Source organism: Haladaptatus sp. DYF46, from assembly GCF_021083305.1.
GTDB lineage: Archaea > Halobacteriota > Halobacteria > Halobacteriales > Haladaptataceae > Haladaptatus.
In genome coordinates this window covers 173,015-286,940 of sequence record NZ_JAJFAY010000006.1, presented here as the reverse complement: position 1 = coordinate 286,940, position 113,926 = coordinate 173,015, and the positions used below count along the sequence as shown (strand labels likewise).

Genomic DNA, 113,926 nt, shown 5'->3' with positions numbered 1-113,926 from the left:
ACAACATGGAGGACCTGCTCCCCGACACGGTTCCGAACAAATACGACGAGGCCGAACTGGAAGAGCGACGTGAACAGGCACGGATCCGGTTCGAGGAGCGCGCCCAACCGCGCGAGGAGACCATCGTCACGGTGAACTCCTGCGTCGGCCACTGGCCGTTCCGCTCCCTCGATTCCTCGCCCGACGACCTCGTCTCGCTGATGGACCGAAAAGGAGTGGACCAGTCGCTCGTTTCCTCGTTCGAAAGCGTCCTCTACCGCAACTGCCACGAGGGGAACCGCGAACTCGTGGAGTCGCTTCGTGGCTACGAGGACCGACTGATTCCCGTCGCGACCATTAACCCCGACTACACCGCTTGGCGACAGGACCTGGACGAGTGCGTGAACGACTTAGGAATGTGCGCCGTGAAACTGTTGCCGAACTACCACGACTACGACCTCGACAACTCGGAGGCGAAGGCGCTGTTGGACCGCTGTGCCGAACTGGACGTTCCGGTAATCATCACCGCTGTCCTCGAGGACCAGCGCGGCCGCCATCCGCGGGTCCTGTTGCGCGGGTACGAGGACGGGGGGTCGCGGTACTTCACGGAGGACCACATCGACGCTCTCATCGACTTGCTCATGTCATGTCCCGAGACGGACGTCATCGTCGCCGACCTCTGGTCGAACGTCGAGCGCGTCCACCGCGAGACCTGCACGAAGCAAAAGGAGGGCGTTCGGTTGAAGAACGCGGTTCGAACCGGTCGGACGCTGTTCACCATCGACGACCTCTTCCTCTACTTCACCCATCAGGTGGCCGAAATCGCGGCAACGGTCGGTCCGGACCACCTCGTCGTGGGGCCGAAACTCCCGCTCAGGATCTTCGACTCCTACTACAACTACGTCGAACATCTCCCCCTGAGCGACGCGGAGACCGACTTGGTTCGGAGCGGAAACGTCCGGTCGCTGCTCGAATGACGCTCGGTCGTGGTTGGGTCGAACGTTTGTCAGTCGCCAGTCCTGATTCCGTCCAATCGCGGTCCTAACACCGACCGTACCGCGGAAACCTCGTCGCCGATTCGGAGCATCCGATAGCCGTCTTCGACCGCCTCTCGTGCTTCTTCGACTCCGTTTCTGATGCCGCCCAGTGGGACGTTTTCGGCGACAGCGGCCGTCCGAACCGTCTCTATCGCGTCGAGTACGGTCGGGTGGGTCGTCTCGAACGGGTGTCCGAGCGAGATGGACAGGTCGCTCGGTCCGACAAAGACGAAGCCGAGGTCCGGCACCGCGAGGATGTCGTCCACGTTCCCGACGGCCGTCTCGTTTTCCAGCATGACGCCGATACGGACGGTTTCGTCCTCCCGCATGGGATATCCGTCCGGCGGGTTCCCCCATCGGGACGAGTACCCGGCCGCCGCGCCGCGGTCCCCCGGTCCGCCGTCGTACGCGAACCGGCCCGCTCGGACGACGGCGCGGACCTCCGCTGCCGTTTCGACTCGCGGGACGAGGACGGTTCGAACGCCCGCGTCGAGGACTTTGCGGACGACGTGTGGCTCCCGTCCCGGAATACGGACGAGCAACTCGGTTCCGGCGAGGTCGGCGGCGCGCACGAGGTGTTCGAGCGCCGTCGCGTCGTCCGCGCTCGGGCCGGTGTGTTCGAGGTCGACCCACACGAAGTCGAACCCCAACCGTCCGTACACTTCAACCAACGTCGGTGAGATTGCGGTCGCGCGCGCGCCGAGGGCGGCGTCGTTCGATTCCAAACGGTCGTGAATGCGGGTGCGGGTACCCATGTCACTTCCACGCACGGACCGGTCCTAAAGATTGGTTTCCCGTTCGTGTCACGCGACCAGTGCGAAGGGCTAAATGATGCGGTTTCCCACGTACTCCAATGACGGAATCACCGGAAATTCGCTCGGCGAGTGACTGGGACGAGGTGGAGGAAACGGCCGCCCGTGCCGGACGCGCGTTCCCCGACGAGACGTTCGAACTCTTCCGACGGCGCACGATGGACGCGCCGTCGTTACCCCTCGAAAACACCCTGCTGTTGCTGGTCGACGGCGAAATCGCCAGTTCGCTTCAAATCTACCAGCGCCAGTGTTTCCTCGGCGGACGGCTCGAACATGTGGGGGCCATCGGCAACGTGATGACGCTCCCGGAGCACCGCGGGGAGGGGCACGCCAGCACGCTTCTACGGTCGGCCGCCTCCTTCCTCGTCGAACGCGGTGTCTCAGTCTCGTTCCTCATCGGCGACCCGGGATTCTACTCGCGCCTCGGGTGGCGACGGCTTCCGTCCACGAAACACGTCGTCGCCGATCCGCCGACCCTTCCGTCTCGCTCCGGCAATGGCTCGAAATGGGTTTCGTTCGACGCCGACCGGCACCTCGACGAGCTCGTCGACCTGTACCGTCGGTCGTTCGGCCGACGGGACGGGACGTTCGCCCGTCCGTCCGCGCTCTGGAACGGATGGGTACTCCGCGAACTGGTGGATCGAGACGACGTTCTCCTGTACGAGGAGGGTGGCGAGGTCCGCGGCTACCTCGCCTACTCCGTGACCGAAGGGACCGCCGTCTGTCACGAAATCGGGTATCTCGGCGGGGACGAAGAACGGTTCCGTATCGACTGCTGGAACGCGCTTTCGGAGCGCGATCGGGAACGCATCGTTTGGGAACCCCCGCTCGGCACGCTCGCGGACTCGCTTGCCGACGCCGATGTGTCGCTCTCCGGGGAAACGATGCTCGATGCCACCGGTGAGGCCCCCATGGTTCGCCTCCACGAGGGGTGTTCGCTCGACGGAGGGCGAGTCGATTCGACGGGCGAACTGGCGATCAGGATTGCCCGCTCGGACTGGTTCTGGTCGACGCTCGATAAGTTCTGACCCCCCCACGTGACGCCGTTCGACCCTCTCGCGCCTACATCTATTTATCCGCGCCGTGCGCAGTGTCCACATGGCCAACCGACCGAACATCCTGTTCATCATGACCGACCAGCACCGAGGCGACTCCATCGGTGCCGACCCCGCGAGTCCGGTCGACGGCGATGGCAGACCGCTCATTCACACCCCGAACCTCGACAGTTTCGTCGGCGACGGCGCGATGTTCACGCGCAACTACTCCCCGTCGCCGTCGTCCATCCCGGCGCGCCGAAGCCTTCTGACCGGACAAACTGCGTACGGAAACGGCTGTCCCGGGTGGAAGACGACCCCGTGGACGTTCGAGACGACGCTGCCCGGCGAACTGTCGAAGGCCGGGTATCAGACGAAACTCACCGGGAAACTCCACTCCATCCCGAACCGCAACCACTGCGGCTTTCAGGACATCGAACAGCACGAGGGGTTGTTCGACTTCCCCGACGACGACTACACGAAGTGGATGGAACGCGAGAGCGACGGCAAGTTCGACGAGACGTCCCACGGATTGGGGCGAAACTCGTGGGATCCCCGCCCGTGGCATCTCCCCGAACACTATCACCCGACGAACTGGACGACGAACCGCGCGCTCGATTTCCTGGACGAACGCGACCCGACCCGTCCGTTCTTCCTCAACCTCTCCTACGTCCGTCCGCACACTCCGTTCGACCCGCCGCAACCGTACTGGGACATGTACGTCGACCGCGACATACCGGGTCCGTATCGGGGCGACTGGGCCGACGAGTTCTACGGCGAGAAGGTTCCGACGTATCCGATGGCCCAAGCGTGGGTCGCCGACCTCTCGCCCACCATCGAACACAGGGCGCGAGCGGGATACTACGGCCTCATCACCCACATCGACCAGCAGATAAAACGCGTCCTCGACAAACTGCGAGTTCGGGACGAACTCGATGACACGTTCATCCTCATGTGCGCAGACCACGGCGAAATGCTGGGCGACCACTACCTCTGGCGGAAATCGTACGGCTACGAGGGGTCCGCCCGCGTGCCGATGCTGATGAAGTTCCACGAGGCGATGGAGGCCGACCGCGAGCAGGTTATCGACCGACCGACCGGACTGGAGGACATCATGCCCACGCTGTTGTCGGTGGCGGGGGCGGCCATCCCCGATTCGGTCGAGGGCCGCAACCTGCTCGAACTCGTGGAGAACCCGGAACGAACCGACTGGCGGGAGTGGTATCATGGAGAACACACGCCCGGAACCTACGACGTGGAGAACGCGAACCAGTTCATCGTGGACGAGGGGATGAAGTACATCTACTACCCCGTGACGGGCGACGAACTGCTCTTCGACCTCACGACGGATCCCGGCGAGACGGTCGATTTGAGCGCCGACCCGGACGACGAGTCGCTGGTCGGGGAGTGGCGTGAACGGATGGTCGAACAGCTTCGGGGTCGTCCCGAAGGGTTCGTGAAAAACGACGAACTGCAGACCGTCGCGCCGGAGACGATGGAAGACGAGTGGATACACTGATCAGGAGACCAAATCGAACCCCGCGTCGCGGAATTCGAGTATCGCTTCCGGCGCTATCTTCGCCATTCGAACCTCGTACCCGATGTTCTCCAACTCGGCGAGGGTCGGCACGTAGCCGACGTAGCCGTCCGCGTATCCGGCCAACACGAGCGTTTCGGCGGTCGCACGCGAAGCGAAGCGACGGCCGTGTTCGAGGAGTATCTCCCCCGGCATCCCCAAGATTCCGACCGGACCGATTTCGACGTATCCCATGCTCGCCGGGAGCCGTTTCGCGTCCCAGTCCGCGATGCCGCGCAGGGACTGCACGTATCGCTGGTTCCACCGACGACTCGCGATGGCGTCGTCGTTCCCGTCTGCTTCGAGCCGCTCGATTTCCGATCCGAGGTCGGCGAGTCGGGCCACGATTTCCTCGCGCGGCGGGACCGACTTCAGCGGGAGGCGGAGTTCCCGACGGTCGGCGAGGAGTCGCGGGGTGACGATAGCGTCCGATTCCTTTGCTCGCGCGCGTGCGCGAACGACCGTTTCTCCGACCGAGGTACCGACGTCCTCCATGTAGGAGTACACCTCCTCCCCCTCTCGCGGTTCGGACGAGTCTCGCGGGTTGATGTCGCCCGCCGCGCCGTTGACGAACAGCACTCGTTCGGCCCCCGTCTCCGCGGCGACGTGGGCGCAGGCGTAGCCCGGCCAATCCGCGGAGAGCAGCGTCTCGCCCGGTGTCGTGCAGACGGGATGGCAGGCGAAGTTGAACAGCACCGTTTCGGTTCCCGATTCGGTCGTCACCACGAGCGCCGTGACCGTCGGGTCGACGGGACCGTGCGGCATCCGAACGTTGCCGCCGACGCCACCGGCGGCGCGGCGGTTGATCGGCACATTCGTGTTTACGGCGCGCCCGACGGACATGGTGGCGGATTCGAGTACACCGTGGGCGTCCGTCACGCTCCCGACGACCCCGTTCTCGATTTCCCGGACGGTTTCCGAAACGTCCGCTTCGACCGCGAGCAACGGGTCGCGGTCGATGACCGGTGCGGGGACGTAGGGTCCGGCGTGGGTGTGGGTCGCGGTCAAAACGAGTTCGTCGAGGTGGATTCCGGCGGCGGACAGTCGTCTCCTAACGCGAATCGAGAGTTCGCGGGAGACGTTGAGGAGGTCGGCGGCGACGATGCCGACCGTCGTCGCGCCGTCGGACAGAACCAACGCCTTTGCCGACAGCGGGTCGTGGACTCCCGTCGAGAAACCGTCTCTGGCCCCGTAGCCGCTCATCGGGACCGGTGAATCCGGCGTTATATCGTGCGTCGCGCTTCCGGCACGAAACGTCATCGAGAGATCAGTCCCGCGACCGCAGTTCGTCGACGTTCGCCTGGATCTTGCGAATCGCGTCCGCGATGGAGCGGATTCCCGTCTCGTCTGCGAGGAGGACTTTGTGCGAGAAGGCGACGTTTTCCCGGCAGAGTCGCTCCGCGCCGGGAAGGTGGAGCGTTCGGTAGTTCGGAAGCGCGGTATCCTGGGGCAACAGCGCCCGAACCTGTTCGCGGTAGAACGCCGGTTGGCGGTAAATCGGCATCTCGTAGCCGTCGCCCACGGGGACGCCCTCCGCGTTCATCGCCTCGATGAATGCGTCACGGCTCAGCCCGCCGAAGGCGTCCTCGTCGTACCGAAAGTTGAACAGGCAGTATCCTCGGGCCGTGATTCGCTCGTCCCGCGGCTTGGTGGTGATACCGTCGACGGCGTCGAGTTCCTCACGCAGTACGGCTTCGTTTCGCTCCCGTCTCTCGTTCTCCCCGGGGAGTTTTTCGAGTTGGGCGAGTGCGAGCGCCGCCGCCATCTCCGAGAGACGACCGTTCGAGGAGAGCGTTCGGTGGTGATATCGCGTCTCGCCTTGCAGGCGGCCGATGTTGTGCATCAGACGGATGCGGTCGGCGATGACGTCGTCGTCGGTGACGACGATACCGCCCTCGCCGCTCGGCAGGGATTTGCTCTCTTGGAAGGAGAAGGTCCCCACGTCACCGATGGCACCGACCTTCCGTCCCTTCCACTCGCTCCCCTGTGCGTGTGCGGCGTCCTCTATCAGGAAGAGGTCGTTGTCCTCGATTATCGGGAGGATTTCGTCGAAATCCATGGGATAACCGGCGAAGTGGACGCCGACGACGCCGACCGTCCGGTCGGTGATTACCTCCTCCAGCGACTCGGGGTCGATGTTGTACGTCTCCGGGTCCGTATCGACGAACCGCGGGACGGCACCGACGTAGGGCACCGCGCTCGCGCTGGCGATGAACGAGTAGGACGGAACGATTACTTCGTCGCCGGGTTGGACGCCGCACGCGCGGAGGGCCAACTCGATGGCGATGGTTCCGTTGCTCACCGCGATGGCGTGTTCGGCGTCGTGATAGTCCGCGAATTCGGCTTCCAACCGGTCGCAGTACGTTCCGCCGCCGTTTCGGCACCAGTTTCCGCTTTCGAGCGCGTCGTTGACGTACTCCCTGCACGCGTCGGTTATCTGTGGCCATTCCGGAATCTGCAACGGTTCGGCCGCTCTCGGCCCACCGTTACGCGCTAACTCTGACATCGGACAGATGGACCTCAAAGGGGAAGACGATAAAGATTTCCTCGGAAACGGTTTTGTACCCCTCCGCGAGAGGTAGATTCGATGCCCGAATTCGACGTATCAGTTCCGACGTTCGACGTTTCGGTCCCCGAGGACCGACTTCGTATCCTGATTATCGGCGCGCACATGGACGACCCCGACCTGCGCGCCGGCGGCACGGCGGCGAAGTACAGCGCGCTCGGCCACGACGTGTTGTTCGTCTCGCTCACCAACGGCGAGGCGGGCCACCACGAAATCGGCGGCATCGAACTCACCCGCCGCCGTCGGGCCGAGGCGCAGAAGTCCGCCGACGTCATCGGCGTCGAGTACGTCACCTACGACATCCACGAGGGCGAACTGACGCCGTCCATCGAGAACCGAAACACGGTGATTCGGCTGATTCGGGAGTACGGACCCGATTTGGTCGTCACCCACCGGCCGAACGACTACCATCCGGACCACCGCTACACCGCCGATTTGGTGCAGGACGCCGCCTACATGGTCACAGTCCCGAACATCTGCACCGGGACGCCGCACCTCACGTACAACCCCATCATCGCCCATCTCCAAGACGACTTCCGGAAACCGACGCCGTTCGACCCGGACGTCGTCGTCCCCATCGACGACGTCATCGACGAGAAGATGGCGATGCTCCACTGCCACGAGTCACAGATGTACGAATGGCTCCCGTACAACATCGGAAAGGCGGACGAAGTGCCGGACGACGAGGAGGGACGCCGCGAGTGGTTGCGGAACCGCTACCTGCCCGAGTTCGCCGCCGTCGCGGACCGTTACCGCGACCTGCTCGTCGAACAGTACGGGGAGGAGCGAGGACGGGAGGTTCAGTACGCGGAAGCGTTCGAACACTGCGAGTACGGCGGGCAGTTGACCGAGGAGAACAAACCGGTGCTGTTTCCGTTTGGCCTCTGATGGCCGCGTTCGAAAAATTAGCTTACTCGACGGCGACCCACTCGTTCGTCTCGGCGGACTCGTAGGCGGCGTCGAGGATTTTCAGGACGTCCAGCGCGGCGTCGAGGCCGACGGGCGGTTCGTCGCCCGACTCGCAGGCGTCGAAGAACGCCTCCATGAACTCCCGTCCGGGGCGGCCGCCGTATCCGGGTGCCGGGTCGTAATCGTGGACGATGGTTCGGTGGGGCGTGCTTCCCCACTCGTCGCCGAACGAGTCGAGTTCGACGGTCGTCTCGCCGTCGAAGCCGAACTCACGGCCCATCGGGTCCCAGATGCTCCGCCCGCGGGTTCCGTAGAGGTTCAGTTGCGTGTCGTACAGTTCCTCGCCGAGGTAGTAGCCACACTGGAGCGTGCCGAGCGCGCCGGACGCGGATTCGAGTTGGACGGCTGCGCCGTCCTCCACCGAGACGTCGGGCGTCCCGTGTGAGGTTCGCGCGTTGACACGGACGATTGGCTCTTCGAGGAGCCACGTGAGCAACTGTATCCAGTGGATGCCGAGCCACTGGAGGATCCCGCCGCGACTCGCGTCCGCGTCGAAGATGAAGTGCGACGTGTCGCGGTAGTCGAGTTTCGATGCCATGAAACGCGCCTCGAACGCCCTGAGGTCCCCGTAGAACCCGGTTTCGATGAGTTCGTTCAACTGCTCCGTGATGGGGTGTCCCTGCCACGTGTAGGAGACGCCGACCGTCACGTCCGCGTCTGCGACGTATTCGATGAGCGGTTCGAGTTCGGCGGCGGTGCGCGCGACCGGTTTTTCGGTGTAGACGTGCACCCCTGCCTCGACAGCCAGTTCGATGACGCCCGGCGTCTTCCGGTTCGAGAGGCTGACGACCACGGCGTCAACGTCCTCCTCGGCGAGCAGCGTCTCGGGGTCGTCGTAGATGGGTACCTTTCCGAGTCCGACCACGCTCTCCGGGTCGAACGTCGAGTCCAATTCGCACGCACAGGTCACGTCGATGGGAAGGGTTTCGAGCGTCGCGAGGTAGGGTTCGCAGTGGTGATGATTCAACCCGATGTAACCGACGGTTTCGACGCTCATGCGAACGACGGGATGACCTCCTCGCCGAACCGTTCGAGGCAGTCGAGGGTGAGGTCCTGTGGCTGTCCCGGGAACTGGCATCGGATGTACACCTGGTCCACACCGAGGTCCTCGTACGTTCGGAGCTTTTCGATGCAGTCGTCGGGCGTTCCGATGACGAACTTCTCGGCGAGTTCGTCGTAATCGACCTCGACTTCGTGTTCGTCCATGTAGGTCTGGCCCCAGCGGGCGTACATCCGGTAGAGCGTCAGCAGGTACGGTTCGATGGTGTCACGCGCTTCCTCGACGGAGTCGCCGACGAAGCAGTCCCGCATCAGTATCACGTCGTTCTTCGAGCGGTCCTTTCCGAACTCGTCCAACGCGTCCTCGTACACGCCGATCTGGTGTTTCAGGTCCTCCGTCGTCGAGGAGGCGCTTGCGATCCACCCGTCGCCTCGGTAGGCGGCGCGTTTGATGGCGATGTCGGCGTGGCCGCCGATCCAGAGCGGGATGCCGTTCTCGGGTCGCGGGCTGATGAACACGTCGTCGAACGACCAGTGTGTCCCGTCGTGGGTGACGCTCTCCTCCGACCAGAGGCGTTTCAGCAGGTGGAGCGCCTCGATGAAGACCTTGCTCCGCCCCTTCGTCGGAACGCCGAACGGTTCGAGTTCCCGTTCGCGGTAGCCGATGGCGGCACCGAAACGCATCCGACCGCCGGACAGTTCGTCTATCATGGCGACGTACTCCGCGAGATGAATCGGGTTGTAGAGCGCGGGCAACATCGCCATCGTGGACAGTTCGAGCGACTCGGTGCGCGCCGCGAGCGCCGACAGCGCCGTGATTGGTTCCACGAATCCCTCCTCGTGGATGTGTCGCTCCCCGAGCGACGCGCCGTCGAACCCGACGTCCTCCATCAGTTCCGCCTGTTCGTAGAGGTCCGTCGCGTCGAACCCGCTGTCTGGCGTGTAGTACTGGTTGAGGAAGACGCCGAACTTCATGGCGACCCTACCGTGTTCGTGAGGGTGCCGACGCCTTCCACTTCGACTTCCACCGTGTCGCCCGGAACCATCTCGCCGACCCCGGCGGGCGTGCCGGTGAGAACCACATCGCCCGGCGCGAGCATCACGAAGCGGGAAACGTACGAGAGGGCCTCGCCCACGTCGAACACGAGGTCGTCGGTGTTCGACGACTGGACGACGCTTCCGTTCAGTCGCGTCTCGATGCTCGCGTTGTCGGGGTCGACCCCCTCGCTGACCGGCGTCACCCACGGACCGAGCGGCGTGAACGTCGCCATGCTCTTCGACCGATACCACGGGTTCGCGGCGTCGAGATCGTCGTACTGGATGTCCCGCGCCGTCACGTCGTTTCCGGCCGTGAACCCGAAGATTCCGTCTCGGGCTTCCACGGGACTCGCGCGGGAGAGAGTGTTCCCGACGACGACGCCGAACTCGCCCTCGTAGTGGAGGTTTTCGACCGCCGGGTGTTTGACCACGGTCGATTCGGGGGCGGTGATGCTAGTGGGCGACTTGGCGAAGAAGACCGGTTCCTCCGGCACGTCGAACCCGCCCTCCTCGGCGTGGCCGACGTAGTTCAAGCCGATTCCCACGAGGTTCGTCGGCCGTTCGACGGGCGATTCGAGCGTGATTTCGTCCACCGAGAACTCCGCTCCGGTCGCCCGTTCGAGGAGCGAATCCCAATCGTCGCCGTCTGCGAGGGCCGCGTCGAGCGACGTCGATTCGGTTTCTATCGTGCTGACGATTCCGTCGTCTACCACACCCAACTGCGTAGCCGACGCAGTCGCGTGCCGGAAGCTACAGATGTGCATGCCGTTCGACTCCCCCGAGGAACCCATCGCTAATGTACCTTGTGATGGGTTCGAATACCACGGCCGAAAGAAAGAATCAGTCTCTGACCGGACGGTCGTCAGCGTCGTAGATGGCCGTCTGGAACGTCGAATCCAATCCGGCGGTCAGTCCGCCGTCGACCACGAGGTTCGTCCCGGAGACGAACCCACCACGGTCGGACGCCAGAAACAGCGTGGCTTCCGCGATCTCCCTCGGTCGCCCGAACCGCCCGAGCGGGTACTGGTCTATCCACTCCTCGCGCGCCGTCTTTTCCCCTCCCTGTCTCTCCTCCGTCTCGGTCATCTCGTTCTCCCGGTTTTGCGTCTCGATGGTGCCCGGCGAAACGACGTTCGACCGAATCCCGTACCGCCCGTACTGCGTCGCGATGTTCCGCGACAGCGACAGAATCCCGCTCTTGGCCGCGGAGTACGCCGTGAGGCCGATGCCGAAGATTCCGTTCACCGACCCCATGTGAACCATCGACCCGCCGCCGTTCTCGACCATGACCGGGAGGAGTTCGCTCGCGACGAGGTACTGTCCCTTCAGGTTCACCTCGATGTTTCGGTCGAAAACGTCCTCGTCGATTCGGTGGGGGTTGTCGTCCCGAATCATGCCCCCCGCGTTGTTCACCAGCACGTCGACGGCGCCGAACTCGTCCAGTGCGGCGTCGACCATCGCCTCGACCGCCGCCGAATCCGTCACGTCGCATTCGATGCCGAGGGCGTCGCCGCCGTCTCCGTCGGAGATTTCCGTCGCCACCTCGTCGATGTCCCCCTGTTCGCGCGAGCAGATGACGACGTCCGCGCCCGCCGCGGCGAAGTGTTCCGCTATCTCCCGTCCGATACCTTTCGACGCCCCCGTGATCACCGCGGTTTCACCCGCAAGCTCGTTGTCGCTCATGATTACCATCTGATACAGACAGGAGCGGCGTAATAACCGTTTCGCACCCCCCGGACGAAAAACGAACCGCGGCTCAGATACGGTACGCGTCGAGTTTGTCGGGGTCGATTTCGACGCCGAGTCCCGGCGCGTCGGGGACGGTCATCGAACCGTCCTCGATGACGAACGGGTCCTCGATGACGTCGTCCTCCCACCCGTAGTAAACCGTGTCCGGCGGGAGCGAAAACCCGGGAATGCCGTACACCGCGTGGAGAATCGCCGCGGTGCGGACCCCGAGGTCGAACGCGCAGTGGTGGGTGTACGGCAGTCCGGCGTCCTCCGCGATACTCGCGGCCTGTCGCAGTCCCGCGATTCCGCCCAACGGCGTCATGTCGAGGACGGCCACGTCCACCGCACCGGCCTCAATCAACCCGCGGAGATTGTGTGGGATATAGGTGTCCTCGTTCGGACCGATGGGTTGGTCGATGCGTTCGCGCAGTCGCGCGAGCGAGGTGTGCGAATCGACGCGAATCGGTTGTTCCATGTACTGGAGGTAGATTCCGGCGTCCGACAGCGCCGCGCCGACGCGCACCGCTTGGTCGAGCGTCCATCCCTGATTGGGGTCGAGTCGGAACTCCAGTTCGCCGTCAACCTCGTCGTGCATCGCCTCGATTCGCGCCACGTCCTGTTTCCAGTCCCGTCCAGCCTTCGTCTTCAGGACGCTGTATCCCTCGTCCAGCACTTGGGCCGCTTTCGCCCTCGACTCTTCCGGGGAAAGGATGCCGAGGCAGTAGGCGAACTCGACTTTCCCGGCGCTCTCGTACTCGGTCACGTGGTTCCGGTGTTTCCGCGAGGCCGAGTCCGGTGCCGTCCATCCGCCGAGCAGTTCGTAGACCGGCTTTCCGAGCGACTTTCCGACGATGTCCCAGCAGGCGAGTTCGATGGGGGTGAAAAACAGGTCGACGTTCGTGTACTCGATGAACAGGAGACGGCGGAGCGATTCGGTTTCGAACGGCGAGTGACCTTCGACCATGGGCGCGATGCCGTCTTCGAGGACGGAGATGGTCGCCTCCGGGGAGAGGAACACGCGCATCTCGCCCCACCCCGAGATTCCTTCGTCCGTATCGACGCGGACGAGGATGCGGTCCATGTCGGTCAGTTCGTTGTGGTTCGTCACGTACGGGGCGATGCCACCGTCTTCGAGGTCCACGAGCGGGACGTTCACGGCGAACGCCTCCACACCGGTGATTTCCATGGTTCCGAATGAGCGATGAAGGTCTTAAAACCCGTGGTCGCCGCGACCGAGAGCTTCTTTTAGCCCCGGCTGAGTACCCGTACTGACGATGTTTGACTGTCACATACACACGGGGTTGAGCCCCGTTACGCTGACGCCGACCAGTCCGCGGGAGGACCGCGACCGGTTCGCCGACTGGCTTCGGGAACTCGCATCGACGCTCGGAATCGACCGGTTCTGCGCCATCATGCAGACCATGGGAACCGACGTCGAAACCTGCCGGAAATCGAACCGGACAATGGCGGCACTCGTCCGCGAAAACCCGGATTTGCTACACGGGTGGGCGAGGGTGAACCCCGAATGGGAAGACGCCACGAGGGAGTTTCGCCGCGCTATCGAGGAGGACGACCTCCTCGGACTGAAACTCACCTACGAGGTGAAATGCGACGACCCGCGGGTGTTCCCGCTGGCCGAGGCGGCCATCGACATGGACGTCCCCGTCAAGATTCACACGATGCAGCGCGTCGAACGGCGCGAGGAACTGCCCAACGAGTCGTTCAGCGACGAGGTGCTGGCGCTGGCGAAGGAGTACCCGGACCTGAAGATACTCGCGAGCCACATCGGCGGGGGCGGCGACTGGGAGTACCGAATAAAGAACATCCGGCATCAGGAGAACGTCTTCCTCGACATCAGCGGGAGCGTCTGTGACGCCGGAATGGTCGAGATGGCCGCCGAGTACCTCGGAACCGACCGTCTCGTGTTCGGCACGGACAACTCCCTCTACAGTTGCGTGGGGAAACTCCACGGCAGCGACTTGACTCCCGAGGAGAAAGCGGACGTCGCGTACAACATGGCGTCGCTCCTCCGCGACGACGACCCGTACGGCTATTCCGACGAAAAATTGGCCGACTTGCGGGAGGAGGCGGTCGAACGGTTCCGCGAGTCGGACCGCAAACGGGCGAGCGGCGACGTCGTGGACGCGAACGCGTATCTCGGCCACTGGCCGTTCCGCGAACTCGACGCTTCGGTCGACGGCGTGCTCGAAACGATGGACGAGACGGGAATCGACACGGCGGTCGTTTCGTCGTTGGAGAGCGTCTGTTACCGCGACGTTCACCCCGGAAACCGCACGCTGGCGGCGGCGATAGACGGCCACGGGGACAGATTCGTCCCGTTCGCGACGGTCAACCCGCGGTACGCTGCGTGGGAGGAGGATTTGGAGGAGTGTGTGGAGGAACTGGGAATGCAGGGGGTGAAACTGCTGCCGAACTACCACGACTACGACCTCGACGACCCGGCGGCCGTCGAACTCGGCCGTCGCTGTGCGGACCTCGGCGTGCCCGTAATGTTCGTGGCGACGCTCGAAGACCAGCGGGGTCGCCACCCGCGGTTCGAACTCCGGGGATTCGAGGACTTCCGCGGCAAACCCGCACGCTGGCGCGACGAACAGGTGGACGCCATCGTGTCGTTCCTCCTCGCGTGCCCCCGAACCGACGTCGTCGTCGCGGACGCGTGGCAGGACGCCTATCGAATCAAGACCGAGACGCTCCACGAGCGGCACGCGATGGTCGCGGACGGTGAGTCCGGCGACCTGCTGTTCGTTCTCGGCGACCTGTTTATCGACCATCCCGGCCAGTTAGAGAAGGTCGTGAGCGAAATCGGGACCGAGCACCTCGTCAGCGGACCGGGCGTGCCGTTGACGATATTCGAATCGGGCTACGTCGTCCCGTATCTGCCCGTGGACGACGACGCGGCCGACGCCGTTCGAAGTGGCAACTTCCGTTCGTTGCTGGACTGAGTCCGGACACCGAGTTCCGGGACGCACGTTTATTATCCGTGCCCGCCACGGTACGCTGACGAACATGACTCATGCAGACAGCGGTACGGCGAGCGAGACGAACAGTCACCCGTGGCGGGTCGGAACCGCGACGGCGACCATCACGCCCGACGATGAATCGTTGCCGCTCGCGGGGTTCGCCGCCCGCGACGGACCGATGGAGGGAATCGACCAAGACGTCCACGCGAAGGCCGTCGCTATCGAGGATGCGACGGGGACTCGGCAAGTGATGGTGAGCGTCGAGATACTCTCGGTGCGGCCGTCGCTCCGTCGTTGGTTGGCCGAGCGTTGTGCCGCGGAGTTCGACCTCCCGCCGGAATCGCTCCTTCTGACCGTGACCCACACGCACTACGCCCCCGCGTACGGCGTTCGGGAGGACGAGTTGGTCGAGGACGCGAACGACGAATCGCTCGAAGACGTTGACGAGGAGTCGCGACGAATCGCCGCGTATCGTGCCAAACTGGAAACGGCGCTCTTTTCCGCGGTGGAACGGGCGCTTTCGGACCTCGAACCGGCCGAACTCTCCCACACCCGCGGTCGGTGTTCCATCGCCATGAGTCGCCGTCGGCCGACGGCGGACGGCATCGCCTTCTCGCCCTATCCCGACGGCCCGACGAACCACGAAGTTCCGGTCCTCGCAGCCGAAACGGACGACGGCTTGAAGGCAATCGTCTTCGGCTACGCCTGCCATCCGACGTCCGTGAACGTCCACAACCGCGTCACCGGCGACTGGCCGGGGTACGCGATGGAGTTCCTCGAATCGGACCACCCCGACGCGACGGCCGTCTTCCTCATCGGATGCGCTGGCGACCAGAAGGCGTACCCGCAAGGGTCGCTCGCCCTCACGAAACAGCACGGCCGGACGATGGCGAACGCCGTGAACGCGGTTCTCGACGCGCCGCGGAAACCGGCCGGTGGGCCGCTCGAACGCTGTTTGGAGGCGACCACGCTGTCGTTCACGTCCCCCGACGGAGAGGGGAACGGCGGGGACGAAACGGTGGCGACGAAATCCTATCCGATTCAGGCCGTCGGATTCGGGTCGGATCTGACGTTGGTGGCGCTCGCCGGGGAGGCGGTCGTCGGCTACTCCCATCTCGTCGCGGACGAACTGTCGGGCGACGTCTGGGTCTCGGCGTACGCGAACGACGGCTTCGGGTACGTGCCGACGGTCCGCGTCCTGCACGAAGGCGGATACGAGGCGAATCGAGCGTGGGGTAATCCGGGTGATTTCGACCCGTCCGTCGAGGAGCGCGTCGTGGAACACGCCTGCGCGCTGGCCCAACGCGTCGGCGCACGTCGGGAATAGAGTTCGGCGTGCGGATTCAGCGTTTCTAGCGAGCAGGTTCTGTGTTCAATGTGAACGAAGCACTTATCATCACGGAACCGGCAATCCACCTACTAATGTCCGGAGATCCCTCGGTAGCGGCGGGCACTCGGTCGATAGAACGGTCACGGGAACTGCAAGAGCGGGCCAATCGGGTCGTTCCCGGCGGTTCACAGACCGGGAGCAAGAGCCCGACGCAGTTCGTCCACGGCGTCTCGCCGACCCACCTCGAACGCGGGAAGGGTTGTCGCGTCTGGGACGTGGACGGCAACGAGTACATCGATCACACGATGTCGCTCGGGCCGGTGACGCTCGGCCACGATTACCCCGAAGTGACGCGCGCTGTCGAGCGCCAATTGGCGGACGGGACGATGTTCACGCTGGAACATCCCCTCCACGTGGAAGTCGCGGAACTGTTCACCGAAGTCGTCCCGTGTGCCGAGATGGTCCAGTTCGCGAAGAACGGGAACGACGTGACCACCCTCGCCGCGAAACTGGCACGGGCGCACACGGGGCGGAACGTCGTCGCGACGTTCGGCTACCACGGTTGGCCGGACGTCTGGATGTCGAGCCATTCGAACCTCGACAGGGGGATTCCCGACGCCGTCGGCGAGTACACGGAGCGGTTCGAGTACAACGACATCGCCAGTTTAGAGCGGATTTTCGACGCGCACCCCGGCGACGTGGCGGCCGTCGTGATGGTCGCGGCGCACCTCGAAGCGCCGCGCGATGACTTTCTGGAGCGGGTTCGGGAACTGTGTGACGAACACGATACGATACTCGTCTACGACGAGGTTCTGACCGGATTTCGATTCTCGCTCGGCGGCGCACAGGAGTACTTCGGCGTCATTCCCGACCTCGCCTGCTTCGCCAAGGGAATGGCGAACGGCTATCCCGTCGCCGCGCTCGCGGGCCGGGAGGACGTGATGAGGACGCTGGGCGACGACGACTTCATGTTCTCGACGACGTACGCCGGGGAAGCCCTCTCCCTCGCCGCGGCGAAGGCCGCCATCACGGTTCAGCGGTCGGAACCCGTCCACGAACACCTCTGGAAGCAGGGCGAGACGATACGTGCCGAAATCGGCGAGATAACCGAGTCGCTCGGCCTCGACTCCCGCGTTTCGGTTCCCGGATTCGCGCCCCACTCCAGCATCGCGTTTACCGACGAAAACGGCGACCCGGACACGATGGGAAAGAGCCTCTTCATGCAGGAATGTCACGAACGCGGCGTTCTCTTCGCGGGCAGCCATCTTCCCTGCTACAGCCACACGGACGAGGACATCGAGGAAACGCTGTCAGTGTACGAGGCGGCGTTGACGACGCTGGCCGACGGCATCGATGCGGGCGACGTGGCATCGCGCCTCGACGGGTCGCCAGTGGGGGCGACGCTCCGCCAACGAACCGGCGAAGAGGACTGAGTCGGTTCGCCCCGCTGAAACCACGGGTTACACATCGGTGGGTTCGTTTGACTATTTATGTCGGATAAGTGTACAAAAAACATATTAATGTGTTTGTGAGTATCTCTCACCGGATTCATGAACTATTACGCTCGTCGTATCGGACAAGCGATTCTCACCCTCATCACCGTGATAACCGTCACGTTCGTGATGTACCGGGTCCTCCCCGGAGGACCGATGGACGTGATGCGGGCACAACTCATGTCGGCAGGGGGTCTCGGACTCCAGAAATCCTCCCGCAGTATCGAAGAAGTGAATCGACTCGTCCAGATATACACGAACGTCGAACCGGACGTCCCGATTTACGTGGCGTACGTTCAATATCTGAAATCGATACTCTTCCACTTCGACTTCGGACGTTCGATCTTCCTCAACGAACCCGTCTTCGACATCCTCTTTCGGGCGATGCCGTGGTCCGTGTTCGTCAGCGTTTACGGGTTGTTGTCGGGTATCACGATGACCATCATCATCGGCGCGCTGATGGCGTACAAGGAGGGCGGGCGCTTCGACAAGGCGATGACCACCGTCATCATCGTCATGCACTCGATTCCGTACTACGTCGGTGCCATCCTCATGCTGTCGTTCTTGGCGTACGACCTCGGGTGGTTCCCGACCGGCGGGCGGATGAACCCGGCGACGACGCCCGGGATGAACGTCCCGTTCATGCTCGGCGTCGTCCATCACGGCGCGCTTCCGATACTTACGGGGTTCATCCTCGGGTTCGGGGGCGGCGCGCTCGGCATGCGCGGGAACAGCATCCGCATTATCGGCGAGGACTTCGTCCGCGTCGCGCGACTCCGCGGCATCAGTAGCAACCGAATCGCGACGCGCTACGTCGGTCGGAACGCGCTCTTGCCCATGTACACCGGGTTCATGATGAGTATCGCGAGCATCTTCGGGAGTTCCATCATCATGGAGACCATCTTCCGATACCCCGGCGTCGGTTGGTACACGTTCGACGCGGTGATGAAACGGGACTACCCGCTGATGATGGGCGCGTTCATCTTCTTCACCGTCATTACCATCATCGGGATTCTCGTGGCCGACTTCACCTACGGATTGGTTGACCCCCGTGTGAACGAGAAAGGAAAGGAGAGTTACTAAACGATGACCGACAAACCGGAGATTCGATGCGACGGCGGCGAGGCGAGCGACAACCCGATATTCGAACTGATGGCCGAGAAGAAAACGGAACCGCCGACGGTCAAGGAACGCGCCTCTCGCATGTTCTACGACTACGTCGTCGTCACCGGGAAGATCGTCCTCAGCGACGTTCGAACGGTTATCGGACTGTCGATAATCACGGCTATCATTCTGATGGGAACCGTCGGCCCGCATTTCGTGACCAAACCCCTGATCGGCATGTATCCCAGCGACATCGGGCCGTTCCAGAGTACGGAGTTCATACTCGGCACGGACAAGAACGGCCAATCCATCGCCGCTCAGATCGTTTACGCGACGCCTGCCATGTTGAAGATGGCGTTAAGTGGTGCGGTGGTTGCCACCGGAATCGGCGTCCTCATCGGTACCACGGCGGGCTACAAGGGTGGGAAGGTCGATACCGTTCTGATGACGTTCACCGACATCGTGCTGACGATGCCGGGACTTCCGCTGATAATCCTCCTCGCGGCCATCTACCAGCCGAAAAACCCGTTCGTGGTCGGATTCATTCTCGCCATCGACAACTGGCCGGGACTCGCGCGGAAACTTCGTTCCCAAGTGCTGACCATCCGCGAGGAGTCCTACGTCGAGGCGTCCCGGACGATGGGATTCTCCTCGAAGGAAATCCTTCGGGGCGACATCGTCCCCCAACTGATGCCGTACATCACCATCAACAGCGCGAACGCGGCCCGCGGCGTCATCTTCGAATCCGTCGGATTGTACTACATCGGCGTGCTCCCGTTCACGACGGTTAATTGGGGAGTCATGATGAAGATGGCGTACGATAACTTTGCGGTGACCAACTGGCACCTCCGCGGTCACTGGTTGTGGTTCCCGATGCTCACGCTCTTGGCACTCTCGATAGGGCTCATCCTGTTCTCGCAGGGGATGGACCGGGTGTTCAACCCGCGCCTCCGGGCGCGTCACTCGTCCAAATCGTCGGACGACGACGGGGACGAACCGAGTCACATCTCGCCCTGACGTTTCCCCTCTCGAACTGACTCACTCCCACCAAACCGACGGATTTTCGGTACGTGGCCGGGTACCCGTTGGTATGGTCGCCGTAGTCATCCCTCGAACCGTCACTCTTCCCCCTCGTTCGCCACGGCGCGCGGCCCTCGGGAGGCGACGGACGTGACGACGGACGATAGTTCCGAGGAGTTCTTCGACATCGAGGAGGACGACAGCTTTCTCTTTCACCTCTGTGAGTACCGGCCGCAGTTCATCATGCTGTTCGGAATCTGTCTCGTCTTTCTCGCCCTCTCGGCCGTCTCCCTGGTAGTCGTCCGACCGGGAACGGCCGCCTACGCCGTCACGCTGTTGAACATCGCGGCGCTACTCGTCTTTTCGACGCTGTTCGGCGGCATGGCGCTCCTCTGCAAACGGATGTAGGAGCGACTCCTTCCGGTGGCTGTCGCACTACGGCCGTATGAAAAGCGAAAACGAGTTCGAAACGGGGTGCAGATTACGGCTATCCCATGCAGGGGGATTCCCAGTCGGACTTCGCGCCACCGACCAGAATCACGCCACACATTGCGTACTGGCCCGCGTTGAGGTCGTAGTACTGGTACACGCCTCGCTTCTCGAACGTCTTCGAGACGGTTTCGCCGCTCGGTACCTCCTCGCTAAACGACCAGTTCTCCGCGTCTTCGGTGTACGTGGTGCTCTCGATTTGATGTGCGGAGTCGCTCGTGTTCTCCCAGTGGACGGTCCCTTCGACGTTCACTTCGATCTTTCCGGGGGAGAACGCTTCGGCTTGAATTTCGACCGTCTCCTCGCCGCCCTTCTTCTGTGGTACGTCCTCGTCTACCGTCTCCGTCGTCGTTCCGACCTCGTCGAGACTCCGACCGACACAGCCGGAGAGCGGAAACGCGAGCGCTGTCGCAGCGAGTAATCTCCGTCGATTCATACGGGTATCGTGGTATGATAGCACATTAACCTTGTGTTCCGCTGGATGCCGAGCGAACCGCGATCGACCGAATCGCACACCGTCTTGCAGTCCTCACGGGAGGTGCACGCTCGGTGGAAGTGTTTCTACGGGGTGAGAAACGTTTATAGGTACCAACTCGGTTGGTTCGGTGTAGTATGAACAACTTGGTCATCGTATCGGCGTTCGGCGTCTTCTTGCTGCTCATCGGCGTGGCAGTAGAGCAACTATTCCACAACGGTATCCTCGCGGGTATGTTCGGGATTTGGGGTGCCACGGCCATCGGGGCGAGCATCCTCGTCTTCGCCGGGTTTTGGCTCGCCCAACTGTACGAGGATCGCTCCGCACTCGATTTTCAGTGATCGAACCGTTGATACATACGTTCCGGAAATTACAATTCTCGATCGGGATCTCGGTGAGACATGGTGGATGGATTGGGAAAATCTTATTAATGAGGAACATTATCCATGACTGAGGATGTCAAACAAACCCGATGGTTCGGGGAAGAGTCTGTCTCTCTCCCGACGACAAATCTTAGCAGCTAGCTCCGGTATCGCGGTCGGCCTCGCCGGATGCTCGGGCAACGACTCGAAAGGTACGTCGACGAACGACGCCACCAGTACGAGCGAAACGAACGGGGAGACGACGAACGGTACGACGTCGGGTTCGGGTGCGTTGGTGGACGCGTCGCCGACGCACACCGTCACTAAACTCCCCGACGAAATCAACTTCAACCGCTACGCACAGAACATCGAGTTCTCGAACTGGCAGTGGGACTACCTGCAGTCGAACTACTACACCAACGAGACCTACAACTGGTTGCTCGAGGATTTCAGTTACGACCCGAACTCCTTGGAGATGACGTACAAGTTCAAGGAGGACTTCTACTGGCAGGACGGCACGCAGGTCACGGCGGAGGACTACTACAACCAGCAGGAGATCGCCCGCCTCATGGACCCCGGGGCGAGCGACATCGAGAAACACGTACTCGAAGACGACTTCACGATGGTGTCGAAGCGGAAGAAGGCGCTCAATCCGGTCCTCGTCAACGTCGAGGAGGGGCGACTCTGGACGCGACGCGACCAGAACCGGGAGTGGCTCGAAAAGTTTCAGGATGCATCCAGCGACGACAAACGAAAGAGCGTCACCAGCGAACTCATCGAGTCCAAAATCGGTATCAAAGAGTTCGCCGAGAAGGGGCTCTCGAACTCCGTGTGGAAGCTGAAGGACTGGAACGAACAGGAGTACGTCTTCGAGAAGTTCGACAAACACCCGCACGCCAAAGACGTCGAGTTCGACGAACTCAACTTCATCGTCTCGAAGGGCGGTTCGACCAATCAGTTGCTCAAGAACGACAAAATCGACTTCGGCCCCGGCATCTTCCCGCCGGACCTGAAGGGCGTCGCCCCCGAACACCTGAAGACCGTCATCAACTCGCGGGCGATTCAGTCGCGAACCATGGTCTTCAACTACAAAAACAAGCACGTCGGCCGTCGCGGCGTCCGCCGCGCCATCACCGCGGCGCTCGACTTCCCCGCGATGGGCAAGCGTCACCTCGACGCGAAGTTCGTCAAGAAACACCAGTCCGGTCTCCCGCAAGGTCTGGAGAACAAGTGGCTCGGCAACGATTACGTCGATTCACTCATCCCGTACTCGATGAAAGCCGACACGGACCAAGCGGCGAAGTTCATGCGGGAAGAAGGCTACAAGAAAGAGGGCGGAAAGTGGAAGGACGAGGACGGCGACACGGTGAAGTTCACGTACACCACGCAAACCGCCTCGGCGTTCGCGGCGTTCGGAAAGGAAATCCAGCAACAGTTGAACGGGTTCGGCTTCGACATGGAGATGCAGACGATGGACACTGTCACGTGGAACAAGGACTTCCTCAACGTGGACAAGTGGGACGTGACCACGTTCGGTCACGGATGGGAGTCGAACGAACCGCTCAACTTCTTCAACTACGACAACCACTACAAGATGCGCATCGGCACCGGTGGGCAGATAAAAGGCTGGTTGGACGACGGGGAGACGAACTCACAGCTCAACGGTCGGCCCATCATCGCCACGGTCCCCAACTCGGTGGGGGCGACGACGGTCAGCGGGAGTGGTGAAGAGGTCAACCTCTACGAGATCATCAACGAGTTGAAAACGGCCCAATCGGAGGACCGGACGGAGGAAATCGTGAAGACGCTGTCGTGGTACTTCAACTACGACCTCCCGCTCATCGACACGTACCCGTACACGCTGTCGTTCTGGGCCGACACGAATCACTTCAAGATGCCCGAGAAGAGCGAGTCCGCGTACTACCAGAAGTTCGGCGGCTACTACAAGATGCTCCGTCGCGGCATCATCAAAGGCGTGCGCGAGTAATTTCCCGAAACGTAGACGACGGATATCCTCCCGAAAGCGGGAGTCGATAGCCGCTCGTTTCGAGTTTTGTCACGCGTTGAGGCAAGGAGTGGGATCGCCGGATTCGGAATTTGTGCTCCCTTTCACATCCCTCGTTCTCCCGACATCCTTCGAGATGGCCACTGTAACTGCTGTCGGGAGACACCCCCACTCCCTGCGACACGACCGATTACGACTGAGGATGGTTTCGAATCTCAAATTAAAAAATGTTGCAGCTCTATCCTAAAACGATTGCAAGAAAGAGTTAAATACTGTGCGTTAGTTCGAAAATACGTACGTCAATGAGACATACGTTAGCAAGCAACAGTACAGAAACAGCCGACGGCTCGGACGAACCGTCGAGAACGACCACGCGGGACGGGACGCTGATGGAACGTCGCAGGTTCCTACAGGCAGCAGGTGTGACGACGACGGGCCTCGCGCTGGCAAGCGGAGGGGCGAGCGCGAGGGAACGCGACGTCAACGTGGTGAACATCGTCACCGATTACGGTGCCGACCCCACCGGCGAGGAGCCGATAAACGACGCGATGGACGCAGCGCTCGGTGACGGTGCGTCGAACGTCAGGGTGATTTTCCCGTCGGGAACGTACCGGGTCGACGGGACGCTCGCCTACGGCGACCTCGATTCGGTATCGCTGGTGGGCCACGGGGACGTCAGCATCGTCCCGACCGAGGGATACGTCGGCCACACGTTCATCCTCACCGGGACGGACGTCACCGTTCGCGGGTTCGTGTTCGACTATCGCAAACCGGAGACCAAAGCGAGCCTCCTCCTCACCTGCGACGACGGGTTACTCCTCAGGGACGTGCTGTTCCGTGGCGTCAGGGACGTTCGTGCGGGAATGAATCACTGTTTTTACACCACGGTAACCGATCCGGACGGTAGCGGCCTCGTCGAAAACGTCCACTGTCCCGACGGCGTGAAGAACCTGGTTCGACAGGGCGGAACGTGGGTTCCGAACGCGCACGCGGGCGAACTCCTGTTCCGACACTGCTCGTTCGAGCGGTTCTCGGACAACGCCATCTACGCGTCGGGCGTCTCCAACGACGATCACGGCGGCCAACACGGCGCGGTCAAGGTCGAACACTGCTACTTCCACAACAACAACATCTCCTCGATACGCCTCGGGTCGCCGGGAAGTTACGCGAAGAACTGTACGGTCGTCATCGACGACGCGGACGGCGGGCCGCCGGCACTCTATCCGGACCTCGCCCCGGGCGGCATCGTCAACGCCCGCGCCGTCTGGCTCTGGTACGACTTCGACGGGAGTATCGAGAACTGCGACATCGTCATCGACCATCCGAAGGGGAGCGGTATCCTCTGGTACGAAAAGGACAACGCGGGCGAGTCGTCGACGGTGAAGAACACCCGAATCAAGATCGACGCGAACGCGCCGAGCAGCGACGAGTACGCCGGCGAACCCGTCTTCCTCTGGGGCATCTGGGCGCGCGCCGAGGGTGAACCGCTGGCGTTCAAAAACGTCTCCGTCACGGGGAGCGCCCCCGGAAACACGACGGTGAAGGTGGCCGACCGCGAAGCCACGTTCAAGAACTGCTGTATTCACCAGACCGGCGAGGACCGGGACGGGATCACGTTCGAGGACGCGAGCGGTTGGGTCCGCAACACGACGGTGAACGTCACCGGCGAACCCCTCGTCGCCGAAAACAGCGACGTGGAGACGCGGCACCTCCGAACGCACGGTGCCTGTCCGCGGCCGACTGAACGCCATCGCCGTCACAGCAACCGCCGTAATCGTCACCGACGTCATCGCCATCGCTGAACGATACTATCCCGCTGACAAACCCTCTCCAGATCACCGACATCCCCCACCGAGATACCCAACCCGAATCACTCGACGAACTCGGCGAACCGCTTCGCACTGTAGTCGAGCGATTCGACGGGCGTCTCGGTCCTCCCGTTTTCGTAGATGAGCCACTCGGCACCGTTCTGCCGCGCGATGTCGATGCACGCTTCGAGGTCGACGATACCCCTACCCGGGTCCACGTGAAGCGTCTCGTCCCCGTCCAACCTCGTATCGGTGAGATGGACGAGCGGCGCACGCTCCCCCACCTGTTGGAGCAGGGCGAGCGGATCGTAGCCCGCGTGGCACGCGAGGCCGGTATCCGGTTCGAACCGGAACGAATCGCCCGCCTCTTCCGCGAACGACTCGATCGCCGGTCGCCCGTCCACCGCATCGAACTCGAAGGTGTGGTTGTGGTACAGCAGTTCGACGTTCTCCGTCGCCAGTTCGTCCGAGAGCGTCGCCAGCCGTGTCGCGGCCTCCTCGATGCCTGCTTCCGAAGCGAACGCGGTTTGCTCGTAGGTCGGAATCACGAGACGGCCGACATCGAGCGTTCGACACGTCGACAGCGTCTCCCCCAACTCGGTTTCGAGGCGTTCGATACGGACGTGTCCGCCGACGACCTCGATTCCCGTCTCGTCGAGGGCGTTCCGACACTGTTCCGCGTCGTCCGCGAGGGTATCGAACTGCGGGTCGTACAGTTCGACCCCCCGGAATGCGGTGTCCCCGACGCGCCGAACGAGTTCGCTCGGTCGTTCGTGGAGGTCCCTGAGCGTGAACAGCTGAATGCCGATTTCGGCCATGTCGAGCGTCATCACTGCAACTGTATAGCCGTTTCTCTCGGGGTAACCGCACCGCTCGCGTTCGGAGAGGTTTATCGTGGCTCGGCCGAGACAGGGAACGATGCGTGAAACACGAGTGCTTTCGTTCGCGTTCGACCCGCCGACGGAGGCGACCGACCGGGTGGAAACCAATCTTCGATACCTCCTCGAACTGCTCGACGAAGCGGAGGCGTACGACCCGGACTTCGTCTGCTTTCCCGAGTTCGCCCTCCAGTTGCGGTACGCGGGCGACGGTGAATCGCGGGCCTCGATCGCTCGCCCGGTTCCGTCGCCGGAGACGGAGGCGGTCGCCGAGAAGGCGGCCGCCCTCGATAGCCACGTCTGGTTGCCGATGCTGGAACGCGACGGCGAGACGTGCGCCAACTCGGTCGTTCTCATCGGCCCGGACGGTGAGATACGGGGGAAAACCCGAAAGTTCGTCCCCACGCTCGGCGAGTTGGACGACGGCGTCCGACCGGGAACCGCGATCGGCGTCTGGGACACGCCGTTCGGACGCGTCGGGGCGCTCGTCTGCTGGGACGAACGCTATCCGGAACTCGGCGTTCAGTTCGCCCGACGGGGCGTCGATCTGCTGTTTCATCCCACGACGTCGCGCGCGACCCGTCGGTTCGAGACGTGGGCGGCCTACTACGGCTACCACGTCGTCGTCTGTGACAAACACCGTGCGACGACCATCACGCCGGCCAGTGGAAAAGTGGCGGCGACGTCTCCGAACGCTGGGAACCCGTCCATGGATCTCGGCGACGGAGCCACCGCCCGCGTCTCGTTCGCTTCGGTGAACACCGACTGCGGGTCGTACGGGAGTTTTCAGAATCGAACGCGGATGGACGCCATCCGGGAGCGACACGGCGGGTCGGTGGTTTTCCACGAACTCCCCGACGTCGCTACCATCGTGGTCGAATGTATCGACGATTCGGTGACGGTGGCCGACCTCGAACGCGAGTTCGACCTCGAACCCATGTTCGCCCTCGAAGACCGCACTCGAACGCGCGCGTACGAGGCCGTCGAGGGCAGTCCGCTCCTCCCGCCGCATGACTGTGAATATGGTCGAAAATAACTAACTCGTTTCCGGCGACTACGCCAAGTCACGCTCCTCGATGAGATCGTTCGCGCCGGACTGGTCGGCCAACGATTCGCCCTCTTTCATCCGTTTGATGCGCTCTGCCTCCCGGTCCTTTTTGTCCTCACAGAGGTCGATGGCATCGTCGATTCGGTCCTGTGGTAGCACGAGGACGCCGTCCTCGTTACCGACGAGGGCGTCGCCCGGGTTCACGACGGCGCTCCCGATCTGAACGCGGCCGTTTATCTCGCCACCCAGCCCGAGGATTCGACACGTTCGCGTACTTCGCTCCCGTGCGTACACCGGAAAGTCGAGCGCCGCGATGTCGCGCGTGTCCGTCACGCTCCCGTCGATGACCACGCCCGCGACGCCGCTCGCGATGGCGGCGTGGGTCGTCAGTTCGCCCCAGCACGCGTTCGTTCCGTGCCCCTGCATGTCGATGACCAGTACGTCGCCCGGTTTCGCGATTTCCGTCGCCTTGTGAACCATCGTGGCGTCCTCCGGCGGGATGCGAACGGTCAGTGCGGACCCCACGAGCGTCACCTCGTCCGACATTCCCATGTAATCCAAGCCGAAGGCGTGGCCGAAATCGACGTAGTGACCGAGGTCGTTCGGCGAGATGTTCGACAGCGTCGAGAGTTGGTCGTCGCTGGGACGCACGATGTCTCTGCGTATCATGGTCCCCCCTCACAGCCATCCGTAATAACTGCACCGAGGGTTTGTCGAGGTCAACGGGAGAACGCGGTTTCGACCCACTCCAGTTGCGTCTCCGTCATGAGACCGTGATGGTAGACGAACACCTCGCCGTCGGTTTCGTCCCGAATCGCGCTCACGAGGTCGTGCAGTTGCGCTTGGCTCTCGATAATCGACGGGTCGAGCGTGACGCCCACATCGAGGGGACGGTCCACGGTTCGACGGAACGCTCGAATTCGCTCCCGCGCGACGGACGGGTCGACGACGTAACAGATGGCGGTGATGCGGTCGAGCGAGGGTTCGAGACGGGAAAGTTCGACCCCCGCGGGCCATCCGCTCCCCGGTTCGACGCCGGTATGGGCCTCCATCGCGTAGTAGTTGAGCGGCACGTCGGACGCCGCGGCCAGTCCTCCGACGAACTCGGTGACGACCTCGGCGCGGAAGTCGAACAGTTCGTGGAGCGTTTCGTTTTCGTTCACGAGCGCATCGAGCGAGTCGATCGAGGGCGGTTCCTCGTCGGGGTGGTCGAACGAACTCCGTACCATTCCTCGAACGCTCTCCTGTGCCGATTCCATATCGACCGGATGGTCCCGTGCGGCGTTCCGACAACCGTCGCAGAAACACTGGGAGAGCAGGACTTCCTCCGTCGTGGTCGTGATGGTCTGGCGTTTGTCGTGGCCGAACTCCGCCCCGTGTTCGTGGAACGCGCTCTGGAACCCGACCGACTCCAGTTGGATTTCGGCGACACCGCGGTCCGATATCGCGGCAACGACGTCGGCGAAGTAGTTCCGCACCTCGGGATTCGACGGACAGAACGCGTGGTCGTGGGCGTCGCCGAACGCGCTCTCGATGCGGTACTCGGGGTGTGCCGCGCCGAGCGCGGTGTTGTGGAGACACACCGTCCACGCGTTCACATCGAGGCCGTGTTCGGCCGCCGTTCCGACCAGTTCGAAGAGCGGGTCGTCCATTCCATCCACGGGAATCGGACGCGGGTCGATCGGCGTGTCGTCGAATGCGCTCTCGCCGGGGTCGAAGTAACAGCCGCCGGAATGCCGTTCGAACAGGTTTTCGGGAGTGCGGGGGTTCATCGACCGAACCGAGTGGTAGTGGCTCGCGAGGTTTATCGCGTCGATACCACGCGCGGCGATGGCTTCGCAGGCGTTGTCGGGTCCCTCCGCGGCGAGGTTCCACGGATACGTCCAGAGTGCGGGCATACTCCGAGCGAGGGAGACCGGTAGTAAATAGGTTTCCCGGCACGGCCGTGACCGCACCCATCGCCACGGAAACAACTAAATCCGCGCCCTTCGGTTTGTGTGCTATGGTATACGAAACCATCGGCTCATCACCGTGGTCGTGGGCGGGACGGACGGCACCCGAGATTCGAGACATCGCCGACCGAGACGGCTCCATCCTCGTCGTTCCCGTCGGCAGCATCGAACAGCACGGCGACCATCTCCCGGTTTCGACCGACACGGTTCTCGTGGACGCGGTCACACAACTCGGGGCGGAGCGCGTCCACGACGATGTTCCGCTCCTGGTCACGCCGCCCGTCTGGTCGGGCTACTCGCCACACCACCTCCCGTTCGGCGGCACCATCACGCTGGAGTACGACGACCTCCTCCACACGCTGGAGGACATCGCCGGTTCGGCGCTCGAAAACGGCTTCGACGCCCTCCTGCTCGTCAACGGCCACGGCGGCAACACCTCGCTCATCAGCAGCGCCGTGAGTACCATCGGCGTGGACCATCCCGACCGGTCCCTCCTCGGCGTCACCTACTTCCAACTCGCCGCGCCCTTCATCGACGAGGTTCGGGAGAGCGACGTGGGGGGCATGTCCCACGGCGGCGAGTTCGAGACGTCGCTCATGCTCCACCTCCGCCCGGACCTCGTTCACGAGGAGCGGTTCGCGGGGACTCCCCACGAGGAACCCTACGAACGGAGTTTGGACGACATGTTCCAAGGGGGTCCGCTTTCGGTGTACCGCTCGTTCGACGAGTATTCGGATTCGGGAGCCATCGGGGACCCCACCCTCGCGAGCGCGGAGAAGGGCGAGGAAATCTACGACCGGTTGGGCGACGAACTCGAAGCGATACTGCGCCAGATTCACGACGAGTCCGCCTGACGCGTCGATACAGCTATTACCCGTTCCATTCGACTACGCCCATGCGAATCCTTATCGTAGATATCGACTCGCTCCGCCCCGACCACCTCGGCTGTTACGGCTACGAGCGCGACACCTCTCCGACCATCGACGCCATCGCGGACGCGGGCGTTCGCTTCGAGGAGTGTTACGCCTCCGATACGCCCTGTCTCCCCAGTCGGACGGCGCTCGCGACGTGCCGGTTCGGGGCGAAAACGGGCGTCGTCACGCACTTCGGGGACGGGCAACACTACGACGACCCCGGCGACGGACACGACCCGGACTCGGAGCGAAATCTCGCCTTCCGGCAGTTGTTGGAACACGGAATTCACACGGCCACCATCACGAGTTTCGCTCAGCGCCACCTCGCGTATCACTTCACCGGGTCGTTTCAGGAACACGTCCAACCCTCGGCGATGAGCGGCCTCGTCGCGGACGAGGACGCCGACGACGTGACTCCCGTCGCGGTCGATTGGCTCGAACGGCACGCGGACGAGGACGATTGGCTGTTGCACGTCAACTACTGGGACGCCCACCACCCGTATTCGGGGATCGGACCGTTCGTCGACGCGGTACGGGAGTCCGGTCCACCGGCATCGTGGCCCGACCAAGACGCCATCGACGCACAGCGGGGAGTCACCGGCCCCCGAACCGCCGACCTGTGGCCGACGCCCGAGGCGTACGACAATCCGACGTTCGACCCGCTCTACGAGGACTGGTCGTTTCCCGACGACATCCCAGACCGGGAGACGGTCGAACACCTCCTCGACGGCTACGATGCGGGAATCCGGAAGGTCGACGCCGAAATCGCGAAACTGCTCGCCGTCCTCGAACGGGAGGGAATCCGCGAGGAGACGGCGATCGTCATCACGGGCGACCACGGCGAGGCGTTCGGCGAACACGGAATCTACGTCGAACACGCGATGGCGCACACGGCGTGTCAGCGCGTTCCACTCGTCGTTTCGTGGCCGGGCGTGACCGACGGGAGCGCGGGCGTCGTGGACGAGTTCGTCCACCAGTTCGACCTCGTGCCGACGATATGCGAACTCCGTGACGTTCCCGTTCCGGAACGCTGGGACGCGGACGCGTTCACCCCCGCGCTCCTCGGCGAGGAGTTCGAGGGTCGCGAGTACGTCGTCTGCGGACACGGAATCTACACGTTCGGTCGGGCGGTGTACACCGACGACTGGGTCTACATCCGCCTCCTTCACCCCGGCGCGTTCTCCCACCCCGGACTCTATAACGACCCCGAGATGCCCGAAGGGGGACTCGAACTACTTCACGACCGAAACCGGGAGGCCCCGACCGCGACCAACCTCGTGAACGAGCGTCCGGACGTCGTCAGCGACCTCCGCGCGAAGATGGCGGCGTGGCAGGCACGGATGATCGACACCGACGCGGCGGACGGCGGCGGAATCGACCCCCTCGCCGAGATGGTCGCAACTGCCGACCCGTTCCTCTACTACGACCCGGACGCACTGTCCGACCTGTACCGCGAACTCGGCCGGTCGGACGAGCAACTCGCGGCGGTCGAACGCTGTCGCTCCTTCCCGCGGGAGTGACGATTCTGTGAGATGCGAGCGACGCGAAAAATATGACCGGCGTGAAAAGGAGGCGAACGAGGCGAAAATCGGTCGGCGGTAATTACTCCTCGCCGAGGACGCTCTCGAAGTGACTCGTCACGATTCCCACGTCGGAACCGTACACGACGAACGCGGCGCGGTCCCGATACCGTTCGATGTCCTCCGCCGACCCGACGAAGATGCCGACGGCACAATCGTTCTCCGCCGCGACGTCGAACACGTGGTCGATGGCGTCCTGGTGTGCCTCGCTCCCGAAGGGTACGTCGAGCGACCACGCGAGGTCACCCGGCCCGATGGCGATGGCGGTGATCGCGTCCAGTCGCGCAATTTCGTCCAGCGCTTCCAACCCCGCCACCGTCTCTATCATGGGGAGCAACGCGAGTTCGTCGTTCACGTACTCCGCGTACTCCCCTTTGGGAACGTTGCCGAACTTCGCCGCCCGAGTGGTCGACCCGAGGCTTCGTCCGTCCTCGTACCGGACGTGCGTACTCGCCTCCCGGACGGTCGCCGCGCTTTCGACCTGCGGGAGCATCACTCCACGGACGCCGAAATCGAACAGATACGTTATCATGTCCGTCCCGTTCCGCGGAATGCGAACGATGACCGGCGTGTCGCTCAAGTCGGCACTTCGAACGAGGGTTTCCAAGCCCTCCGTGGTTGGCGACCCGTGCTGGCGGTCCACGAATAGGAAATCGAGCGACGTGTATCCCAGCGCTTCGGCGACGTTCGGGGACACGCTACTCAGGACGGTTCCGACGGCTAACTCCTCCTCCAAGAGGCGGTTTGCTAACGATGAACGCGGCTGCATAGGGAGAGTCAGACAACCACCCATAATAAATCGATAGGTCGCGCGGTTTCACGCTCGTGTCGGTGTTTCCCCGCCGTGAACACCCCGGCAACCCTTTCATCGAGACGTAGCCTTATATCGAATGGCGTGGAATGAGCAACATGACTAGAGATGCTTCTTTAGACTTATCAGATGAAGAGGCCCGTGACGCCGAGCGACTGCACGCGGACGCAACCGTTATCGACGGACTCGTCCCGACGACCGCGTACATCGCCGACCCGGAGTACCGAACCCACCTCGAACGAGGTGGCGTCACCGCCGGGAACGTCACCGTCGCCAGTCGGTCGCGCTTCGCGGACGCGACCGAACGGGTCCAGCGATGTCGAAGCCTCGTCGCGGCCAACGAAGACGCGTTCACGGTGGTCGAAACCGCCGACGATATTCGCGACGCGAACGATTCCGGAAAAATCGGCGTGATCCTCGGGTTTCAGGACACGATGCCCATCGAACCGAGCGAGCGAATGCAGGTCGACGGCGGGTTCGAGTTCCTCCGCGCGTTTCACGACATGGGGGTTCGCGTCGTCCAACTCACCTACAACTCGATGAACTACGTCGGTGCGGGGTGTTGTGAACGAACCGACCCGGGTCTGTCGAACTTCGGACGAGCGGTCGTGGCGGAGATGAACCGACTCGGCGTCTGCATCGACCTATCCCACTGCGGCGACCGGACGACGATGGAGGCCATCGAGCGCTCGGAGAAACCGGTCGTCATCTCGCACGCCGGCGCGAGAGCGCTCAGCAACGTCACGCGGAACAAGACCGACGAACAGTTGCGGGCGATCGCCGACAACGGCGGCGTCGTCGGCGTGAGCGTCTTTCCGCCCACGGTGAAGACGGACCCGGAAACGCACGAGGTGCAGGCGGCGACCGTCCACGACGTCCTCGACCACATCGACCACGTCGTCGCTGTCGCGGGTATCGACCACGTCGGGTTCGGCAGCGACATGAACGACAAGGCGCTCGACGACGGCATCACCCCGCCGTACGCGGCATATCGGAACTTCCGCCCGGAGTTCTCCGACGTCTACGGTCGCGGTCCCATCGAGGAGTACGAACCGTTTCCGCGGGGCCTTCACCGACACACCGAACTCCCGAACTTGACCGGCGGCCTCGTTGCCCGCGGCTATTCGGAACCGGCGATTCGGAAAATCCTCGGCGAAAACTTCCTCCGTGTGTTCGAAGCCAACTGGGACCGGTAACGGGGATATCGGGGCTTCCCGCCCGCCTTACCGGTCTTCCGTGGTGATTACCGAGACGATTCCCGAGAAGTTCAGGATTACCGACTGTGTCACGTCGCCGAAGACGGCTTTTCCGGTCGGCGAGCGCTTCTTACCCGACATGAACACGTGGTCGCACGCTTCCTGCTCCGCCGTCTTCAAAATCTAATCCTTCCGGTCGCCGATGGCACCGACGGTGGAAACGTCGACGTTCATCCCGTCGAGTACGTCGTATCCGACGTTCTCGGCGAACTGACGTGCTCCTTCGCGGGTCTGCTCGATTCCGTACTGGTTCTCGAAATCGGTGATGTTCGAGAGCTGTTCCCGATTGGACTCCCACTCCTCCACGGTCGTGACGTGGAGGAGGACGAGTTCGGCCCCGACGCCCGAAGCGAGTTTCCCGGCTTCTTCGACGAGCGTTTTCGAGCCATCCGTCGGTTCCACGACGACGAGTGCGCGTTTCATGGCGACACCTCGAAAACGGCCCACAAATGCGTTTCTACTGCCGTGTGGGTACGGATAACGAAGGACGGTGGCCCCCGCGATAGGGGGAAGCGTTACTCGCCTTTCGAGAGTTTGTAGATTTCGAGAACGTCGGCGAGGGAGACATCGCCGTCGCCGTCGATGTCGAATCGACCGGTATCGAACATTAATTAATATTTTCCGTCATACAAACATATTATGAACGAGGATGAAAAATATTTCTAGTATCACTCTCAACGATTACCGAGTCCCGTTTACGCGTTCTCCAAGTGAACAAATCACCGACCACGACACTCGATCCGTGGAAACAATAACGTCTCCTGACACCATATGTGAGTGTATGGATGGGTTACTGGAGGATAAAACGGCAGTCGTGACGGGGGCCGCGAGCGGAATCGGTCGGGCGATAGCACACCGATTCGCCGAACAAGGGGCGAACGTCGTCGTCGCGGACGTTCGCGAAGACCCTCGCGAGGACGGGGCGACGACGCACGAACGAATCAACGAGGAAACCGACGCACGCGCGGTGTTCGCGCCGTGTGACGTTTCCGATCCGGCGGCGGTGGAAGCGACCGTCGACACGGCCGTGGACGAGTTCGGGAGCATCGACGTGATGGTGAACAACGCGGGTATCGTCGGCCCGAACGGCCCGGTGACGGACATCGACCCGACGGAGTATCAACGACTCCTCGATATCAACCTCAACGGCGTCTTCTTCGGGTCGCAAGCGGCGGCGCGACGCATGCAGGAGAACGACGGGGGAAGCATCGTGAACGTCTCCAGTATCGCGGGTATCAGAGGATACAGCGACCTCGCGCCGTACTGCGTCTCGAAGGGTGGGATCCGACTGCTCACGTACTCGCTCGCCGCGGAACTCGGCGGAGACGGGATTCGAGTGAACGCCGTCCATCCGGGCGTCATCGAGACGGCGATGACCACCGGCGACGTTCCGATAGTCGGCACGGAGACGGGAGAGCAGATGCGTCAATCGATACCGCTCGGGCGGTTCGGAACGCCCGAGGACGTCGCCAAGACGGCGCTGTATCTGGCGAGCGACCTCGCGAGTTACGTGACCGCGGAATCGGTCATCGTTGACGGAGGGATGGTAAACACGGCGTGAGCAGTGATCTCTCACCGAGGGCGGCGTAGAATCAGGTCGGTACTGCCGCCCCTTCCGAGTCATTTGGTCGGTGCTTTGAACACCCCGTAATCGTAGCGAGTAGTCAGAGTAGTCTCCCACCGTTGGTTGGCGTATCCGTTCGTCCCCTCGGATACTGCCTCCCAGTTCGACTGGGAGGAGACCATTGTCATTCCTGCACCACCTCACAGCGACCCTCGTCTACGCTGAGATTTATCTCCTTCGAGCCGATACTTCCATCCAATGACGGTCTACGAAACCGACGTTCCGGGCGTCGGAAAGAAGTACGAGGTCGATACCGCCGACGGAACCCGATTAGTGATTCTCCTCCACCACGACGGACGTCGGGAAGTGTATCTGCGTCCGAGCGACGATGCGGACAGCGAAAAGTTGTTTTCGCTCACCGGAAAACAGGCCCGTCAAGTCGGGTCGATTCTGGAGGGGGCGTACTTCCAACCCGTCGATTTGGACGACGTGACCGTTCCGCTCGGCGATGCGTTGATAGAATGGCTCGACGTTCCGGCAACGTCGGAAATCGTCGGTCGAACGCTACGGTCGCTTGAACTCCGAAATCGGACGGGCGTCTCCATTATCGCGATTCAACGCGGAGAGGAGACCGTTCCGAACCCGGACCCGGATGAGACGATTCGGGCGGACGATATTCTGGTGACCATCGGAACGCGGGACGAACAGTCGTCCCTCTCCGACCTCGTCGGAACCGAACGGTTCGACGGCGAGGAGAGCGACCGGGACGGCACCTGATGGCCAACGTACTTCTCGTCGAAATCGGAATCGCCCTCACGGCCATCGCCGTGGCGGGTGCGCTCGCGAACCGAATCAGCCTCTCCGTGATTCCGGCGTACATCATCGTCGGAATCCTCATCGGACCGCACGAGCCCACTTCGATAGCCGGCGTTTCGTTGCAACTCGTCGACAACGGAGAGGTCATCGACCTGCTCGCGGAGCTTGGTATCGTCTTTCTGCTGTTCTTCCTCGGACTGGAGTTCAGTATCGACCAGCTTCTGGACGCACGAACCCAAATTGGGAAGGTCGGACTCGTGGACTTCGCCGTCAACTTCGGACTTGGAGTCGTTCTCGGAACGCTGTTCGGGTGGTCGCTGCTCGAAACCCTGTTCCTCGCCGGAATCATCTACATCTCGTCGAGTGCAGTCATCACGAAATCGTTGCTCGAAAACGGGTGGATCGCGAACCCGGAGAGCAGCCCTATCCTGGGAACGCTCGTCTTCGAGGACATCCTGATAGCGATATATCTCGCGATACTCTCGGCGGTCACCCTCGGCGGGGGCGACATCGCCAGCGCCGCCGTCTCCATCGGAACCGCCTTCGTTTTCCTCGGCGCACTGACCGCCCTTGCGTGGTACGGCACCGGAGTCGTGGAGCGGTTGTTCAGGACGGAGTCGGACGAACAGTTCCTCCTCCGCGTGCTCGGCGTGACGATACTCATCGCCGGTGCCGCGCTGGCGAGCGGCGTGAGCGAGGCCGTCGCCGCGTTCTTCGTCGGAACGGCGTTCAGCCAGACGGACCACTTGGAGCGCGTCGAGCGGGTCGTCTCGCCCGCGCGCGACCTCTTCGCGGCGGTCTTCTTCCTCTCCATCGGATTGACGACGGACGTCACCGTCCTCGCGGACGTCGTCGGGCTGCTCGTCGTCGCCATCGTGCTGTCCGTCGTCGGCAAACTGTTCAGCGGCGCGGTTTCCGGTCGTATCTACGGTCTCGGCCCGAAACGGTCCCTTCGAGTCGGGTTGGGAATGGTCCCGAGGGGCGAGTTCTCGCTCGTCATCGCCGCGCTCGCCGGGGGTGTGAGCGGCGTCGCGTTCCAGTCCGTGATACCCGCGTTCACCGTCGGCTACGTGCTGTTGATGAGCATCATCGGGACGGTGTTGATCCAGCACGCCGACCGCATCACCGAGGTGTTGGTACCGTTCGTCGCGCGTCTTTCCGGCTCGAACCGCTCCTAATCAGGCGACTCGCTTCGCGGTCAGCACCGCGAGAACGCTGCCGCCGATGACGGTCGGGACCCAGTAGATGAGGCCGCGGAAGATGATGACCGCGGCCACGATGATAGCGGACTCGACGCTCGTCGTGGACGTGAGAAGCGCGACGAGGACCGTTTCGATACCTCCCGCACCGCCGGGAAGCGGAGTGACGCCGGCGATCGCACTGATCGGAATCGCGAACAACACGACCGCGAAGGGGACCGTCGTCCCTATCGCGTAGAAGGCGAGCCACAGCGCGCCCGCTTGGAACAACCATCCGGCACCCGAAAACCCGAGCGCGACGGCGAGTCGCGTCGGGTTCGTGGCGATGCGCTCTATCGTCCGAACGAAATGCGCGATGCGGTCACGAATCGCCGCCTGACTCGGCGCGGAGAAGCGAGGGATGACGCTGGCCACCCGGCTCAGAACGGCAGCGACCCCGGACGAGAGGCGTCGCTGTGCGGCTGTGCGGGACCGCCAGAGGTAGTACCCGCCGCCGAAGATAATCACGCCGAGTCCGCCGAGAACCACGGCGGCATACTTCATGCGCGAGGTGAACGTCAGCACGACGGCGTAGTACCCGATTCCGATGACGGCGAACAGGAACGACGGGACGAAGTTGAGCGTATCGACGCTCGCAATCGCCGCCAAGCCGGTCTCGTATTTCGTGTTCGACGTTCGGGAGATCAGATACGCGGTGATGGGTTCGCCGCCCGCCTGCCCGAACGGCGTGACGTTGTTCGAGAAGGTGGCACCTGAAAACAGGAAAAACGACCGCGGAACGGACACCGAGACGTCGAGCGTTCGAAGGACGGTTCGGAGCGATTGGCTCCACGCGAACAACCAGCAAATCGTCGTCAGGAGGACGAGCGCGAGAATCGTTCGCTGTGCCTGCTGGAGCGCGGCGAGAACCGGTCCGATATCGACGAACCAGAACAGGAGCCCGAACACGGGAAGGGTCAGAAGAAACCCAAAGAGGACTCTCCGGACGAGTGAACGGTCCATACAACAGGTAGAGCGAACCGTTCATATCATCTTTTCGGCTCACGGTTCAGTGATTTCTACGAGAGGGAAGTCCGTTACCGTTTCTCACACACCCGCCATCAGGCGTCGTTTACCGTCGGTCGTCTCTGCGCAGTCCGCCTGCAACACCGTGACGAGTCCGTCGAACTTGTGAGCGATTTCGGGACCGAAGTTTCGAACGAGGAACCGTCGAAGGAGCGAGCGTCGTCGCTCGACCAGAAAGAGATGTCCGCAGTCGTGTCTCCGTGCGGCGGTGAGCAAACTATCCGTTTCGTCGCCGACCATTCCGACCGCGGTGTAGTCGATTCCGAGCGATTCGAGCGCGCGGCGACCGGTTCGGTGTGCCCGCTGACGACGCGATTCCTTGGCTTGGTTCAACGTGTAGGTCGGAAGAGCGGAGAGGGAAGCGTACGATCGCTGTCGCTCCACGAACTCGCTCGAAGACAGAACGCTCACCAGAACGAGTTCGCCGCCCGACCCCGTCACGTATCGCCCCGCTTCGCGGACGAGTCGCTGGTCGGCGTCGGTTCCGGTGAGATGGACCAATACGTTTCTCGAACTATCATCGATGGTACCCGCGTTCGAAAGCGATTCGACGGCGACCGTCGGGGGAAACTGAGCCATATACTTCGAATCGACTGCACGCGGCATAATCGAGAGCCTTACCCGGAGTGAAAGTGGTCTCGTCGTGCCTCAAGGCTCGCGATTTCAGGCTGTAGAACGGTAGTCGAGACACTTTCACGCCGGGGTCTGACGTCTAACGTTCCCCCTCGGAATACGAGGCCCTGTAGAAACCTCAACGGATGATACGAAGTACGTGCTAAATACAGAGGGTACGTATCTCAGGTCGGTGTAAAACTATCGAGCAATGAGCAACACTCCGACAGCAGCGAATGCGAGACCGAGGATTTTTTTCGCCGTGACTTCGTCCCCGAGGATGGCCATCCCAATGAGCGCCGCCACGACGAAGTACATCGCGCTGACCGTCGAGACGGTCGTCGTCGTTCCCACGGAGAGACCCACGTACGTCGAGATGAGGCCGATTGCGACAAACACACCAGCAATGGCCGCGAGCAGTCCACCCCGTGGGGTGACGACGAGCGACGCATCAGAGGCGAAGACGTAGACCACAGCGAGCGTCGTCGCGACGACGTACGAAATAGCAGCGGCGGTTCTCGGGTCGATTGAGTCGGACGCAGCATTCCCGACGACCAGCCAAATACCCCACGCGACCATCGTAATTGCGCCGAAGAAAAACCCCGGTCCCACCTCTGAGAAATCGATCACTGTAGAAGGCAATTTATCGCGGTGAAGTAAGTACTTATGTTTGCAGAGTGGTGGTTTGTCTAGATGCAACTGTGTCTCACTGCGTCCCGAAATTATTCCACAGAACGTTAGACTTGCGGCCTGCATTCGGCACGGCCTCTGAAACCGATCACTCCCGAGGTTTCAACAAGACCATACAAGGGAGTCATCATCGTGGCCAATCTCTGACCGCTCGCGACCGACGTTTTCAGCGGAAACGGACACCGGTGTCCGAATCCTCGTCGTTTCCGTCGGTAGCTTTATGCCAGTTACAGACACAGTATCTGTGGACGGCATCAACGAAATAATGACTATGAACGTCATAAATCCCGCAACCGGAGACCAGATAGACACGTACGAAGACGAGGACATCACCGAGGCCAAGGAAGCGCTCGACACCGCGACGGACGCGTTCGATTCGTGGCGCACCCGTCCGCTTCGGGAACGCGAGGAACTCCTCTCGGACGTCGCGGACATCCTCGGCGAGCGAAAACAGAAGTACGCGGAGCTGATGACGCGGGAGATGGGGAAACCCGTCTCGCAGGCGAAAGGGGAGATCGAAAAGTGCGAGTGGCTCTGTAATCACTACGCGGAACACGCGGACGCGTACCTCGCAGACGAGTTCCACCCGAGTCCCGCCGGTTCCGCCGTGAAGACGTCGTACGAGCCGTTGGGCACGGTTCTCGCGGTGATGCCGTGGAACTTCCCGTTCTGGCAGGTGTTCCGCTTCGCGGCTCCGTACCTCACCGCGGGAAACGTCGGGATTCTCAAGCACGCCTCCAACGTCCCGGGATGCGCGCTGGCCATCGAGGAGATATTCCGCGACGCCGGGTATCCCGAGGGAGTCTTCCAGTCCCTGCTCCTCCCGTCGTCGTCCGTCGAGGACCTGCTCGCCGACGACCGGGTTAAGGCGGCGACCCTCACCGGGAGCGGCCCCGCGGGCCGAGCCATCGCGTCGACGGCCGGGGAACACCTCAAGAAGACCGTCCTCGAACTCGGGGGCAGCGACCCGTTCGTCGTCCTCGACGACGCGGATCTGGACGCGGCGGCCGAAACCGGCGCGTGGGCGCGAAACCAGAACAGCGGCCAGTCGTGCATCGCGGCCAAGCGGTTCATCGTCCACGACGAGATATACGACGAGTTCGTGGACCGCCTCGTCGACGAGTTCGACTCGCTGACCGTCGGCGACCCGATGGACGAGGACACCGACATCGGCCCGCAGGCCCGCGAGGACCTCATGGAAGAGCTCCACGAGCAGGTCTCCGAAAGCGTCGATGCGGGTGCGACCGTCGAAATCGGCGGTGAACCCCTCGACTGCGAGGGCGCGTTCTATCCGCCGACGATGCTCACGGACATCCCGGAAGGCTGTCCCGCCGACACGGAAGAACTGTTCGGACCCGTGGCGTCGGTGTACCGCGCCGCCGACGAGGAGGACGCGATCGCGAAGGCGAACGACACCGAATTCGGTCTCGGCGCGAGCATCTGGACGGAAGACCGGGAACGCGGCGAGCGACTCACCCACGAGATCGATGCGGGCTGCGTGTACGTCAACCAACTCGTGAAATCCGACCCGCGGGTTCCGTTCGGCGGCGTCGAGGAGTCCGGCTACGGCCGCGAACTCTCCGAGATCGGCATTCAGGAGTTCGTCAATCGGAAGACCATCTGGGTCGAATAGCGAATCCCATCTTTTCCGTCGGGTCGTCGCTCGAACGGTCGTTTCCGCTTTCGGGATGAACGGACGAAGGGAGCCGTTTCTCAGGTTCGCATATCTTCTACGGTGGATGTTCCCGTCCGTAATTGTCAATGTTCCGTTACTATCGTCTCGCCGTACGAAAATCGTGTACGACTATTCGGGTACGACTATCCGAGTTCGAATTTCGTTTATGCCGCATATAGAAATCGTGGACAACTTATTTATAATTCTTTCACATGGTATCCCACATGACGGCGAGTCCACCGATAGACGAACTCCATTTCGACGACGCACCGGACGTCGGCACCGTTCCGGGACCGAACACGCGGGAACTGCTGGACAAACAGCGCGACATCGACAGCAGCGCGGTCTCGTATCCGGAGGACATTCCGATAGCCTTCGAGTCGGGCAAAGGGGCGACGGTGCGCGACGCGGACGGGAACACGTACATCGATATGTTCGCCGGAATCGGCGTGCTGAACGTCGGACACGCCAACCCGTACGTTCTCGACGCGGTACACGAACAGGCGGACAAACTCGTCCACACGGTCGATTTCCCGACCGAAGCGCGTCTGGAACTCATCGAGAAACTCGACGAAATCGCTCCCGGAGACTTGCAGGGGAACAACAAATTCGTCTTCGGCGGGCCGACCGGGAGCGACGCCATCGAGGCCGCGATAAAGCTCGCCAAGTACAACACGGGCGGCGACGGCCTCATCGCGTTTCGGGGGGCGTATCACGGCGCGACCAGCGGCGCGATGAGTCTCACCGGAAACAAGGGGTTCAAGGATCACTACACGCCGCTCCTCTCGGACGTCGTCCACGCGCCGTATCCGTACCCGTTCGGGCAGGACAAGACGCCGGAGGAAGCGGTCGACCGCGCGCTCGAAGAGGTTCGAGCCATCCTCGAAGACCCGTACGGCGGGTTGGCGAACCCGGCGGGAATCTTCGTGGAACCGATTCAGGGTGAGGGCGGTATCATCACGCCGCCGGAAGGGTTCCTCACCGGCCTTCGGGAGATCGCCGACGACAACGACGTCGTCCTCGTTTTCGACGAGATTCAGAGCGGCCTCGGCCGCACCGGTCAGTGGTGGGCGAGCGAGTGGTACGACGTCACGCCGGACGTGATGACGACGGCCAAGGCGCTTGGCGGCGTCGGATTCCCGCTCTCCGGGACGATGTACCACGAGGACCTCGACACGTGGGGGTCGGGCGACCACGCGGGAACCTACCGCGGACACGTCGTCGCGATGCGCGCCGGAACGCGGGCCATCGAGTACATCCAAGATCACGACTTGCTGGCCCACGGGCGGGAACTCGGCGAGTACGTCCGGGGCCGACTCCGCGAGGCAGCGACTGAAACCGGCAGTATCGGCGAGGTTCGCGGAAAAGGGCTGTTCGTCGGGGCCGAATTCGTAGACGAAAACGGAAACCCGGACGGGGAAACCGTCGACGCGATTCAACAGTACTGCTACGAGAAGGGCGTTCTCGTGTGGAAGGCCGGACGCCACGGAAACGTCCTCCGTCTCCTCCCGCCGTTAGTTCTCACGGAGGAACTGGCCGAAATCGCGATGGACGTCATCGGCGAAGCCATTCGGGAAGTGACCGGGGAGCGCCAAGCGACCGCGTAGAACGAACCTTCAGCGAACATTCGAACGACCCTTCAGACGATTTCGAAACAGCATGAGTGATACCGACCGAGTCATCACGGACGACGCACCGCGCAACGACAACCCGTACTCACAAGGCGTTCACGCCGGTGACACGCTGTACGTATCCGGCTACGGCCCCGTCGACCCGGAAACGGGAGACGACGTCGAGGGAGACATCCGGACGCAAACCGAGCGCGTACTGGATAACATCGCCGCCGTCGTCGACGAAGCGGGCGGCGACGGCCTCGACGATGTCGTGAAAGTGACTGTCTACCTGACGGACCTCGACGAATACGACGCGGTCAACGACGCCTACGGCGCGAAGGTCGGCGACACGCCACCGGCGCGGGTCTGCGTCGAAGTGGCGCGACTTCCGGGGGACGTGCGGGTCGAGATGGACGCAATCGCGTACCTCGGATGACACCCCGTCAGTCGTTCAGTTCCCTGACGCGCTGGTCGCGCTGTTCCGCCGCGGCGTTCACCTTCTCGATGAACGTGTGCATCTGCTCTTTCATCTCGGAGCGCATGGAGGTGGCGGAGAACTCCTCGGACTCGGTGAGGAGGCGGATGAACGCGCGCAGTTCCTCGTCGGTTATCTCCTCGAAGTCGCCGAATTCGAGTTTATCGATGACCGCGTCCACGTCGATCTGTCCGACCGGTTCGACGTTGAAATCCACCGTTACCATGCGGTAATCCGACCCTGCCAGTTCCTGTTCGGCCTCGTTGACGCCCTGTGCGAGCATGTCCTTGAACGGAGTGTAGTAGCCCATCGTCCCGAGGTGGAGGAACGCGAGCATGTCGGTGATTCCCTGCGTGTAGGCGTCCCTCGCGTCGTCGTCGGGGTTGAAGACCGTCTCGCGGTCACGGTCTTCGAGGTGTTCGAAGATGAGGGTAAAATCGAGAATGGCGTTGCGAAGACGGCGGCGAATCCGGTTTCGCTTCTGCTTTTTCGAGTGTTCGGTGTAGTCGGACTTTCGCCCGATGAGGAACTCCCTGTCGCTCGGCGTGAGGATGCCCCGTTCCCGGTCTGCGGAGTAGGCGAGGTCGTATCTCGGTTCGCGCTCGCCTGATTCGTCACTCATAAACGGAAATTGTGTACGACAATGATTAAGGGTTACGAACGGACGGATTTTCGAGTTCACGATTCGAATCGTTCGGTATGGGAGTTCTATCCGACGATTAGTAGAGGAGTAACCATCATAGACTATTCACCGTGACACACTGTCGTCGGGAATGAAACCGTTGTGGAATTCCATCACGCAGAACGGTCGACAACCATTTTTCCTGTGGTGTGTTATAGTATAACGTGGTTGGCGACTGTTGTAGTCGTACACAGATTACGTTCTCCCGACGACCTTATAAACACATACTGTAGCCTCTAACAACAATATCCGTAATATTTATCAGCGTCATTCACGATGGATGCTATGTATGCCACCATACACCATGGCTAATGCCATCAATTATCAGTCATGAGACAGAAATCACACGCCCGTTACGGACAGGAGGAATCGACCACGGACTACCGAGCCATTCGATTTTCATTGACGGGGGATAGATGGCCGGGGGTGCAGTCTCCCACCCGAGGGATGGGGGGTGGGTCCGTATGAGCAACTCCGACGACCAAGGTGCGATAGCCGAATTCCGCGAGGAAATCGAACCGACGATTTTCGGGGCAGGAGCGGCAGTCACGCTCGTCTTTGTCGCCGCGTTCGTGCTGAATCCGGCCGACTCGTACGAATTCGTCGAGGGAATTCGGTACTGGATCTTGGAACGCTTCAACTGGTTCTTCCTCATCGTGATGTTGGCCTTCGTCCTCTTCCTCGTATTCCTCATCTTCGGTCCGTGGGGTAAACTGCAGTTGGGTGACGAAGAACCGGAGTACAGCTATCTCTCGTACTTCGCCATGATGTATTCGGCCGGACTCGCGGCGGGAATCGTCTTCTGGGGACCGGCCGAGGCGCTCACTCACTTCGGGAGCGTTCCGCCGCTGTACAACGCCCCCGACCAGTCGGCGGCCGCGATGCCCGTCGCAGTGCAGTACGCAATCTTCCACTGGAGTCTCACCCAGTGGTCGTGTTTCACCGTGATGGGACTTGGCATCGGGTACTTCGTCTACAATTACGATGCCCCGCTCAGGGTGTCGGCAGTGTTGACGCCGATACTCGGTGCCGACAGCGTCGACGGGCCGATCGGGAAAGCCATCGACATCCTCGCGGTGTTCGCGACGTTGGGCGGCGTTGCCACGTCGTTGGGGTTCGTCGGAAGCCAGTTCATCACGGGCCTTAGCTTCCAGTGGGGCATCGAACTCGGCGACGTCGGGACCGTCCTCGTCATCACCGGCATGACGGTCATCTTCACCGCCTCGCTCGTCCTCGGGGTCAACAAGGGCATCAGGTGGCTCTCGAACTTCAACATGGTGTTGTTCTTCCTCGTAATGGTCGCCACGCTCGTCTTCGGCCCGACGGTTCGCATCCTCGAACTCGGGACACAGGCGTTCGGCCGGTTCATCACCGATTTCTTCAAGATGAGTCTGTACACCCAATCGACCAACCAAGCCGCGGACAAGTGGGTGAACGACTGGACCGTCTTCTACTGGTTGTGGCCCCTCGCATGGTCGCCGTTCGCAGGGCTGTTCATCGCCCGCATCTCGCGCGGCCGGAGCGTCCGCGAAGTCGCGTTCGCCGGAATCGGGGCGACGTCGATGGCCACTGTCCCATGGTTCATCATCGTCGGCGGGACGGCGGTCACGATGCAGAATACGGGCGTCGCACAAATCCTCGGTCCCATCGCACAATACGACGAGTCGGTCGCTGGCTTCGTTCTGTTCAACGCGGTCCCAATCATCGGACCGCTTCTCCTCGCCGCGTTCCTCATCCTCGTGACGACGTTCTTCATCACGTCCGCCGACTCCTCGACGCTGGCGGTGTCGATGATAACGACCGGCGGGAAGGAACACCCCTCGTCCATCAACCGCATCTTCTGGGCGGTGCTTCAGGGAACCGTCGCGTCCATTCTCATGGTGGTCGGCGGCGTGGATGCGCTCCAATCCGCGTCCATCATCACGGGGGCACCCTTCGCCGTGGTCTGTCTCGCCGCCATGCTCGGACTCGTGAAAACGTTTCAGGATGAGACCGGTGGCATCCTCCTACAGGACCGCACGAGACTCATCGGTGCGCCAACGAAACGGGAGGAAACGGCGGACGGGGCGAAGGTGGCCGGCCAAGACGACGACTGACCGACCACCCGACCGGCGACGGTCGTCCGTTCCGTATCGACAACAAGTTTTAATAACGGGATATACGAACATTGTGTATGGATAGGGACACGGCGAATCCCGACGTGGTCACGCTGCCCGGTCCGAACGCACAGAAATGGATCGATTTTCATCACGAACACGCCGCACCGAGCGAGTTCTCACACGAGTTCGTCTGGGATGTGACGGGCGAAGCGGACGGCCCGTTCGTCACCGACGTCGACGGCAACGTGTTGCTCGATTTTACCTGCCACATCGGCGCGGCACCGCTCGGCTACAACAACGAGAAGATACTCGGCAAACTGCGCGAGTTCTCGCTTGTCGAACCGATGAAAATCGCCGGACAGGACATGTACTTCGGCGCGGGACCGGACCCGGAGACGGCGGAATTTCCCGCGTCGAGTCACCTCGTCGAGAAACTCGTCGACGTCTCAAGCCAGTACGGCATGGACACCGTCTTCCTCTCGAACTCCGGGGCCGAGGCCATGGAGAACGCCATGAAGATAACCCACGACCACAAACCCGCCGCCAAGTACGCCTTCACGTTCGACGGGAGCTTTCACGGACGAACGCTCGGGACCCTCTCGTTGACCCGTTCGAACGAGGTGTACACGCGACACTACCCGGAAATCGCGGGCGTCCGCACGGTCCCGTTTTGCGCGGAGACGGGCGACACTGACGACAGCGACGGCGCTTGTGACTGCGGCTTTTTCACCGGAAACGGCTCACAGCTACGGAACGCGCTCCAACCGGAAGGCGGTCACGTCAACCCCGACGAAGTCGCGTTCGTCACCATCGAACCGGTTCAGGGCGTCGGTGGCTATCGGTTCCCGAACCCCGAGTTCATGGCCGAAGTCGGCGACGTCTGTGAAACCTACGACATTCCGCTCGTCGTCGACGAAATCCAGTCCGGCGTGGGTCGCACGGGAAAGATGTGGGCTTCGGACCACTACGCCATCGAACCCGACGTCATCGCCAGCGCGAAGGCGCTTCGGACCGGCGCGACCATCTCGCGGTCCGACCTCTTCCCGTCCGAGAAGAACCGGTTGGGGTCGACGTTCGGCGGCGGCGACCTCCTCGCGTCGATGCAGGGCGCGCTCACGCTCGACGCCATCGAGGAGCACGACCTGCTCGAAAACGCGACCGAACGCGGACGGCAGGCCAAGGAACTGCTCCGCGACGCCGCGCCGGGACACGTCGTCGACGTGCGCGGCAAAGGACTCATGCTCGCCGTGGAGTTCGACACCGCGGACCGCCGGGACGAGGTCGTTCACGAGGCGCTGAAACGCGGGCTCCTCACCCTCGGATGCGGGAAGAAGACCATCCGCCTCCTTCCGCCGCTCGATTCGACGGAGCGCGAAATCGAGATGGGCGTCGGCATCCTGAACGAGGCCATCGAGGCGGCGGGGACGCCGTCGGCGAAACCGGCCTGAGAAACGCGTGAACGAAACCCGGTGACGACGATTTCACCCTTTCTCAACCGTCCAACGTACTGTTTTCCACCGCGATTCCCTCCCTGTCGTTCAATGCATCTACCACCGAAGAGAGGTGGTCCCGTCCGCCTCCCGCCACGCCGACCCTCACCGGCGTTCGATTTGGGTCGTCGGCGTCGGTTCGTCGCGCCCGCTCCAGTTCCTCCAGTTCCGCGCCGTGATGGTCGAGGGTTTCCGTCAATGCGCCGAGTCCGTCAGGCCAGTCGGCGACGGAGAGGCGGGCCTCCGCGTATCGGCCGAGTCGCATCAAACCGGTTCGGGTGCAATCGGCGTGTTCCGAGAGGTTCACGTTGCCGCCGGAGACGACGACCGCGACGTGTTCGTCCTCCACGTCCACCGCGCCGGAGAGCAGCGCCGCGAGCGGCGCTGCCCCCGCCGTTTCGGCCACGGTTTTGGCACGCTCCGCGAGGAGCGTGACGGCGACGCGCATCTCGCGGTCGCTGGCGCTCACCACGTCATCCACCCGTTCGCGGATGACGGCGAACGTCTTGTCGAGCAATCGGGTATCGGCGATGCCTTCCGCCACGGTGTTTACGTCCGGCAGTTCGTGGATTTCGCCGCGTTCGAGCGACGGTTTGGCGTGGAACGCCCCCTCGGGTTGGACGCCGACGACGCGGATATCCGGGTCGTGCGCTTTGAGCACCGTCGCGATACCCGAAATCAATCCGCCACCGCCGATGGAGACGAGGACGGTGTCCAGTTCGGGGTACTGGTCGAGCAGTTCGAGGCCGACGGTTCCCTGCCCCGCGATTATCTCCTCGTCGTTGAACGGGTGGACGAACTGCAATCCCTCCTCGTCCGCGAGTTCGAGGGCGTGCTCGTAGGAGCGTTCGTAGATGTCGCCTTCGACGATGACGTCAGCACCGTACCCGCGCGTCGCCTCTATCTTCGCGGAGGGGGTCACTTCCGGAACGACGATGGTCGTGTCGATGTCGAGCAGTCCACCCGCGAACGCGACGCCCTGTGCGTGATTCCCCGCGCTCGAAGCGACGACGCCGCGTTCGCGTTCCGCCGGGGACAACCCCGCCATCGTGTTGTACGCGCCGCGACTCTTGAACGACCCCGTCCGCTGCATGTTCTCCAGTTTGAGGCCGACGGAGGCCGCCCCGCTTCGCTCCGCGAACGTCGTGGACCGGTCCAGCGGCGTCCGGTGAACCACACCGTCGAGGCGGTCCCGCGCTGCCTTCACGTCGGCCACGGTGACGATATCGTCGGCGGTGAGTTTTCCACCGTCCGTCCGTTCGGAGTTCACGCTTCGGTCCCCGAGACGGAGAGGATGGATTCGACCAGCACGTTCACGCCGATTTCGAGGCTCCGTTCGTCCACGTCGAACGTCGGCGTGTGATGGCTCGTCGGATGGTCGGTGCCGACGATGAGGTACGTCGCGAGGCCGCCGTTTTCCTGTACCCGCCGCATCAAAAACGTCGCGTCCTCGCTCGCACCGAAGTCCGCGGCCGGGAGGACCGATTCGACGCCCGCCGTTTCGCGGGCGACGCCCGCCACGACGTCGGCGAGTTCCGGGTCGCTGTCGGCGCGAGGGGATTTGCTCCGTACGTCGATATCCACGTCACAGCCGTGCATCTCGGCGGCGGTTTCGAGCGTCCTGTCCAATCGCGATTGCATGTACTCCATGAGTTCGGTCGTCTCGCCGCGCGCCTCCGCTTCGACGTGTGCGAAGTCGGCGATGACGTTGCTCGACGTCCCCGCCTCCGCCCACCCGAAGTTGACGCGGGTCATTCCGTCCTCGTGCCGCGGAATCCCGTAGGCGTTCTGGATGGCGGTGCCGAGCGCCTGCATCGCGTTGTCGCCGTCCTGCGGCGCTTTCCCGGCGTGTGCGGAGGTTCCCTCGAACGTCACGTCGACGTGGCACATGGCGAGCGGTCGCTCGATTCCGGCGACCACCTCACCGGTCGGGTGGTCCAGACCGACGTGGACGGCGAAGAGGTAATCGAGGTCGTCGGCGAATCGGCTTTCCGCCATCGGGTGGCCGCCGCCGGACACCTCCTCGGCGGGTTGGAAGAAGACGACGAGCGTTCCGTCGAAGTCGCTCTCCGCGATGGCTTCGAGCGTCGCCAACCCCCACGTCATGTGGGAGTCGTGACCGCAGGCGTGCATCGTCCCGTCCCCTTCCGACCTGAACTCCTCGGCGACGGGCACGTGGTCGTCGTCCGCCGATTCCTCGATGAAGAGGCCGTCGATGTCCACCCGCAAGCCGACTGTCGGTCCCGAACCTCGGTTCAGGACCGCGACGGCCCCGGTGTTTCCCCCTTCCATGCGGTCGAGGAGGTCCGGGTCGGCACCGCGTTCGCGGGCGCGTTCGGACCACTCCTCGATGTCCTCGGCGTCGGGGACGGCCATCCTGTCGTCGCCGTCGTACGCTTCGGTGCCGACGGCGAGTTCGTCGACGCCGATTCCCCGAATCTCCTCGACGATTCGGTGTGTCGTGTGGAACTCGCGCCACGCCGGTTCCGGGTACCGATGGAACTCGCGTCGCACGTCGACGAGTCGGTCGCGTATTGACTCTGCCATGTGTGGTACTGACACGCTCCAATCACTTAATTGTAAACGCAATCCGTTGACAGCGACTACACAAAAGGACTAAGTTGGACCCCCACAATCGTTCGGCCATCGATTCGCGTCAATCGACGCGGCGGTGCATCATGAGTGAAAATCCGGATATCGTCGTCCTCCGCGAGGGGACCGAAGGACTGTCGATGGAATCGTACGCAGAGGCGCTGCGCGAACGCCTCCCTGACCGAACCGTCGTTCACGCCCGAACACCGAAAGAGGAACGCGAACTCGTCGCCGACGCGCGGGTCGTTACCGGCATCACCGTGGACGAATCCCTGCTCGCCCGCGCCGACAAACTCGAACTGTTCGCGTGTACCTTCGCGGGCACCGACCACGTCCCCACGGACGCCCTCGCGGAGCGCGGTGTCGCGGTGACGAACGCGGGCGGCATCCACGCACCCGGCATCGCCGAGCAGGCCGTCGGAAACATGCTCGTCTTCGCCCGCCGTCTCCACGAGGGATGGCGGCGCAAGCAGCGTTCCGAGTGGCGGCACTTCCAGTCCGGCGAACTCACCGGCAGCACCGTGACGGTCATCGGTCTCGGGTCCATCGGACAGGCCGTCACTCAGCGCCTTCAGGGGTTCGACGTCGAAACCGTCGGCGTCCGGTACACGCCGGAGAAGGGCGGTCCGACGGACGAGGTGGTCGGCTTCGACGAGGACGCCATCCACGACGCGCTCTCTCGGAGTCGCTACGTCGTCGTCGCCTGCCCGCTCACGGAGGCGACGCGCGGCCTCATCGGAACAGCAGAGTTCGCGACGATGCCGACGGACGCCGTCCTCGTCAACACCGCACGCGGACCCATCGTCGATACCGACGCGCTCGTCGCCGCGCTCCGGTCGAACAAGATTCGGGGGGCGGCACTGGACGTGACCGACCCCGAACCGCTCCCGGCCGACCACCCGCTCTGGGACCTAGAGAACTGCCTCATCACGCCGCACACCGGCGGCCACACGCCGCTGCACTGGGACCGACTCGCCGACATCGTGGCGGAGAACCTGGAACGCCTCGAATCGGGCGAGACGCTGGACAATCAGGTCCTCGCGCCGGAAACGACGTAAGCGGAAGGGAATTGTCGATTATCCGACCCCTCAGTCGGAGAGGATTTCGAGCAGCGTGTCGAGTTCGAAGTCGGCGACCGGGTTGGCCTCGGCCTTGACCGTCGTGATGACGAACTTCGAACTGGTCCGCTTTATCGCCGAGATTCGTTCGAACTCCTCGATGAGTCCCTCCACCATCCCTCGCGTCGGGAGGTTGCTGATGACGATGAAATCGGTATCGCCCATGGTGAAGTAGACCTGATTGACGCCCTCGATGTCACCGAGTTTCTCCCCCACCTCGTGATGATAGCCCTCCTCGAACTCGGCTATCACCTCCGAGATGACGGTTATCGGGAGTCCGATTTCGTCGAGGTCCACGTCCGTCATCTCGTTCGAGATGGCACCCCGTTCGCGGAGTTTCGTCAAGCGGTAGTGAACCGTGGATTTCGGGATGTCCGTCGCCCGATGGATGGCGTCCGGGCTGGACGTCCGCTCCGTCGCGATGGCGTCGAGGATGCGAATGTCTTTTTCGTCCATCGTGTCACAGCCCCAGATAGAGTTCGATCAGTTCCTCCTCGTCCGCGAGTTCGTCCGGTACCCCCTCGAACTGGAGGTCGCCCTCGGCGAGGATGTACACGTAATCCGCCAACCGGAGCGCGGCGGACACGTTCTGCTCGATGAGAATCACGCGCGACCCGCGTTCGACGAGGGTTTCGATGAGGTCGAACGCGTCGTCGACGAGCGCCGGTGCGAGTCCGGCGGAGGGTTCGTCCAGCAGATACGTGTCCGCGCCGGTCATCATCGCCCGACCGAGACTGACCATCATCTGCTGACCGCCGGATAGCGAACGGGTTTTCACGTCGAGTTTCGCTTCGAGGTCGGGAAACGCTTCGATCACCTCTTCGCGTCGCCGGGCGAGGACGTCACCGTCCGATTCGGTGAACCCGCCGACCCGCAAATTCTCGGCGACCGTGAGCGATTCGAACACGCCGCCGCCCTGCGGGAGGGTCGCGATTCCGGTCGTGACGATTTCCTCCGGGTCGAGGTCGGTTATCTCCCTGTCGCCGTATCGAACCGTCCCCGACCAAATCGGCACGACGCCGTTCAACGTCTTCAACATCGTCGATTTGCCGGAACCGTTCGGTCCGAAGATGCAGGTGACGCCGGGGTGTGACGACAGCGAAACCCCGTGCAGGACTTCGTGTTCGTCGTAACCGGCAACGACGTCCTCGGCGACGAGCGTGGGGGGTTCGTCCGCGTCGTTCACAGCGACACCCCCTCGTCGGCGGCCGAACCGAGGTATGCCTCGCGGACGTGTTCGTCCCGTTTTACCTCCTCGAACGAGCCTTCGACGATGTGGCGACCCTGGTCGAAAACGGAGACGGTGTCCACGACAGTCCGCATCACCGTCATGTCGTGTTCCACGATGACGAACGTCGTTCCCCGTTCGTTGAGCGTCGCGATGTGTTCGAGGATTCGATTTTCGAGGGCGGGGTTGACGCCCGCCGTCGGTTCGTCGAGCAGAATGCAGGCGGGGTCCAACATCAGTACCCGAGCCAGTTCGAGTAACTTCTGTTGGCCGCCGCTCATCCCGCGGGCTTGGTTGTCCGCGATGTGGTCGATTTCGAGGAACGAGAGGATTTCGTCCGCCCGTTCGTCCTTGTCCACCCCGTCGGGTGCCCTGACGGCGAGCAGGTTCTGCCGGACGGTCATGTTCTTGAACGGCGAGACTATCTGGAACGTCCGACCCATCCCGCGGCGGGCGATACGATGTGGCTTCCACCCGGTCACGTCGGTACCGTCGAAGACGACCGAACCCCCGGAGGGTTCGTAGTATCCCGTGAGGGTGTTGAAGAACGTCGTCTTGCCGCTCCCGTTCGGGCCGATGATACCGCGAATCTCTCCCCGCGGTACTTCGAGGGAAATCTCGTCGTTCGCGGTCAGTTCGCCGAACTTCTTCGTGAGGTTTTCCGTGTGTAGGAGTGTCTCGGTCATCGGAAATCGAATTTGTCCGCTAGTTCGCGGAGGTTGCGTTTGATGTCGGTGCTGCCAACGTCCCCGCGGAGAAAGCCGACGATGCCGCTCGGAGCGAACAACACGACGAACATTATCAGAACGCCGATCAGCGGCAGGTAGAACGTCGACTCGCCGAGGAACAACGCCGAAAGGCGTTCGAGTGCGAACACGATGAGCCCACCGGCCACCGGACCAGTCACGGTGCCGAGACCGCCCAACAGCACCATGATGACCATCCGGTCGGTCACTATCGGCGCGAGGACGGAGTTGGGGTGGATGTAGGTGATGAAGTAGGCGTTGAGGCTGCCGAACAGCGCCGCGACGACGCAGGAAAGGACGTACACCTGACGCTTGACGCGCGTGGTGTCGATGCCGAGCGATTCGGCAGCGTCCTCGTCGTCGCGAAGCGCTTTGACCTGAAAGCCGAACTCGCTCCGCTCGAAGAGTTTCCACGTCAGAAGCAGGGTTCCAGCCGTCATGGCGAGCATGGCGTAGTAGAAGACGGCCGGTGGCGGTCCCACTGGAAGGCTCATCCCGAAGGTTCCGCCGGTGATGTCGGTGATGAGCGCCCCCTGTTTGACCGCTTCCGCGAACGCCCACGTGGCGATGGCGAAGTACGCTCCCTTGAGTCTGAGCGTCGGGACGGCGATGAGATACGCGAGTCCTGCGCCGATGACGGCGGCGAGGAGGAATCCCGCGAGGAACGGGGCTCCGAACTGAACCATCGCGATACCGGTCGCGAACGCGCCGACGCCGAAGTACGCGCCGTGGCCGAAATCCAAGTACCCGGCGTATCCGCCGATCATGTTCCACGATTGGGCCAACCCGATCCACATGAGCGCTTGGAGCGCGATACGCGTCCAGAACGTGGTCACGACGAAGGGGAGTGCCAAGAGGACGAGCAGTCCGACGCCGTACAGGCCGAGACGGAGGCGTGCGTTCTCCTCGGTGTCCGATTCCAGTCCCGGTAGCCGATGACCGAGCGTGGCCCCCGACGTTTGCGTGGGGTCCGACTCGTCGTCGCTCACGTCGCCCACTCTCCCTTGCCGAGGATTCCCGCCGGTGAGACGAGCAGTACCACGTAGATGAGGGTGAAGAGGGCGAACAACACGAGTTCGCCGCCGAGATAGACGGCCGTAATCGACTGGGCGAGGCCGAGGACGATTCCGCTGACGATGACGCCCGGCAGGTATCCCAACCCCGCGAGGACGACCATGAAGAACGCGAACGCCGTGTACTGGATTCCCATTCCCGGATTCGCGGTGAACACGAGCCCGATGAACACCCCCGCGGTGGCCGTGAGTCCGGCGTATGCACCGTACGCGATGGACTGATACCGGTTGATGTTGATCCCCATCAACCGTGCCGTCGTCCGGTCTTCGGCGATCGCTCGGATGGCGACGCCCCCTTTCGTGTTGTAGAGGTAGTACATGAACACGCCGAGCGCCAACAGGCCGAATACGGCCGTCGCGACTCGGACGGTCGGAAACACGCCGACGCCGGAGACGGAGAGTCGGCCGTCGAGGATGGACGATGGGACGTTCTTGTTGTTCGGACCGAAAATCGAGAGGACCGAACCGCGCATGAAGGTGGCCAAGCCGAACGTGAACACGAGGCCCATCAACAGCGGATGGGGCCGGTCTCCGGTGGTCACGTGGTGGATGAACGGTTGGATGAGAAACCCCAGTGCGAAGTACGCGAGCAACACGAACGGGATGACGAACAGCCCTTCGTTACCGAAGAACGGTACGAGGAGCGCCGCCGTGAACGCGCCGAGCATCACGTACTCCCCGACGGCGAAGTCGACGACTTCGAGGACGCCGAACGCGAGCGAGAAGCCGACGCCGACGGTAACGTAGATGCCGCCGAGCAGCAACCCGTTGATGACCGTTTGAAGGAATAATCCTGAATCGACCATGGGTCACCGTTTGTTCCAACCGGGAACGGGGTACTTCGGCGTCCCTTCGGCGGCGTCCTTCGGTCCGACGATGGCGGATTCGCCCTTCTTGCCCAACTGAATCGCGAGCGGTTCGGTCTTCACGTTGTTGTGGTAGAACTCGCCGTCGGTTTCGAACTGGATATCGCCGTAGAACGTGTTCACGTTGATGTCTTCGAGCGTCGAGACGAGGTCGTTCCGCTCGTCCTGTGAGAGCGGCGGGGTGACGCCCATCTTCTCGAACGCCTTTTGAAAGACGATGCCGGCGGCGGTGGACGCCGCTTGCGTATAGTCCGGTTGGCTGTCGTAGGTCGTTTTGGCGGCGTCGGTGTACTTCTTCGGCGTGCCGAACAGCACGCCACCGGATCGCTGAACTTTCGGGAGCCACACCGTCGCACCGAACAAGTAGTTGCCGGCGGCACCAGCGCCCTCCTTGAAACTGCTCGTGTTCACGCCGTAGTGACACATGAATCCGTTCGGGCTGTAATCGATCTGTTTGGCCGCCTTCACGAGGTCGACGTGGCTTCCGATGTGACCGCCGTGGAAGTGGAAGTCCGGGCTCGCGTTTTTGGCCTTGGTCACGACGTTCGAGTAATCCGTACTTCGGGGGAACAGCTCGTAGCCTGCGACGTTCACCCCTGCGTCCTTGGCGGCGGAACGGAACGCCTGTGAGGTCGCCTTCGAGAACGGCGTGTTGACGCCGGTGATGTAGACGGACTTGGGAGCAGGGTCGAAGCCGTACACCGATTTCGCGGCTTCCTTCGCCATGACGGCGACCGTCGGGATCGTTCCGAAGGTGTACTTGGGTTTCTTCTGCCATATCTGGGGGGACTCGGCGCTACCCGTGATGTGTGGCATCTTGTTCTTGTCCATTATCGGAGCGACGGCGAGGGTGACGCCGCTCGAATAGGGTCCCAACACGGCGTCGACCTTTTCGTTGGATATCATCTTCGAGGCGGCGTCCGCTCCGGTACTCGGGTCGGACTTTGCGTCCGCGTAGGTGAGTTTCACCTCGTACTTGCTGCCGTCTATTTCGATGCCGTCGTTGCTGTTCACTTCCTTTTTCCACAGTTCGTAGCCGCGACGAGTGACGTTCCCGCCGAATCGAAGGTCCCCGGAAAGGGAGGTCACGACCCCGAGTTTGAAATGGTCCCGGTCCGGTTCGGAACTCCCGAACCCGCTACAACCGGCGAGCCCGGTCAGGCTGGCTGCACCGGTCGCTCCGGTCACTTTGAGAACGTTCCGTCGGCTCGTGGGATGGTCCTTGTTATCCCTTGGCATGACAATCAACGTTCTTGTCCCCCAATATTTAGTTATTACGATTTATGTGAACGGTGTGCAATAAAATAGCCGAGTGTCGAACGCAGTACAAGCTTTCTACGGCTACACTGTCCCTGAGCCGGAACGACTGGAACAGACCTCTCGAATCGCGTTCGTGACGACATCGAGAGCGGTTTCGGCGAGTTCGCGGGTGATGACGAGTGGAGGGATGAGTCGGAGGACTTCGCCGTCCCGTCCGGCGCTCCACACGAGGACACCGTGTTCGTAGCAGTACTGCTGCACAGCGTTCACGGCCGCCTTGTCGGGTCGTCCCCGCTCGTCGACGAACTCGGCACCCACGAACAGTCCGCGACCGCGAACCTGACGCAACTGAGGGACGTCCTCGGCGACAGCGCGTAGTCGGTCGCGGATGTACGCGCCGACGTCACGAGCGTGGGCGAGCAACCCGTGGTCTTGGATGTACTCGATGGCTCGCAGACCCGCCCGCATCGCCGGTGCGTTTCCGCGATAGGTTCCCACGTGCCCACCCGCCTCCCACGTGTCGAGGTCCTCGTGGTACATCGTGGCCGAGAGCGGAAGGCCGATTCCACCGATCGCTTTGGCCATCGGAACGATGTCCGGCGTCACGTCCTCCCACTCGCTGGCGTACCATCGACCCGTTCGACCGAATCCGGTCTGAATCTCGTCGACGATGAGCGGAAGGTCGTTGTCGTCGGCGATTTCGCGGAGGCCCGGGAGGAATCCCTCCGGCGGAACGACCACACCCCCTTCACCTTGAATCGGTTCGACCCAGATACCCGCCGGATTCGCGAGGCCGCCGTACGGGTCCTCGACGAGTTCGCGGACGTTCGACAGCGCGCGGTCGACGGCGTCTTCTGGCGAGAGATCCTGTCGAACGGGATACGGATACGGTAGATGGGTTACGTCCGCCAGCAAGGGGGTGTACTCCCGCTTGTACTTCCGACCGGCGGTCAAGCTCAGTGCACCGGAACTGGCACCATGGTACGCCCCCCGAAACGCGATGAGGCCGTCGCCGCCCGTGTTGTACTTGGCGAGTTTGATGGTCGCCTCGATGGCGTCGCTCCCGGTCGGCCCGCCGAAGACGACCCTGTTGTTACCCTGCAAGTCCCCGGGGGCGATTTCGTCGAGTTTCTCGATGAGGTCGAGGCGGGCCTCGGTCGGAAAATCGACGGTGTGGACGACTTTCCTCGTTTGCGCTTCCACCGCATCGAGAACGTACGGGTTGGCGTGTCCGACGTTCAGCACGCCGATTCCGGCGAACATGTCGATGTACGTGTTCCCGTCCGCGTCGCGCACCGTCGCCCCCTTCCCCTCCTCGATGGCGATGGGGATGCGTTTGGGATACGCCACGGCGCTGCTTTCGATGCGCGCCTGTCGGTCGATACGTTCCTTCGAACGCGGCCCCGGAACCGCCGTCCTGACGTTCGGTGCGTCCTCGAAGTGAAGTTCGTCTATCGGTGGACCGTCCATATACGGACACTGTTCGAACAGCGCCAAAAATTTTACTGATTTTCCAATATGAGAGTAGAATATTGGACACAGTTCAACATTCGTCGGGCGCGCGATCCACACCGTCGATCGCTCGCTGAACCCGATTCCGAGAGTATCGGCGCGCTGCGGACAAATACGGACACAAATGCGGTCCGACGATGCGTGCCGATATGGGATCGGACGGCTCGAAGCGCCCGTCTCGAACAGTGATGTGTGCACTCATACACCACGAATTCGCGCGAGTTGGACCTCGTTCAAATTTCCCGGAGCTTCGACCCGTGTTCGGCCGGACTCGCGAAGAAGGAGAGATTCGTCCGTTAGAAGGTCGTTCAGGCGGTGAAGAGGCGGCGCGGGAAGTCCGCCAACACTTCGGCACCGTTCGACGTGACGCGGAACGTCTCGCTCAACTCGACGCCGAAGTCGTCGAACCAGAGGCCCGGAATCATGTGGAAGGTCATGTCCTCTTCCAACCTCGTCTCGTCCCCCGGTCGCATGCTCGCGGTGTGTTCGCCCCAATCCGGAGGGTAGCCCAGCCCCATCGCGTAGGCGATTCGGTCCTCCTTTTCGAGGTCGTATTGGGCGATCGTGTCCCGCCAGACCTTCTCGACCGATTCGCAGGTGACGCCGGGTTCGACGGCGTCGATCGCGGCCTCCAGTCCCTCCACGACCACGTCGGCCGTCCGCTGAATCGCGTCCGGCGGGTCGCCGACGAACGTCGTGCGGGCGAGCGGCGAGTGATAGCGGTGCCGACAGCCCGAGAGTTCGATGATGACCGGATCGCCGTCCTCGAACTCCCGGTCGGTCCACGTGAGGTGGGGAGTCCCCGTGTGGTCGCCCGAGGGCATCAGCGGAACGATGGACGGGTAGTCGCCGCCGAAGTCGTCGGTACCGCGGATGAGGCCGTCGTAAATCGCGGCCGCCGCCTCGTACTCGGGAACGCCCTCCTCGATGGCGTCGAGTCCGGCCAGCATCGCTTCCTCCGAGATGCGGGCCGCCTCGCGCATGTAGTCGAGTTCCCGCTCGCTTTTCTTGATTCTGAGCCAGTTGACGAGGAGCGTGGCGTCCTCGAAATCGGCTTCCGGGAGGTTCTTCCGGAGGCGCGTGTAGGATTTCGCGCTGAAGTAGTAGGCGTCCATCTCCAATCCGATGTCGCCGTCCTCCACGTCGAGGTCCTCCAACACCTCGCTCAGGTAGTCCATCGGATGGAGGTCGTACGGCGAGTGGACGTAGTCGTCGCTGTACGCGCGGATGCTCTCCTCGTCGAGCCACGTGGTGGCGCGCGCGCCGTTGGCGTCCATACCGCGACCCACCCACACCGGTTCGTCGCGTTCCTGCGTGACTACGACGGCCTGATGGACGTAGAACGACCAGCCGTCGTACCCCGAGAGGTAGTTCATGTTCGCGGGGTCGGCGACGACGAGCGCGTCGAGTTCTTCCTCGCGCAGTCGCTCTTTCGTCCGCTCTAAACGCCGCTCGTACTCGCTATCGTCGAAGATTGCTCGTGGCATGGTAGCGATACACATCTACACAGTCGGGGAATAGCTGTTTAAGTTTTTTGTGTACGTAGAATACGAAACTTGTGTATAAAACGTCTGTCGGGTCACCGGACCGGCCGAATATTTTGGTACATGTTACCTCGACCCCCAGTAAACCTAATAGCACGACATGCCTCAGCGCAGGACATGCACAACTCGCCGCCATCGAAAGCAGAGCCATCGATACGCATCGAATCCGAGACTACCGAATCGCTCACTGCTACCGTGGTGAAGGCGGTGACCGAAGCGAAAGATAGGAAGCCTGCAAGCCCTCTTTACGAAGCTATCAACCCGGATGCGCTCGAGGACCTCTATCGGCGTGGTTCGCCGGAAATCCGCTTCGAGTACGTAGGATACTCCGTTACGATTCATTCTGACCGATCCGTCACAGTGTCCGAACTCGGTGCGTAGGACCTCGCTTTCAACGGACGCCCCGCTGGTTTCGCGGACGCGTTTTCCTGCCGTTTAGACGGTTTCGCGGTCCGTTGTACGTTCTCGTTCGACGGAGTTGGAATTCTTTAGCCACTCGGGGGATACCATACGTACGGATGGAAGAACCCAAATTGAACGAACACTCGCTCGATTCTCTGTCGGGGTACTGGCGTCGCGTCAAGGATACGCTCTGGATGCGGCACGCGAATCCACGTAGTGGCTGGTCGCGCGTGCTCGTCCTTCCCGTTCTCATGTACGGAATTTACGTTCGGCGACCGCGCGTCGTCGCCGGGGCGATCGGTTTCAGCGTCATCAATCCCGTTCTCTTCTCCCCGCCAACGAACGACGACGCGTGGATGACGCGGGTCGTCCTCGGCGAACGGATGTACTACCGACATCGCGGAAAGCGACGACCCATCGAGCTTCTCAACTACGCGAACGGACTCGTAACGGCATACGCCGTCCATTCGGCGTACCGGAAACGGCCCCTCAAAACCGTTTTCTTTACTGCGGTGGCGATGACGACGAAGTTCCTGTTCGTCGGTTACGTGGCCACATACTATCGGGAGAATCGTGACCGGTATCCGGAGGACGTCCCGGACTCCATCGCTGGGTGACACGGACCGAACTCTCGTCGAACGACCCTTCGGTCTACGGCGATTCGATGCCGACTTCGACGAGTTCTATCAGTGACGGCAAAAAGAGAGGGTCGACGACGACAGTTCCACCGAGCGGTAGTTATCCCCGCACGTTCAATTCACTCGTATGGGGGAACGGGAAGACGAGGAGTTCGATCCGGAGGAACGGAGCGCTCGTGACGTGGCGACGAAGGCTGCGGAGGAGGATTCCGAATTCCTCTCGCTGATGCCACATTACTATCGCGGCGAAGTCTCACAGATGTCCACGCGGTTGGACCGATTGGATCTCACGATAGACTGGGCGATAGCCGTAATCGTGGCGATGCTCGCGCTGTCGTTCGAAAGCGTGGACAGTCCACCGTACTTCCTGCTTATCGGGATGTTCGCGATGGTCATGTTCCTGCTGTTCGACGTTCGGCGATATCGCACCTACGATGCGACGCGTTCGCGCGTGCGGATGATAGAGGAGAACGTCTTCGCGAACGTGTTCGACCCGGAGGGCGCGGTCCATCGCGACTGGCGTGAAAAGATCGGTTCGGATCTGCGCAAACCGACGGTGAAAGTGTCGCTTCGAGAGGCCCTATCCCGCCGACTGAAACGGATATATTTTCCCCTGCTCACGGTTCTCCTCGTGGCGTGGCTCTTCCGCATCTCCGTCTTCGTTCCGAACGAGAGTCCGCTTGCAACCGCCGAAGTTCCGGGAATACCCGGTGGAGTCGTTATCGGTGGCGTACTGCTGTTCTACCTGTCGATGGCGATCGTGACTTTTTGGCCGACCCGGCGCGAGGCGAAAGGAGCGTTCCACGGCGAAGAGGCCGGTCAGTGGAAAGTCGAAGAGTAGGGAAAACTGTCCGGTGAAGACCGCGACACCGACGAGTCCCAGTCGGACCGTCCCGTGCGGCGTTAGTGTCGATCAGTCCGAGCGCACCGGGGTGGCCGAATCCGGTCCATTATCTCGTCCGAACACCCGTCGAGTGAGCCGACCGAGAGGGGTCAACGCTTCACCGAGACGGCCGGTGATGCCGGTCGGTGTCGCGTAGACGACGACCGGAACGCCGACGGCGTCGGCCTTTCGGATTACTTGATCGGGCGTCGATCCGAGGATCCATCGTTTGAGCAACCGCGTTCGGGATGCGCCGATGAACAACGGTCCCCCGTTCTCGGCGGCGACGTCGACCAATCCGTCGGCGACGCTCTCTGCCGTGACCTCGTGGCGCTCGATGGCGATATCCGACGGCAGTTCGTCGAGGGTGTCCTGCATATCCTCCGTCGTCCCGTTGTCGCTGGTCGGGGTGACGTTGATGACGTGGACCGTCGCGCCCGTTTTACCGAGGGTACCGGCGAGCGAGAGCATGGGTTCGTGGTGCGGACCGCCGCCCGCGCCGACGTTGATGGCGTCGAGTTCCTCCGAATCCTCCGTTTCGAAGTTCTGCGCGAACAGCACGTCACAGGGGGCGTTGTATTCGACCGACTCCGCGATCTCGTAGTGTTCTTCGGGGTATCCCATCAGGATGAGGTCCACTCCCGTATCGCGGGCGGTTTCGTTGATGTCGAACCCGACGTCACGTGAGATGTGCCCGCCGACGGTATACTCGGCACCGACGTCCACGGTGTCGAGACGCTCCATGAGTCGGTCGGCGCGTTTTTCGGCGGTATCCTGTACCATCTCGTACGGTGTCTGGTCGGGAATGTGCGTGACGTTGAGGACGTGGATGACGGGATTATCGGCGCGGGCGTTCGCCAGCGTCGCGGCCAACTTCACGTACTCGGGTGCGCGGTTGATGCGCGCCAACGGCACCAGTACGCGGTAGCGGTCTTCGGTCTCCCCTTCTGTCGCCCCCACATCGGTATCGGGTTCCGATAGCGTCTCCGCTCCCGCTTGACTATCCCCGGTCGTTCCGAGCGGTTGCGTCTGTTGTTCGACGGCGTGTCTGACCAATTCGTCCACGTTGGGTGCGCCGCCCCATACGAGGTACCCGCTGATGAACAGTAGTTCGACGGCGACGCCGACGACGATTCCCGTCGGCGGCAACTTGGCGATGAGCACGAGGTTGGCGACGATTCCCAACACGGGCAACCACGGCGAGAACGGAACCCTGATGGGGCGTTCGAGGTCGGGGAACCGACGACGAGAGGCGATGAGCGCGACGTTGACGACCGCCAACGGCGCGAGCAGGTTCAGGTTCGCAAAGCCGGTCAACGCGTTGAGGCCGAGGTGAAGCGGGACGAACCCACCCTCGGCGGGAAACAGCGTGATGAAGCCCACGATGAGAACCGAAATGACCCCCGTCGTCGTGATAACGCTCCAGAACGGGGTGGCGTACGTCGGATGAATGCGGCTGAACCGTCGAGGTGCCTGCCCTTGTTTTCCCATCAACGAACCGATACCCGACGCCGCTAGAATGGAGGCGTTCGACGCCGACACCATGCTGAAGATGGCTCCGGCGACGATGAGCCACTTTCCGAACGAACCCAAGAACGCCGCGGCGACCTTCCCCATGGCGGTTTCGCCCTGCCTCGCGACGACCTCCGGCGGTATCGGGGAGTTGACCATCGCGACGATGACGAAGATGTAGAGCACCGTCACCGTGAGGATGCTCGCGGCGATTGCCTTGGGAACCGTCTTTCGTGGCTCGATTATCTCGCCCGCGCTGGCGGCGATGGCGGAGAATCCGAAGAACGTGATGAACGCCACCGCGGCGACGGAGACGATGCCGCCAGCGTCGGTCTGGAAACTGGTCGCGAACTTCCCGACCGCTTGGGTTGGCCCGGCGAATGTGAAGGCGCCGCCGATGAACACGATCAGAACCGCCACCTTCGCGCTGGTTACGAGTACCTGAAACGTGCCGCTCTCCTCGGTCCCCTTCGAATTGAGGTAGCCGAGGAGAACCGCGGTGAGAACGGCGATAGCGCCGTGCGGAATCGGAATGCCGTGCGGGAGGATGAACTGGTGGAACCACTCGCCCATGGTGGCGAGGTAGAACGCCGTGGTCGCACAGTAGCCGAGGAACAGCGACGAACCGATAGCGAACAGCAATCGGTCCTCCTCGAACGTACGCGAAGAAAAGAGATACCCGCCGCCGTTTTCGCTGTAGATGGAGGCGAACTCCGAGTACGTGTAGGCCGTGATGCTCGCGATGATCGCCGCGATGACGAACGAAATGACCGCGCTGCTTCCCACCGCCGCCACCGCCGTCCCGGAGAGCGAGAAGATACCGGCGGCGATCATCGTCCCGAGACCGAGCGCGAACGCGACCTTGAATCCGAGTGTCCGGGTGTGCTCGACCATTTCTATGGGGAGATGACGCTACCCGTGCCGGAGTCGACCGGAGCAGATGGGTGCTCGTTGTCGGAATTCCATTCAGTCGTGCAATCGAGAGAGAGGAGTCGCAACGATGCGGGCGTTTCACCGAAATCGACATCGTCCTGCGAGCAGTGGCGTCTCATAGTAGTACCTTCTAACCGGATGTGGTAGTTGAGCATTATACTCGGTGTGGTTGCATATTCAAGCGGTAATTTGGACGACCGGTTTTCGACCGCTCCTTTCCCCTACGAACGAACCCGTGACACCCCGCGAGACAACACGGACGTGCCGTGAGACGAGTCGTTTCGTCCGACAACTCATCGAAGCGATGTGAGTCGTTATCTACGTTCGGAGCGAAACGGGTAGCATGCCCCACGTCACGGATCTCTTCATCGCGGAGGCCGGGTCCGAACCGATGCAGTCGGTCACGGAAGTGCACGCAGTCGCCGACGGAGGGCTTCGAGGCGACCGATACTTCAACGGAACGGGCTACTACTCGCCGTTCGACGTCTGTCAGGTCACGCTGCTGGCCCGGGAAGCCATCGAGGAGATAAATCGGGAGTTCGGACTCGACCTGACGGCCGGCGAGCATCGGCGCAACATCGTCACCGACGGTATCGACGTGCACGACCTACTGGACCATCGATTCAGGGTCGGCGACGCGCTGTTGGAGGGGACGAGACCGCGGCCTCCCTGTGCGCACGTCGAACAACTCAACGAGCAGGACGGCGTCGCGCGAGCGCTCAAAAACGGCCGCGGCGGAATCTGTGCGGACGTGGTCGAATCCGGACGGATCGGCGTCGGCGACTCGATTACCGATATCGAATCGCTCGACAAGACCGCCGGCATCATCGAGCGACTGCGGTCGAAGTAGTCGTCGTCTCCGCCGCGCCACGTCGTCGACCAACGACGAAACCGGGCGGTATCACTTACTGTTGGCGGATAGTGGAATCCGTATGACCGACAGCCCGTTCGACGCGAGCATTCGCGTCGCCGAGGTGCGAGACGCGGAACCGTTTCCCGAAGCCGAGAAGCCCGAAATGGTCAAACTCCGATTGGACCTCGGTGACGAGTCGCTCCGGTCGGCGGCGCAGTTGGGATACCATCACGACGCCGACGACCTCGTGGGAATGCAAGTGCTCTGTGCGACGGATTTGGGGACGGTTCGAATCGCGGGATTCGAATCGGAGGCGCTGACCGTCGGCGTCCCGGGCGACGACGGGAATCCGGTCCTCGTCACCCCCGAGGAATCGGTTCCCATCGGCGGGACGCTTTATTAAATCGATCGTCGATTTGTGCTCCAATCCTATTTCAGCTACCGTGACTCAGTCACCTATTCCACCTATTCCAACGATTCACGTCGTCCCAGGACGGTACAGTAGGAGATTTCGATGAAACACGGTCGGACAGATGCGACGTGAACTCGACAGCGCCGAAGAATACCGGTGAAGACGGACAGTGAGCCGAACGTTGATGGTCGCGGCATACGAGCGGAGAGCCATGACGAAGGCGAACGTGTTCGAGGATATCGAAAACGAACGGGAACGACTGGTCACGATGGCTCAACGCATCTGGGAGACGCCGGAACTCGGCCTCCGCGAAGAGGAGTCCGCACAGGTCCTCATCGACCGGTTGGACGAGGAAGGGTTCGACGTCGAGGTCGGAATCGGCGGAATGCCGACGGCGTTCACGGCTTCCTACGGAAGCGGCGACCCGACGGTCGGTATTCTCGGGGAGTACGACGCGCTCCCGGACCTCTCACAGACGGTGACGGCGGAACGCGACCCGGTCGAACCGGGCGGGCCGGGACACGGCTGCGGACACAACCTCTTCGGCGTCGCCGGAGTCGGCGGAGCCATCGGGGTCAAGCGCGCCATCGAACGCGGCGACATCGACGGAACGGTCGAATTCTACGGCTGTCCGGCGGAGGAGACGCTCGTCGGAAAGGTGTTCATGGCCCGCGACGGTGCCTTCGACGACCTCGATGCGGCCATCACGTGGCATCCCTCGACCCTCAGTACGCCCACGCTGGACCGCTCGCTGGCGATGGACTCGATTCAGTTCACGTTCGAAGGCGTCTCCGCCCACGCCGCCGCGTCACCGGAATCAGGTCGCAGCGCGCTCGACGCCGTCGAACTTCTCAACACCGGCGTCGAATACATGCGGGAACACATCCCCGAGAAGGCCCGCGTCCACTACGTCATCACGGACGGCGGGGACGCGCCGAACGTGGTTCCCGCGACGGCGACGGTCTGGTACTACGTCCGCGCACCGACGCGGTCCGAAGTCGAACGGATCAGCGACTGGTTGACGGACATCGCCGACGGTGCGGCCACGATGACGCAGACGGACGTAAACCGACGGTTCGTCACCGGGTGCTGGGACTACCTCCCCAACCGAACCGTCTCCGACGTCATCTGGGAGACCATGCGGGAACTCGGGGAGGTCGGATATTCCGACGAGGACCGGGCGTTTGCGGGCGAACTCAAAGGGACCATCCCCGACGACCGAATCGAGGCGGATCTCGAAGACGTTCCCGAGGAGTACGCCGGGGAGATACGCGACGCGACCCTCTACGACGCCCCGATTCCACCGCACGCGGAAGGAAACGTCGGCGGAGGTTCGACCGACGTGGGGGACGTGAGTTGGATAACGCCGACCGGTCAGTTCCGCGCGGCGACGTGGGCGGTCGGGACGCCGGCCCACACGTGGCAAGCGACCGCGGCGAACGGCGATTTCGGGAAGAAAGGGGCCGTCTACGCCGCGAAAGTTCTCGGCGGAACCGCATACGCGCTCATCGAAAATCCCGCCGTCGTCGCGGAAGCGAACGAGGAGTTCGAGGACGAAACCGGAGAGCGGGGCTACGAGACACCCCTCCCGGAGGAAACCGAGCCGCCGTTCGACATGACGTCGTTGTGAGGTGAGACGGGGTCGTCGTCCGGCGGGAAACACGCCGAGAACATTTCCGTCCCCCTCGCATAGCGGACCACATGCGAGTTACGGTGTACGGTCCGCTTCGAAGCGCGACGGGCGAGAAAACGGTGTCGGTGGGGTTCGACGGCGGGTCCGTGAAGGAGGCGCTCGCCGCCTTCGTCGAAGAATATCCCGGATCGAAGACCCAGTTGTACGGCGACGATGGTCGCCTACAGGGCAGTGCGCGTATCTCCGTGAACGGCGAACGGGTCGGCGAGAACGATGCGTGCCCGAGCGATGCGGAACTGACGGTGTTTCCGCCGGTTCGGGGCGGCTGCGGTGGCGGACGATAACTGGAAACGGACGAGCGGGCGACTTACAAGTCGTACTGTTCGCGAACGAGGTCCGCGATGCCGCGTTCTTCGAGGCGCTCCATCGGCGCGAGCATCGTAAGCTGCACGACGCCGGGGAGGCGTCCGATTTCGACGCCGCCGGTGAACGTACACCGGGCGCGCACCTCTCCCTCGGTCATGTCGAGGAGGGTTCCCGCGCGTTCGAAGGCGTTGTCCGTCGCGTCGTTTATCGTCGCGCCGCTTCCGACGACCTGTAGCGGTCCCACCTCGGCGACGTCGTCGACGTCGTACTCGGCGGCGAGCTGTCGGCCGCGCTCGCGTTCCTGCGCCGAGTAGGGTTTGCCGATGTACGGGAGGTCCTCCTCGTTCGGGAGGAGTAGCGGACCGTCGATGTCGAGGCCCTTGATCACCGTGACGTCGAACTCGGCGCGGCCGCTCACGTCGGTGGTGTGGAGCGAAAGTTCTCCGTCGCCCTGGTTGGCGTGCATGTCGCCGACGTAAACGCCGCCGCCATCGATTTTGACCGGGCAGATGAGGACCGCCCCTTCGCGGACGGCGTTGATATCCATGTGACCGTCGGTTCGTCGTGCGAGCGCGTCCTCGTCCGGAAGCCCCCAGTCGTGGTCCGCGCCGATCAGGAACTGGCCGAAGTCCCCGGCGTTGTGGGAGTCGGGGATTTCGATGGGCGGAGTCGTCCCGACGTTTCCGATGAACGGCCTGAGATGGCCCAGCGTGCCCGGCATCTCCGACGGTCTGTAGAGGAGAATCGGATGCTGACGTGAATTCTCGGGGAGCGCCATCGCCTCGTCCGCCCGGTTCGCCAACTCGTCGGCACCCGCTTCGTCGACGGTCAATCCGACCGTGCGCTCGTCGTCGAACGCGACCGTGTATCCGTATTCGAAGCCGAACGAAGAGGCGTTCGCGCCGCACTCCGCGCATTTGATCGCCTCCTCACCGGTCCCCTCGACGAGGCTCTCCGGCCACTTCGTTCCACAGTTCGGGCACTTGTGGTCGACGAACGGGTCGTCGCCGAACGCGCCGTCGCGCTCCCGCATGCTTCCGGTACTCGTCGCGATGCTCGTCACGTCGATGGAATTGATTGTGAGCGCGATCGCATCGCCCACCTCGGCGTTCTCGACCCGAATCGGACGGGTCACTTCGTGTCCGCCCCGGAATTCGGGCGTTATCATCGGTCCCCAGCACGCCGGCGGTGTGTGCGTCTCGATGGTGCCGCCATCGGCGACGGTACCGGCCCACTCCTGTTCCGGACCGACCAGACCGAGGGTAAATCGGTCGACCGTGAGTTCCTGTTGGACTTCTTGCTGTGCCATACTACGGAGGTACGGTATGAGATACCAAATAACTAGGATGGAACGGTCATCGTTCTTCCATCTCGATACCGGGTCGCATCGCTATGAGGAGAGTGACGCATCGAAAGCAGACGTCGTGTGACGCCTACCTGTGGCGTGGACGACAGGCAATCATTCCTGAACTACCTTGGTTGTAGAGCTGTACGACGACAGTTTCGTGTTAGAGATTAACACACATAACTGTTGCTATTAGACAGATGCAATGTGTACCAAGGAAACACAGGTCAATTGGATCACAACGGGTGGAACACTCCACGTGCTCTCGGCGGGTAGCGACAGTCGGAAGAAAAGATGGAGTGCATACGGTGCGCTCACAGGCAGTCGGTGAAAGTGGCTGTGTCCGTGTGATGGCGCTGGACCGTGTGTCTCTGTCTAGCCGTGTGAGTGCAACTGACTCGACGACAGAGAGCGAAAAATAACTACCTAATACACAAAATTTGATTTTAGTATTCACCTGCTGGAACCATATTGGTGAGGTTGTAATCGTTGATTCGCTGCAACCGAACAAAGGGTACACGAGATATTCAGTGAAAGAAATGGATACGAGAAGGCGACGAAACGGATATCCTCAGGATTCTCCGTAGTCCCCACCGTATCGCAGGAAGAAGTACCCGATTCCCAAGACGAACGCGAACGCGCCGGTGGCGACCAGACCCAGCGTCTTCGCCCTGCTCGGGATTGCGGGCTGTGACGAACCGGTCGAGGCGCCGACGGTGACGGTCCCGGTCATGCCTGCGCTTCGATGGGGCACACAGTAGTACTCGTACTCGCCGTTGGTGTCGAACGTGTGTGAGTAGGTGTAGCCGGTGTTGTACAACTTGCTCTGGCCGCCCGGCGTTCCGTCCCAGTTCCCGCCGTCGGGCTGATTTTCGACGAAGATGTTGTGATTGTCCGAATCCCAGACAAACTCCAACGTCGTTCCGGGTGTTATCGTCACCGAGTCCGGGTCGAATATGAGGTCGCCACCGGGACCGACTTGCACCGTCTGTGTCGTGCCACCACCGCCGCCCGAACTCCCGTTTCCGGAGCTATCGTTCCCTCCCGACCCGCCTTCCTGCGCCGCCGTCGGTTCGGACGCAGCGGTCGCTACCACGCCACCGGCCCCGAGGAGAAAGCCCCTCCGAGTGATCGATTTCTCTCCTGACCCCCCAGCCATGAACCCTCTATCGGTACGGTGAACAGTGAGTGTTGTGGTACATTCCCCGAGCCGATAGCGAGTCAGGCGATACGCCGCTGTCGGTGCGTGAATTCCTTAAAAATCCGCTTCGTGTGGCCGACTTACGGGTCGTCAATCATCGGCCACAGCGGGCTTCGGACTCCGTTCGAGGAGTCGGTTGAACGCGTCGAGCATGACCGTAACGCTGGCGCGAGTGATGTCCGAATCGCTCGCGTTCACCGTCACCGAATGGTCGCCGAGCGACACTTCGACTTCGACGGTGACGAGCGCGTCCGTCCCGCCGGTAATCGCATCCACGTGATACGATTCGAGCGTCGCGTCGATATCGAGCGCCCGTCGGGTCGCAGTGATGGCGGCATCGACGGGACCGCTCCCGACGCCGCTCGCCACCTGCTCTTCGCCGTCGACGGACAGCCGAACGCTCGCGGTCGGTGTCGCACCGCCGCTCGTCGCGGTGAGGTCCAGCAGTTCCACGCGCTGGTCGCGTTGGCGGCCCTGGACTTCGTCCGCGATGGCGAGCAGGTCGGTGTCGGTGACGCGTTTTCCGCGTTCGCCGATCTCCTTCACCTGTTCGACTATCGCGTTCAGTTCCTCCCCCGTCACGTCGACGTCGTGTTCGTCGAGTGCCGCACGGACGCCCGCACGTCCGGCGTGCTTTCCGAGGACGAGTCGTCGCTCGCGGCCGACGGTACTCGGGGAGTACGGCTCGTACATCGCATCGTCCTTGAGCGTCCCGTCGGTGTGGATTCCCGATTCGTGTGTGAACGCGTTCTCGCCGATGACGGCTTTGTTCGGCGCGAGCGGAACGTCCGTCGCCGTCGCAACCGTCTGTGCGAGGTCGTACAACTTTTCGGTCGAGACGCTCTCGACGTCGTAGCCGTGGTCGAGCGCGACGGCGACCTCCTCCAGCGCGACGTTGCCAGCGCGTTCGCCGATGCCGTTCACGGTGGCGTGAACGAGGTCGGCCCCGGCCGCGATGCTCACCAGCGCGTTCGTCAACGCCAACCCGAGGTCGTCGTGGGTGTGGGTACCCGTGGGACCGAGCGGTGCCAATCGGGAGATGACGTCCGCCGTGTGGTCCGGCGTCGCGTGGCCGACCGTATCGCAGTAGCAGATGCGGTCGGCACCGGCGTCGAGGCCCGACCGCATCAGTCGTTCGAGGAAGTCGAGGTCCGCGCGCGACCCGTCCTCGCCGAGGACTTCGACCCACAGGCCGTGGTCCTTGGCGTATTCGGTGAGCCGAACGGTCGTCTCGACCACCTCGTCGTGCGTCGTCCCGACCTTTCCCTCGATGTGGCGGTCGCTCGCCGGGACCACGAGGTTGACGCCGTCGACCCCGCAGTCGAGCGCCAAGTCGATGTCGCCCTTGATGCCGCGGGCGAAACTCGTCACCGTCGCGTCGAGGCCGAGGTCGGCGACGCGCGAAATCGTCTCTCTCTCGCCCGCTCCCGTGCAAGCGCTGCCCGCTTCGATGAAACTAACGCCGGTCGCATCGAGTTTTCGTGCGATGTCGGCCTTGTCGGTCGGCGTGAGCGAGATGCCGGGCGCTTGTTCGCCATCGCGGAGCGTGGTATCGAGGAACTGTACGTCAGAATCTGAAGGTGGAGTTTGTTCGGGGAGGTCCCCGAATAAATCGATCCCTGGTCATGATATCCAGTCGTGTGTGGTACCCACACCCATATAAGATGAGTGAGTCTGGCAGATATTGTTGTTTGAACGTAACAATAATAAGGCCGACAGCCCACCTCGTGGAGCGAATACGACGGTACCGGCGACTATCGTCCGTGCGACGGTACGTACCGAACTCCGAAACGAACGGGGAGAATATGTAGAACAGCCACAGAAGGTAAAATAGGTGCAATAGGTTCCTAGGGAAACTATTGTTCCCATCCTTCTTCGTTCTGCTTCGTCTACCACGGTGTCGTACCTCGAACCGGAGTCGGCCCCGATGAACGATACGGATTGGTGCCAGATTCGTCCGAATGTGAGGAAGGCTCCGAAATTGTAACAGCGGGAACCTTTATCCATATTCGAGCGGATTAGAGAATATGGAAGACGTTCTGGTGGGACGGCTCATGTCTACCACACTTCAGACGGTCACGCCCGATACGCTCGTCGAGGAGGCGGCACAGAAGATGCTCTCCAACGAGGTGGGGTCGGTAATCGTCATCGATGACGAAAACCGCCTCGAAGGAATCCTGACGTCGACGGATTTCGTCAGAATCGTCGCCGAACGCCAACCCAAGGACGAAACACCCGTATCCACCTACATGAGCACCGAGGTGACCACCGCAACGGCACAGGATTCGATTCGGGACGTCTCCGACCACATGGTCGAACGCGGATTTCACCACATGCCAGTGGTCGACGAGACCGAAGGCGTCATCGGGATGATCACGACGACGGACCTCACGGGATATATCTCACACGTCCAAACGCCGAGTCCGTCGTAAACGAACTCGGTGGGGTATCCGACATCGACCGAAGCGTAACGACCGACGCCTGAGAGGGGCGCGACTTTTTTTCGGTCGAATGGCAGTCCCTGCCGTTACCAACGTTATTTAGTCTCCGTCCCTACGACGGACCAGTATACGATGGTACAGGCTAGCGTTATCGGGTGTGGAAACATGGGGGGTGCCCTCGTGAAGGGGCTCTCCAGAACGGGAAACCACACCGTAGTTGCATACGACGTGGACCCGGAGGCCCTCGATGCGGTTTCGAAGTATTGTTCGGAGACGACGATGGACGTCGACGCCGCAACCGAACCGGAGATCGTGTTCGTCGCGGTCAAACCCGACTTGGTCGGGGACGTCGTCGCGGAACTCGAACTCGGCCCGGAGCAGACACTGATCACCATCGCCGCGGGCGTCCCGACGGCGATGCTCGAAGCGAGGACCGACGCGGCGGTCGTTCGGGTGATGCCGAACCTCGCGGCGGAATCGGGGACGATGGCGGCGGCGGTCGCCGGGGCGGAAGTCACGGACGACGTCGAGTCGCTCCTCGAAGACGTGGGCATCTTCGTCGAAATAGACGAAGCGCAAATGGACGTCGCAACCGCCGTCAACGGCAGCGGACCCGCGTTCGTCTTCTACCTACTCAACGCGGTACAGCAGGCCGGCGTAAGGGGCGGTTTGAGTCCGGAGGATGCGAGGACGCTCGCCGCACAGACGTTCAAAGGTGCCGCCGAGACGGTACTCCGATCCGACGAGAGCATCGACGACCTGATAGAGGCGGTGTGTTCGCCGAAGGGGACGACGATAGCGGGGATGGAAGTCCTCCGCGACAGTTCCGTGGAGGAAACGATCGAAGGAGCAGTGACGGCGGCGGAAAATCGCTCGAAGGAGTTGGCACCCGACTATGACGATGAATGAGGCAAGCGAATCGCGGGCACTGGAACGGGCGCGGCACAAGGCGGCGACGGCCGACAGAGTCGTCATCAAGGCGGGAACGAACTCGCTGACGGACGAGACGTCGAAGCTCGACGACGAAAAACTCGACAAACTCGTCGACGACGTGATGAAACTGCGAGAGCGCGAGCGGGACGTCCTCTTCGTCTCGTCCGGGGCCATCGGTGCCGGAAAGGGCCGGGTAGGGCACCCGAACGGAACCATCGAGGAAGCACAGGCCCTCTCGACGGTCGGTCAGTCCCACCTCATGCGTCGGTACACGGAGAGCTTCGAGCGCTACGACCAGAAGATCGCACAGATACTGGTCACGCAAAACGATCTCGACAGCGCCGAACGATTCACCAACTTCAAGAACACCATCGAAACGCTGCTGGAGTGGGGAATCGTCCCGATAGTCAACGAGAACGATGCGGTGGCGACCGAGGAGATACGGATCGGCGACAACGACATGCTCTCGTCGTCGGTGGCAGTCGGCGTGGACGCGGGACTGCTCGTTACGCTCACGGACGTCGGCGGCGTCTACACCAGCAACCCGAAGGAAAATCCCGACGCGGAACGTATCGAAGCGGTGGGACGCAACTACGGGGACGTACAGGAGATGGTCGACGAGAGCGCTACCGCGAAGTTCGGCGGCATCCAGACGAAGGTGGCCGGTGCCCATTCGGTGAGCGAGCGGGGAATCCCGGCCATCATCGCGCGATCCACGAAGGAGGACGTCGTCGAGCGAATCGTCGACGAGGAGGCGGTCGGAACGATATTCGTCCCGGAGGACACCACCGATGACTGAGAAACCCACGGAAACGAAAGTCGAAGAGGCAGAGAGCGCTGCGCTGGAACTCGCCAAGCTATCCGACGACGAGCGGTCGGCGGCGTTGAACGCGATTGCGGACGCGATCATCGAGCGAAGCGACGAGATACTCGACGCCAACGAGCGGGACGTTGGCGACGCGGAAGAACTCCTCGCGGCGGGGGAGTACAGTCAGGCCCTCGTGGACCGACTCGAACTCTCGCCGTCGAAACTCGACGGCATCGCCGAGATGGTTCGGAGCGTCGCCGCCCAAGACGACCCGCTGGGGAAGACCCAAACGGCGCGTGAACTCGACGAGAATCTCGAACTGTACAAGTGTACCGTTCCCATCGGCGTCATCGGAACCATCTTCGAATCACGGCCCGACGCGCTCGTCCAAATCGCCGCCCTCGGTCTGAAATCGGGGAACGCGGTGATACTGAAAGGCGGGAGCGAGGCGAGCCGTTCGAACCGGATACTCTTCGAAATCATTCGGGAAGCGACGTCCGAGATGCCCGACGGGTGGTCGCAACTCATCGAGGCGCGGGCGGACGTGGATACGCTGCTCGGAATGGACGACGCAATCGACCTCCTCATGCCGCGGGGCAGTTCGGAGTTCGTCGGCTACATACAGGACAACACGAGTATCGCCGTCCTCGGCCACACGGAGGGAATCTGTCACGTCTACGTCGACGACGCGGCGGACCTCTCGATGGCGACGGACATCGCGTACGACGCGAAAGTGCAGTACCCCGCCGTCTGTAACGCGGTGGAAACGCTGCTCGTCCACGAGAGCGTGGCCGAGGAGTTCCTGCCGGAGATAGCCGAGCGCTACGAGGACGCGAACGTCGAGATGCGAGGTGATGAGGCGTCCCGCGAAATAGTCGCCATGGAAGAAGCACGGGAAGACGATTGGTCGACGGAGTACGGCGATTTGATTATCGCCGTCAAGGTCGTGGACTCGCTCGCCGACGCCATCGACCACATCAGCGCGTACAGTTCGAAACACACGGAGTCCATCGTGACCGAGAACGCCGAGCGCGCGCGTCGATTCATGCGCGGCCTCGATTCGGCGAGCGTGTTCCACAACGCCTCGACCCGGTTCAGCGACGGCTATCGGTTCGGCTTGGGGGCCGAGGTCGGAATCAGCACGGGAAAGATACACGCGAGGGGACCGGTCGGCCTCGAAGGTCTGACGACCTACCAGTACTACCTCGAAGGCGACGGACAGGTCGTCGGAACCTACGCCGGGGCGGACGCGAAGCCGTTCACCCACGAGGACTTCGACGGGTCGTGGAATCCGGGGTCGCTGTCCGACCGGTAGGGGTTCGGGCGGCGGTCACTGAAGTTGCATTTGATCCGCGTGTTCGGCCGCGAGGTCGGCGATTTCGTCGGCAGTGGCGTCGGATCGATCCGCGAGGACGCGAAGCAACATCGCCAGTTGGGAGACGGTCATCTCCTGTAGCTCCTCGTTTTCCTCGACGTCGTTTCCGAAGTAGTACTCCTGTTCGCCGCCGTGGTGAACGAGTCCGACGTACACGGATTCGAGTCCCTCTCCGACAACGGCATCGGCCGCTCGTTCTTGCAGTTCCTCGAATTCGGGGTTTTCCATCGTCCGGTAAACGGAACGAAGCTTCGTCAATCCATGGGTAGACTCCTCCCGCGCACACCGATGTCGAAGTCGAACGGTGGTTCCGTCCCGTTCGGACGAAGCCGGGTTGGTACAAATCCTTATGCTGTTTCATATCCTATATGTAGTTGGAGAAGAACGAGAGGGGGCTTCTATCGGATGGACAGCGGTAGTGCAGTCGGGACTGGCAGCCGATAAAAATCGAAGCGTCGGTGCACAGTCGTTGGATACCTGACTTCCGTGGCCTTCCCTCGACTTTCGGATTCCGTCTCGCAGTTCTGCGGCGGATTCCATTGCACTCCTACTCGGTGGAGGGTGGCAAATATGACGAACAAGAAACAAGAAGTGGGGTCCGAGTACGACCGCGGCTACGACGAGGGGTACGAACAGGCACAGCGACGAACCCGGCGGTCGAATCGTCGGGGACCTCTCGGCATCGTTCTCGGATCCATCGTCGTCATCCTGATGGCGATACTGGTGATACTGGCCGTCCTGTTGGGCGGGATTTGGCTCGGCTCGCTCGTCGCCGACCGGCCAGCGAACGCACCGGTCACGCCCGTCGTCCCGGCGGGCGCGGGGGTCACCGGCGACGTGACGGTCGTAGAGGGAGATACCACGGTTACCGTTGCGGGGACGGGCGTGGCGAGCGTCCCGAACCCAGTTGGCGGTCACGTCGTCATCACGGTCGAACCGACGACCGTCACGGTTCCGACGAACGGCGACCTGTCGGCGATTTCGATTCGAACGGGCGGCATCACCGTTCGCGGATGAGAGTCGTTTCCCTCGGCGAACGATGGCGGGACGGCGGGGAGCGTATCGTCACGGACGGTGCTGCGGAACCGACACGAGTTATCTCGGACGGGGACCGGTCCTCGGAATCTTCGAACCCTCCATCTCGGCCATCCAGTCCGGGTACTCCTTGCGCTCGGTTCCTTCGTAGTCCGGGTCGCCGGACATCGCTTTGAGGGAACGGGCGTCGTCGAGACTCCAGACGGCACCGTCTTCGTGAAAGAGGCCGTTGACCACGCCTTGTTTGCGGAAGTGGAGTTCCGAGGCCGGGCGCAGCATGAGCGACCAGAAGAAGTTCCCGATGTTCGCCTCGTGAATGAGCGGGGCGAGCGACGAGTAGTCCGGATAACGTGCGTCGCCGGTCACGTCCGCGAAGAATCCCTCGCCCGGACGGACCCGCTGCCACTCGGAGAGCCACACTTGCTTTCCCTGTCTGGCTTTCGTGAGCGCCGCCTGTTCGAGTACGCGCCGGAACAACGCCGGGGTCTGAACGAAGTTGTAGTGGAACTGGAGGATGTCCAACCCCCAGTCGAGGTATTTGGTGTTGTTCGAAAGGCTCGTCGACCCCATCGTGAGGGGTCTCGAACCGCGATAGAGCGTCAGCACCTTCGCCATCGCCTCGACGAACTTTCGGGACGACCGCTTCCACCCCGGTTCGTTCGAGAGTTCGATGGCGAGCAACCGTTCGTCGTTCCGGTATCGACGCATGAACCACCGGATGAAGTTTCGGGGCGCATCCCAGAGCTGTTTGTCGAGCATCGTCCGCGTCGACGGGGAGAACGTCTGAACGGCGGTGAAAAGGTCGGAGCCGTGCAGGTTCTCGAAGGTCGGCTCTTCGCCGATACTGTCGAACAACCCGAGGAGGACCTGGATTCCGTACGAGTCCGCGGTTTCGAGGAAATGCTCCAGTCGCTCCTCGTGTGCGGTGCTGTCTTCGAGCCAGAACTCGTAGCTCAGCCACGTTCTGATGGCGTTGAGGTTCAAATCGGCGGCGTAGCCGAGGTCGCGTTCGATGACCTCCGGGTCGTACTCGCGCCACATCTGGAACCGGTTGAACGCCCGCGTCGGGATGTAGATGGCCCCGCGGACGTCCACTGGTTCCCGATTCGACGCCAGTTCGCGCGACCTGTCGACGGCCTGTGTTCGTTTCGAACCGTCGGCCGGCGACGTCGACAACGTGTTGCAGCCGGCGAGGCCGACCGAGGACGAGGTTGCGCCTACTCGGAGGAAGTGACGACGAGTCATCCGGGGAGCCATTCGTAGAAGGGCGATTGGTCGAGTCGCACGATAAAGACTGTGCCCGATGGAGATGATTTTACGGATCAGTGAGTAGTGTTTCCTCTATCCCACGTGATAGGAAGTCGAGTGAATGTGATCGACTGCGACGCGAGTCACTCCGGCGCGCGAACCCGAACGACCAGCACGCCAGGATTCTCGTACGAGATTTGGTACCGGTTACTCCGTTCGAGCGACCGGCGCATGCGATCCGATTGAACGGTGGAGATACCCCGCACCGTGTACTCCCCTTTCGGGATGTAGAGGTACGACGGTCGATACCCGTGCGAGCGGATCGTGTGGGTCAAACAGCGTGCGGTGTCGCAGTCCGAAATGCCCCTGTACGCGTCCATCTGGCGCTGGTAGGCCGTCGGCGTCCTCCACTCGACGCCCCACGGGCCGACGAGAATCGTCCGGTCGGTGACGTACGGGAACCACTCCGCGGCGTCGCCGACGACGACGAACTCCGCGTCGGACGGCGTCTCCGCCTGAACCCACGACATCGCGGTCGTATCCTCGTGGTCGATGAACGCCGGCATCGCGTCGTGGTTCGTGACCGACTGCCCCGCGACGAACAGGCCGCCGAGACTGACGAGCAAACAGAGGACGACGGCGGTAATGGCTATCTGCGAGGCGGCAGTTCGTTTCGAACCGGACCCGGAGAGGCGGGCGTAAATGGCCGGCAGCACGTCCGTCAGTCCGATGGTGAGTATCATCACACCGGGGATGAACGCGAACCGTATCTCGTCCATCAGGAAGACCGAAGCCACGAACCAGAGCGGAAGGAAGTACCGTTCCCGCCGGACGAAGGCGTAGATGCCCAGAAGGAGCAAGACGTACCAGACGACGGTGGCGGGCGTCGCGACGAACGGGTCCCCGAGTCGGTCCAAGAAGACGGTCACTCCCGCTCCGAGGCCGCCGTGCGTCCCCGCCGCCGACGTGAAAACATCGAGGCCGTGCGTCGAGACGACGCGCAGTATCCACGGGCTCGCGATCAGCAGTCCGCCTCCGGCGACGACGAGTCCGCGTCCGAGACCGTCGAGCGACCGCTGCTCACGGAGGAAAAAGAGGACGTAACTGGCAGCGAAAAACGTGGAGTACGTCGGGTGCGTGAGCAACAGCAACCCGAAGAGGACGGGCGCGACGGTGAGCGACAGACGGGTCCGATAGCGGAACAGCCGAACGCCGACGTACAGCCCGGAGAGGAGGAGGAAAAACGCGGGTGCACGGACGATACCGCCGGCAGAAAGGTGCCACTGCAGGAGCATCGGGGTGACGGCGGCGATGATCGCGGCGACACCGGCCTTCCCCGACGAGGGAAGGAACTCGCGGGCGAGGTAGAAGTAGGGAACGAAGGCGATGGACGTCACCATCGCCGGAAGCACGCGCGCGATTCGGAGCGGACTCACGCCGAGGTCGAGGAGGACGGCGTTGACGTAGAAGGCCAGCGGTGGATACGCGAACGGAACGCCGTTTCGCGTGTACCCCGCCACTCGGGCGGGAAACGCGTAGTTTCCACTCACGATGGTTTCGGAGATTTTGAGGAAGAGTCCCGCACCGTACGCGGGATATCGGTGCGTCAGGAGGTACGTGGAACCGATGAAGACGGCGGTAGTGAGGACGAGAGCCACTTTTCGGTCCCCCCTGAACAGCGTAGTCTCGAAGAGTTCGTACGATTTTTCGAGGAGATACTCCATGCTTCCCGTATATTCGTCATCGTCGCGTTCGATATTACTCATTGAAGAATGGGGTTAGTGTATCGGAGAGGGCAATCGAACGGTATAGGAATTGTGGCCACGGGACTACAGGACCGTGGCGAAGCGTCACCGAGGTGATCGTACGAGTACGACAGTCGCGCGCTTTCGGTCGAACCGACCGAGGAATTTGTCCACGCGGCTACCGAAAGAAGTGAAGAAATACTGAAGTTTCGGTGGCCAGTATCAGTTCGTATGTGTTCGACGCTCCCCAGCGGCGTTACTCTTCTCGCGTTGCAAGCGTCCGAGCCCGATATCGCCGCTCGTTACCAAACGTTTCTCTACAAACTCCTCGTGTTCGCGGTGACGTTCGTCCTCGTCTCCCTCCTCGCACGGGTCGCGGCGATTCCGCTCATCGAGCGGCTTCTAAACAACGAACGCGTCAGCCTCACCGTTCGCCGACCCGCGATCAGAACCGCTCGCATCGTCAGTTACTTCGTCGCGTTCGTTCTCGGACTGTTCTTCGCCCGGTTGGAATCCCTCTTGACGGTGACGGGTGGGTTCGCCGCCGCGTTGACCCTCGCCATCGGTTTCGCGTCCCGCGATATCCTCAACAACGTTGTCGGGGGCCTGTTCATGATCACCGACCCGAAGTTCAACATCGGCGATTGGATCGAATGGAAGGGCGAAAGCAGCGTCGAGGAAACCGACGGCGCGGAAACCGGCAGCGAGGGAATCATCCAGGACATCAGCTTTCGTGCGACGCGAGTACGAACGTTCCGGAACGAACTCATCACCGTTCCGAACTCGACACTCGCCAACACCGTAGTGACGAACCACGACATCAAGGACCGGCTTCGAATCGACCATCCGTTCAGCGTCATGTACGACGGTGATATCGATGCCATGCGGACGATCCTGCTCGAGGAAGCCCAAGCGAACCCACGAATTCTCACGGACCCCGAACCGACGGTGATAGTGGACGGCGTCACGGCGGCCGGAATCGACATGATCTCCCGGTTTTGGATTTCGAGTCCGAGCCGGGAGAAGTATCTCACCGTTCGGTCGGCGTACTTTCAAGCGGTCAAAGAGCGGTTCGAACGCGAGGGATTCGAGATGTCGCCGGACCTCCTCGAAGTGACGGGGGACGTCGATTTCGACACCACGGAGGTTGCCGTGCGAGCGGGGGACCGGGAGACCGACTGACCCGAAGACCGAACCAGTGTTGCACGAGCGACTCACGGGCAGACACGGCCACTGGCCGGTATCGAAGACGCCGAGCGCGGAACGACTCGCGGCGGGTATTTTACGGGCGGAACGAGAAGACCGAACGTGAGCGAGACAGTCGTCGTTACCGGCGGAAGCGGCCGGGTCGGACGCGGGGTATTGGCGCACTTGAACGAGGAAGGCTACCGAACCGTGAACCTCTCGCGGGGCAAGCGCGACGAGAATCACTCTGACGTCTATCTTCGGACGGACCTGATCGATGCGGGGGCCGTGTACAGTTCGCTCGCGAAAAGTGACGCCGACGCCGTCGTCCACTTGGGAATGATTCCGACGCCGGACGAAACGCCGGGCTATCGGACGTACGAGAGCAACGTCATGTCCAGCTATCACGTTCTCGAGGCGGCGGGGGCGCTCGGAATCGACACGGTGGTTCTGGCGTCGAGTTTCAGCGCGGTCGGTGGCGGATTCGAACCCGAGCGGATCACCGTCGACTACCTCCCGCTCGACGAAGACCACCGTTTGACGCCGTCGAACCCGTACGGGTTGGGAAAGCAGACGCTCGAAATCGCCGCCGACGCGTTCGCGCGCCGCGTCGAAAACCGGCCACGGACGATACTCTCGTTACGGTTCCCGTGGGTGGTCGACGATAACCTGGCGCGCGAGACGTTCGTGGAGGCCGATCGAACCCTCGAAGGGATGCGAAACTCCGACGATTTTCACACGCAGCGAAACACGCTGTTCACGTACGTTCACCTGTCGGACGCGGTCGAAATCGTTCGATTGGCGGTCGAGTCGGACCTCCGGGGCCACGAGCGTTTCTGGGTGTCGGCGCCGGACACCGGCGCCGAAACGCCGACCCGTGAACTCGTGAGGGATGTCTTCCCCGATACCGAAGTTCGTGATTCGCTCGGCGACGGCGAGTACGCGTCGCTGGTCGATACCGGGAAAGCGCGCGAGGTACTCGGATGGAATCCCACTTGGAGTTGGCGGGAATCGGCGTGACGAACGATCGGGGACGACCGGATGGATCAGGACGGCGAGATAGAACGAAAGACGGAGTTCGAAGTCAACGCTCCGAATACCAGGCGTGCTTTCGTTCGTCGCCGTCGGCACCGTCGCCGGAAGCATCGCTTTTCTCGGCTTGCTCTTCCAACTCCGCGACACGCTGTTGAAGCTCCTCTATCTCCTCGCCGAGCGTATCGATCGTCTCGCTGAGAACGCCGATTATCTTCCGTGTGTCGGGGTCGAGACCGCGTGCAGCCTGCATTTCGTTCACCTGTTGTAGGAGTTCGTCGTGCGAGTCGGTCATGGGCGGAGCATGGGAGGGAACCATCACAAATCCTTTGGTCGATTATATGAGTTGTTTAATTTTTGTATTCTAACTGAGGTATGGTCGTGGTCGACCGCCGGACATCGACCACCCGATTCGAAGCGAGTTCGCATCCGTGAGACGGACCGACGCCGCTTATCGTCGAACCAGCAACCGCACGGCGTCGGACAAGGAGTTTACCCGCGCGGCGTGCTCGTACGACTCCTCGCGAATGCCGTTGGTCACGTAGGCGAAGCCGATATTCAGGTCCGGGTCGCCCCATCCGAAGATGCTCCCGAGTCCGGCGTGTCCGAAGGTCCGTTCGGTGCTGACGGTACCGAACATGTCGTTGGCCAAGCCGCCGGTCCAGAAGCCGAGCGCGTACCGTGCCGGGCGTGAAAGCGTCCCATCGGACTCGGTTTCGGCGTGCGTTCGAGTCGCCGTCTCCACCGTCCCCTCCGTGAGAACCCGGGTTCCGTCGAGTTCGCCCCCGTTCGCGATACACGCGTAGAACCGTGCCATGTCCCGCGCCGTCCCGATACCGTTTGCCGCCGGAATCACCGCCCGATGGACGGCCTCCGAATTGAACGTCTCGGCCGATTCGCTCGCCGGAATGCCCAACCCTTCGCCCGGGTCACGGCACCGGTCGAACACGTCGAACCCGGAAAGGGTGGCGACGTCGTCCGCCTCGTCTTCGTCGAGGCCGATGGAGGTGTCGTCCATACCGAGGGGTTCGAACACGTTTTCGGCGACGTACTCGTCGACGGGGTGACCACTGATTCGGCGGACGAGTTCGCCGACGACCCAACCGTAGTTGAACGCGTGATACGCCGCTCGCTCACCCGGCGGAAAGACGGGGTCGATGTCCTCCATCGCCTGCACGACGGCGTCCCAGTCCCCCCACTTATCGGCTCGTTCGTCGAACTCCCCGTACGGGATGCCGGCGGTGTGGCTGAGGACGTGTCGAAGGGTGATATCGGCCTTTTCGCTCCCCTCGTCGGCGAATTCGGGCCAGTGGTCGACGACGGGGTCGTCGTAGTCCGCCTCGCCCCGTTCGACGAGTTGGTGCAACCCGACTCCCACGTAGGGTTTCGTACACGAGAAGACGATGTGGGGGGTTTCCGTCGTCGTCGGTTCGCCATCGGGGGCGGTCGAACCCCCGGCGAAATTTACCGCGAGTTCCCCGTCCACGTACACCGCCAATTGGGCACCGTGATGCAGTCCGACGTCCAGTTGCCGGTCGAACGCGGCACGGAGCCGTCGCTTCTGTGCATCCGAAATCCGTGACATAATAAACCAGTTCCGTCGATGGAGCTTAACGTTATTGTCAGGAAACGACCATCGAACCGGCCCGCCGAGGTACCCACTCTTTCGTCGATTGTACGGGCGGGTCCGAGGAGAAACGACAGGGATACACCGCCCGCCCCCTCAGATATGAAGGGATGGTTCGGGAGTTCCTTCGTGACCTCCGACGCGGCACGCTACCGCAGTTACGGCGGTTCGTCGTCGTCGGGGGCATCGCCGCGGGCGTTCAACTCGTCCTGCTGTGGACGTTCGTCGACAAAGCCGGTCTCAACTACCTGCTCGGCGCGTTGATCGCCATCGAAATCACGATCCTGTTCCAGTATACGCTCAACAACGCGTGGACGTTCCGAGCGACTCGAAACGCCACGAGGAGTGACTATCTCACCGGATTGCTCAAAACGAACGTCGTGCGCGGAACGGCGATTCCGATTCAACTCGGTATCCTCTACGTCCTCGTGAACTCGGGGGATATCCTCTACCTCGTAGCGAACGCCGTCGCAATCGCGATCAGCGGCGTCTATCGGTTCGTCCTCGATTCGCGGTGGACGTGGGGGTGATGCGAAAAAGAAGAGCGGAGCATCGAACGACGACGAGAGCCGATTTTCCCTATTCGAGCGGCACGTACGGCACCGTCGCCAGCGCGTCCGCGGAGTAATCGAGCGCCGTCCCCTGTGAAACGTCCTCGGGTGTGATCACGTCGATGAGCAGCGGCGCTCGGTCGACGGCATCGGCCTTTGCCCCGCCGAACCGGTGGCCGCCGGCCGCCGCGAGAACGGGCCTGAACTTGCCGTACTCCTCGGAGCCGACGCCGGCGACGATTTCCAGGTTTTCGAGGTCGGTGTCGCCGAAGGCGTCCCGAGCGATGTCCAGCGTGACCGTCCCGGCATCGAAGTCGACGCTAGGACTGGGGGAGACGGCGTTCCCGTTCTCGTCGGTCAGCGCGGAACCGCCCGCGTTGACGGCACCCATCGCCCACCCGGTGATGTGCAGGCGGTAGTGCCACGGCCGCTCGAAGGAGACGTTCGCCCCGAGGTCGTCGAGGCTCTCGGTCGTTCCCCCGCTCGTGACGGGGTCGTGAACCCACAGCACGAACATGTGCGGCGAGAATCGGCCATCCCACACGTCGTAGAGAGTTTCGACCTCGAACGTGAACCGGGCGAGACTGGGCGTCCGTGCGACCGAAACCGACGACAAGTCGAACGCTCCGTCGCGGTACGCGTCGGCGGTCGGATAGGTGTACGCGCCGGGGCCGTCGTCGTCGCCGGTCGCGTCGTCGATGGCGGCGATGGTTTCCGGCGGCGTGACCCCCACGGTTTCCGTCGCCAGGGTGTCCCCGTCCGTCGTCCGAACCGTTACTTCGTAAGTTCCCGGTTCGTCGAGGGCGAAGGCGAACTCGTCGGTCGCGTTCGCGGTATTGGGCGGGAACCGGACGTTCGAAACGGTTCGAACTTCGCCGTCGACGACCACTTCGACCGTGGTACCGCCGATGTAGTCGCCGTCGTTCGACCCAGTCGCCGTGATGAACGGCTCCCGGATGAACGTCTCGTCGTCGACGGCAACCTCGACGTCCTGTTCGGGTCGTTCGTACGTGGGCAAGTCGTGAATTTCCCGACCGCGAGCGGGACGAATCCGGACGGCGGTGCCGCCGCTTCCGACCATCGAGGCCACGAGCGTCGTGTCCGGCGTTACGATGGCCTCGTCGATGCGAACCGGTTCGAGGTTCCCGTCGAAACTCGCGTCGATGCCGTCCGAGTATAGTTCGGCGACGTAGTTCGGTCCCATCGGCCGGTGGCAGTCGTCGCGTCCGTGTCGTCCTCCCTCTCCGCGCCGTCCGCCTTTTCCGTGCTTCCTTCCATTTCCACGGTTTCGCCCCCTCCCCGACCGGGGGCTGAGGAATCCGAGGTCGATGTCGAGCGCGCGACCCCCCTCGTCGGTCATCGCACCGACGTACCAGACGTCGTCCTTCTTTCGTGCTGTGACCATGTGGTCGCCGATGGCGGAATCGAGGACGCGGGTGTCGTCCCACCCCGCCGCGGGGACGTCTTCGATGAACTGGAAGGCGTCGATGGTCGGACCGCGAATCGGCGCGGTTTCCGGTTCCGGCATCGGTTCGCCGGTGTCGGTGAGCGCGACTGAATCGAGGTTGAACCCGCCGCTGTCGTCCTCGGAGAGCAGGACGCCGACCGTCTTGGCGTCGTCTTCGAGCGTCACGGTCGCCGAGACGGAATCCCAGACGTCCCAGTAGTCCGTCGTCGGGAACGTGACCTGTGCGGCGGGCGAACCGTCGACGGTGACGGTGGCGGTTCGCGGCTGGTCGGCGGGCACGGCGTTGTTCTCCGCGTCGCTGGCGTACCGGAGGTGCACGTCGTACTCGCCCGCCGCGACGTCTTCGAGCGTCCACGTGACCGTCGAACCGGGGGCGGCGCTGTTGGGATCGACTTCGAGATACCGCTCGCCTTGGGCGTTGGCCCAGCTCGACGCCGCGCTGAAACCGTCGTCGTCCCCGAATTCGGCCTGCGCGACATCGCCGATGGAGATGGTAGGCGGCTGGTCCGCCAAGTAGGAACTCGGAAGGTCGGCGACCATCTGGAGGCCGCTGAAGTACGTCGGGTACATCGCGAGCTGTTTCGCCCGCGTCGTCTCGATGCCGCCCGACCCGGAGTCCATGTCGAAGATTCCGGGCGTGAACTCGACGGGACCGCCGAGCATCCGCGTGAACGGGAACGTGACGTGGTGGGACGGCGGAACTTCGCCGAAGGAGTCGTACTCCTGTCCGTACACGCCCTCGCGAGTCATCAGGTTGGGATAGGTGCGTCGACGCCCCGTGGGGTGAATCGGCTCGTGCATCTCCAACATCTGTCGGTTGGCCGCGGCCGTGCGAGCGACGAGATGGTGGTGGTTTACCAGCACCTGATCGTGGTGGTTGTGTCCCTCGCCGGCGAGGTCGCCGTCGTCGTTGACGTACCCGTTCTTGACCGTGTGAATCCCGAGGTCGTCGTACAGCGGGAACGCCTCGTCCAGTTGGGACTCGTAGTTCTCGAACCCACCCGCGGTCTCGTTGTGCATCGTCATCTGCGTCGGCGGGTCGAGGCTCGGCCCGTAACTCGTCACCTCCCGCAGGTCGAAGTCCGGGTACGGTTCGGTGAAGTCGAACGACCCGCCGCCGCCGTCGGGATAGCTCGACCAGCCTTCGTTCCACCCCTCGACGAGGACGCCGGAGATGTCGTGTTCGCTCGCGAAGTCCATGTACTGTTTCACCCGGCCGGTCTGGGCGCCATGGTTGCCGGTCTGCATGCCCTGATACTCCCACTGGGCGCGACCGGTTATCATCAACCACCACACGCCGACGAACTTCTGTGGCTCTATCCAATCGACGCCCTGCGGGAACTCGTCGGGGTCGTACTCCTCGTTGAGGTTGACGATCAGGTTCGACTCGACGAGGTCGCCGGGGCGTTCGCCGAGTTGAATCGTCCGCCACGGCGACCGATGCGGGGCCGAAGCCGACACTTTCGTCCCGTCGGGAAGGGGTGCCAATGCGGTCTCGAAGGTCGTACCCCCCTCCGAAGTGGGTTCGACGGCCATCCCCGCGTAGTCGACGAGATCCGCCTCGTGGACGCTCACGTACAGGTCGTCGGCCGCCCGCATCGTGATGGGCGTGTGCGCACCGCCGAAGGAACTCTCGGCTCCGACGTCGCTCAGCGGCGTCTCGTTGTACGTGTACTCGTAGCTGTTGAAGTCGTTGGGAATCCACCACGCGGCGTAATCGTCCGCGAAGGCGAACTCGGTGCGCTCTGCGCTCACGACGAAGTCGCCGAAGCCACCCTCCTCCGGGAAGACGTATCGGAACCCGACGCCGTCGTCGAAGACGCGGATTTCCAGCGTCAGCGCACGTCCGTCCTCGCCGGACTCGGCCAGACCGAGGCGCAACTCCTCGTAGTGTTCCCGGATTTCGTCGTACTGGTCCCATACCGGCGTCCACGTCTCGTCCGTCGTGGACCGTTCGCTACCGGTGACGGTGAGTCCCTCGACGAGGTCGGGTTGGTTCCGGAACTCGAAGCCCAACCCCGCGTCGTCCACGACGGTCGTTCCGTCGTAGGCGACGCTGTACCTCGGCACGCCGTCCGCGACGTTCACCGTCACTTCGACGGAACGATCCGGCGACCTGAGCCGTTGTGTCGGCTCATCGTCGCCGTCAATTACCTGCGCAGCCGTTTCGTCCGCGACGGTGAGCGAAAACGTCGACGCCGCGACGAGCGACGCCAACCCGCCGACGAACCGCCGTCGAGTCGGCGAGCAATCTCCCGCCGCCGACCCTTGATTTCTTCCCGTAACCGTCCCTGTACTATCCACATTCCCAACTTCATCCGTGTTCTCCGGAGTATGATCTTGTGTCATGAGCGCCTGCAAATATCGACTCGGGACCGAGCGGCATAATAATTGAGGAGAAAAATTACTTCCAACATGTTAGCCACGCGTTGCCACCACGGGTTACAGATCGAATGAAGTGAGTCGGCGTAACGGACCGGAGACAGGCGACGAAAACGACTCGAAGAACGATCAGGCTGACAGGATGTGAACCGGGAGTGAAACGAAGTAACTGCTTCGATCGGTCTCCTACCGAGGTCGCCTCCCGTCCACCGCCGGAATCGCCGTGAGTGAAGGTGGACGTGTTATCGGACGTTTCGCGGGGTGAATGTCCGTTCGAAACCGGTCGAGATACCGAATCGAAGGATCACGAGACGTCGAATTCGACGATCTGGGACGATCCACAGACGGGACAGATTTGGTCCGAAGGGTCCAGCGTCGTTCCACAGTTCCGACATTCGTAAATAAGGCCGTTCTCGTCAGCTAACCACTGCCGCACTACAGCAGGGAGTGACATGACTTCGGTGCTTCGTCATCCAATACAATAAGGATTCTCGTGTCGATACCGTGGTATCGGACGGTGGAACGTATTCGTGTGAGCGGCTACCAGTGGTAGGTAGAAGCGGCGATACTGCTAGACGAAATCGGCCACACAGTCGGCACCGCACAGCACCGATTCTTCGAAGCGGTCATCGTCGTCTGCCTGTGGACGGGAAGCGGAGACGTACTTGTGGCGCTGATCGAGTTTCACTTCTATCCCGCAGTTGGCACAAAGGGCAGTTCGTGAAGTCATCAGTACACGGGTAGAGACGTGTACGAGTTCGGCCGATTTTTCTCGCTGTGATACCGTGCTCATTGCTACGTGCTGACGTAGTCCCATGGTATGAAGGAAGTGACCACGCCACATTTTGCCACAACTACCCACACCCCTGTCAGGTTTCGACCGAAACGAGGCGGAACAGCTTCCGATATCGGTGGAGTCAAGGTTCTGTTCGTATAACGGTATACTGAAAGAGAGTTTCTATGGATATTCCCGACGAATTACTTAGCGTATTTAGTGCGACGGTGAACGAAGACGGCGATTCGTACACGATTACCATCCCCGAACGGGAGATTACGAAGGGTGACGTCGAACGCGGTGAGGCGTATCGGATCGCCGTACTCGGACCGGTCGACCGTCCCGACGCGGAGACGGAGGAATCGACGGCTTCGCCCCCGCAGGAAAAACAGCCACGACAAACACAACAACCGGAACAGACACGGCAACCACAACAGGAACCGCCGGTCGAGGAGGGGGATCGCCACACGGTAGAGATAGAAGGTATCGGCGACCAAGGCGACGGAATCGCCCGCATCGACCGCGGCTACGTGCTCATCGTTCCCGACACGGAAAAACGCGACCGCGTCACCGTCGAAATCACCAACGTCGCGGCGAACGTCGCCTTCGCCGAGGTCGTCGAACGGAAACCGTACTACGAGTAACCGGCCGTCGGTTATTTGGGAACCGTGCCCACTGTCGCGTTAGCCGGGCGTTCGAAATACGCCCCCGAGCCGTGCGTGGGCGGTCGTTTCGACGGTCTCTCGACGCCATTCTTACTTTTTGAAAATCATCGATTCGACTATCGTGTATGCCACACACAGTCATAGCGGGACCGAGGACGCGGACGGAGTCGTACAATGGAACAGCGAACACGATCCACGGACCGACAAACCGAAACGGATCACGAGAACCGCGAAGAGCGGAGCGTCGACACCGGCACTCGCGCGTGTCCGGAGTGTGAAGCACGGATTTCGATCTCGGGCGATGCGGCCGAGATAGTCTGTGATGACTGCGGACTCGTCGTCTCCGAGAGCCGTATCGACCGCGGCCCCGAGTGGCGTTCGTTCTCCACCGAGGAGAACCAGCAACGCAGTCGGGTCGGCGCGCCCATGACGTACCAACTCCACGACAAGGGATTGAGCGCGACGATCGGCCGACGGGACGTGGATGCACACGGGAACGCCCTCGCGAATCGAAAGCGGCGGAAGATGCAGCGACTCCGTACGTGGGACGAGCGATATCGCTCGAAATCGAACCGTGAGCGGAATCTCAAACACGCTCTGGGGGAGATTTCCCGGATGACAGCGGCCCTCGACATCTCCAAATCGGACGCCGAAACTGCCAGCGTCATTTATCGACGGGCGCTCGAAGACGACCTGCTTCCCGGACGCTCCATCGAAGGGATGGCGACCGCGAGCCTCTATGCCGCGGCTCGACAGGGGGACGTGCCGCTCAGTCTCGACGATTTCGCGGTCGTCAGCCGAGTCGAACGGCGACGCATTCAACGGGCGTATCGCTACATCACGAGCGAGTTGGCCATCGGAATCGCGCCCACCGACCCGGCGCAGTTCGTCCCCCGATTCACCTCCGAACTCGATTTGAGCGACGAATCGGAACGGCGAGCTCGCGCCCTTCTCGATGCCGCGAAGCGTCACAACGTACACAGCGGGAAGAGTCCCGTCGCGCTCGCGGCGGCGGCGGTGTACGCGGCCGCAACGCTCTGCAACGAATCGGTGACACAGGAGCGAGTCGGGACCGTCGCCCGCGTCGCCCCCGTGACCATCAGAAAACGATATACCGAGCTGTTGGAGGTGTACGAGGATTGAACGCCCCCCTCCTGCTACGGTCGATTTGCGGATAAAATACGTGATAATTACGGCGGACGCTACACAATATATTTCCGACGCTGCGTCCACCCCAGCGTATGGAAACGGTCGCCGACGACGAAGCCGTCGCGGATTTCGACACCCGTCGCTGGTGGACGCTGGCGATTTTCGGGTTCATCGCGCTCGAAGGGGCCGCGTTGCAGATGCGGGGTGCCATCATCCCCGTCATTCGGGACGACTTCGGCACCTCCCAGTGGCAGTTGGGGCTGGTCCCGCCCGCGGGGACGGTCGGATTCCTGATTTTCGTCGCGGCCGTCGGTGCCGTCGCCGGGCGGTACGACACCCGGATACTCCTGTTGCTCGGAATCGCCGGTGCCGGCGTCGGCGTCCTCCTGATGGGGCTAGTCCCGTCGTTCGGGCTCTTTCTCGTCGCCTTGGTCCTCCGGGGGTCGTTCAGGGGCATCGGACGGGGAAGCGATAGACCGCTGTTGAGCCACCTGTACCCCCACAGACGTGGTCGACTGTTCGGCTACTACGATATGATGTGGGCCGTCGGCGCGACGCTCGGCCCGCTCGCCGTAACCGCCGCGCTCTGGGCCGGGAACTGGCGGTTCGCGTACTACGCGCTCGGCGCGTCGTTTCTCCCGGTCGTCGCGCTCATGTGGTATCTCCCGAAGCCGTCCGTCGGCGGTGGCGACGACCCGCTGACGTTGATGGGGTTGCGCCGAATCGGTCGCAAGCCCGCGGTGTTGGTGATGGCGGTCTGTATCCTGTTCTCGACCGGCGTCGAGGGCGGGCTGTTCACGTGGCTCACGACGTACACCCAAGGTCGACTTCCCGGATCGTTGGTAACCCTCTCGCTGAGCGTGTTGCTGGTCGCCTACATTCCCGGACGGTTCGTCGCCGGGTCGCTCGCGGAGCGATTCGGCTACGTCCCGCTGAGCTTCGGTCTCGGAAGCATCTGTCTGCTGTCGGCCGTCTATACGTTCGTGTTTGCGTCGGGGGTCGCGGTACTGGCCGGAATCTTCGGTATCGGACTTTCGCTCTCGGGACTGTATCCGACGTTGCTGGCGTACGCCACGGAGAGCACGCCCGAACACAGCGCACCGGTCAACGCCATCGCCCTCGTCGTCTCCTCCTGCGGTATCGCGGGCGTTCCCGCGGCGATGGGGTTCGTCATCGACGGGATGGGCGTCGTCCGGGCGATGCGACTCCTGGTCGTTCCGCTCGTCGGGTTACTGGTCGTGACCGCCGTCGCGTGGGTACGAATCGGAACGGTCGACCGCACGGGCGCGTGATCGACCGAGATTCACCTCGATTCCGACCGCCGACTGCCGGTGAACGAACCCTTTTGCTACCGTGCGTAAACAGCTAGCACATGACTGTACGGGAACGGGAGTCCGAAAAGGAGACGGTGAAGAAGGCGTTGTTCGACACCATCGAAACCGAGCGTGAGCGATTGCGGACTATCGCCCGCGACATCTGGGAGAATCCGGAAGTCGCGCTCCGGGAGTCCGAATCGAGCGAGCGGCTCCGGTCGGTTCTTCGGGAGGAAGGGTTCGAGGTGACGACCGGCGTCGGCGGCATCGAGACGGCGTTCGTCGCTCGATACGGGGAGGAAGAGCCCGTCGTCGGAACGATGGGCGAATTCGACGCCCTGCCGGGGATGAGCCAAGCGGCGACGGCCGAGCGCGAGCCGATCGAAGCCGGTGCGCCGGGGCACGGTTGCGGACATAACCTCTTCGGCGTCGGCAGTCTCGGTGGTGCACTCGCCGTCAAGCGCGCCATCGAACGCGGCGAGTTGTCCGGGTCGGTCGTCTTCTTCGGCACGCCGGCGGAGGAGGCCGGTGGCGGGAAAGTGTACATGGTCCGCGACGGGGCCTTCGACGACGTGGGTGCGGTCGTCTCGTGGCATCCCGGCTGGTACAACGCGCCCGGAAAGGGGTCGTGTCTCGCCGTCGATGCGTTCGATTTCACGTTCCACGGGGAGACCTCGCACGCCGCCGCCGCCCCCGAATCGGGCCGGTCGGCACTCGATGCGGTACAGCTCCTGAACATGGGCGTGGAGTTCATGCGCGAACACGTCTCCGACGCCGCGCGCATCCACTACGTCATCCAGAATGGCGGCTCCGCGGCGAACGTCGTTCCCGGCGAGGCGAGCGTGGAGTACCTCGTTCGTGCCCCCGAGCGCGAGGAGGTGGAACGGATTTCCGACTGGGTCCGCGATATCGCCGAGGCGGCCGCGGCGATGACGCGAACGGACCTCGACGCGACGAAGACGTCCGGGATGTACGGCGTCCTGCCGAATCACACCCTCGCCGACGCGATTCTGGAAAACATGAAAGCGGCAGATTTCCCGCTCGACGACGAGCAGGAAGCGTTCGCAGCCGAACTCCGCGAAACGCTCGGCGACGCGGAGGGAGCCCTCCGAGAACTCCCCGAATCGGAGCGAGAGGCGGCGCGCGAGGAGGCGATGTTCTCCAAACCCATCGATGCGACGGACGAGGGGCAAACGGGGTCCTACTCGACGGATTCCGGCGACGTCTCGTGGAACGTCCCGCTCGGCCGGTTCAGGGCCGCGACGTGGCCCGTCGGAACTCCCGCCCACTCGTGGCAGGCCGTGGCGTCCGGGAAGAGTTTGGGGACGGCAGGAATGGAGTTCGCGTCGAAGACCATCGCGGCGACGCTCGCCGACCTGCTCGAAGACGAAGAACTCCGACGGCAGGCGCGTGCGGAGTTCGAAGAACGGTCGACGGACCACGAGTACGAGAGTCCGCTTCCCGACGGGGCCGACCCCTACGAGCTCGTGAGTCGCTGACCGTCCCGGTCGAGTGTTCCCCTCTTTCCGTGAGAAACGCGATTCCGTACCGGCCAAAGACATTTACGCGACGATAGTGCAGTACACGTAATGGTTAGAAGATCGATATATGTAGGGCGGCGATAACGGCCGTCAGTAGCGCGTTCGCGGGGAGCGTCGGTGGAAGCGGTGCCGTCGCGCCGTGGGGAATGTGTGGGGGAATCATCGCCGGATGGACCGCGGAAACGATATCGGACGGCATGTTCGATGGCGCTCTCGCGGGGCTTCTCGGCGGCGTTGCAACGATGGTACTATTGGGCGCTTTCAGCGCAGCGAGGACGGTACTCACCACTGCTGACGTCGGCACCGGCGGCTTCGTCGGCGCGTACACTTCCGTCGTCGTCGGACTGATGATCATCCCCACGTTCGCGGTCGAAGGGGTCGTTATCGGCCCCCTTTCGAGATACGTGAAGGCCTCTCTCGGGTGACGAATGAGGTATGAATGGAGTCCCCGCTCGGGGTACGCTATGGCACGCGTGCAAGCGGGGGGGAGGACGTGGCGGGGCAGGGTAGGGGTGGGTCGGGAGTGATGGCGCCAGACCCGAGGGACCTTGTCAGGGAGTCATTGGCGACCGCGCCACGAATGGACCTTCGTCGGGTACGGTAAATGCTTTGTGCAACAGTTAGAATATGAGACAGTCAGAACAGCGACAATATTCGAAAAAGTCACGACGGGAGCGAGCCGGTTTGATAGTAGGTAGTCAATTTACCTATTGTCACTACTGTACCTATTGTGCCGTCTGTAGCTATTCTTAGAGAACATCGGATTTCAGTCGCACGGTTTTCCACTCCTCAGACTCCGATGTACGCCGACGGTGGGTCGCAGTCCGAGGGTGCGATGTGACCTCGGTATCGACCGTTGTGTTCGCGTCGTGCGCCACGAAACCGCCGAATCGACGGTGGCGACCAGTAGATGGTACGGGAAACGGAGCGCACACCGACGACGAACAGCACCGCGAAGACCTTCGATTCCGTCCGCGTGTGTCGCCGTTCGGAAGACAGTAGTCGCATCCGACGATAGGTTCGCGTATGGTCCGAACCTGTGACGACCACGGATTTTTCGCGGGGGAATCGTGTCCCGCCTGTGGCGATGCGGGAGAGAAGGTGCTCTCCGAGAATCGACGCGTTCGCCTCTCGAAGTTCATGAGCGGAGTACTACGTCATTTTCCTGCCGACGTGGGGCTTACGCTCAATACCCGCGGATGGGTCGATTACGATGCGTTCGTCGACGCCGTGGCGGACAAGTACCCGTGGGCGAGACCCCAGCAGGTCGCCGCGGTAGTCGCTACCGATTCGAAAGGCCGGTTCGAACGCCGCGACGACCGGATTCGGGCCGTGTACGGCCATTCGGTCGACGTACGCGTCGAATCGACGACGGCGGACGTCCCAAATCGGCTGTATCACGGGACGGCACCCCGAAACCTCGACGGCATCGCCGAGGAAGGACTCAAACCCATGGGTCGCCAGCAGGTTCACCTCTCGAAAACGCCACGGGAAGCCCTCGCGGTGGGCGGGCGTCACGCCGACGAGCCGGTAGTTCTGGTAATCGATTCCGAGACCATGACGCGGGACGGCTTCGAAATCGACGAGCGCGGTCACGACATCTACACCGTCGACACCGTCCCGCCCGAGTACATCGAACGGCGCGACGTATCGTCTCCCACTGGCCAGTAGCGCCGACCCCCCATCCGTGAGTTTCACCGAGACACTTCGAGGAGTGACATCCGACAACGGATGTGCGGTGGGATACCCCATCCAGCGACGCGTGACTCACCGAATCGCGGCTACGTCGAGCCGAATATCGCGGGTCGAGCGACCGATTTCGATGCCGTACTCACCCTCGTCGACGAGCCATCCCTCGTCCTCGTCGTACCGGCGGAAGGCCGCGTCGTCGAGCGAAACGCGAACGATGACGGTTTCACCGGCGGGAATCTCGATGGCGGTGAAGCCGCCGAGTTCCCGCACGGGCCGACTCACCCCGTCGACTTCCGGCGGCGAGACGTACGCCTGAACCACCTCGCGGCCGTCGCGGTCGGCGACGTTCTCGACGGTGACGGACACCGTCCCGTCGTCTGTCAGTTCGGCGTCGCGGTACTCGTAGTCGGCGTAGGAGAGACCGTGTCCGAAGGGAAAGGTCGGTTCGACGCGCTCCGCGTCGAAGTGCCGATACCCGACGAAGGCTCCCTCGTCGTAGTGGACGACGTCGTCGACGCCGGGGAACGCCCGCTCGTCCGCCGTCGGGTAGTCGCTCTGCGGCGCGAACGTGACGGGAAGACGACCGCCGGGGTCGGCGTCGCCGTACAGTATCGCGGCGATCGCGTCCCCGTCGGCTTGGCCGGGGTACCAACTTTCGAGGATCGCCGCGACGTCGTCGCGCCAGGGGAGTTCGACGGGTCCGCTGGATTGGACGACGACGACCGTGCGGTCGTTCACCGCGGCCACCGCCTCCACGAGTTCGTCTTGGTCGCCGGGAAGGCCGAGATCCGCCCGATCGATGGCTTCGGACACGGTGTCGCGGACGACCACCAACGCTACATCGGCCTCTTCGGCCGCGGCCGTCGCGGCTTCGATGTCGCTCTCGACCGTACCGTGGTCGCTCCCGTTCGAGTCCTCGAAGAACGAAAAATCCTCGATTTTGGCGATGCCGCGTTCGACCGTTACGGTGCCGCTCGCGCGCTCACGGATGCCGTCAGCGGTCGGGATCCGCTCGAACGGGTCCATCTCGGAGGACCCCCCGCCGCCCAACATCGCCGACGTCGCGCTCGAACCGAGGACGGCCACGTCGGCGTCCTCGTCGAGCGGAAGCGCCCCGTCGTTCGTCAGCAGAACCGACCCGCGGCGGGCGATAGACTCGGCGAGGCGGCGGTGTGAAGGAGTGTCGAGTTCACCCTCCCTCTCCTCGTCGTCGAACAGGCCGATGCGTTTCATCTGGCGAAGGAGACGCGCGACCATGTCATCGAGACGGCCCTCGTGTACGTCGCCGTTCTCGACCGCTTCGCCGAGCGGTTCGGCGAACAGCCCCGTCTCCGTGGCGTCGGGCATGCCGTCGTGGTCCTCGAAGTCGAGCGAGTCCTCGATGCCGAACGCCGTCCGGAGCTCCTCCTGTGAGATTCCGGGCATTTCGAGGTCGAGACCGGCGTTCGCGGCACCGACGGTGCTCTCGGTCCCGAACCAGTCCGAGACGACGTATCCGTCGAATCCCCACTCATCCTTCAGAACCTCGGTGACGAGATGATGGTGGTCGCTCATGTGGGTTCCGTCGACGCGGTTGTACGAGGTCATCACCGACCCGGCCCCCGCGTCGACGGCGGCACGGAATCCCGGGAGGTAGAGCTCGCGGAGCGTTCGCTCGCTCACCGCCGCGCTGACGGTCGTGCGACCGGTTTCCTGATTGTTCGCGACGTAGTGTTTGGGCGTCGCGACCACGTCCTCGGCCTGTATTCCTTCGACCACCGCCGCGGCGAACGCCCCGGAGAGGAGCGGATCCTCCGAGAAGTACTCGAAATTCCGGCCACAGTGGGGCGTTCTGATGATGTTGAGCCCGGGACCGAGGACCGCGTCTTGGCCGTGTGCCTTGGCCTCGCGCCCGAGTGCGACGCCCTGACGTCGCGCGAGGTCGGCGTCGAACGTCGCCGCGAGCGAAATCGAGGCGGGAAACGCTGTCGACGAGCGGCCCGGAACTCGTACCCCGAGCGGCCCGTCGACGAGTCTGAATTCCGGCACGCCGAGCCGTTCGACCCCGGGAACGTATCCCGTTGCCGTCTCCTCCGGATCGACGGCACCGTGAACGAGGCCGAGTTTCTCCTCCAACGTGAGCGCCGCCACGATGTCGTCGACGGCAGTGGTATCGTCTGGCATGAACGTGTTAGCGTTCAGTTATTCTCCACTTAGTCGTTGGCATCAACCGACCGATTTCTACCGTCACGACCGACGGGACGGACGACCTTCGGGGATTATAATTATGTCTTTTTCCCATCGAAAGAAAGAATTGGTCGGAAGCGCAACTCCATCCAAATGCATCGAATCGAAAGGAACTCGGATCGATCGATCGACGAAGCGAGTACCGCGACTCACCGCGTTGCGCTCTTTTCGCTCCCGGCGTACGGTCACGTCAATCCGACGCTCCGAACGGCGCGCGAACTCATCGAGCGCGGTCACGACGTCACGTACTACCTGCCGGAGCGGTTTGCGGAGGTGGTGGAACCGACCGGTGCGACGTTCGAGCGCCTCGACGGCGACTACGATTTGATGGATCACATCGACGCCGAGAAGCCCGGCACGGATTCGACCGATAGCGACGCTGACGAGCGGCGAGAGCGCCTCGTTCGGTTCATGAGCGGGAGGCTCGATGCCGTCCCGTCGCTCGTGGACCGCGTCGCCGGCGACGGTGCCGACGGCGTCGTCACGGACCCGATGTGTCTGTGGGGTCGTGCCGTGGCCGACGAACTCGACGTGCCGACCGTCTCGTTCAACACGTCGTTCGCCATGCGGGAGGGGTCGCCGCTGATAGAACACCTCCGTTCGTCGGACGGCGGGGGACCCCCGCTTCCGAGCGCGATAACGGACGTACTCACCGCGTTCGACATCGACGACCCGGACCCGAGTGACTTCTTCGTCGCGGACGCCGACCGCTCCATCGTCCCGCTCACTCGGGAGTTCCAACCCGACGACGAGTCGTTCGGCGACGACCACGCCTTCGTCGGCCCGATGGTCCGCGCCGGAGGCGAACAACGGGACGCCGGGCTGCCGCTGGATCGACTCACGGAGCGGCCCTCGGTGTATATTTCGCTCGGGACGGTCGTCCACGGGGACGACGACTTTTTCGAGACCTGCATCGACGCCTTCGACGACGGCGACTGGGAAGTCGTGTTGAAGGCGAAGGGCGATGCCGAACGCCTCGACGCCGAAAGTCCGGGGAACGTGCACGTCCGTTCGCGAGTCCCGCAACTCGACGTGCTCGAACGGGTCGACGCGTTCGTCACTCACGGCGGGATGAACTCGACGATGGAATCGCTCTCGCTCGGAACCCCGTCGGTCGTCGTCCCGCAGATGGCCGACCAGTATCTCGTCGCGAAGCAGGTCGAAACGTCGGGGGTCGGTATCGCCCTCGACCGCGAGGACCCGACCGCCGTCGAACTCCGCGATGCCGTCGAAACGGTCTCCGCCGCGGCGTACTACGGCGCAATCGAGGAGTTCAACGCGTCTGCTGGGGCCGCGGGGGGTGCCGAGCGGGCGGCCGACGTCATCGAAAAGGCGATGGCCGACGGATGAGACGTCGATAGAACTCACTCGCACGACCGCTTCGGCAGGCAGTTCGTATATCAGATCAGATAATCGACACTTGACGCGGTGAGAATCGACGGGATCAGCCGCGTCCGATACCCCGATACTGTAAATTGATTAATGTATATTGAAGCCGTTTGGGTAGTGGATGCCAACGCAGAAGTTTCGAGCTTCGATTGTTATCATACTTCTGGTGCTTCTCGCACCGGTCGCGGCGAGCGGAGTGATGCACGAGGACTTGACCGTCTCGAAGGAGGGGAGTCAACGGACCGACGACATCCCCGCCGAGAACGTCACGTTCGTCTCCGCTCAGGGGAAGGAGTTCCCCACGGGACAGGCGAGATTGGTCGCGTTCGACACGGCGACGAACGAGCCAATCTGGATGCACAACGAGTACGACCGCTACATGGACGTCGACCCGCTGGGACCGAATCGCGTCCTGTTCGTCGCGCGGGACGGGAGCACGGAGAAATCCGCGTTCTCGCTCGACGTGACGTTTTACGCCGTCGAGATGAACTGGCGAACGGGGGAGGTGCTCCGAAAGTTCGAAATTCCTCCCGGAACACACGACATAGACTACCTCGGCGGCGACCGATACGTCATCGCCGACCTGAGCAGGGACAACCGCGTTTTCGTGTACGACCGCTCGGAGGACAGCGTCGTCTGGGAGTACCGGTTCCGCGAACACTTTCCCAAGAGCGCGGGTGGCGGTCCCGGCGGCTACACCCACCTGAACGACATCGACGCGGTCGATAACGGTTCCGCGTTCCTCGTCAGCCCACGGAACTTCGACCGCGTCATGCTCATCGACCGGGAGTCGAAGCGCGTTCGCTGGACGTTGGGCGAGGAGGATAACTACGACGTTCTCAACGAACAGCACAACCCGGTTCTCCTCTCGCAGGACCCCGTCACCGTCCTCGTCGCGGACAGCGAGAACGATCGCGTCGTGGAGTACGAGCGAACGAAGAACGGGTGGAAACGAACGTGGACCTACGGGAAGGGGTTGGATTGGCCGCGGGACGCGGACCGTCTGCCGAACGGAAACACGCTCATCGTCGACAGCAACAACAACCGGGCGCTCGAAGTGACACCGGGCGGTGACGTCGTTTGGGAAGTGGATATCCCGTTCGAACCGTACGACGTCGAACGACCGGTGTACGGCGACGAACCGGCGGGACCCACGATGAGCGAACTCGAAGCGAGCAGCGACGTCGGAACGACCGGAGTCAAGGGAGAAACCGGTGGCTTCGTCGAGAACCTCGACGCCAAGTATACGCACGTCTATACGACCGCTCAGTGGGTCCTTCCGACGTGGGTTGGCCCGCTCGAATTCGACCTCCTCGTCCTCGCGGCGCTTCTCGTCGGGGCGTGGGGGACGGTCGAACTGTTCCACTGGAGGAACTGGACGCTTCGGAGGGGAATGGGACCCAGGGACGACCGCTGACGCCGGTTTCGACTCCCCTTTCGCACCGAGAAGTTCGGTCGGTCGTCGCGAATGCGAGGAAGAGGTGTTCCGGAACCGTTCTAGAATCGACCCCGAAAAGCGTCAGTCGGTGGTAGAGGGATCCGAACCGGTCTCGATTACGGGGGTTTCGTCCGACCAGTCCGAATTTGTCCCTTCTACCGACGGGTATCCGTTCCGAGAGCGTGAGAGCCGTTTATCGACAGAATTCCCCAGATGGCTCACAATAGAGAGAAGGCGGAATACAGTATACAGATCCACGAGATGGTTGCGAAGACGATGCCGATGAGGAGCCCCATCCACGTCTCTTTGGTATCCCCGATCTGACTTCCACTCTTCCTCTGCAGCTCGTGTGAGACACCATCACAAACATCCATGTAAGATACGTGCCTCTCCTTCCCCATATTTATTCTGGCAGATCTGATTTTTGATTAAACGGGTATCGATGACTACAGGTCGGAAACGCAACCGGTCGCAACTCGTCTATCGCGGCTCTGACCGGTGGATTCATCCTCGTTTTGACCGTACTAGTCGCGTCATGCAGTCCTCCGAGGATGTGCGGGTCGTGGTCGTTACCGGCGCGAACGAGGGAATCGGGTATCACATCCTCGCCACTCTCGTCGAGAACGGCTATCGCGTCGCCGGACTCGACGTCAGCGGAGAGGCCATCCAATCGCTCCGGGAGGCCCACCCCACGCGGGTTCGGTACTACGAGTGCGACGTGACGATGGACGAGGACGTCGAGACGGCGATCTCGTCGGTCGTCAAGGAGTGGGATCGGATCGATATCTTGGTCAACAATGCTGCGATTCTCGATTTCGGCTTCTTCGAGGACCAGACGCTCGCGGATACGAAACGGGTGTTCGAGGTCAACTACTTCGGATACGTTCGGACGATACGCGCCGTTTTGCTCCACATGAAGGCGCGAAATCGGGGAATCATCCACAACGTGAGTTCCGGCGTCGGTCGGGTCGGCAATCCGGGCCTCTCGGGATATGCGTCCACCAAGGGTGCCATCGAGTCGCTCACGCGCTCCCTACGGCACGAACTACGCCACGAGAACGTGTCGTGTACGATACTGCATCCGCGACTGGCGAAAACGCGATCGGCGACGAGGCTCGGCTATCCGGCATCGCAGATGAGCGACCCCGCGTACGTGGGACGAAAGCTCGCCGAGAAGATCGAATCGACCCGTCCCGTCATCTACACCGACTGGGTTACGAAGGTCGGATTGATCTTCTCCCAGCTATTTCCCGTCCTCGTCAGAAGGGGCACCGAACGGTTTCTGGAGGAGCACGAAACGACCGGAGGTACGGAGGAACGTTCGTAACGTCGAGACGAACGGACGATGGCTGACGTGCTAGGTTCGGGGTATCCGAGACCGCCGAACGCGACGGAGCGGCCTCCACCGGTTCGGATGCGGCGGTGGGAGCTATTTCCCGTCGCTACGCCGTTTCCCGTGGTCCGCACAGAGGATGTCGCCGGTCTCCGTATCGAAGACGAACGGGTCGCCCGGCATGATGCGCCTTCCGTCCTCACCGCAGCCGTCTTCGTGATTGAGGAAGTATTTCCCCTCCTCTCGGCCGCTCTCCAAGCGACCCGCTTTTACCGCAAATCGTACGAGACCCTCGCCGATCTGCGTCCGTTCCGTCGAATCCGCCGTCTCGAATCGAAGCAGTGGCATGTGTTCTCCCTCTACGGGCCGCGCACGGGACGAATAAATCCGGCACACCGTTCATCCCGAAACGGAAATTGAACGGCGTGTAACGTCGATTTCGGCCCCGGATTGGCGGTTCAAGTGTCCGCTATCCGCGACGAGCGCCGTCAACGCTATCCATATCCCCGTAGAGCGGCGGCCTATGGACGTCATTGACACGACCTCGATTCACGAGGAGTTCGACGGCGACCGACTTCCTCCGGGACAGCGACGCACCGAGCAGTTCCCCGTCCTTTCGAAGAGCGGGGTTCCGGAGTGGGACATGGAAACGTGGGAGTTCACCGTCACCGGCGCGGTCGATACCGACCTCTCCCTTTCCTGGTCGGCGTTCACCGACCTGCCACGGGAAACGCAGCGTCAGGATTTCCACTGCGTGACGGGGTGGAGTCGATTCGACAACGAGTTCGCTGGCGTCCCGTTTCCCGCACTGGCCGAGCGTGCAGGTGTTCGCGACGACGCGGTTCACGTCCTGTTTCGCTCGCTGGACGGCTATTCGACGGACCTACCGCTGGAAGAGTGTCTGCGAGAGGAAGTGCTGTTCACGTTCGAACTGGACGGACAACCGCTACCGTCCGAACACGGCGGACCGTTGCGCGTCGTCACGCCGCACAAATACGCGTACAAAGGTGCGAAGTGGGTCACGGGCGTCGAATTTCTGACCGAACCGAAACGCGGGTATTGGGAGCAGCGGGGCTATTCGACGGTCGCGAACCCGTGGGAAGAGGAGCGATACAGTTCGTGGTGATGGCATCGACACGTCACGATGGCACCCCATTGGTAAGAGGTAACACGGTAGGCGTCGTACATCCGAGCGGGGGCCGGTTAGCTCGTCGTTCGAGGCGGTCACGATACCGAGGCGTCCATCGAGACTCGGTAGCGCATCGTCCACCGAACTAACGAGGAGACAAAGACGCATGAGTCACGAAAAACACATCCCGGGAATCCATCACGTAACGGCGATCGCGACCGACCCGCGGCGGAACTTCCGCTTTTACACCAACGTTCTCGGGTTGCGGTTCGTGAAGCGAACCGTCAACTTCGACGACAGGTATACCTATCACCTCTACTACGGCGACGAAGTCGGTCATCCGGGCACGATCATGACCTTCTTTCCGTGGCCCGATGCCGCGCCGGGACGACGGGGCGTCGGGACGGCGGATGCGACCGCCTTCCTCGTCCCTCCCGATTCGTTCGACTTTTGGACCGAGCGACTGGCCGCCAACGACGTCGAGTACTCGGGTCCGACCGATCGATTCGGCGAACGAGTGATCGAGTTCTCCGACCCCGACGGTCTCCGGTTGGAACTCGTGGGGCACCGGGAGGCCGCCGACGTCGACCCGTGGCGGGACGGTCCCGTTCCGTCGGAGTACGCCATTCGCGGATTCTATGGCGTGACGCTCGCCGTGGAAGGATACGAGCGGACGGCCTCGTTGCTCGAAGAAACGATGGGATACGAGTTCGTCGGTGAGGAAGACGGACAGCGATTTCGGTACCGAGCAACGGGGGGAAATCTGGGAATGGTAATCGATTTACGATGCGTGCCGGACCTGCAACCGGGACGCGTCGGAGCGGGAACGGTACATCACATCGCGTTTCGAACGGCCGACGACGGCCAGCAGTTGGAGTGGCGGGAGGACCTCGTCGCACGCGGACTCAACGTGACGCCGGTCATCGACCGCCAGTATTTCCGGTCGATCTACTACCGAATCCCCGCCGGGATCCTGTTCGAAATCGCCACCGACCCGCCCGGATTCACGAAGGACGAACCGGTCGAAGAACTCGGAACGAACCTGCAGTTACCGCCGTGGTTCGAGTCGGAGCGGGAAGCGATAGAGGCGCGACTCCCGGAGCTATAACGTCGGTTCGCGGCGCTCGGATGCTCGGTCTCCCGGGAGGCGGTGATCCGATCAGAACGATAGAACGTCCGAAAATCGCGTCACGAGCCAACTTTCGGCGCGCTGAAGCCGATACTGGAGCGTCGAGCGGGGAACGCCGATGTCGTCCGCGACCTCGGCGACCGACGTTTTACGGGGCATCTCGTAATATCCGTGTTCGGTCGCGGCGATGAGCGCCTCCCGCTGGGCGGACGGGAGGTCCGCGACGGTGATCGTCGGTTCGTGCCACCGAGTCGTCGTTCCGAGTTGGTCGAGTTCGATTCGAACCCCGGACCGAAGGTTCCGCTGAATTCTGTCGTAGAGCGCCCCGACCGCAGCGTCCTCGCGCATGAGGATACGCCATCTGTACTCGTTCTCACGACGGGTCGTCTGAAACAGCAACCCGTCGCCGAGCAGTCGGACGGCGTAGTACGGAATCGAGTGGCACCCCTCCATCTCCGTGCGATACGCGTATATCGTCCGCGTACCGGAGTTCGTCTCCAAAATCTCGTAGTCACGGCGGGAACGGCAATCACTCCCGCCGACGCACTCGTTACAGTGGTCCGTATCGAGATACACCGATTCGAGCGCCGACAGCGCCTCGCTCGGCCCCGTGATTCGGTCCACCCGCCACATGCTCCGCTCCGTCACGCAACAGGAGAGGGATTTCGCCAGCATCGACGGGTGGTCGATGAACCGGTCCGTGAGCGGGTCGATACCCCGGTCGTATTTGACCGTGAAGACGAATTCGCGCATGGCGTACCTTGGCGTATGATGAGGAAGTGAATTTCGGCGAGGAAACACGAACCGCGGAAGCAGCACGTATCGACCGCGAGTTCACTCGGGACCTGTCGTTCGATCGACCGTATTCGGTTCATGCCAACCGAATACTCATCCGCATTGGCCACCTAGATGAGAGTGCAGCGAGCGGTAGCCCGGGCCATCCACCCGACTACCGATGACGCTTTCCAGGATACCGAAGCAATCAGACAGTACGCAGCGGAATCGCACACGAACACGAATATCGAACGCGAGGAGCAATCGCGAACACCGGCCGAGGAACGGTACGTCTGTCCGGAGTGCGGCGGAACGCTCACGCGGGACGCCGAACACGGCGAAACGGTCTGTCGGGAATGCGGTCTCGTGGTCGACGAAAACGAAATCGACCGCGGCCCGGACTGGCGAGCCTTCGATAGCCAAGAGCGCGACGAGAAATCGCGCATCGGTGCGCCGACGACCGAGCTATTGCACGACAAGGGGTTGTCGAGCAAAATCGGGTGGCAGAACCGCGACGTCCACGGGAGAGCCCTGTCGTCCCGCCAGCGCCAGAAGATGCAACGGCTCCGCACGTGGGACGAACGCTTCCGAACGCGGAACCACAAGGAGCGGAACCTCAAGCAGGCACTCGGCGAAATAGAGCGAATGGGGTCGGCGCTCGGGGTGCCGAAAAGCGTTCGCGAGACCGCGAGCGTCATCTATCGTCGGGCGCTCGACGAGGACCTCCTGCCGGGACGGTCGATAGAGGGAATCGCGACCGCCGCCGTCTACGCGGCACTGCGACAGGCCGCGGTTCCGCGTTCTATCGGCGAGGTCGTCAACGTAAGCCGCGTCGACGAGATGGAGTTCAAGCGGGCCTACCGATACATCGGGAAGGAACTCGGCCTCGAAATCCGGCCGCCGGACCCCGAAGATTACGTCGCCAAATACGCGTCGGACCTCGAGGTCAGCGACGAACTCGAAGCGCGCGCACACGACCTTCTCCGAAAGGCGAAGTCGGAAGGAGTCCACAACGGGAAAAGCCCCGTCGGACTCGCCGGAGCGGCGCTCTACGCCGCCGGAATCGTCACGACCGAAAAGTTGACCCAAGACGAGGTTTCGGAAGCGACGGGAGTCAGTAACGTGACCATCCGAAATCGCTATCAGGAACTCCTCGAAGTCGCCGATCAAAACGCGGCGTCCGTTACAGCAGACTGATGACGAAAGTTCTCGCGTGTCGGAACTGTAGCGCCCTCGTCGAGAAGTCTGCTCGGCGCTGTCCGGTGTGTAACGCCGCGCGTTTCACCGACGATTGGGCGGGATACGTACGAATCGCGCACCCGAACCGGAGCGAACTGGGCCGCAGCCTCGGTATCGCCGAACCGGGCCGGTACGCGCTCAAAGTTCGGTGAAAGACCGAGTTCCCGTCGCCGAATATCCCGAAATCGGGGGATAGCTCGGCGGTCGAAACGCCGGTAGTTTCGAACCGCTCAACGGTCGCTTCGTGCCGGGCGTCGGAGGTGCCGTTCGACGCGTTCCACCTTTTCGTCCACGTCGAGCGTTTCTTCGCGGAAGTGGTCTATTTTCAACGTCGTCAGCGTCCGTGACGCATCGACGGCCTCCGTGGCCGCCTCTGCGGCGGCGAACACTTCCGAGAGTTCGTCGGCCTGAATCGTCGTTTCCATCGGATGCGTCTCGTACCGAACGTCGAAGTCGTCCAGCGCGTCGACGGCCTTCGCGATTTCCGCGTCGAAGTCCACGGTCGCGTCGTCGAGCGGCGCGACGGAGAGCATCGCCGTGACAGTCATGCATCGACGTTCGTATCCCCGGATCATATAACCAAGTGATCGCCGACTCGTTTCGGAATCGTCCCGTCACGGCCAATCATTTTCCATACAATTTTGTGAAAATTTATTAATTAAATATGGTAAGAACTACTATTAGGGCGTGTTGTGTATGTGCATGGCATGGCCCCTCACTTCGGGATTCTATCGCTGGTACCACCGCTGTTAGCCATCATACTCGCCGTCATCACGCGACGAGCGATGTTGTCGCTGTTCATCGGCGTCTGGACGGGCGGCATCATCTACGGCGGGAGCATCGGCATCGCACAGACGTTCGATTGGATAATCTCCTCCATCGGAGAGAGCACGTTCAACGCGAAAATCCTCGTCTTCACGCTCCTGTTGGGGGCCGGAATCGCGCTCATCTGGCGGTTGGGCGGCGCATTGGCGATCACGCGTTTTGCCACCCGGCGAATCGACTCCCACCGAAAGGTCGGCGTCGCGGGATGGTTGCTCGGCCTCATCTGGAACTTCGACGACTACGCCAACAACGCCATCGTCGGCAGTTCGCTGAAGAACATCGCCGACGAGAAGCGCATGTCCCGCGAGAAGTTGGCGTACATCCTCGACTCCACGGCCGCGCCGATGGCGACCATCGGCATCTCCAGTTGGGTCGCGTTCGAAATCGGGTTGATAGCGGACCAGTACAAGAAACTCGGAATCGCCGAACAGACGCCTTCCGCGACGGCGACGTTTCTTCAGAGCGTGCCGTACAACATGTACTCGATACTGGCGCTGGCGATGGTCGGCATCATCGTCATCAGCGGGCGGGATTTCGGCGAAATGCTCGACGCCGAAAACCGCGCACAACGGACCGGAAACGTCATCCGTGACGACGCGAACCCGCTCCAAAACATCAAGGAGGACTTGGGCGAACCGGCGGACGACAACGCGCCCCTTCGGACGTTCGTCCTCCCCGTCTTCGCCCTCGTCGCCGTCGTCGTCGGCGGTGCGGTGATGATGGGATACGCGCCCGGTCGGACGACGATAGAGATGGTGAACAACACCAACATCGCGACGGCGCTCGTCTGGGGGTCGTTCTCCATGGTCGCGACGGCCGTTACGCTGGCGGTCGTGGGGGGAGTCATGACGCTCGACGAGACGATGGAGACCATCCTCGACGGGTTCGGGACGATGCTCCCGGCGGTCAGCATCCTCGTGCTGGCGTGGTCGATCGGTTCGGTCGCGGACGCGCTCGGCACCGGTGACTTCGTCACGCAGTACGTGTCGGGCGTCGTCTCGCCGACGATACTCCCCGTCGTCATCTTCATCACGTCCGCCGTCATCTCCCTCTCCATCGGCACGTCGTGGGGAACGATGTCGATAATGACGCCCATCGTCATCCCGTTAGCGTGGGAAATCGGGGGCAGTGCGCCGCAGTTCGTCGCCGTCGTGGTCGGTTCCATGTTCAGCGGCGCTATCTTCGGGGACAACTGTTCGCCCATCTCCGATACGACCGTCCTCGCGTCGACGTTCGCCGGGTCGGACCACATCGACCACGTCCGGACGCAGATGTACTACGCGTTCACCGTCCTCCTCGCGACGGCCTTCCTGTATCTGTTGTACGGGGTCACGAGCCTCGGCCCGCTCGTCCTGCTTCCCGTCGGCCTCGTGACGCTGGTAGTGCTGGTGTACGTGTTCTCGAACGTGGACGCTCGGCGCAAGAACCTCTCGGCGAAACCGGCATCGGGCGGGACGCCGAATCAAAACTTGATGAGCGACGACTGACCCCACGAACGGTGCTTTCGGAAGAATCGGAACTCGCCCACTTCAGTTTATTATGGCGGCGGAGATACATACGAACAGCACATGATTCACGATGCTCGCGTCCTGCAACCGCAGTTCGTCCCGGAAGAGGTCGAGCATCGAAACGCCGAGATGAACACGCTCTCGAACACGCTCAAACCCATCATGGACGGACAGAACGGCGAAACCTCGCTCCTGTTGGGACCGTCCGGCGCGGGGAAAACGTGCATCGCGAAGTTCACCATCGAGCGACTGCGCGAGAACGTCCTCGATATCGACCGCCAGTACGTCAACTGCTGGCAGGACTACACGCGATTTCAGGTCCTCTATCGCATTCTCGAAGGCATCGGCCAAACCGTCGACATCCACCGTCGGTCGACGCCGAAGGACGAACTCCTCGACCGTCTCCAACAGTACGACGGACCACAGTTCGTCGTCATCCTCGACGAAGTCGACCAGCTCGAGGACAAGAGCGTGTTGTACGACCTGTATCGGATGCCGACCGTCTCGATGGTACTCATCACGAACCGTGAGGACGAACTGTTTTCCCATCTCGACGGTCGGTTGGCCAGCCGACTTCGAACGTGTGTCCGGGTTCCGTTCGAGAAGTACCATCTCGACGAACTCGTTTCGATCCTCCGCGCTCGCGCCCGGTGGGGACTTTCGGAAGGCGCAATCGGAAACCGGGAACTCGAACTGATCGCGGACGCGGCGGCGGGCGATGCACGGGTCGAAATCGGCATCCTCCGGAACGCCGCACGTCGAGCGGACCAGAGCGGTTCGGACCACGTTACGACCGACATCGTTCGGGAGGCGATCCCGGACGGCCAGCGCGAGGTCCGACAGAAGACGATCGGCCAACTCAACGCCCATCAGCGCGCCCTCTACGATATTTTGGACGAACGGGGCGAGCTCAATCCGGGCGAACTTTACGAGGCGTATCGGGAACGCGTCGAAAATCCGAAAACGGATCGGACGGTCCGAAACCACCTCTCGAAGATGGAACACTATCGGCTCGTCGTGGCCGATGGAAAGAATCGAGCGCGAACGTACCAACTCCGCTAGTTCGCGCTTTCGGAAACGTCGGAAACGACCCTGTCTTGCCTATGGTTTCACCGAGAGATATCCCATTCGTGATGATGACTCGGAACGCACCACCGCTTCCCACGCCTGGAAACGGGAGTACAGCCTTCGATGATGACCGTAAAACGCGGGTCGCTCCGCCGGGAGATGGCTCGGTACGGACCACCCTCACGAATCGGAACGGGTTGCTTACGTCACGGCACCCGGCTATCGCGGATGCGAACACCGGCGCTCGAACGGAGGTGAGCGTCCGTGGGTCGAACTGATTCGACGTATCGTGACCTCCTCCGGGCGATGGAGAGCCGTTGGGAGGAGTATCGGCGAGGGCTCCATCGGGCCGACCAGCAGGTGTTCGACCGGCTCTTCGAGTTCGCACGGGCACACGCCGAAGCGAGCCGATTGCAGACGCCTCGGCTCGTGGAGATTCCCGCGCTCGTCTCGATCCTCCTCGAACAGCAAAAGCGGATCGACGACCTCGAAGACCGCCTCGATCATATCGAGCGGGATTTAAACGACCGAGGATGAGGCGATGGTGTATAAATCGACGACGGAGACGGCGACGCACTCACTTGGTCGGTGCTGACCCGCATCGAATTTGAAGAGTCGTACGCCTAGCGTAGTGAAAGTGAGCGTACTCTACCGCGATCGGGATTCGACCGCTTCCGCTCGAATCGTGGACACGGTGGCCGTACTGTCCCTCTCTTCCTGCCGATTCTTCCAGCCCGGGATTTTCTGAGATGTGTGATCGATGTTTATTTTTATGGTCGCATCGGCCCTTCCGTACGATGGAGAAATCGGCATCACCATCACGCTGGTTGCTTATCGGGCTTGCGGCGACCGTAATGGGTGCTGCGGGTACCTATCAATTCATCTGGTCGTCTCTGAGCGGTGCGGTAGGTACGCGGATAGCAGCGTCCGAGACCGCCTTGAGTACAGTGTTCACCCTGTACATCGTCGCACAAACCCTCGTTCAGTTGCCCGCAGGACGTATTCGCGACCGATTCGGTCCGCAAAAACTGTTGGTCGCTTCGGGGATTTCGATGTTCGCTGGCTACGCAGGGACGGCAATCGCATCGTCCATCCTCTCTATTTATCTCTCCTATATCGTTGGTGGTGTGGGTGCGGGTATCGCGTACACCGTGGCGGTGAATACATCCGTGAAGTGGTTCGACGAGCGGCGAGGACTCGCAACGGGACTCGTCACGATGGCGTACGGTGGGATAAGCGTCCTTCTCATTCCGCTACTTCGCGAGTATATCGATACGCGATTCACAGCGACGCTTCTCGTGCTCGGTGGAATCGTGGGCGTCCTCGGAATCCTTGCAGGGCTTATCCTCCGGGACCCCGACGACCGTACATCTGCCACGGGGGAGGGGACTGGCTCCGTAGCACGGAAGGAGGCAGATCGGGGTGAACTGATGGACGAGTCGGCCGCCGTTGGATGGCGAACGGCAGCGAAGACGTGGCAATTTTGGTTGTTTTACGGTGTCTTGGTCGTCGTCAACGGTGTCGGCCTGATGCTTATCGGACAGTCGGTACAGCTGACGACCGAGTTGGGCCTCTCCGCCGCGGTTGCGACATCGGTCGCTTCAGTTGTCGCACTTGCCGATGGTGCTGGCATCCTCATCATCAGTAGTCTATCGGACACGTTCGGTGGTGAACGAACCGCGGGCGTCTCGCTTCTCCTGTGCAGCATGTCACTCGCCGGTGCGATTGCCGCCGCAAATCAACATCATCCGGTACTGTTTTTGCTCTTGGCGGGAGGAGCAGCCTTCTTCCGAAGCCCGGTGTTCTCCATCTTTCCCAATCTCGTCGGCAGTTACTATGGTGAAGCGCGTTCGTCCGAGAACTACGCGCTCATCTACACTGCAAAGGTTCCGGGTGGTGTGTTCGGTGGGACCGTAGCCAGCGTGCTCGTCTCGCTTCTCGGCTGGTCGATGTCGTTCTATCTCGGTGCCGGTCTCATCGCACTTGCGGGCCTATCGACGTTATCGCTCACGCCCACAACGACCGTTCCGAAAGAGGCCCCGACTACAGATCAGTGATATTCCCGCTCGAGCGCGAGAACGCCTCCGAGTCGTAGGTTCCTCACGGAGTCGCTCGGAACGCATCGTCCGGGTTGCAGGAACCGGCCTTTTACTGTTCACGAACCATAACGTCCATTCACGGAGTTGCCATATGTCACGGTATAAAGTCGAGTGTGTGAGCCTCGACTACGACTCACAGTACGATGATTGCCGTCGTGTCGAGGAGATCGGATTCCGAACCGAAAGTGGCGGGATAACTACCCGAACGCCGCGTCAAGTGTACGAAATGATAAACCAAGACGGCGATACGGTCCTCGTCGAGTACAGGGGGGACCTTACCGAGGTGATCGGTGCGACCCACGGAACGACGAAATACGTTCGGACGGAGTCGACGGACACCGAGGACGATGCGCTACTGAAAAAACCGAGCTGTTGAGAGCGCAACGACGGACGTCACGGGATGCGGGCCTGCGACGGACGGGACCGCTCGTCGTTCGCGTGAGGCGGCTACCCGGCAAACATCGAGACACACTGAATTTGCAAGCTTTACCCTTATGAAGATACGAACCCAACGTATGTATGAGGGGTGGTGTCACATAGCAAGGAAAACGGATAGCAGATATGCGAAATTGCCGAGAGGTCATCATTGAACGAGGATTTCTCCATCGGATGTGGGCGAACCATCGTAACTGCTGAAGTGCTCATTCAGTCCTACATCTCGTTTTATGCCCGGACGGACACCGTTCCATAGGCGATGGAATCCGGATAGTTGCCGTCCATTACATACGAGGAACGTCTCCGATTCGATCGGCCGAAACGCCGAACGAGTCGATTCGGGAACGAATCTGGAAATCGAGGGGTCCCGAACCGGCCGAGTTCCAAAGGTTAATGCGAAGGGTATGCCAATAGGTACCGAATGTTCAGGGCGAAACTCCATTTAAACCTGCAAACGGACTGCATCCTCAGTGAGGTTACGAGCCGGTGGAATACCTCGTTCACCGCGAATCACGAGGAAGTCATCGACGACGAGTACCTGAATTTCGTCATCGATGCGGGGGACAAAGTCGAGGAGTTCATCGAGGCGTTCGAAAATTCCGAGCAGGTGAAGCACGTCGAACGACTCGACGAAAGCCATATCAAACTCACCAAGCGTTCCTGTGGGGCACTTCCCATCATCAGACGGAATCACGGCATGCTCCAATGGTGGGACCGGGTGAGTGGCACACAGCGCGTGTTCAATATCGTCGTCTTCCGGCGGGAAGACCTCCGAAATATCGTCGGTGAACTCCGCGAGATCGGAACCGTACAACTCGAACAACTCACACCGTATCGCGCCTCGGAAGGACTCCTCTCGGACAGACAGGCGGAGGTAATCAACGCCGCTCTCGACGGCGGATATTACGAATGGCCGCGAGAGAGGGACGCGAAATCGCTGGCCGCCGAACTTGACATCAGTCACACCACCTTCCTCGAACACCTCCGAAAAGCGGAGCGGACGCTGCTCGGGAGCGTCCTGAATCAAAACGTTCGGAGTGAGGATGCCCGTAGCGATGAACTGCACGCCAGCCACGAATCCCCGATGAGGAGTGTGAACTAACCTACACCTTATTTAAAAAGCCAACAAGTGAAGGGGAGAGAACCATCACCCATCGGGAATGTCATCTATTATCATGGCGCATGAGCCCACAACACGAAGACGGTTTCTCCGGATAGCGGGAACCGGAACGATAGTCGCGGCCGCAGGATGCACCGATAGACCGGACGACGGCGGGTCGGACGGAGGAGAGAACGGAGACGGAAACGGAGGCGGAAACGGTGGAGGAAACGGCGACCAGTCGAAGAAAATCCAGTATCTCTCGGATCGCGGCGATTCGAAAGACGTTATCGACCAGATAATCTCGGAGTTCGAGGAGAAACACGATTACACGGTCGAGGTCACGTACACCTCCAAGGGGAAATCGACCGACGAACAGTTACAGAAGATGAAGGCGGCGGGCAATCCCCCGGATATCGTCTTCGACACGTCCGCGGACGCGTACCGGTACCACCGCAACGGGAATCTCGCATCGGTCAGTGATGCGGTCCAGGGAACGGGCCTTCCGGATCCCGTCAACGTCGGCGGCGAGTCGTACTTCGCCGCGACCATGGTCGAACCCCTGATGGGATGGTACCGAAACGACCTCTTCCAAGAGAACCCCACGACGTGGGAGAAATGGACGTCCGAGGCGAAACGCGTCTCCGAACAGGAGGACATCAAAGGATACGTCGTGCAGTCGGGGCAGACGAACAACGCCGACACGCAGATCACCCAATACCACTGGCAAAACGGAGTCAACCTCTACAGCGGACCGTCCGACGATATCGAAGTCACCATCGACAAGGGAGACAACAGAAAGCGCGCCGTCGAGACGTACGAATGGATACAGCAGATGGCGGAGTACTCGCCGAACGGGGCGGGGTGGGAGTGGGGCGACGCGATCGCCGCGCTCCAACAGGAGAACGCCGCGGCCATCATGAGCGTCGGCGGACTGCCGATCCTCACCATCGCTTCCAATCGACCGGACCTCGTCGATAAACTGTCACCGACCCCCTTCCCACTTCCGAGCGGCGAGAAGCAGGAGAAGTGGTGGGCGTACATGGAGGGACACGTCGTCTGGAAGAACGGCAAGGCCACAGAGGGTGCGAAGAAGTTCGTGGACTTCTTCAGCAAGTCGGATAAGTTCATGGACTTCGTCCTCTCCGCGCCGCTGTTCCAGTTCCCGCCGACGAAGGAGATGCTGGACAGCGACGCGGTGAAAAACAACGAGACGATCAAACAACACCCGGAGGTACTCGACCTCGTTCGGAACAACTGGGACGCGTTCACGTCGATTCTGGCGACGGGCGAGAACGGCCAACCGAACATCGTCGCCGCCGACGCGTACGGTCAGCAGGTGTTCGGTCAGTCGGCCGAACAGATGCTCGTCGGGGGTAAATCCCCCGAGGAGACCGTCGATTGGGTCGCAAAAAAGCTGCGAGGGCTTCAGGAGTAATCGCCGACTCCCATGAGTACGGCAGATTCCCTCAAATCCTCGTTCACCCGACTCGACGAACGTCAGTTGCTACTGTTGGTGACGTTCATCCCGTTCACGGCGTTCTTTACGGTCGTCTGGCTAATCCCCATCGGATACGCCCTTTGGATGAGCCTCCTCCACGACCCGACCGGCGCGGCGACGTTCACGGGACTGTGGAACTACGTCGATATCCTAACGAGCAGCGACTTCCCGATATTCCTGTGGCATAGCATCGTCTACGCCCTCTCGACGACCGTCCTCAGCCTGCTCGTCGGTCTCGGACTCGCGCTCGTCGTCAATCAGGAGATCCGAGGCGGAAGCGTCCTCCGGACGATGATGATCTTCCCGTATCTCCTCCCCACGCTGGTCGTCATCTTCGTTTGGAAGTTCATCCTCGACCCGAACGTCGGCGTTCTCAACCAGTGGCTCGTTCAGGCAGGGCTCGTCGACGATCCCATCGCGTTCTT

Annotated in this window: 107 protein-coding genes (2 of these 107 cut by a window edge); 62 read left to right on the top strand and 45 right to left on the bottom strand. The window is 62.2% G+C overall.

Annotated features, from left to right (window positions below):
- Window positions 1–956, top strand: the 3' portion of a protein-coding gene (locus LJF34_RS23185; RefSeq protein ID WP_231188207.1) for an amidohydrolase family protein. It extends 736 nt beyond the left edge of the window; only the last 956 of its 1,692 coding nucleotides appear in the window; its start codon lies off the left edge, out of view; the stop codon is at window positions 954–956.
- Between the two features lie 29 nt (window positions 957–985).
- Here the strand turns inward: LJF34_RS23185 and LJF34_RS23180 are convergent, their stop codons facing one another.
- A complete protein-coding gene (locus tag LJF34_RS23180) occupies window positions 986–1,771 on the bottom strand; it encodes an aldolase/citrate lyase family protein (protein WP_231188206.1) in 786 nt (261 codons plus the stop codon).
- Between the two features lie 98 nt (window positions 1,772–1,869).
- On the opposite strand from LJF34_RS23180, the gene LJF34_RS23175 reads away from it, so the two are divergent.
- Window positions 1,870–2,856 (top strand): GNAT family N-acetyltransferase, encoded by a 987-nt coding sequence (locus tag LJF34_RS23175; RefSeq protein WP_231188205.1) that lies wholly within the window; start codon window positions 1,870–1,872, stop codon window positions 2,854–2,856.
- Window positions 2,857–2,926: 70 nt separating this feature from the next.
- Entirely contained in the window at window positions 2,927–4,381 is a 1,455-nt protein-coding gene (locus tag LJF34_RS23170; protein ID WP_231188204.1) for an arylsulfatase, read from the top strand.
- On the opposite strand, the gene LJF34_RS23165 is transcribed toward LJF34_RS23170, so the two are convergent.
- Together LJF34_RS23165 and LJF34_RS23160 are read right to left on the bottom strand one after the other, a co-directional pair.
- The gene (locus LJF34_RS23165) at window positions 4,382–5,698 is read right to left on the bottom strand and encodes a neutral/alkaline non-lysosomal ceramidase N-terminal domain-containing protein (protein WP_231188203.1); all 1,317 of its coding nucleotides are present in this window, start codon (window positions 5,696–5,698) and stop codon (window positions 4,382–4,384) included.
- A 7-nt stretch (window positions 5,699–5,705) separates the two neighbouring features.
- Window positions 5,706–6,944: a DegT/DnrJ/EryC1/StrS family aminotransferase gene (locus LJF34_RS23160; protein WP_231188202.1), complete on the bottom strand. Its 1,239-nt coding sequence runs from the start codon at window positions 6,942–6,944 to the stop codon at window positions 5,706–5,708.
- Window positions 6,945–7,025: 81 nt separating this feature from the next.
- Here LJF34_RS23160 and LJF34_RS23155 point away from each other — a divergent pair, with 81 nt between their 5' ends.
- Entirely contained in the window at window positions 7,026–7,892 is an 867-nt protein-coding gene (locus LJF34_RS23155; protein ID WP_231188201.1) for a PIG-L family deacetylase, read from the top strand.
- 22 nt (window positions 7,893–7,914) lie between these two features.
- On the opposite strand, the gene LJF34_RS23150 is transcribed toward LJF34_RS23155, so the two are convergent.
- From LJF34_RS23150 to LJF34_RS23130, 5 genes are all read right to left on the bottom strand, one after another.
- Complete coding sequence (locus tag LJF34_RS23150; RefSeq protein ID WP_231188200.1) at window positions 7,915–8,970, bottom strand: Gfo/Idh/MocA family oxidoreductase; 1,056 nt, start codon at window positions 8,968–8,970, stop codon at window positions 7,915–7,917.
- A complete protein-coding gene (locus LJF34_RS23145; protein ID WP_231188199.1) occupies window positions 8,967–9,947 on the bottom strand; it encodes an LLM class flavin-dependent oxidoreductase in 981 nt (326 codons plus the stop codon). The genes LJF34_RS23150 and LJF34_RS23145 overlap by 4 nt, the downstream gene beginning before the upstream one ends.
- On the bottom strand, window positions 9,944–10,801 hold the full coding sequence (locus LJF34_RS23140; RefSeq protein WP_231188198.1) for a fumarylacetoacetate hydrolase family protein: 858 nt from the start codon (window positions 10,799–10,801) through the stop codon (window positions 9,944–9,946). Before LJF34_RS23140 ends, LJF34_RS23145 begins: the two co-directional genes overlap by 4 nt.
- A gap of 49 nt (window positions 10,802–10,850) precedes the next feature.
- Window positions 10,851–11,693 carry an SDR family NAD(P)-dependent oxidoreductase gene (locus LJF34_RS23135; RefSeq protein ID WP_231188196.1) on the bottom strand — a complete coding sequence of 281 codons (843 nt, stop codon included), beginning with the start codon at window positions 11,691–11,693 and terminating at the stop codon, window positions 10,851–10,853.
- A 73-nt stretch (window positions 11,694–11,766) separates the two neighbouring features.
- The gene (locus LJF34_RS23130; protein WP_231188195.1) at window positions 11,767–12,927 is read right to left on the bottom strand and encodes a mandelate racemase/muconate lactonizing enzyme family protein; all 1,161 of its coding nucleotides are present in this window, start codon (window positions 12,925–12,927) and stop codon (window positions 11,767–11,769) included.
- An 88-nt stretch (window positions 12,928–13,015) separates the two neighbouring features.
- Here LJF34_RS23130 and LJF34_RS23125 point away from each other — a divergent pair, with 88 nt between their 5' ends.
- The 6 genes from LJF34_RS23125 to LJF34_RS23100 all read left to right on the top strand — a co-directional run bounded on the left by LJF34_RS23125 (window position 13,016) and on the right by LJF34_RS23100 (window position 20,077).
- Entirely contained in the window at window positions 13,016–14,704 is a 1,689-nt protein-coding gene (locus LJF34_RS23125; RefSeq protein WP_231188194.1) for an amidohydrolase family protein, read from the top strand.
- Window positions 14,705–14,768: 64 nt separating this feature from the next.
- Window positions 14,769–16,049 carry a neutral/alkaline non-lysosomal ceramidase N-terminal domain-containing protein gene (locus tag LJF34_RS23120; RefSeq protein ID WP_231188193.1) on the top strand — a complete coding sequence of 427 codons (1,281 nt, stop codon included), beginning with the start codon at window positions 14,769–14,771 and terminating at the stop codon, window positions 16,047–16,049.
- Between the two features lie 95 nt (window positions 16,050–16,144).
- Window positions 16,145–17,485, top strand: a complete 1,341-nt coding sequence (locus LJF34_RS23115) for an aminotransferase class III-fold pyridoxal phosphate-dependent enzyme (RefSeq protein WP_231188192.1) — start codon at window positions 16,145–16,147, stop codon at window positions 17,483–17,485.
- Between the two features lie 117 nt (window positions 17,486–17,602).
- Window positions 17,603–18,628: an ABC transporter permease gene (locus LJF34_RS23110; RefSeq protein WP_231188191.1), complete on the top strand. Its 1,026-nt coding sequence runs from the start codon at window positions 17,603–17,605 to the stop codon at window positions 18,626–18,628.
- A gap of 3 nt (window positions 18,629–18,631) precedes the next feature.
- Window positions 18,632–19,666 carry an ABC transporter permease gene (locus LJF34_RS23105; protein WP_231188190.1) on the top strand — a complete coding sequence of 345 codons (1,035 nt, stop codon included), beginning with the start codon at window positions 18,632–18,634 and terminating at the stop codon, window positions 19,664–19,666.
- Between the two features lie 153 nt (window positions 19,667–19,819).
- On the top strand, window positions 19,820–20,077 hold the full coding sequence (locus tag LJF34_RS23100) for a hypothetical protein (RefSeq protein ID WP_231188188.1): 258 nt from the start codon (window positions 19,820–19,822) through the stop codon (window positions 20,075–20,077).
- Window positions 20,078–20,156: 79 nt separating this feature from the next.
- Here LJF34_RS23100 and LJF34_RS23095 read toward each other — a convergent pair whose 3' ends face one another.
- The gene (locus LJF34_RS23095) at window positions 20,157–20,594 is read right to left on the bottom strand and encodes a plastocyanin/azurin family copper-binding protein (protein WP_231188186.1); all 438 of its coding nucleotides are present in this window, start codon (window positions 20,592–20,594) and stop codon (window positions 20,157–20,159) included.
- A gap of 176 nt (window positions 20,595–20,770) precedes the next feature.
- Between LJF34_RS23095 and LJF34_RS23090 the strand changes: the two genes are divergently transcribed.
- From LJF34_RS23090 to LJF34_RS23080, 3 genes are all read left to right on the top strand, one after another.
- Entirely contained in the window at window positions 20,771–20,974 is a 204-nt protein-coding gene (locus tag LJF34_RS23090) for a hypothetical protein (protein ID WP_231188184.1), read from the top strand.
- Between the two features lie 115 nt (window positions 20,975–21,089).
- Window positions 21,090–22,982 (top strand): ABC transporter substrate-binding protein, encoded by a 1,893-nt coding sequence (locus LJF34_RS23085; RefSeq protein ID WP_231188182.1) that lies wholly within the window; start codon window positions 21,090–21,092, stop codon window positions 22,980–22,982.
- A 320-nt stretch (window positions 22,983–23,302) separates the two neighbouring features.
- Window positions 23,303–24,802, top strand: a complete 1,500-nt coding sequence (locus LJF34_RS23080) for a glycoside hydrolase family 55 protein (protein WP_231188181.1) — start codon at window positions 23,303–23,305, stop codon at window positions 24,800–24,802.
- Between the two features lie 68 nt (window positions 24,803–24,870).
- On the opposite strand, the gene LJF34_RS23075 is transcribed toward LJF34_RS23080, so the two are convergent.
- A complete protein-coding gene (locus LJF34_RS23075) occupies window positions 24,871–25,638 on the bottom strand; it encodes a sugar phosphate isomerase/epimerase (RefSeq protein ID WP_231188180.1) in 768 nt (255 codons plus the stop codon).
- Window positions 25,639–25,726: 88 nt separating this feature from the next.
- Between LJF34_RS23075 and LJF34_RS23070 the strand changes: the two genes are divergently transcribed.
- Window positions 25,727–26,722 (top strand): carbon-nitrogen hydrolase family protein, encoded by a 996-nt coding sequence (locus LJF34_RS23070; protein ID WP_231188179.1) that lies wholly within the window; start codon window positions 25,727–25,729, stop codon window positions 26,720–26,722.
- 18 nt (window positions 26,723–26,740) lie between these two features.
- On the opposite strand, the gene LJF34_RS23065 is transcribed toward LJF34_RS23070, so the two are convergent.
- Both LJF34_RS23065 and LJF34_RS23060 read right to left on the bottom strand, forming a co-directional pair.
- Entirely contained in the window at window positions 26,741–27,403 is a 663-nt protein-coding gene (locus LJF34_RS23065; protein WP_231188178.1) for a hypothetical protein, read from the bottom strand.
- 50 nt (window positions 27,404–27,453) lie between these two features.
- Window positions 27,454–28,632 carry a hypothetical protein gene (locus LJF34_RS23060; RefSeq protein WP_231188177.1) on the bottom strand — a complete coding sequence of 393 codons (1,179 nt, stop codon included), beginning with the start codon at window positions 28,630–28,632 and terminating at the stop codon, window positions 27,454–27,456.
- A gap of 104 nt (window positions 28,633–28,736) precedes the next feature.
- On the opposite strand from LJF34_RS23060, the gene LJF34_RS23055 reads away from it, so the two are divergent.
- Complete coding sequence (locus LJF34_RS23055) at window positions 28,737–29,540, top strand: creatininase family protein (RefSeq protein ID WP_231188176.1); 804 nt, start codon at window positions 28,737–28,739, stop codon at window positions 29,538–29,540.
- 41 nt (window positions 29,541–29,581) lie between these two features.
- On the top strand, window positions 29,582–31,120 hold the full coding sequence (locus LJF34_RS23050) for a sulfatase (protein WP_231188175.1): 1,539 nt from the start codon (window positions 29,582–29,584) through the stop codon (window positions 31,118–31,120).
- A gap of 82 nt (window positions 31,121–31,202) precedes the next feature.
- Here the strand turns inward: LJF34_RS23050 and LJF34_RS23045 are convergent, their stop codons facing one another.
- Window positions 31,203–31,949, bottom strand: a complete 747-nt coding sequence (locus LJF34_RS23045; RefSeq protein WP_231188174.1) for an aldolase/citrate lyase family protein — start codon at window positions 31,947–31,949, stop codon at window positions 31,203–31,205.
- A gap of 140 nt (window positions 31,950–32,089) precedes the next feature.
- On the opposite strand from LJF34_RS23045, the gene LJF34_RS23040 reads away from it, so the two are divergent.
- A complete protein-coding gene (locus tag LJF34_RS23040) occupies window positions 32,090–33,187 on the top strand; it encodes a dipeptidase (RefSeq protein ID WP_231188172.1) in 1,098 nt (365 codons plus the stop codon).
- Window positions 33,188–33,370: 183 nt separating this feature from the next.
- Here LJF34_RS23040 and LJF34_RS23035 read toward each other — a convergent pair whose 3' ends face one another.
- Entirely contained in the window at window positions 33,371–33,670 is a 300-nt protein-coding gene (locus tag LJF34_RS23035) for a universal stress protein (RefSeq protein ID WP_231188170.1), read from the bottom strand.
- A 358-nt stretch (window positions 33,671–34,028) separates the two neighbouring features.
- On the opposite strand from LJF34_RS23035, the gene LJF34_RS23030 reads away from it, so the two are divergent.
- The 3 genes from LJF34_RS23030 (at window position 34,029) to LJF34_RS23020 (ending at window position 36,805) form a co-directional block, all read left to right on the top strand.
- Window positions 34,029–34,808 carry an SDR family oxidoreductase gene (locus tag LJF34_RS23030; protein ID WP_231188168.1) on the top strand — a complete coding sequence of 260 codons (780 nt, stop codon included), beginning with the start codon at window positions 34,029–34,031 and terminating at the stop codon, window positions 34,806–34,808.
- Between the two features lie 261 nt (window positions 34,809–35,069).
- Window positions 35,070–35,588 carry a TrkA C-terminal domain-containing protein gene (locus LJF34_RS23025; protein ID WP_231188166.1) on the top strand — a complete coding sequence of 173 codons (519 nt, stop codon included), beginning with the start codon at window positions 35,070–35,072 and terminating at the stop codon, window positions 35,586–35,588.
- Window positions 35,588–36,805, top strand: a complete 1,218-nt coding sequence (locus LJF34_RS23020) for a cation:proton antiporter (RefSeq protein ID WP_231188164.1) — start codon at window positions 35,588–35,590, stop codon at window positions 36,803–36,805. The genes LJF34_RS23025 and LJF34_RS23020 overlap by 1 nt, the downstream gene beginning before the upstream one ends.
- On the opposite strand, the gene LJF34_RS23015 is transcribed toward LJF34_RS23020, so the two are convergent.
- The 3 genes from LJF34_RS23015 to LJF34_RS23005 form a co-directional block, all read right to left on the bottom strand.
- Complete coding sequence (locus tag LJF34_RS23015) at window positions 36,806–37,828, bottom strand: lysylphosphatidylglycerol synthase transmembrane domain-containing protein (RefSeq protein WP_231188162.1); 1,023 nt, start codon at window positions 37,826–37,828, stop codon at window positions 36,806–36,808.
- 84 nt (window positions 37,829–37,912) lie between these two features.
- Window positions 37,913–38,470 (bottom strand): universal stress protein, encoded by a 558-nt coding sequence (locus LJF34_RS23010; protein ID WP_231188160.1) that lies wholly within the window; start codon window positions 38,468–38,470, stop codon window positions 37,913–37,915.
- Window positions 38,471–38,704: 234 nt separating this feature from the next.
- The gene (locus LJF34_RS23005) at window positions 38,705–39,133 is read right to left on the bottom strand and encodes an EamA family transporter (RefSeq protein WP_231188158.1); all 429 of its coding nucleotides are present in this window, start codon (window positions 39,131–39,133) and stop codon (window positions 38,705–38,707) included.
- A gap of 331 nt (window positions 39,134–39,464) precedes the next feature.
- Here LJF34_RS23005 and LJF34_RS23000 point away from each other — a divergent pair, with 331 nt between their 5' ends.
- From LJF34_RS23000 to LJF34_RS22990, 3 genes are all read left to right on the top strand, one after another.
- The gene (locus LJF34_RS23000) at window positions 39,465–40,826 is read left to right on the top strand and encodes an NAD-dependent succinate-semialdehyde dehydrogenase (protein WP_231188156.1); all 1,362 of its coding nucleotides are present in this window, start codon (window positions 39,465–39,467) and stop codon (window positions 40,824–40,826) included.
- 266 nt (window positions 40,827–41,092) lie between these two features.
- Window positions 41,093–42,475 (top strand): aspartate aminotransferase family protein, encoded by a 1,383-nt coding sequence (locus LJF34_RS22995; protein ID WP_231188155.1) that lies wholly within the window; start codon window positions 41,093–41,095, stop codon window positions 42,473–42,475.
- A gap of 52 nt (window positions 42,476–42,527) precedes the next feature.
- Window positions 42,528–42,917 (top strand): Rid family detoxifying hydrolase, encoded by a 390-nt coding sequence (locus tag LJF34_RS22990; protein ID WP_231188154.1) that lies wholly within the window; start codon window positions 42,528–42,530, stop codon window positions 42,915–42,917.
- A gap of 7 nt (window positions 42,918–42,924) precedes the next feature.
- Here the strand turns inward: LJF34_RS22990 and LJF34_RS22985 are convergent, their stop codons facing one another.
- Window positions 42,925–43,578: a hypothetical protein gene (locus LJF34_RS22985; RefSeq protein ID WP_231188153.1), complete on the bottom strand. Its 654-nt coding sequence runs from the start codon at window positions 43,576–43,578 to the stop codon at window positions 42,925–42,927.
- A 524-nt stretch (window positions 43,579–44,102) separates the two neighbouring features.
- On the opposite strand from LJF34_RS22985, the gene LJF34_RS22980 reads away from it, so the two are divergent.
- Together LJF34_RS22980 and LJF34_RS22975 are read left to right on the top strand one after the other, a co-directional pair.
- On the top strand, window positions 44,103–45,734 hold the full coding sequence (locus tag LJF34_RS22980) for a BCCT family transporter (RefSeq protein WP_231188152.1): 1,632 nt from the start codon (window positions 44,103–44,105) through the stop codon (window positions 45,732–45,734).
- Between the two features lie 77 nt (window positions 45,735–45,811).
- Window positions 45,812–47,185 (top strand): aminotransferase class III-fold pyridoxal phosphate-dependent enzyme, encoded by a 1,374-nt coding sequence (locus LJF34_RS22975; protein ID WP_231188151.1) that lies wholly within the window; start codon window positions 45,812–45,814, stop codon window positions 47,183–47,185.
- Between the two features lie 43 nt (window positions 47,186–47,228).
- On the opposite strand, the gene ilvA is transcribed toward LJF34_RS22975, so the two are convergent.
- Window positions 47,229–48,497 (bottom strand): threonine ammonia-lyase, encoded by a 1,269-nt coding sequence (ilvA, locus tag LJF34_RS22970; protein WP_231188150.1) that lies wholly within the window; start codon window positions 48,495–48,497, stop codon window positions 47,229–47,231.
- Window positions 48,494–49,774, bottom strand: a complete 1,281-nt coding sequence (locus LJF34_RS22965) for an amidohydrolase (RefSeq protein ID WP_231188149.1) — start codon at window positions 49,772–49,774, stop codon at window positions 48,494–48,496. The genes ilvA and LJF34_RS22965 overlap by 4 nt, the downstream gene beginning before the upstream one ends.
- A gap of 131 nt (window positions 49,775–49,905) precedes the next feature.
- Between LJF34_RS22965 and LJF34_RS22960 the strand changes: the two genes are divergently transcribed.
- Window positions 49,906–50,877 carry a D-2-hydroxyacid dehydrogenase gene (locus LJF34_RS22960; protein ID WP_231188148.1) on the top strand — a complete coding sequence of 324 codons (972 nt, stop codon included), beginning with the start codon at window positions 49,906–49,908 and terminating at the stop codon, window positions 50,875–50,877.
- A gap of 30 nt (window positions 50,878–50,907) precedes the next feature.
- Here LJF34_RS22960 and LJF34_RS22955 read toward each other — a convergent pair whose 3' ends face one another.
- The 8 genes from LJF34_RS22955 to LJF34_RS22920 all read right to left on the bottom strand — a co-directional run bounded on the left by LJF34_RS22955 (window position 50,908) and on the right by LJF34_RS22920 (window position 59,109).
- On the bottom strand, window positions 50,908–51,393 hold the full coding sequence (locus tag LJF34_RS22955; RefSeq protein WP_231188146.1) for an Lrp/AsnC family transcriptional regulator: 486 nt from the start codon (window positions 51,391–51,393) through the stop codon (window positions 50,908–50,910).
- A gap of 4 nt (window positions 51,394–51,397) precedes the next feature.
- Window positions 51,398–52,123: an ABC transporter ATP-binding protein gene (locus LJF34_RS22950; RefSeq protein ID WP_231188145.1), complete on the bottom strand. Its 726-nt coding sequence runs from the start codon at window positions 52,121–52,123 to the stop codon at window positions 51,398–51,400.
- On the bottom strand, window positions 52,120–52,851 hold the full coding sequence (locus LJF34_RS22945; RefSeq protein WP_231188144.1) for an ABC transporter ATP-binding protein: 732 nt from the start codon (window positions 52,849–52,851) through the stop codon (window positions 52,120–52,122). Before LJF34_RS22945 ends, LJF34_RS22950 begins: the two co-directional genes overlap by 4 nt.
- A complete protein-coding gene (locus LJF34_RS22940) occupies window positions 52,848–53,900 on the bottom strand; it encodes a branched-chain amino acid ABC transporter permease (RefSeq protein ID WP_231188143.1) in 1,053 nt (350 codons plus the stop codon). Before LJF34_RS22940 ends, LJF34_RS22945 begins: the two co-directional genes overlap by 4 nt.
- Window positions 53,897–54,790, bottom strand: coding sequence for a branched-chain amino acid ABC transporter permease (locus LJF34_RS22935; protein WP_231188142.1), 894 nt, complete (start codon window positions 54,788–54,790; stop codon window positions 53,897–53,899). Before LJF34_RS22935 ends, LJF34_RS22940 begins: the two co-directional genes overlap by 4 nt.
- Before the next feature lie 3 nt (window positions 54,791–54,793).
- A complete protein-coding gene (locus tag LJF34_RS22930; protein WP_231188141.1) occupies window positions 54,794–56,089 on the bottom strand; it encodes an ABC transporter substrate-binding protein in 1,296 nt (431 codons plus the stop codon).
- Window positions 56,090–56,191: 102 nt separating this feature from the next.
- Window positions 56,192–57,580 carry an aspartate aminotransferase family protein gene (locus LJF34_RS22925; protein ID WP_231188140.1) on the bottom strand — a complete coding sequence of 463 codons (1,389 nt, stop codon included), beginning with the start codon at window positions 57,578–57,580 and terminating at the stop codon, window positions 56,192–56,194.
- Window positions 57,581–57,930: 350 nt separating this feature from the next.
- Window positions 57,931–59,109, bottom strand: coding sequence for a M24 family metallopeptidase (locus LJF34_RS22920; protein ID WP_231188139.1), 1,179 nt, complete (start codon window positions 59,107–59,109; stop codon window positions 57,931–57,933).
- Between the two features lie 575 nt (window positions 59,110–59,684).
- Between LJF34_RS22920 and LJF34_RS22910 the strand changes: the two genes are divergently transcribed.
- Entirely contained in the window at window positions 59,685–60,185 is a 501-nt protein-coding gene (locus LJF34_RS22910) for a DUF6653 family protein (RefSeq protein WP_231188135.1), read from the top strand.
- Window positions 60,186–60,333: 148 nt separating this feature from the next.
- Window positions 60,334–61,047 carry a DUF2270 domain-containing protein gene (locus tag LJF34_RS22905; protein WP_231188134.1) on the top strand — a complete coding sequence of 238 codons (714 nt, stop codon included), beginning with the start codon at window positions 60,334–60,336 and terminating at the stop codon, window positions 61,045–61,047.
- A 72-nt stretch (window positions 61,048–61,119) separates the two neighbouring features.
- Here the strand turns inward: LJF34_RS22905 and LJF34_RS22900 are convergent, their stop codons facing one another.
- Window positions 61,120–63,495: an amino acid permease gene (locus LJF34_RS22900; protein WP_231188132.1), complete on the bottom strand. Its 2,376-nt coding sequence runs from the start codon at window positions 63,493–63,495 to the stop codon at window positions 61,120–61,122.
- Between the two features lie 382 nt (window positions 63,496–63,877).
- On the opposite strand from LJF34_RS22900, the gene LJF34_RS22895 reads away from it, so the two are divergent.
- From LJF34_RS22895 to LJF34_RS22880, 4 genes are all read left to right on the top strand, one after another.
- Entirely contained in the window at window positions 63,878–64,384 is a 507-nt protein-coding gene (locus LJF34_RS22895; protein WP_231188131.1) for an MOSC domain-containing protein, read from the top strand.
- Window positions 64,385–64,466: 82 nt separating this feature from the next.
- Window positions 64,467–64,790, top strand: a complete 324-nt coding sequence (locus LJF34_RS22890; RefSeq protein ID WP_231188130.1) for a tRNA-binding protein — start codon at window positions 64,467–64,469, stop codon at window positions 64,788–64,790.
- 220 nt (window positions 64,791–65,010) lie between these two features.
- Window positions 65,011–66,429, top strand: a complete 1,419-nt coding sequence (locus LJF34_RS22885; RefSeq protein WP_231188129.1) for an amidohydrolase — start codon at window positions 65,011–65,013, stop codon at window positions 66,427–66,429.
- A 71-nt stretch (window positions 66,430–66,500) separates the two neighbouring features.
- Window positions 66,501–66,776, top strand: a complete 276-nt coding sequence (locus LJF34_RS22880; RefSeq protein WP_231188128.1) for a ubiquitin-like small modifier protein 1 — start codon at window positions 66,501–66,503, stop codon at window positions 66,774–66,776.
- Window positions 66,777–66,799: 23 nt separating this feature from the next.
- Here LJF34_RS22880 and LJF34_RS22875 read toward each other — a convergent pair whose 3' ends face one another.
- The 3 genes from LJF34_RS22875 to LJF34_RS22865 form a co-directional block, all read right to left on the bottom strand.
- A complete protein-coding gene (locus LJF34_RS22875; protein ID WP_231188127.1) occupies window positions 66,800–68,107 on the bottom strand; it encodes an acetamidase/formamidase family protein in 1,308 nt (435 codons plus the stop codon).
- Between the two features lie 607 nt (window positions 68,108–68,714).
- The gene (locus LJF34_RS22870; RefSeq protein WP_231188126.1) at window positions 68,715–69,302 is read right to left on the bottom strand and encodes a plastocyanin/azurin family copper-binding protein; all 588 of its coding nucleotides are present in this window, start codon (window positions 69,300–69,302) and stop codon (window positions 68,715–68,717) included.
- A 132-nt stretch (window positions 69,303–69,434) separates the two neighbouring features.
- Window positions 69,435–70,961 (bottom strand): (R)-citramalate synthase, encoded by a 1,527-nt coding sequence (locus LJF34_RS22865; RefSeq protein ID WP_231188226.1) that lies wholly within the window; start codon window positions 70,959–70,961, stop codon window positions 69,435–69,437.
- A gap of 410 nt (window positions 70,962–71,371) precedes the next feature.
- Here LJF34_RS22865 and LJF34_RS22860 point away from each other — a divergent pair, with 410 nt between their 5' ends.
- The 4 genes from LJF34_RS22860 (at window position 71,372) to LJF34_RS22845 (ending at window position 74,841) form a co-directional block, all read left to right on the top strand.
- Complete coding sequence (locus LJF34_RS22860) at window positions 71,372–71,776, top strand: CBS domain-containing protein (protein ID WP_231188125.1); 405 nt, start codon at window positions 71,372–71,374, stop codon at window positions 71,774–71,776.
- Between the two features lie 141 nt (window positions 71,777–71,917).
- The gene (proC, locus tag LJF34_RS22855; protein WP_231188124.1) at window positions 71,918–72,694 is read left to right on the top strand and encodes a pyrroline-5-carboxylate reductase; all 777 of its coding nucleotides are present in this window, start codon (window positions 71,918–71,920) and stop codon (window positions 72,692–72,694) included.
- Window positions 72,681–73,517, top strand: a complete 837-nt coding sequence (gene proB, locus LJF34_RS22850; protein WP_342765901.1) for a glutamate 5-kinase — start codon at window positions 72,681–72,683, stop codon at window positions 73,515–73,517. Before proC ends, proB begins: the two co-directional genes overlap by 14 nt.
- A complete protein-coding gene (locus tag LJF34_RS22845) occupies window positions 73,510–74,841 on the top strand; it encodes a glutamate-5-semialdehyde dehydrogenase (protein WP_231188120.1) in 1,332 nt (443 codons plus the stop codon). Before proB ends, LJF34_RS22845 begins: the two co-directional genes overlap by 8 nt.
- A gap of 15 nt (window positions 74,842–74,856) precedes the next feature.
- Here LJF34_RS22845 and LJF34_RS22840 read toward each other — a convergent pair whose 3' ends face one another.
- On the bottom strand, window positions 74,857–75,129 hold the full coding sequence (locus LJF34_RS22840) for a hypothetical protein (protein ID WP_231188118.1): 273 nt from the start codon (window positions 75,127–75,129) through the stop codon (window positions 74,857–74,859).
- Between the two features lie 342 nt (window positions 75,130–75,471).
- Here LJF34_RS22840 and LJF34_RS22835 point away from each other — a divergent pair, with 342 nt between their 5' ends.
- The gene (locus LJF34_RS22835) at window positions 75,472–75,918 is read left to right on the top strand and encodes a hypothetical protein (protein ID WP_231188116.1); all 447 of its coding nucleotides are present in this window, start codon (window positions 75,472–75,474) and stop codon (window positions 75,916–75,918) included.
- 78 nt (window positions 75,919–75,996) lie between these two features.
- Here LJF34_RS22835 and LJF34_RS22830 read toward each other — a convergent pair whose 3' ends face one another.
- Both LJF34_RS22830 and LJF34_RS22825 read right to left on the bottom strand, forming a co-directional pair.
- Window positions 75,997–77,193 carry a glycoside hydrolase gene (locus tag LJF34_RS22830; RefSeq protein ID WP_231188114.1) on the bottom strand — a complete coding sequence of 399 codons (1,197 nt, stop codon included), beginning with the start codon at window positions 77,191–77,193 and terminating at the stop codon, window positions 75,997–75,999.
- A gap of 134 nt (window positions 77,194–77,327) precedes the next feature.
- On the bottom strand, window positions 77,328–78,950 hold the full coding sequence (locus LJF34_RS22825; RefSeq protein WP_231188112.1) for a glycosyltransferase family 39 protein: 1,623 nt from the start codon (window positions 78,948–78,950) through the stop codon (window positions 77,328–77,330).
- Between the two features lie 210 nt (window positions 78,951–79,160).
- Here LJF34_RS22825 and LJF34_RS22820 point away from each other — a divergent pair, with 210 nt between their 5' ends.
- Together LJF34_RS22820 and LJF34_RS22815 are read left to right on the top strand one after the other, a co-directional pair.
- The gene (locus LJF34_RS22820; protein WP_231188110.1) at window positions 79,161–80,111 is read left to right on the top strand and encodes a mechanosensitive ion channel family protein; all 951 of its coding nucleotides are present in this window, start codon (window positions 79,161–79,163) and stop codon (window positions 80,109–80,111) included.
- 126 nt (window positions 80,112–80,237) lie between these two features.
- Window positions 80,238–81,134 (top strand): NAD(P)-dependent oxidoreductase, encoded by an 897-nt coding sequence (locus tag LJF34_RS22815; RefSeq protein ID WP_231188108.1) that lies wholly within the window; start codon window positions 80,238–80,240, stop codon window positions 81,132–81,134.
- 64 nt (window positions 81,135–81,198) lie between these two features.
- On the opposite strand, the gene LJF34_RS22810 is transcribed toward LJF34_RS22815, so the two are convergent.
- Together LJF34_RS22810 and LJF34_RS22805 are read right to left on the bottom strand one after the other, a co-directional pair.
- Window positions 81,199–81,441, bottom strand: coding sequence for a hypothetical protein (locus LJF34_RS22810; protein ID WP_231188106.1), 243 nt, complete (start codon window positions 81,439–81,441; stop codon window positions 81,199–81,201).
- Between the two features lie 156 nt (window positions 81,442–81,597).
- Window positions 81,598–82,731 carry a serine hydrolase domain-containing protein gene (locus LJF34_RS22805; protein WP_231188104.1) on the bottom strand — a complete coding sequence of 378 codons (1,134 nt, stop codon included), beginning with the start codon at window positions 82,729–82,731 and terminating at the stop codon, window positions 81,598–81,600.
- 152 nt (window positions 82,732–82,883) lie between these two features.
- On the opposite strand from LJF34_RS22805, the gene LJF34_RS22800 reads away from it, so the two are divergent.
- Window positions 82,884–83,303, top strand: a complete 420-nt coding sequence (locus tag LJF34_RS22800; protein WP_231188102.1) for a GtrA family protein — start codon at window positions 82,884–82,886, stop codon at window positions 83,301–83,303.
- Between the two features lie 49 nt (window positions 83,304–83,352).
- On the opposite strand, the gene LJF34_RS22795 is transcribed toward LJF34_RS22800, so the two are convergent.
- The 3 genes from LJF34_RS22795 to LJF34_RS22790 all read right to left on the bottom strand — a co-directional run bounded on the left by LJF34_RS22795 (window position 83,353) and on the right by LJF34_RS22790 (window position 87,904).
- Window positions 83,353–87,096, bottom strand: coding sequence for a glycoside hydrolase family 97 catalytic domain-containing protein (locus LJF34_RS22795; RefSeq protein ID WP_231188100.1), 3,744 nt, complete (start codon window positions 87,094–87,096; stop codon window positions 83,353–83,355).
- A 382-nt stretch (window positions 87,097–87,478) separates the two neighbouring features.
- On the bottom strand, window positions 87,479–87,628 hold the full coding sequence (locus LJF34_RS29330; RefSeq protein WP_342765900.1) for a zinc-ribbon domain-containing protein: 150 nt from the start codon (window positions 87,626–87,628) through the stop codon (window positions 87,479–87,481).
- Window positions 87,629–87,745: 117 nt separating this feature from the next.
- Entirely contained in the window at window positions 87,746–87,904 is a 159-nt protein-coding gene (locus LJF34_RS22790; RefSeq protein WP_231188098.1) for a hypothetical protein, read from the bottom strand.
- A 230-nt stretch (window positions 87,905–88,134) separates the two neighbouring features.
- On the opposite strand from LJF34_RS22790, the gene LJF34_RS22785 reads away from it, so the two are divergent.
- From LJF34_RS22785 to LJF34_RS29325, 5 genes are all read left to right on the top strand, one after another.
- A complete protein-coding gene (locus LJF34_RS22785) occupies window positions 88,135–88,593 on the top strand; it encodes a TRAM domain-containing protein (RefSeq protein WP_231188096.1) in 459 nt (152 codons plus the stop codon).
- 195 nt (window positions 88,594–88,788) lie between these two features.
- Window positions 88,789–89,757, top strand: a complete 969-nt coding sequence (locus LJF34_RS22780) for a TFIIB-type zinc ribbon-containing protein (protein WP_231188094.1) — start codon at window positions 88,789–88,791, stop codon at window positions 89,755–89,757.
- 98 nt (window positions 89,758–89,855) lie between these two features.
- Window positions 89,856–91,055, top strand: a complete 1,200-nt coding sequence (locus LJF34_RS22775) for an MFS transporter (protein ID WP_231188092.1) — start codon at window positions 89,856–89,858, stop codon at window positions 91,053–91,055.
- Window positions 91,056–91,135: 80 nt separating this feature from the next.
- On the top strand, window positions 91,136–92,575 hold the full coding sequence (locus LJF34_RS22770; protein WP_231188091.1) for an amidohydrolase: 1,440 nt from the start codon (window positions 91,136–91,138) through the stop codon (window positions 92,573–92,575).
- Window positions 92,576–92,676: 101 nt separating this feature from the next.
- Window positions 92,677–93,042, top strand: a complete 366-nt coding sequence (locus LJF34_RS29325; RefSeq protein WP_342765903.1) for a DUF5518 domain-containing protein — start codon at window positions 92,677–92,679, stop codon at window positions 93,040–93,042.
- 364 nt (window positions 93,043–93,406) lie between these two features.
- Here LJF34_RS29325 and LJF34_RS22755 read toward each other — a convergent pair whose 3' ends face one another.
- Entirely contained in the window at window positions 93,407–93,625 is a 219-nt protein-coding gene (locus LJF34_RS22755) for a hypothetical protein (RefSeq protein WP_231188088.1), read from the bottom strand.
- 18 nt (window positions 93,626–93,643) lie between these two features.
- Between LJF34_RS22755 and LJF34_RS22750 the strand changes: the two genes are divergently transcribed.
- Window positions 93,644–94,288, top strand: coding sequence for an RNA 2'-phosphotransferase (locus LJF34_RS22750; RefSeq protein ID WP_231188087.1), 645 nt, complete (start codon window positions 93,644–93,646; stop codon window positions 94,286–94,288).
- Window positions 94,289–94,384: 96 nt separating this feature from the next.
- Here LJF34_RS22750 and LJF34_RS22745 read toward each other — a convergent pair whose 3' ends face one another.
- On the bottom strand, window positions 94,385–96,472 hold the full coding sequence (locus tag LJF34_RS22745; protein WP_231188086.1) for a glycoside hydrolase family 3 C-terminal domain-containing protein: 2,088 nt from the start codon (window positions 96,470–96,472) through the stop codon (window positions 94,385–94,387).
- Between the two features lie 156 nt (window positions 96,473–96,628).
- Here LJF34_RS22745 and LJF34_RS22740 point away from each other — a divergent pair, with 156 nt between their 5' ends.
- From LJF34_RS22740 to LJF34_RS22730, 3 genes are all read left to right on the top strand, one after another.
- Window positions 96,629–97,885 (top strand): macrolide family glycosyltransferase, encoded by a 1,257-nt coding sequence (locus tag LJF34_RS22740; protein WP_231188085.1) that lies wholly within the window; start codon window positions 96,629–96,631, stop codon window positions 97,883–97,885.
- Window positions 97,886–98,090: 205 nt separating this feature from the next.
- Complete coding sequence (locus LJF34_RS22735) at window positions 98,091–99,341, top strand: hypothetical protein (RefSeq protein ID WP_231188084.1); 1,251 nt, start codon at window positions 98,091–98,093, stop codon at window positions 99,339–99,341.
- Window positions 99,342–99,897: 556 nt separating this feature from the next.
- Entirely contained in the window at window positions 99,898–100,689 is a 792-nt protein-coding gene (locus LJF34_RS22730) for an SDR family NAD(P)-dependent oxidoreductase (RefSeq protein WP_231188082.1), read from the top strand.
- A gap of 102 nt (window positions 100,690–100,791) precedes the next feature.
- On the opposite strand, the gene LJF34_RS22725 is transcribed toward LJF34_RS22730, so the two are convergent.
- On the bottom strand, window positions 100,792–101,043 hold the full coding sequence (locus LJF34_RS22725; RefSeq protein WP_231188080.1) for a hypothetical protein: 252 nt from the start codon (window positions 101,041–101,043) through the stop codon (window positions 100,792–100,794).
- 175 nt (window positions 101,044–101,218) lie between these two features.
- On the opposite strand from LJF34_RS22725, the gene LJF34_RS22720 reads away from it, so the two are divergent.
- Both LJF34_RS22720 and LJF34_RS22715 read left to right on the top strand, forming a co-directional pair.
- On the top strand, window positions 101,219–101,821 hold the full coding sequence (locus LJF34_RS22720; protein ID WP_231188078.1) for a sulfite oxidase-like oxidoreductase: 603 nt from the start codon (window positions 101,219–101,221) through the stop codon (window positions 101,819–101,821).
- A gap of 169 nt (window positions 101,822–101,990) precedes the next feature.
- Window positions 101,991–102,932, top strand: a complete 942-nt coding sequence (locus tag LJF34_RS22715; RefSeq protein ID WP_231188076.1) for a ring-cleaving dioxygenase — start codon at window positions 101,991–101,993, stop codon at window positions 102,930–102,932.
- Window positions 102,933–102,983: 51 nt separating this feature from the next.
- On the opposite strand, the gene LJF34_RS22710 is transcribed toward LJF34_RS22715, so the two are convergent.
- Entirely contained in the window at window positions 102,984–103,706 is a 723-nt protein-coding gene (locus LJF34_RS22710) for a helix-turn-helix domain-containing protein (RefSeq protein ID WP_231188075.1), read from the bottom strand.
- A 267-nt stretch (window positions 103,707–103,973) separates the two neighbouring features.
- Between LJF34_RS22710 and LJF34_RS22705 the strand changes: the two genes are divergently transcribed.
- Both LJF34_RS22705 and spt4 read left to right on the top strand, forming a co-directional pair.
- Window positions 103,974–104,924, top strand: a complete 951-nt coding sequence (locus LJF34_RS22705) for a TFIIB-type zinc ribbon-containing protein (protein WP_231188224.1) — start codon at window positions 103,974–103,976, stop codon at window positions 104,922–104,924.
- A complete protein-coding gene (gene spt4, locus LJF34_RS22700; protein WP_231188074.1) occupies window positions 104,924–105,118 on the top strand; it encodes a transcription elongation factor subunit Spt4 in 195 nt (64 codons plus the stop codon). The genes LJF34_RS22705 and spt4 overlap by 1 nt, the downstream gene beginning before the upstream one ends.
- A gap of 78 nt (window positions 105,119–105,196) precedes the next feature.
- Here spt4 and LJF34_RS22695 read toward each other — a convergent pair whose 3' ends face one another.
- Complete coding sequence (locus tag LJF34_RS22695) at window positions 105,197–105,514, bottom strand: thiamine-binding protein (RefSeq protein WP_231188073.1); 318 nt, start codon at window positions 105,512–105,514, stop codon at window positions 105,197–105,199.
- Between the two features lie 159 nt (window positions 105,515–105,673).
- On the opposite strand from LJF34_RS22695, the gene LJF34_RS22690 reads away from it, so the two are divergent.
- The 9 genes from LJF34_RS22690 to LJF34_RS22650 form a co-directional block, all read left to right on the top strand.
- Window positions 105,674–107,278, top strand: coding sequence for a Na+/H+ antiporter NhaC family protein (locus LJF34_RS22690; protein ID WP_231188072.1), 1,605 nt, complete (start codon window positions 105,674–105,676; stop codon window positions 107,276–107,278).
- A gap of 81 nt (window positions 107,279–107,359) precedes the next feature.
- Window positions 107,360–108,361, top strand: a complete 1,002-nt coding sequence (locus tag LJF34_RS22685; RefSeq protein ID WP_231188071.1) for a Cdc6/Cdc18 family protein — start codon at window positions 107,360–107,362, stop codon at window positions 108,359–108,361.
- Window positions 108,362–108,435: 74 nt separating this feature from the next.
- Window positions 108,436–108,645, top strand: a complete 210-nt coding sequence (locus LJF34_RS22680) for a hypothetical protein (protein WP_231188070.1) — start codon at window positions 108,436–108,438, stop codon at window positions 108,643–108,645.
- Window positions 108,632–108,904, top strand: a complete 273-nt coding sequence (locus LJF34_RS22675) for a hypothetical protein (protein ID WP_231188069.1) — start codon at window positions 108,632–108,634, stop codon at window positions 108,902–108,904. The genes LJF34_RS22680 and LJF34_RS22675 overlap by 14 nt, the downstream gene beginning before the upstream one ends.
- Window positions 108,905–109,164: 260 nt before the next feature.
- Window positions 109,165–110,424 (top strand): MFS transporter, encoded by a 1,260-nt coding sequence (locus LJF34_RS22670; RefSeq protein ID WP_231188068.1) that lies wholly within the window; start codon window positions 109,165–109,167, stop codon window positions 110,422–110,424.
- Between the two features lie 133 nt (window positions 110,425–110,557).
- A complete protein-coding gene (locus LJF34_RS22665) occupies window positions 110,558–110,842 on the top strand; it encodes a hypothetical protein (protein ID WP_231188066.1) in 285 nt (94 codons plus the stop codon).
- Between the two features lie 480 nt (window positions 110,843–111,322).
- Window positions 111,323–112,003, top strand: a complete 681-nt coding sequence (locus LJF34_RS22660) for a helix-turn-helix domain-containing protein (protein ID WP_231188064.1) — start codon at window positions 111,323–111,325, stop codon at window positions 112,001–112,003.
- 73 nt (window positions 112,004–112,076) lie between these two features.
- Window positions 112,077–113,438, top strand: coding sequence for an extracellular solute-binding protein (locus LJF34_RS22655; protein ID WP_231188062.1), 1,362 nt, complete (start codon window positions 112,077–112,079; stop codon window positions 113,436–113,438).
- 12 nt (window positions 113,439–113,450) lie between these two features.
- Window positions 113,451–113,926: the 5' portion of a sugar ABC transporter permease gene (locus tag LJF34_RS22650; protein WP_231188060.1), read on the top strand. It continues 436 nt past the right edge of the window; 476 of the gene's 912 nt are visible here — the first part of the coding sequence; the start codon lies at window positions 113,451–113,453; its stop codon lies off the right edge, out of view.

Excerpts from the sequence above, each read along its gene's own strand:
- LJF34_RS23060 (WP_231188177.1), bottom strand. The coding sequence starts at position 28,632 with ATGCCCGCACTCTGGACGTATCCGTGGAACCTCGCCGCGGAGGGACCC.
- LJF34_RS23115 (WP_231188192.1), top strand. The coding sequence starts at position 16,145 with ATGTCCGGAGATCCCTCGGTAGCGGCGGGCACTCGGTCGATAGAACGG.
- LJF34_RS23075 (WP_231188180.1), bottom strand. The coding sequence starts at position 25,638 with ATGACGCTCGACATGGCCGAAATCGGCATTCAGCTGTTCACGCTCAGG.
- LJF34_RS22960 (WP_231188148.1), top strand. The coding sequence starts at position 49,906 with ATGAGTGAAAATCCGGATATCGTCGTCCTCCGCGAGGGGACCGAAGGA.
- LJF34_RS22835 (WP_231188116.1), top strand. The coding sequence starts at position 75,472 with ATGACGAACAAGAAACAAGAAGTGGGGTCCGAGTACGACCGCGGCTAC.
- LJF34_RS22955 (WP_231188146.1), bottom strand. The coding sequence starts at position 51,393 with ATGGACGAAAAAGACATTCGCATCCTCGACGCCATCGCGACGGAGCGG.
- LJF34_RS23085 (WP_231188182.1), top strand. The coding sequence starts at position 21,090 with ATGTCAAACAAACCCGATGGTTCGGGGAAGAGTCTGTCTCTCTCCCGA.
- LJF34_RS22670 (WP_231188068.1), top strand. The coding sequence starts at position 109,165 with ATGGAGAAATCGGCATCACCATCACGCTGGTTGCTTATCGGGCTTGCG.
- LJF34_RS22800 (WP_231188102.1), top strand. The coding sequence starts at position 82,884 with ATGGTTCGGGAGTTCCTTCGTGACCTCCGACGCGGCACGCTACCGCAG.
- proC (WP_231188124.1), top strand. The coding sequence starts at position 71,918 with ATGGTACAGGCTAGCGTTATCGGGTGTGGAAACATGGGGGGTGCCCTC.
- LJF34_RS23090 (WP_231188184.1), top strand. The coding sequence starts at position 20,771 with ATGAACAACTTGGTCATCGTATCGGCGTTCGGCGTCTTCTTGCTGCTC.
- LJF34_RS22880 (WP_231188128.1), top strand. The coding sequence starts at position 66,501 with ATGCGAGTTACGGTGTACGGTCCGCTTCGAAGCGCGACGGGCGAGAAA.
- LJF34_RS23095 (WP_231188186.1), bottom strand. The coding sequence starts at position 20,594 with ATGAATCGACGGAGATTACTCGCTGCGACAGCGCTCGCGTTTCCGCTC.
- proB (WP_342765901.1), top strand. The coding sequence starts at position 72,681 with ATGACGATGAATGAGGCAAGCGAATCGCGGGCACTGGAACGGGCGCGG.
- LJF34_RS22740 (WP_231188085.1), top strand. The coding sequence starts at position 96,629 with ATGCATCGAATCGAAAGGAACTCGGATCGATCGATCGACGAAGCGAGT.
- LJF34_RS23105 (WP_231188190.1), top strand. The coding sequence starts at position 18,632 with ATGACCGACAAACCGGAGATTCGATGCGACGGCGGCGAGGCGAGCGAC.
- LJF34_RS22985 (WP_231188153.1), bottom strand. The coding sequence starts at position 43,578 with ATGAGTGACGAATCAGGCGAGCGCGAACCGAGATACGACCTCGCCTAC.
- LJF34_RS22660 (WP_231188064.1), top strand. The coding sequence starts at position 111,323 with ATGTTCAGGGCGAAACTCCATTTAAACCTGCAAACGGACTGCATCCTC.
- LJF34_RS22825 (WP_231188112.1), bottom strand. The coding sequence starts at position 78,950 with ATGAGTAATATCGAACGCGACGATGACGAATATACGGGAAGCATGGAG.
- LJF34_RS23015 (WP_231188162.1), bottom strand. The coding sequence starts at position 37,828 with ATGGACCGTTCACTCGTCCGGAGAGTCCTCTTTGGGTTTCTTCTGACC.
- LJF34_RS23045 (WP_231188174.1), bottom strand. The coding sequence starts at position 31,949 with ATGCAGCCGCGTTCATCGTTAGCAAACCGCCTCTTGGAGGAGGAGTTA.
- LJF34_RS22995 (WP_231188155.1), top strand. The coding sequence starts at position 41,093 with ATGACGGCGAGTCCACCGATAGACGAACTCCATTTCGACGACGCACCG.
- LJF34_RS22745 (WP_231188086.1), bottom strand. The coding sequence starts at position 96,472 with ATGCCAGACGATACCACTGCCGTCGACGACATCGTGGCGGCGCTCACG.
- LJF34_RS22785 (WP_231188096.1), top strand. The coding sequence starts at position 88,135 with ATGGATATTCCCGACGAATTACTTAGCGTATTTAGTGCGACGGTGAAC.
- LJF34_RS23120 (WP_231188193.1), top strand. The coding sequence starts at position 14,769 with ATGACTCATGCAGACAGCGGTACGGCGAGCGAGACGAACAGTCACCCG.
- LJF34_RS23135 (WP_231188196.1), bottom strand. The coding sequence starts at position 11,693 with ATGAGCGACAACGAGCTTGCGGGTGAAACCGCGGTGATCACGGGGGCG.
- LJF34_RS22770 (WP_231188091.1), top strand. The coding sequence starts at position 91,136 with ATGACTGTACGGGAACGGGAGTCCGAAAAGGAGACGGTGAAGAAGGCG.
- LJF34_RS22655 (WP_231188062.1), top strand. The coding sequence starts at position 112,077 with ATGGCGCATGAGCCCACAACACGAAGACGGTTTCTCCGGATAGCGGGA.
- LJF34_RS22810 (WP_231188106.1), bottom strand. The coding sequence starts at position 81,441 with ATGACCGACTCGCACGACGAACTCCTACAACAGGTGAACGAAATGCAG.
- LJF34_RS22805 (WP_231188104.1), bottom strand. The coding sequence starts at position 82,731 with ATGTCACGGATTTCGGATGCACAGAAGCGACGGCTCCGTGCCGCGTTC.
- LJF34_RS23155 (WP_231188201.1), top strand. The coding sequence starts at position 7,026 with ATGCCCGAATTCGACGTATCAGTTCCGACGTTCGACGTTTCGGTCCCC.
- LJF34_RS22710 (WP_231188075.1), bottom strand. The coding sequence starts at position 103,706 with ATGCGCGAATTCGTCTTCACGGTCAAATACGACCGGGGTATCGACCCG.
- LJF34_RS23130 (WP_231188195.1), bottom strand. The coding sequence starts at position 12,927 with ATGGAAATCACCGGTGTGGAGGCGTTCGCCGTGAACGTCCCGCTCGTG.
- LJF34_RS22920 (WP_231188139.1), bottom strand. The coding sequence starts at position 59,109 with ATGCCACGAGCAATCTTCGACGATAGCGAGTACGAGCGGCGTTTAGAG.
- LJF34_RS22945 (WP_231188144.1), bottom strand. The coding sequence starts at position 52,851 with ATGACCGAGACACTCCTACACACGGAAAACCTCACGAAGAAGTTCGGC.
- LJF34_RS23140 (WP_231188198.1), bottom strand. The coding sequence starts at position 10,801 with ATGGGTTCCTCGGGGGAGTCGAACGGCATGCACATCTGTAGCTTCCGG.
- LJF34_RS29330 (WP_342765900.1), bottom strand. The coding sequence starts at position 87,628 with ATGTCACTCCCTGCTGTAGTGCGGCAGTGGTTAGCTGACGAGAACGGC.
- LJF34_RS22870 (WP_231188126.1), bottom strand. The coding sequence starts at position 69,302 with ATGGCTGGGGGGTCAGGAGAGAAATCGATCACTCGGAGGGGCTTTCTC.
- LJF34_RS22895 (WP_231188131.1), top strand. The coding sequence starts at position 63,878 with ATGCCCCACGTCACGGATCTCTTCATCGCGGAGGCCGGGTCCGAACCG.
- LJF34_RS23050 (WP_231188175.1), top strand. The coding sequence starts at position 29,582 with ATGCGAATCCTTATCGTAGATATCGACTCGCTCCGCCCCGACCACCTC.
- LJF34_RS23180 (WP_231188206.1), bottom strand. The coding sequence starts at position 1,771 with ATGGGTACCCGCACCCGCATTCACGACCGTTTGGAATCGAACGACGCC.
- LJF34_RS22910 (WP_231188135.1), top strand. The coding sequence starts at position 59,685 with ATGGAAGAACCCAAATTGAACGAACACTCGCTCGATTCTCTGTCGGGG.
- LJF34_RS23150 (WP_231188200.1), bottom strand. The coding sequence starts at position 8,970 with ATGAGCGTCGAAACCGTCGGTTACATCGGGTTGAATCATCACCACTGC.
- LJF34_RS22925 (WP_231188140.1), bottom strand. The coding sequence starts at position 57,580 with ATGGACGGTCCACCGATAGACGAACTTCACTTCGAGGACGCACCGAAC.
- LJF34_RS23030 (WP_231188168.1), top strand. The coding sequence starts at position 34,029 with ATGGATGGGTTACTGGAGGATAAAACGGCAGTCGTGACGGGGGCCGCG.
- LJF34_RS22830 (WP_231188114.1), bottom strand. The coding sequence starts at position 77,193 with ATGGCTCCCCGGATGACTCGTCGTCACTTCCTCCGAGTAGGCGCAACC.
- LJF34_RS22780 (WP_231188094.1), top strand. The coding sequence starts at position 88,789 with ATGGAACAGCGAACACGATCCACGGACCGACAAACCGAAACGGATCAC.
- LJF34_RS22930 (WP_231188141.1), bottom strand. The coding sequence starts at position 56,089 with ATGCCAAGGGATAACAAGGACCATCCCACGAGCCGACGGAACGTTCTC.
- LJF34_RS22665 (WP_231188066.1), top strand. The coding sequence starts at position 110,558 with ATGTCACGGTATAAAGTCGAGTGTGTGAGCCTCGACTACGACTCACAG.
- LJF34_RS23125 (WP_231188194.1), top strand. The coding sequence starts at position 13,016 with ATGTTTGACTGTCACATACACACGGGGTTGAGCCCCGTTACGCTGACG.
- LJF34_RS22890 (WP_231188130.1), top strand. The coding sequence starts at position 64,467 with ATGACCGACAGCCCGTTCGACGCGAGCATTCGCGTCGCCGAGGTGCGA.
- LJF34_RS23065 (WP_231188178.1), bottom strand. The coding sequence starts at position 27,403 with ATGATACGCAGAGACATCGTGCGTCCCAGCGACGACCAACTCTCGACG.
- LJF34_RS22715 (WP_231188076.1), top strand. The coding sequence starts at position 101,991 with ATGAGTCACGAAAAACACATCCCGGGAATCCATCACGTAACGGCGATC.
- LJF34_RS22885 (WP_231188129.1), top strand. The coding sequence starts at position 65,011 with ATGACGAAGGCGAACGTGTTCGAGGATATCGAAAACGAACGGGAACGA.
- LJF34_RS22980 (WP_231188152.1), top strand. The coding sequence starts at position 44,103 with ATGAGCAACTCCGACGACCAAGGTGCGATAGCCGAATTCCGCGAGGAA.
- LJF34_RS22975 (WP_231188151.1), top strand. The coding sequence starts at position 45,812 with ATGGATAGGGACACGGCGAATCCCGACGTGGTCACGCTGCCCGGTCCG.
- LJF34_RS23110 (WP_231188191.1), top strand. The coding sequence starts at position 17,603 with ATGAACTATTACGCTCGTCGTATCGGACAAGCGATTCTCACCCTCATC.
- LJF34_RS22725 (WP_231188080.1), bottom strand. The coding sequence starts at position 101,043 with ATGCCACTGCTTCGATTCGAGACGGCGGATTCGACGGAACGGACGCAG.
- LJF34_RS23025 (WP_231188166.1), top strand. The coding sequence starts at position 35,070 with ATGACGGTCTACGAAACCGACGTTCCGGGCGTCGGAAAGAAGTACGAG.
- LJF34_RS22905 (WP_231188134.1), top strand. The coding sequence starts at position 60,334 with ATGGGGGAACGGGAAGACGAGGAGTTCGATCCGGAGGAACGGAGCGCT.
- LJF34_RS23160 (WP_231188202.1), bottom strand. The coding sequence starts at position 6,944 with ATGTCAGAGTTAGCGCGTAACGGTGGGCCGAGAGCGGCCGAACCGTTG.
- LJF34_RS22875 (WP_231188127.1), bottom strand. The coding sequence starts at position 68,107 with ATGGCACAGCAAGAAGTCCAACAGGAACTCACGGTCGACCGATTTACC.
- LJF34_RS22775 (WP_231188092.1), top strand. The coding sequence starts at position 89,856 with ATGGAAACGGTCGCCGACGACGAAGCCGTCGCGGATTTCGACACCCGT.
- LJF34_RS23165 (WP_231188203.1), bottom strand. The coding sequence starts at position 5,698 with ATGACGTTTCGTGCCGGAAGCGCGACGCACGATATAACGCCGGATTCA.
- LJF34_RS22990 (WP_231188154.1), top strand. The coding sequence starts at position 42,528 with ATGAGTGATACCGACCGAGTCATCACGGACGACGCACCGCGCAACGAC.
- LJF34_RS22750 (WP_231188087.1), top strand. The coding sequence starts at position 93,644 with ATGGTCCGAACCTGTGACGACCACGGATTTTTCGCGGGGGAATCGTGT.
- LJF34_RS23010 (WP_231188160.1), bottom strand. The coding sequence starts at position 38,470 with ATGGCTCAGTTTCCCCCGACGGTCGCCGTCGAATCGCTTTCGAACGCG.
- LJF34_RS22755 (WP_231188088.1), bottom strand. The coding sequence starts at position 93,625 with ATGCGACTACTGTCTTCCGAACGGCGACACACGCGGACGGAATCGAAG.
- LJF34_RS22935 (WP_231188142.1), bottom strand. The coding sequence starts at position 54,790 with ATGGTCGATTCAGGATTATTCCTTCAAACGGTCATCAACGGGTTGCTG.
- LJF34_RS22720 (WP_231188078.1), top strand. The coding sequence starts at position 101,219 with ATGGACGTCATTGACACGACCTCGATTCACGAGGAGTTCGACGGCGAC.
- LJF34_RS22790 (WP_231188098.1), bottom strand. The coding sequence starts at position 87,904 with ATGACTTCACGAACTGCCCTTTGTGCCAACTGCGGGATAGAAGTGAAA.
- LJF34_RS22965 (WP_231188149.1), bottom strand. The coding sequence starts at position 49,774 with ATGGCAGAGTCAATACGCGACCGACTCGTCGACGTGCGACGCGAGTTC.
- LJF34_RS22730 (WP_231188082.1), top strand. The coding sequence starts at position 99,898 with ATGCAGTCCTCCGAGGATGTGCGGGTCGTGGTCGTTACCGGCGCGAAC.
- LJF34_RS22690 (WP_231188072.1), top strand. The coding sequence starts at position 105,674 with ATGGCCCCTCACTTCGGGATTCTATCGCTGGTACCACCGCTGTTAGCC.
- LJF34_RS23145 (WP_231188199.1), bottom strand. The coding sequence starts at position 9,947 with ATGAAGTTCGGCGTCTTCCTCAACCAGTACTACACGCCAGACAGCGGG.
- LJF34_RS22840 (WP_231188118.1), bottom strand. The coding sequence starts at position 75,129 with ATGGAAAACCCCGAATTCGAGGAACTGCAAGAACGAGCGGCCGATGCC.
- LJF34_RS23035 (WP_231188170.1), bottom strand. The coding sequence starts at position 33,670 with ATGAAACGCGCACTCGTCGTCGTGGAACCGACGGATGGCTCGAAAACG.
- LJF34_RS23020 (WP_231188164.1), top strand. The coding sequence starts at position 35,588 with ATGGCCAACGTACTTCTCGTCGAAATCGGAATCGCCCTCACGGCCATC.
- LJF34_RS23175 (WP_231188205.1), top strand. The coding sequence starts at position 1,870 with ATGACGGAATCACCGGAAATTCGCTCGGCGAGTGACTGGGACGAGGTG.
- LJF34_RS23170 (WP_231188204.1), top strand. The coding sequence starts at position 2,927 with ATGGCCAACCGACCGAACATCCTGTTCATCATGACCGACCAGCACCGA.
- LJF34_RS22820 (WP_231188110.1), top strand. The coding sequence starts at position 79,161 with ATGTGTTCGACGCTCCCCAGCGGCGTTACTCTTCTCGCGTTGCAAGCG.
- LJF34_RS23080 (WP_231188181.1), top strand. The coding sequence starts at position 23,303 with ATGAGACATACGTTAGCAAGCAACAGTACAGAAACAGCCGACGGCTCG.
- LJF34_RS23040 (WP_231188172.1), top strand. The coding sequence starts at position 32,090 with ATGACTAGAGATGCTTCTTTAGACTTATCAGATGAAGAGGCCCGTGAC.
- LJF34_RS23070 (WP_231188179.1), top strand. The coding sequence starts at position 25,727 with ATGCGTGAAACACGAGTGCTTTCGTTCGCGTTCGACCCGCCGACGGAG.
- LJF34_RS22845 (WP_231188120.1), top strand. The coding sequence starts at position 73,510 with ATGACTGAGAAACCCACGGAAACGAAAGTCGAAGAGGCAGAGAGCGCT.
- LJF34_RS23055 (WP_231188176.1), top strand. The coding sequence starts at position 28,737 with ATGGTATACGAAACCATCGGCTCATCACCGTGGTCGTGGGCGGGACGG.
- LJF34_RS22695 (WP_231188073.1), bottom strand. The coding sequence starts at position 105,514 with ATGACTGTCACGGCGATGCTCTCCGTCGCGCCGCTCGACGACGCGACC.
- LJF34_RS22900 (WP_231188132.1), bottom strand. The coding sequence starts at position 63,495 with ATGGTCGAGCACACCCGGACACTCGGATTCAAGGTCGCGTTCGCGCTC.
- LJF34_RS22860 (WP_231188125.1), top strand. The coding sequence starts at position 71,372 with ATGGAAGACGTTCTGGTGGGACGGCTCATGTCTACCACACTTCAGACG.
- LJF34_RS23000 (WP_231188156.1), top strand. The coding sequence starts at position 39,465 with ATGAACGTCATAAATCCCGCAACCGGAGACCAGATAGACACGTACGAA.
- spt4 (WP_231188074.1), top strand. The coding sequence starts at position 104,924 with ATGACGAAAGTTCTCGCGTGTCGGAACTGTAGCGCCCTCGTCGAGAAG.
- LJF34_RS22685 (WP_231188071.1), top strand. The coding sequence starts at position 107,360 with ATGATTCACGATGCTCGCGTCCTGCAACCGCAGTTCGTCCCGGAAGAG.
- LJF34_RS22680 (WP_231188070.1), top strand. The coding sequence starts at position 108,436 with ATGACTCGGAACGCACCACCGCTTCCCACGCCTGGAAACGGGAGTACA.